The 115,343-nt window shown below is 63.6% G+C and carries 100 protein-coding genes, 1 tRNA gene and 5 pseudogenes (2 of these 106 cut by a window edge); 64 read left to right on the top strand and 42 right to left on the bottom strand.

The genetic code is table 11. From position 1 onward, the window contains the following. Nucleotides 1-1,167, bottom strand: partial view of a ubiquinone biosynthesis hydroxylase gene (locus X750_RS152495; RefSeq protein WP_023747368.1) — the 5' portion only. 90 nt of this gene lie to the left of the window's left edge; only the first 1,167 of its 1,257 coding nucleotides appear in the window; the start codon lies at nucleotides 1,165-1,167; the stop codon falls past the left edge of the window. Between the two features lie 112 nt (nucleotides 1,168-1,279). Between X750_RS152495 and tesB the strand changes: the two genes are divergently transcribed. From tesB to xth, 6 genes are all read left to right on the top strand, one after another. Next, on the top strand, nucleotides 1,280-2,155 hold the full coding sequence (gene tesB, locus X750_RS152500; RefSeq protein WP_023683895.1) for an acyl-CoA thioesterase II: 876 nt from the start codon (nucleotides 1,280-1,282) through the stop codon (nucleotides 2,153-2,155). Nucleotides 2,156-2,373: 218 nt separating this feature from the next. Beyond that, nucleotides 2,374-2,712 (top strand): P-II family nitrogen regulator, encoded by a 339-nt coding sequence (locus X750_RS152505; protein WP_023670499.1) that lies wholly within the window; start codon nucleotides 2,374-2,376, stop codon nucleotides 2,710-2,712. 31 nt (nucleotides 2,713-2,743) lie between these two features. Continuing rightward, the gene (locus X750_RS152510; RefSeq protein ID WP_023670498.1) at nucleotides 2,744-4,174 is read left to right on the top strand and encodes an ammonium transporter; all 1,431 of its coding nucleotides are present in this window, start codon (nucleotides 2,744-2,746) and stop codon (nucleotides 4,172-4,174) included. A 344-nt stretch (nucleotides 4,175-4,518) separates the two neighbouring features. Beyond that, a complete protein-coding gene (locus X750_RS152515; protein ID WP_023747367.1) occupies nucleotides 4,519-7,188 on the top strand; it encodes a DNA translocase FtsK in 2,670 nt (889 codons plus the stop codon). Nucleotides 7,189-7,326: 138 nt separating this feature from the next. Further along, a complete protein-coding gene (locus X750_RS152520; protein ID WP_023683897.1) occupies nucleotides 7,327-8,007 on the top strand; it encodes an outer membrane lipoprotein carrier protein LolA in 681 nt (226 codons plus the stop codon). Between the two features lie 198 nt (nucleotides 8,008-8,205). Continuing rightward, nucleotides 8,206-9,012, top strand: coding sequence for an exodeoxyribonuclease III (xth, locus tag X750_RS152525; protein WP_023747366.1), 807 nt, complete (start codon nucleotides 8,206-8,208; stop codon nucleotides 9,010-9,012). 159 nt (nucleotides 9,013-9,171) lie between these two features. Here xth and X750_RS152530 read toward each other — a convergent pair whose 3' ends face one another. Beyond that, nucleotides 9,172-9,627, bottom strand: a complete 456-nt coding sequence (locus X750_RS152530; RefSeq protein WP_023730228.1) for a cyclic nucleotide-binding domain-containing protein — start codon at nucleotides 9,625-9,627, stop codon at nucleotides 9,172-9,174. A gap of 177 nt (nucleotides 9,628-9,804) precedes the next feature. Further along, the gene (locus X750_RS152535; RefSeq protein WP_023670493.1) at nucleotides 9,805-10,488 is read right to left on the bottom strand and encodes a response regulator transcription factor; all 684 of its coding nucleotides are present in this window, start codon (nucleotides 10,486-10,488) and stop codon (nucleotides 9,805-9,807) included. A 145-nt stretch (nucleotides 10,489-10,633) separates the two neighbouring features. Here X750_RS152535 and X750_RS152540 point away from each other — a divergent pair, with 145 nt between their 5' ends. After that, a complete protein-coding gene (locus tag X750_RS152540) occupies nucleotides 10,634-11,170 on the top strand; it encodes a L,D-transpeptidase (protein WP_245264527.1) in 537 nt (178 codons plus the stop codon). Nucleotides 11,171-11,311: 141 nt separating this feature from the next. Here X750_RS152540 and X750_RS152545 read toward each other — a convergent pair whose 3' ends face one another. After that, entirely contained in the window at nucleotides 11,312-11,551 is a 240-nt protein-coding gene (locus tag X750_RS152545) for a hypothetical protein (protein ID WP_023670491.1), read from the bottom strand. Between the two features lie 134 nt (nucleotides 11,552-11,685). Between X750_RS152545 and gcvA the strand changes: the two genes are divergently transcribed. Next, entirely contained in the window at nucleotides 11,686-12,606 is a 921-nt protein-coding gene (gene gcvA / locus X750_RS152550; protein WP_023683901.1) for a transcriptional regulator GcvA, read from the top strand. Nucleotides 12,607-12,621: 15 nt separating this feature from the next. Here the strand turns inward: gcvA and X750_RS152555 are convergent, their stop codons facing one another. From X750_RS152555 to X750_RS152570, 4 genes are all read right to left on the bottom strand, one after another. After that, a complete protein-coding gene (locus X750_RS152555) occupies nucleotides 12,622-13,044 on the bottom strand; it encodes a DUF1761 domain-containing protein (RefSeq protein WP_023742137.1) in 423 nt (140 codons plus the stop codon). A 105-nt stretch (nucleotides 13,045-13,149) separates the two neighbouring features. Continuing rightward, nucleotides 13,150-13,848, bottom strand: coding sequence for a methyltransferase (locus X750_RS152560; RefSeq protein ID WP_023702382.1), 699 nt, complete (start codon nucleotides 13,846-13,848; stop codon nucleotides 13,150-13,152). Further along, nucleotides 13,803-14,228 (bottom strand): EVE domain-containing protein, encoded by a 426-nt coding sequence (locus X750_RS152565; RefSeq protein ID WP_023670487.1) that lies wholly within the window; start codon nucleotides 14,226-14,228, stop codon nucleotides 13,803-13,805. Before X750_RS152565 ends, X750_RS152560 begins: the two co-directional genes overlap by 46 nt. 88 nt (nucleotides 14,229-14,316) lie before the next feature. After that, complete coding sequence (locus X750_RS152570; RefSeq protein WP_023705014.1) at nucleotides 14,317-14,613, bottom strand: YciI-like protein; 297 nt, start codon at nucleotides 14,611-14,613, stop codon at nucleotides 14,317-14,319. A gap of 385 nt (nucleotides 14,614-14,998) precedes the next feature. Here X750_RS152570 and X750_RS152580 point away from each other — a divergent pair, with 385 nt between their 5' ends. From X750_RS152580 to X750_RS152595, 4 genes are read left to right on the top strand one after another with little or no spacing between them, the layout of a single operon-like run. Next, nucleotides 14,999-16,228 carry a glycosyltransferase family 2 protein gene (locus X750_RS152580; RefSeq protein ID WP_023709450.1) on the top strand — a complete coding sequence of 410 codons (1,230 nt, stop codon included), beginning with the start codon at nucleotides 14,999-15,001 and terminating at the stop codon, nucleotides 16,226-16,228. Then, entirely contained in the window at nucleotides 16,218-17,222 is a 1,005-nt protein-coding gene (locus X750_RS152585; protein ID WP_245260377.1) for a glycosyltransferase, read from the top strand. The genes X750_RS152580 and X750_RS152585 overlap by 11 nt, the downstream gene beginning before the upstream one ends. 4 nt (nucleotides 17,223-17,226) lie before the next feature. Further along, nucleotides 17,227-17,727 carry a GtrA family protein gene (locus X750_RS152590; protein ID WP_023705010.1) on the top strand — a complete coding sequence of 167 codons (501 nt, stop codon included), beginning with the start codon at nucleotides 17,227-17,229 and terminating at the stop codon, nucleotides 17,725-17,727. Continuing rightward, nucleotides 17,724-18,353: a class I SAM-dependent methyltransferase gene (locus X750_RS152595; protein WP_023705009.1), complete on the top strand. Its 630-nt coding sequence runs from the start codon at nucleotides 17,724-17,726 to the stop codon at nucleotides 18,351-18,353. The genes X750_RS152590 and X750_RS152595 overlap by 4 nt, the downstream gene beginning before the upstream one ends. A gap of 178 nt (nucleotides 18,354-18,531) precedes the next feature. On the opposite strand, the gene X750_RS18450 is transcribed toward X750_RS152595, so the two are convergent. Beyond that, a complete protein-coding gene (locus X750_RS18450) occupies nucleotides 18,532-19,380 on the bottom strand; it encodes a class I SAM-dependent methyltransferase (RefSeq protein ID WP_156931600.1) in 849 nt (282 codons plus the stop codon). 242 nt (nucleotides 19,381-19,622) lie between these two features. Here X750_RS18450 and X750_RS152600 point away from each other — a divergent pair, with 242 nt between their 5' ends. Continuing rightward, nucleotides 19,623-21,389, top strand: a complete 1,767-nt coding sequence (locus X750_RS152600) for a hypothetical protein (protein ID WP_023705008.1) — start codon at nucleotides 19,623-19,625, stop codon at nucleotides 21,387-21,389. Here X750_RS152600 and X750_RS152605 read toward each other — a convergent pair. Continuing rightward, nucleotides 21,386-22,402: an NAD(P)H-dependent glycerol-3-phosphate dehydrogenase gene (locus X750_RS152605; protein ID WP_023747365.1), complete on the bottom strand. Its 1,017-nt coding sequence runs from the start codon at nucleotides 22,400-22,402 to the stop codon at nucleotides 21,386-21,388. The two genes, X750_RS152600 and X750_RS152605, sit on opposite strands and share 4 nt — an antisense overlap. Then, entirely contained in the window at nucleotides 22,399-23,484 is a 1,086-nt protein-coding gene (gene tsaD, locus X750_RS152610) for a tRNA (adenosine(37)-N6)-threonylcarbamoyltransferase complex transferase subunit TsaD (RefSeq protein ID WP_196814835.1), read from the bottom strand. Before tsaD ends, X750_RS152605 begins: the two co-directional genes overlap by 4 nt. A 120-nt stretch (nucleotides 23,485-23,604) precedes the next feature. Between tsaD and hemC the strand changes: the two genes are divergently transcribed. From hemC to X750_RS152635, 8 genes and pseudogenes are all read left to right on the top strand, one after another. After that, nucleotides 23,605-24,528 (top strand): hydroxymethylbilane synthase, encoded by a 924-nt coding sequence (gene hemC / locus X750_RS152615; protein WP_023747363.1) that lies wholly within the window; start codon nucleotides 23,605-23,607, stop codon nucleotides 24,526-24,528. 1 nt (nucleotide 24,529) lies between these two features. Next, entirely contained in the window at nucleotides 24,530-25,243 is a 714-nt protein-coding gene (locus X750_RS152620; RefSeq protein WP_023747362.1) for a uroporphyrinogen-III synthase, read from the top strand. Nucleotides 25,244-25,355: 112 nt separating this feature from the next. Continuing rightward, a complete protein-coding gene (locus X750_RS152625) occupies nucleotides 25,356-26,846 on the top strand; it encodes a COG4223 family protein (RefSeq protein ID WP_023747361.1) in 1,491 nt (496 codons plus the stop codon). Between the two features lie 10 nt (nucleotides 26,847-26,856). Continuing rightward, nucleotides 26,857-28,388, top strand: a pseudogene (locus X750_RS01000000162865) (heme biosynthesis protein HemY). A 75-nt stretch (nucleotides 28,389-28,463) separates the two neighbouring features. After that, nucleotides 28,464-28,943, top strand: a complete 480-nt coding sequence (locus tag X750_RS152630) for a TerB family tellurite resistance protein (RefSeq protein WP_023702389.1) — start codon at nucleotides 28,464-28,466, stop codon at nucleotides 28,941-28,943. Nucleotides 28,944-28,957: 14 nt separating this feature from the next. Continuing rightward, a pseudogene (locus X750_RS01000000162860) lies at nucleotides 28,958-29,684 on the top strand (glutamine amidotransferase). Between the two features lie 187 nt (nucleotides 29,685-29,871). Then, nucleotides 29,872-30,135, top strand: coding sequence for a YMGG-like glycine zipper-containing protein (locus tag X750_RS1000000164340; RefSeq protein WP_023670477.1), 264 nt, complete (start codon nucleotides 29,872-29,874; stop codon nucleotides 30,133-30,135). A gap of 56 nt (nucleotides 30,136-30,191) precedes the next feature. Beyond that, nucleotides 30,192-30,827 carry an outer membrane lipoprotein carrier protein LolA gene (locus X750_RS152635; RefSeq protein ID WP_023747360.1) on the top strand — a complete coding sequence of 212 codons (636 nt, stop codon included), beginning with the start codon at nucleotides 30,192-30,194 and terminating at the stop codon, nucleotides 30,825-30,827. A 30-nt stretch (nucleotides 30,828-30,857) separates the two neighbouring features. Here the strand turns inward: X750_RS152635 and X750_RS152640 are convergent, their stop codons facing one another. From X750_RS152640 to X750_RS152680, 9 genes are all read right to left on the bottom strand, one after another. Then, on the bottom strand, nucleotides 30,858-34,061 hold the full coding sequence (locus tag X750_RS152640; protein WP_023745388.1) for a multidrug efflux RND transporter permease subunit: 3,204 nt from the start codon (nucleotides 34,059-34,061) through the stop codon (nucleotides 30,858-30,860). Next, entirely contained in the window at nucleotides 34,058-35,164 is a 1,107-nt protein-coding gene (locus X750_RS152645) for an efflux RND transporter periplasmic adaptor subunit (protein WP_023687741.1), read from the bottom strand. Before X750_RS152645 ends, X750_RS152640 begins: the two co-directional genes overlap by 4 nt. A 354-nt stretch (nucleotides 35,165-35,518) precedes the next feature. Next, complete coding sequence (locus tag X750_RS152650) at nucleotides 35,519-36,760, bottom strand: MFS transporter (protein ID WP_023683924.1); 1,242 nt, start codon at nucleotides 36,758-36,760, stop codon at nucleotides 35,519-35,521. A 158-nt stretch (nucleotides 36,761-36,918) separates the two neighbouring features. Then, nucleotides 36,919-38,019, bottom strand: coding sequence for a pyridoxal phosphate-dependent aminotransferase (locus X750_RS152655; RefSeq protein WP_023687742.1), 1,101 nt, complete (start codon nucleotides 38,017-38,019; stop codon nucleotides 36,919-36,921). A 133-nt stretch (nucleotides 38,020-38,152) separates the two neighbouring features. Further along, the gene (locus tag X750_RS152660; RefSeq protein ID WP_023730212.1) at nucleotides 38,153-38,617 is read right to left on the bottom strand and encodes a MucR family transcriptional regulator; all 465 of its coding nucleotides are present in this window, start codon (nucleotides 38,615-38,617) and stop codon (nucleotides 38,153-38,155) included. 214 nt (nucleotides 38,618-38,831) lie between these two features. After that, nucleotides 38,832-39,536: an ROK family protein gene (locus X750_RS152665; protein ID WP_023747359.1), complete on the bottom strand. Its 705-nt coding sequence runs from the start codon at nucleotides 39,534-39,536 to the stop codon at nucleotides 38,832-38,834. A 117-nt stretch (nucleotides 39,537-39,653) separates the two neighbouring features. Next, nucleotides 39,654-41,027, bottom strand: coding sequence for a glucose-6-phosphate dehydrogenase (gene zwf / locus X750_RS152670; RefSeq protein WP_023747358.1), 1,374 nt, complete (start codon nucleotides 41,025-41,027; stop codon nucleotides 39,654-39,656). A 23-nt stretch (nucleotides 41,028-41,050) separates the two neighbouring features. Continuing rightward, on the bottom strand, nucleotides 41,051-42,064 hold the full coding sequence (gene gnd, locus X750_RS152675) for a phosphogluconate dehydrogenase (NAD(+)-dependent, decarboxylating) (RefSeq protein ID WP_023694463.1): 1,014 nt from the start codon (nucleotides 42,062-42,064) through the stop codon (nucleotides 41,051-41,053). Nucleotides 42,065-42,106: 42 nt separating this feature from the next. Continuing rightward, the gene (locus tag X750_RS152680) at nucleotides 42,107-44,518 is read right to left on the bottom strand and encodes a glucan 1,4-alpha-glucosidase (protein WP_023747357.1); all 2,412 of its coding nucleotides are present in this window, start codon (nucleotides 44,516-44,518) and stop codon (nucleotides 42,107-42,109) included. A 213-nt stretch (nucleotides 44,519-44,731) separates the two neighbouring features. Between X750_RS152680 and X750_RS152685 the strand changes: the two genes are divergently transcribed. The 8 genes from X750_RS152685 to X750_RS152720 all read left to right on the top strand — a co-directional run bounded on the left by X750_RS152685 (nucleotide 44,732) and on the right by X750_RS152720 (nucleotide 54,349). Beyond that, entirely contained in the window at nucleotides 44,732-45,745 is a 1,014-nt protein-coding gene (locus tag X750_RS152685; RefSeq protein ID WP_023670464.1) for an ABC transporter substrate-binding protein, read from the top strand. A gap of 48 nt (nucleotides 45,746-45,793) precedes the next feature. Beyond that, nucleotides 45,794-47,311: a sugar ABC transporter ATP-binding protein gene (locus X750_RS152690; protein WP_023732918.1), complete on the top strand. Its 1,518-nt coding sequence runs from the start codon at nucleotides 45,794-45,796 to the stop codon at nucleotides 47,309-47,311. A 1-nt stretch (nucleotide 47,312) separates the two neighbouring features. Continuing rightward, on the top strand, nucleotides 47,313-48,284 hold the full coding sequence (locus X750_RS152695) for an ABC transporter permease (RefSeq protein ID WP_023694460.1): 972 nt from the start codon (nucleotides 47,313-47,315) through the stop codon (nucleotides 48,282-48,284). 2 nt (nucleotides 48,285-48,286) lie between these two features. Beyond that, nucleotides 48,287-49,234: an ABC transporter permease gene (locus X750_RS152700; RefSeq protein WP_023736807.1), complete on the top strand. Its 948-nt coding sequence runs from the start codon at nucleotides 48,287-48,289 to the stop codon at nucleotides 49,232-49,234. 126 nt (nucleotides 49,235-49,360) lie between these two features. Further along, the gene (locus X750_RS152705) at nucleotides 49,361-50,386 is read left to right on the top strand and encodes a BMP family protein (RefSeq protein WP_023694458.1); all 1,026 of its coding nucleotides are present in this window, start codon (nucleotides 49,361-49,363) and stop codon (nucleotides 50,384-50,386) included. 173 nt (nucleotides 50,387-50,559) lie between these two features. Then, nucleotides 50,560-52,071, top strand: a complete 1,512-nt coding sequence (locus X750_RS152710; RefSeq protein ID WP_023747356.1) for an ABC transporter ATP-binding protein — start codon at nucleotides 50,560-50,562, stop codon at nucleotides 52,069-52,071. A gap of 281 nt (nucleotides 52,072-52,352) precedes the next feature. Further along, a complete protein-coding gene (locus tag X750_RS152715) occupies nucleotides 52,353-53,408 on the top strand; it encodes an ABC transporter permease (RefSeq protein ID WP_023683937.1) in 1,056 nt (351 codons plus the stop codon). Next, nucleotides 53,405-54,349 (top strand): ABC transporter permease, encoded by a 945-nt coding sequence (locus tag X750_RS152720; RefSeq protein WP_023747355.1) that lies wholly within the window; start codon nucleotides 53,405-53,407, stop codon nucleotides 54,347-54,349. Before X750_RS152715 ends, X750_RS152720 begins: the two co-directional genes overlap by 4 nt. Before the next feature lie 72 nt (nucleotides 54,350-54,421). Here X750_RS152720 and X750_RS152725 read toward each other — a convergent pair whose 3' ends face one another. Then, complete coding sequence (locus tag X750_RS152725) at nucleotides 54,422-55,189, bottom strand: SDR family oxidoreductase (protein ID WP_023686096.1); 768 nt, start codon at nucleotides 55,187-55,189, stop codon at nucleotides 54,422-54,424. Between the two features lie 233 nt (nucleotides 55,190-55,422). Here X750_RS152725 and X750_RS1000000164330 point away from each other — a divergent pair, with 233 nt between their 5' ends. Both X750_RS1000000164330 and X750_RS152730 read left to right on the top strand, forming a co-directional pair. Then, nucleotides 55,423-55,578 carry a hypothetical protein gene (locus X750_RS1000000164330; protein WP_023670454.1) on the top strand — a complete coding sequence of 52 codons (156 nt, stop codon included), beginning with the start codon at nucleotides 55,423-55,425 and terminating at the stop codon, nucleotides 55,576-55,578. 158 nt (nucleotides 55,579-55,736) lie between these two features. Next, nucleotides 55,737-56,690, top strand: a complete 954-nt coding sequence (locus X750_RS152730) for an LLM class flavin-dependent oxidoreductase (RefSeq protein ID WP_023715880.1) — start codon at nucleotides 55,737-55,739, stop codon at nucleotides 56,688-56,690. Between the two features lie 89 nt (nucleotides 56,691-56,779). Here the strand turns inward: X750_RS152730 and X750_RS152735 are convergent, their stop codons facing one another. Beyond that, a complete protein-coding gene (locus tag X750_RS152735; RefSeq protein WP_023747354.1) occupies nucleotides 56,780-57,448 on the bottom strand; it encodes an isochorismatase family cysteine hydrolase in 669 nt (222 codons plus the stop codon). Between the two features lie 325 nt (nucleotides 57,449-57,773). On the opposite strand from X750_RS152735, the gene exbB reads away from it, so the two are divergent. From exbB to X750_RS152795, 12 genes are all read left to right on the top strand, one after another. Next, nucleotides 57,774-58,763 (top strand): tonB-system energizer ExbB, encoded by a 990-nt coding sequence (exbB, locus tag X750_RS152740; protein ID WP_023747353.1) that lies wholly within the window; start codon nucleotides 57,774-57,776, stop codon nucleotides 58,761-58,763. A gap of 6 nt (nucleotides 58,764-58,769) precedes the next feature. Then, the gene (exbD, locus tag X750_RS152745) at nucleotides 58,770-59,228 is read left to right on the top strand and encodes a TonB system transport protein ExbD (RefSeq protein WP_023747352.1); all 459 of its coding nucleotides are present in this window, start codon (nucleotides 58,770-58,772) and stop codon (nucleotides 59,226-59,228) included. Continuing rightward, entirely contained in the window at nucleotides 59,225-60,199 is a 975-nt protein-coding gene (locus tag X750_RS152750; protein ID WP_023747351.1) for an energy transducer TonB, read from the top strand. Before exbD ends, X750_RS152750 begins: the two co-directional genes overlap by 4 nt. 269 nt (nucleotides 60,200-60,468) lie before the next feature. Next, complete coding sequence (locus X750_RS152755; RefSeq protein WP_023715883.1) at nucleotides 60,469-61,563, top strand: transporter substrate-binding protein; 1,095 nt, start codon at nucleotides 60,469-60,471, stop codon at nucleotides 61,561-61,563. Further along, entirely contained in the window at nucleotides 61,560-62,159 is a 600-nt protein-coding gene (locus tag X750_RS152760; protein WP_023715884.1) for an ANTAR domain-containing protein, read from the top strand. Before X750_RS152755 ends, X750_RS152760 begins: the two co-directional genes overlap by 4 nt. Next, the gene (locus X750_RS152765) at nucleotides 62,137-63,039 is read left to right on the top strand and encodes an ABC transporter permease (protein WP_023693235.1); all 903 of its coding nucleotides are present in this window, start codon (nucleotides 62,137-62,139) and stop codon (nucleotides 63,037-63,039) included. Before X750_RS152760 ends, X750_RS152765 begins: the two co-directional genes overlap by 23 nt. 13 nt (nucleotides 63,040-63,052) lie before the next feature. Then, nucleotides 63,053-63,973, top strand: coding sequence for an ABC transporter permease (locus X750_RS152770; RefSeq protein ID WP_023747350.1), 921 nt, complete (start codon nucleotides 63,053-63,055; stop codon nucleotides 63,971-63,973). A 28-nt stretch (nucleotides 63,974-64,001) separates the two neighbouring features. Continuing rightward, complete coding sequence (locus tag X750_RS152775; RefSeq protein ID WP_023747349.1) at nucleotides 64,002-65,645, top strand: ABC transporter substrate-binding protein; 1,644 nt, start codon at nucleotides 64,002-64,004, stop codon at nucleotides 65,643-65,645. Continuing rightward, entirely contained in the window at nucleotides 65,635-66,579 is a 945-nt protein-coding gene (locus X750_RS152780; protein WP_023747348.1) for an acetamidase/formamidase family protein, read from the top strand. The genes X750_RS152775 and X750_RS152780 overlap by 11 nt, the downstream gene beginning before the upstream one ends. A gap of 187 nt (nucleotides 66,580-66,766) precedes the next feature. Then, the gene (locus tag X750_RS152785; protein ID WP_023747347.1) at nucleotides 66,767-68,548 is read left to right on the top strand and encodes an ABC transporter ATP-binding protein; all 1,782 of its coding nucleotides are present in this window, start codon (nucleotides 66,767-66,769) and stop codon (nucleotides 68,546-68,548) included. Nucleotides 68,549-68,676: 128 nt separating this feature from the next. Then, on the top strand, nucleotides 68,677-69,627 hold the full coding sequence (locus X750_RS152790; RefSeq protein ID WP_027050529.1) for a hypothetical protein: 951 nt from the start codon (nucleotides 68,677-68,679) through the stop codon (nucleotides 69,625-69,627). Nucleotides 69,628-69,676: 49 nt separating this feature from the next. Beyond that, the gene (locus X750_RS152795) at nucleotides 69,677-70,888 is read left to right on the top strand and encodes a hypothetical protein (RefSeq protein ID WP_023747346.1); all 1,212 of its coding nucleotides are present in this window, start codon (nucleotides 69,677-69,679) and stop codon (nucleotides 70,886-70,888) included. A gap of 48 nt (nucleotides 70,889-70,936) precedes the next feature. Here X750_RS152795 and X750_RS152800 read toward each other — a convergent pair whose 3' ends face one another. The 3 genes from X750_RS152800 to X750_RS152810 form a co-directional block, all read right to left on the bottom strand. After that, nucleotides 70,937-74,362: an acyl-[ACP]--phospholipid O-acyltransferase gene (locus X750_RS152800; RefSeq protein WP_023704984.1), complete on the bottom strand. Its 3,426-nt coding sequence runs from the start codon at nucleotides 74,360-74,362 to the stop codon at nucleotides 70,937-70,939. A gap of 91 nt (nucleotides 74,363-74,453) precedes the next feature. Beyond that, complete coding sequence (locus X750_RS152805; RefSeq protein ID WP_023668598.1) at nucleotides 74,454-74,741, bottom strand: YiaA/YiaB family inner membrane protein; 288 nt, start codon at nucleotides 74,739-74,741, stop codon at nucleotides 74,454-74,456. A 111-nt stretch (nucleotides 74,742-74,852) separates the two neighbouring features. Then, nucleotides 74,853-75,539 (bottom strand): PspA/IM30 family protein, encoded by a 687-nt coding sequence (locus X750_RS152810; RefSeq protein ID WP_023681449.1) that lies wholly within the window; start codon nucleotides 75,537-75,539, stop codon nucleotides 74,853-74,855. Nucleotides 75,540-75,646: 107 nt separating this feature from the next. On the opposite strand from X750_RS152810, the gene X750_RS152815 reads away from it, so the two are divergent. Together X750_RS152815 and X750_RS152820 are read left to right on the top strand one after the other, a co-directional pair. Further along, nucleotides 75,647-76,255 carry a WHG domain-containing protein gene (locus tag X750_RS152815; protein ID WP_023704983.1) on the top strand — a complete coding sequence of 203 codons (609 nt, stop codon included), beginning with the start codon at nucleotides 75,647-75,649 and terminating at the stop codon, nucleotides 76,253-76,255. A 149-nt stretch (nucleotides 76,256-76,404) separates the two neighbouring features. After that, the gene (locus X750_RS152820) at nucleotides 76,405-78,321 is read left to right on the top strand and encodes an acyltransferase family protein (protein ID WP_023708220.1); all 1,917 of its coding nucleotides are present in this window, start codon (nucleotides 76,405-76,407) and stop codon (nucleotides 78,319-78,321) included. Between the two features lie 47 nt (nucleotides 78,322-78,368). Here X750_RS152820 and X750_RS152825 read toward each other — a convergent pair. Next, nucleotides 78,369-78,444: transfer RNA gene (locus tag X750_RS152825), tRNA-Ala, on the bottom strand. 149 nt (nucleotides 78,445-78,593) lie between these two features. Here X750_RS152825 and X750_RS152830 point away from each other — a divergent pair. Then, complete coding sequence (locus tag X750_RS152830) at nucleotides 78,594-78,896, top strand: YggT family protein (RefSeq protein ID WP_023704981.1); 303 nt, start codon at nucleotides 78,594-78,596, stop codon at nucleotides 78,894-78,896. Next, on the top strand, nucleotides 78,893-79,216 hold the full coding sequence (locus X750_RS152835; protein WP_023704980.1) for a DUF167 family protein: 324 nt from the start codon (nucleotides 78,893-78,895) through the stop codon (nucleotides 79,214-79,216). Before X750_RS152830 ends, X750_RS152835 begins: the two co-directional genes overlap by 4 nt. Before the next feature lie 3 nt (nucleotides 79,217-79,219). Here the strand turns inward: X750_RS152835 and X750_RS152840 are convergent, their stop codons facing one another. The 3 genes from X750_RS152840 to X750_RS152850 are packed head-to-tail and all read right to left on the bottom strand — an operon-like array spanning nucleotide 79,220 to nucleotide 81,992. Further along, a complete protein-coding gene (locus X750_RS152840; protein ID WP_023704979.1) occupies nucleotides 79,220-80,101 on the bottom strand; it encodes a MurR/RpiR family transcriptional regulator in 882 nt (293 codons plus the stop codon). A gap of 50 nt (nucleotides 80,102-80,151) precedes the next feature. Next, nucleotides 80,152-81,219: a sn-glycerol-3-phosphate ABC transporter ATP-binding protein UgpC gene (ugpC, locus tag X750_RS152845; RefSeq protein ID WP_023732931.1), complete on the bottom strand. Its 1,068-nt coding sequence runs from the start codon at nucleotides 81,217-81,219 to the stop codon at nucleotides 80,152-80,154. A gap of 2 nt (nucleotides 81,220-81,221) precedes the next feature. Beyond that, entirely contained in the window at nucleotides 81,222-81,992 is a 771-nt protein-coding gene (locus X750_RS152850; protein ID WP_023704977.1) for an SDR family oxidoreductase, read from the bottom strand. A 180-nt stretch (nucleotides 81,993-82,172) separates the two neighbouring features. Between X750_RS152850 and X750_RS152855 the strand changes: the two genes are divergently transcribed. The 4 genes from X750_RS152855 to X750_RS152870 all read left to right on the top strand — a co-directional run bounded on the left by X750_RS152855 (nucleotide 82,173) and on the right by X750_RS152870 (nucleotide 87,023). Beyond that, a complete protein-coding gene (locus tag X750_RS152855) occupies nucleotides 82,173-83,405 on the top strand; it encodes a sugar ABC transporter substrate-binding protein (RefSeq protein WP_023732932.1) in 1,233 nt (410 codons plus the stop codon). Nucleotides 83,406-83,831: 426 nt separating this feature from the next. Next, on the top strand, nucleotides 83,832-84,701 hold the full coding sequence (locus tag X750_RS152860) for a sugar ABC transporter permease (RefSeq protein ID WP_023747345.1): 870 nt from the start codon (nucleotides 83,832-83,834) through the stop codon (nucleotides 84,699-84,701). Continuing rightward, nucleotides 84,698-85,522 carry a carbohydrate ABC transporter permease gene (locus X750_RS152865; RefSeq protein ID WP_023747344.1) on the top strand — a complete coding sequence of 275 codons (825 nt, stop codon included), beginning with the start codon at nucleotides 84,698-84,700 and terminating at the stop codon, nucleotides 85,520-85,522. Before X750_RS152860 ends, X750_RS152865 begins: the two co-directional genes overlap by 4 nt. A 25-nt stretch (nucleotides 85,523-85,547) precedes the next feature. Continuing rightward, on the top strand, nucleotides 85,548-87,023 hold the full coding sequence (locus X750_RS152870) for a M81 family metallopeptidase (RefSeq protein ID WP_023747343.1): 1,476 nt from the start codon (nucleotides 85,548-85,550) through the stop codon (nucleotides 87,021-87,023). Nucleotides 87,024-87,182: 159 nt separating this feature from the next. Here the strand turns inward: X750_RS152870 and X750_RS152875 are convergent, their stop codons facing one another. The 6 genes and pseudogenes from X750_RS152875 to X750_RS152895 all read right to left on the bottom strand — a co-directional run bounded on the left by X750_RS152875 (nucleotide 87,183) and on the right by X750_RS152895 (nucleotide 92,631). Further along, a complete protein-coding gene (locus tag X750_RS152875; RefSeq protein WP_023747342.1) occupies nucleotides 87,183-89,237 on the bottom strand; it encodes a M3 family metallopeptidase in 2,055 nt (684 codons plus the stop codon). 88 nt (nucleotides 89,238-89,325) lie between these two features. Further along, nucleotides 89,326-89,738 (bottom strand): annotated as a pseudogene (locus X750_RS01000000162855) (nuclear transport factor 2 family protein). Between the two features lie 67 nt (nucleotides 89,739-89,805). Further along, on the bottom strand, nucleotides 89,806-90,450 hold the full coding sequence (locus X750_RS152880; protein WP_023681438.1) for a carbonic anhydrase: 645 nt from the start codon (nucleotides 90,448-90,450) through the stop codon (nucleotides 89,806-89,808). Nucleotides 90,451-90,599: 149 nt separating this feature from the next. Continuing rightward, nucleotides 90,600-91,364, bottom strand: coding sequence for a DUF429 domain-containing protein (locus tag X750_RS152885; RefSeq protein ID WP_023681437.1), 765 nt, complete (start codon nucleotides 91,362-91,364; stop codon nucleotides 90,600-90,602). Beyond that, nucleotides 91,361-92,245: a pyridoxal kinase PdxY gene (gene pdxY, locus X750_RS152890; protein WP_023668615.1), complete on the bottom strand. Its 885-nt coding sequence runs from the start codon at nucleotides 92,243-92,245 to the stop codon at nucleotides 91,361-91,363. Before pdxY ends, X750_RS152885 begins: the two co-directional genes overlap by 4 nt. Nucleotides 92,246-92,379: 134 nt before the next feature. After that, nucleotides 92,380-92,631, bottom strand: coding sequence for a hypothetical protein (locus X750_RS152895; protein ID WP_023698736.1), 252 nt, complete (start codon nucleotides 92,629-92,631; stop codon nucleotides 92,380-92,382). A gap of 150 nt (nucleotides 92,632-92,781) precedes the next feature. Here X750_RS152895 and X750_RS152900 point away from each other — a divergent pair, with 150 nt between their 5' ends. From X750_RS152900 to ppa, 7 genes and pseudogenes are all read left to right on the top strand, one after another. Continuing rightward, the gene (locus X750_RS152900; RefSeq protein WP_023681434.1) at nucleotides 92,782-93,414 is read left to right on the top strand and encodes a LemA family protein; all 633 of its coding nucleotides are present in this window, start codon (nucleotides 92,782-92,784) and stop codon (nucleotides 93,412-93,414) included. A 150-nt stretch (nucleotides 93,415-93,564) separates the two neighbouring features. Beyond that, nucleotides 93,565-94,407, top strand: coding sequence for a YgcG family protein (locus X750_RS152905; protein ID WP_023747341.1), 843 nt, complete (start codon nucleotides 93,565-93,567; stop codon nucleotides 94,405-94,407). A 49-nt stretch (nucleotides 94,408-94,456) separates the two neighbouring features. After that, nucleotides 94,457-94,912 (top strand): annotated as a pseudogene (locus X750_RS152910) (TPM domain-containing protein); the annotation flags it as partial. Nucleotides 94,913-95,019: 107 nt separating this feature from the next. Then, nucleotides 95,020-95,838, top strand: a complete 819-nt coding sequence (locus tag X750_RS152915; protein ID WP_245271835.1) for a YgcG family protein — start codon at nucleotides 95,020-95,022, stop codon at nucleotides 95,836-95,838. A gap of 6 nt (nucleotides 95,839-95,844) precedes the next feature. Beyond that, nucleotides 95,845-96,483, top strand: a complete 639-nt coding sequence (locus X750_RS152920) for a TPM domain-containing protein (protein WP_023726102.1) — start codon at nucleotides 95,845-95,847, stop codon at nucleotides 96,481-96,483. Nucleotides 96,484-96,727: 244 nt separating this feature from the next. Then, nucleotides 96,728-97,234: a GNAT family N-acetyltransferase gene (locus X750_RS152925; protein WP_023668622.1), complete on the top strand. Its 507-nt coding sequence runs from the start codon at nucleotides 96,728-96,730 to the stop codon at nucleotides 97,232-97,234. 123 nt (nucleotides 97,235-97,357) lie between these two features. Further along, the gene (ppa, locus tag X750_RS152930; protein ID WP_023747338.1) at nucleotides 97,358-97,891 is read left to right on the top strand and encodes an inorganic diphosphatase; all 534 of its coding nucleotides are present in this window, start codon (nucleotides 97,358-97,360) and stop codon (nucleotides 97,889-97,891) included. 175 nt (nucleotides 97,892-98,066) lie between these two features. On the opposite strand, the gene X750_RS152935 is transcribed toward ppa, so the two are convergent. Both X750_RS152935 and X750_RS152940 read right to left on the bottom strand, forming a co-directional pair. Beyond that, nucleotides 98,067-98,663, bottom strand: coding sequence for a hypothetical protein (locus X750_RS152935; protein WP_023693212.1), 597 nt, complete (start codon nucleotides 98,661-98,663; stop codon nucleotides 98,067-98,069). A gap of 255 nt (nucleotides 98,664-98,918) precedes the next feature. After that, nucleotides 98,919-99,536, bottom strand: coding sequence for a TetR/AcrR family transcriptional regulator (locus tag X750_RS152940; RefSeq protein ID WP_023747337.1), 618 nt, complete (start codon nucleotides 99,534-99,536; stop codon nucleotides 98,919-98,921). A 73-nt stretch (nucleotides 99,537-99,609) separates the two neighbouring features. On the opposite strand from X750_RS152940, the gene X750_RS152945 reads away from it, so the two are divergent. Together X750_RS152945 and X750_RS01000000162850 are read left to right on the top strand one after the other, a co-directional pair. Then, complete coding sequence (locus X750_RS152945) at nucleotides 99,610-100,893, top strand: MFS transporter (RefSeq protein ID WP_031199478.1); 1,284 nt, start codon at nucleotides 99,610-99,612, stop codon at nucleotides 100,891-100,893. Between the two features lie 263 nt (nucleotides 100,894-101,156). Further along, nucleotides 101,157-102,729, top strand: a pseudogene (locus X750_RS01000000162850) (alkaline phosphatase). A 46-nt stretch (nucleotides 102,730-102,775) separates the two neighbouring features. On the opposite strand, the gene X750_RS152950 reads toward X750_RS01000000162850, so the two are convergent. Next, nucleotides 102,776-103,054 (bottom strand): hypothetical protein, encoded by a 279-nt coding sequence (locus tag X750_RS152950; RefSeq protein ID WP_023753187.1) that lies wholly within the window; start codon nucleotides 103,052-103,054, stop codon nucleotides 102,776-102,778. A 197-nt stretch (nucleotides 103,055-103,251) separates the two neighbouring features. Between X750_RS152950 and typA the strand changes: the two genes are divergently transcribed. After that, the gene (gene typA, locus X750_RS152955; RefSeq protein WP_023747336.1) at nucleotides 103,252-105,081 is read left to right on the top strand and encodes a translational GTPase TypA; all 1,830 of its coding nucleotides are present in this window, start codon (nucleotides 103,252-103,254) and stop codon (nucleotides 105,079-105,081) included. A 59-nt stretch (nucleotides 105,082-105,140) separates the two neighbouring features. Here typA and X750_RS152960 read toward each other — a convergent pair whose 3' ends face one another. Both X750_RS152960 and X750_RS152965 read right to left on the bottom strand, forming a co-directional pair. Next, nucleotides 105,141-105,767, bottom strand: a complete 627-nt coding sequence (locus X750_RS152960) for a DUF1062 domain-containing protein (RefSeq protein WP_023747335.1) — start codon at nucleotides 105,765-105,767, stop codon at nucleotides 105,141-105,143. Between the two features lie 340 nt (nucleotides 105,768-106,107). Further along, on the bottom strand, nucleotides 106,108-107,142 hold the full coding sequence (locus X750_RS152965) for an L-idonate 5-dehydrogenase (protein ID WP_023747334.1): 1,035 nt from the start codon (nucleotides 107,140-107,142) through the stop codon (nucleotides 106,108-106,110). Between the two features lie 141 nt (nucleotides 107,143-107,283). On the opposite strand from X750_RS152965, the gene X750_RS152970 reads away from it, so the two are divergent. After that, nucleotides 107,284-107,895, top strand: coding sequence for a LysE family translocator (locus X750_RS152970; RefSeq protein ID WP_023681421.1), 612 nt, complete (start codon nucleotides 107,284-107,286; stop codon nucleotides 107,893-107,895). Between the two features lie 26 nt (nucleotides 107,896-107,921). On the opposite strand, the gene X750_RS152975 is transcribed toward X750_RS152970, so the two are convergent. Then, nucleotides 107,922-108,485, bottom strand: a complete 564-nt coding sequence (locus X750_RS152975) for a peroxidase-related enzyme (protein WP_023737930.1) — start codon at nucleotides 108,483-108,485, stop codon at nucleotides 107,922-107,924. A 131-nt stretch (nucleotides 108,486-108,616) separates the two neighbouring features. On the opposite strand from X750_RS152975, the gene X750_RS152980 reads away from it, so the two are divergent. Both X750_RS152980 and X750_RS152985 read left to right on the top strand, forming a co-directional pair. After that, nucleotides 108,617-113,407, top strand: a complete 4,791-nt coding sequence (locus X750_RS152980; RefSeq protein ID WP_023737929.1) for an NAD-glutamate dehydrogenase — start codon at nucleotides 108,617-108,619, stop codon at nucleotides 113,405-113,407. A gap of 267 nt (nucleotides 113,408-113,674) precedes the next feature. Continuing rightward, nucleotides 113,675-115,054, top strand: a complete 1,380-nt coding sequence (locus X750_RS152985; protein ID WP_023668636.1) for an MFS transporter — start codon at nucleotides 113,675-113,677, stop codon at nucleotides 115,052-115,054. Nucleotides 115,055-115,098: 44 nt separating this feature from the next. Here the strand turns inward: X750_RS152985 and purH are convergent, their stop codons facing one another. Next, nucleotides 115,099-115,343 carry the 3' end of a bifunctional phosphoribosylaminoimidazolecarboxamide formyltransferase/IMP cyclohydrolase gene (gene purH / locus X750_RS152990; protein WP_023747333.1) on the bottom strand. It continues 1,372 nt past the right edge of the window, so the window shows 245 of its 1,617 coding nt (coding positions 1,373-1,617); its start codon lies off the right edge, out of view — the gene reads right to left on this strand; it ends in the stop codon at nucleotides 115,099-115,101.

Raw genomic sequence — 115,343 nt, 5'->3', positions numbered from 1 at the left:
TTCGACAAGGCCGAGGCCTATGTCGCGGACCTGGCGCAGCGGGCCGATGTCGTTGGAAAACAGCCGGTTCAGCACATCTGTGGTGACGCCCATCTGCACCGTGTCGAAGCGGCGCCATTGCTGGTAGCGCTCGAGCACGTCGAGCGCGCCGATATCCTGTCCCAAGCGATCGGCCTCGACCACCACTTCAGCAAGGGCCGCCACATCCTTGAAGCCGAGATTGAGGCCCTGGCCGGCGATCGGGTGGATGCCGTGCGCGGCATCGCCGGCAAGCGCTACGCGCGGGGCGACAAAGGCGCGCGCGATGGTCAGGCCGAGCGGCCAGGCGCGCGGCTTGTCGGTGACGCGGATTTCGCCGAGCTTCAGGCCGAAGCGCAATTCAAGCTCCTGCTCGAAGACGAGGTCGTCGCCCGAGACCAGCTTTTCGGCATCCTCGGAACGTTCGACCCAGACCAGCGACGAGCGGTTGGTGCCGTCGTCGGTGGGCTTGAGCGGCAGCGTCGCAAACGGGCCGGCCGGCAGAAAATGCTCTTCGGCGCGGCCATTGTGCGGGCGCTCATGCGCCACCGTGCAGACGATGCCGGACTGGCCATATTCCCATTTCACCGTCTTGATGCCGGCCATGTCGCGCAATTTGGAATTGACGCCGTCGGCGGCGACCAGCAGCCGCGCCTCAATCGCCGCGCCATCGGCCAGATGCACGGTGATGCCGGCGCCATTGCCGTCGAACGATGCGACCGCGACACCTTCGATGATGTCGATGCCGAGCTTTTGCGCGCGGCGGCGCAAGGCGCCGTTCAGGTCCTTGTTGGCGACCATGTGGGCGAACGGTTCGCCCGGCGCGACCTCGCCATCGAAGGTGAGAAACACCGGACGCACCGGATCGGCGGTGCGCGAATCGGTGACGATCATCTCGGTGATCGCCTGCGATTGCCCGACGATTTCCTGCCAGACGCCGAGCTGGTCGAGCATGCGGCAGGCGGCGGCGGCGATCGCCGAGGCGCGGCGGTCCTTCTGCCAGACGCCGGCGGGGGCAGCATCGACGACCGCCACGGCGAGGCCCGGCCGCGCCTGTTTCAGCGACACGGCGGCGGCGAGGCCGACATAGCCGGCGCCAGCGACCAGCACGTCGAGCGGGGTTTTTGCGTCCGGGTTGCGGTTCGCCATGTCAATTCCTTTCGAAGTCTCGACCATCCCCGCCCACTGGGGCATTCCGGCCTTGACTGCCCGCCATTCCTGTCGGAAACCGCCATAGCATCTTACGGCGAGGTCACGAAGCATGACGGCGGCCATGGACGAGCTTCTCAGCATTCTCGACCTCGAGCAGCTGGAACACAATCTGTACCGTGGTCGCAGCCCCAAGCTCGACTGGCAGCGCGTTTTCGGCGGCCAGACCATCGCCCAGGCGCTGGTCGCCGCGCAGCGCACCGTCGAGCCCGAGCGCCACGTGCATTCGCTGCACGGCTATTTCATGCGGCCCGGCGACACCAAGGTGCCGATCGTCTACGAGGTCGACCGCATCCGCGATGGCGGCTCCTTCGCCACGCGGCGCGTGGTGGCGATCCAGCACGGCCAGGCGATCTTTTCGCTGGAAGCCTCGTTCCAGCAGGACGAGGTTGGCCTTGAGCATCAGCTGCCGATGCCGCGCGACGTGCCGCCGCCCGACAGCCTGTTGTCGCAGCGCGAATTGCTGGGCAAGTTCGGCGAGGCGGTGCCGGACGGCATCAAGCGCTACTGGGAGCGTGACCGGCCGATCGAGATGAAGCCGGTGATGCTGAAGCATTACACCAGCCGCGAAAAGCTGGAGCCGCAGCAGAACATCTGGATCCGCACCACCGGCCCGGTGCCGGCCGACCGCGGCATCCAGGCGGCGGTGCTTGCCTACCTCTCCGACATGACGCTGCTCGACACCTCGACCTTTGCGCACGGCCGCGCCATTTTCGACCGCGACATCCAGGCGGCGAGCCTCGACCATGCCATGTGGTTCCATCGCAGCCATCCGCTCGATGACTGGATCCTGTACACGCAGGACAGCCCGTCGACGCAGGGGTCGCGCGGCTTCACCCGCGGCTCGCTGTTTGCCCGCGACGGCACGCTGATCGCCTCGGTTGCCCAGGAAGGCCTGATCCGGCTGAAGCGGCCGCCTGCGGAATAGGCATTTTCGAAGAATTGCCTACTTTTTAATCAGTGACTGTCCGTTGGCAGTGCGCACCGTGGCGCCGGGACTCGAGCGATCCGTTTGTTTACAATGAGTTAACACCCTGCTTCGGCAACTGGCACGGAGCTTGAATCCTGTTGGGCACTCTCCGGGCTTTTTGGGATCGGTGAAGGTGTGCAAACGCGGGGGACCGCAACAGCAAAGGGTGAAACCTTATGAAAATCGTGATGGCAATCATCAAGCCGTTCAAGCTCGACGAGGTGCGCGAAGCGCTCACCGCCGTCGGCATCCAGGGCCTGACCGTCACCGAAGTCAAAGGCTACGGGCGTCAGAAGGGACACACGGAAATCTATCGCGGGGCGGAATACGCGGTCAGTTTCCTGCCGAAAATCAAGATCGAAGTCGCGGTTAGCACAGACCTGGTCGACAAGGCCGTCGAAGCCATCACGGCGGCGGCCAAGACCGGCCAGATCGGCGACGGCAAGATCTTCGTCTTCGGCATCGATCAGGCGGTGCGCATCCGTACCGGCGAAACAGACACCGACGCACTTTGAGCGGCGAACACGTATTCCAATGGAGAGTTCAATGAATATACCTTCCACCTTGAAGTCAGTGGCGCGTTCCGCGCTGCTGGGCTCCTTAGCGCTCGGAGCATTGGGCACGGTTGCTGCCTTCGCGCAGGAGGCGGCTCCCGCCGTCGCGGCGGCAGCGCCAGCAGCGCCGGCTTTTACCGTCGACAAGGGCGACACCACGTGGATGATGATTTCCACCGTGCTGGTGCTGTTGATGACCATTCCCGGCCTTGCGCTTTTCTACGGCGGCCTGGTTCGTACCAAGAACATGCTGTCGGTGCTGATGCAGGTCTTCACCATCACCAGCGTGGTCATGATCATCTGGGTCTTCTACGGCTACAGCCTCGCCTTCACCCCGGGCAACGCCTTCGTCGGCGGCCTTTCGAAGATGTTTCTCTCCGGCGTCAACGTATCGACGCTTTCGGAAACCTTCAGCAAGGGCGTCGCCATTCCTGAACTGGTGTTCGTCGTCTTCCAGATGACCTTCGCCTGCATCACGCCCGCCCTGATCGTCGGCGCATTCGCCGAACGCGTCAAATTCTCCGCCTTGATCCTTTTCGTTATCCTATGGGTGACGTTAATCTACTTCCCGATCGCGCACATGGTCTGGTTCTGGGGCGGCCCGAGCGCCTATGCCGACCCGTCCGGCCTGATCTTCAGCTTCGGCGCCATCGACTTCGCCGGCGGCACGGTCGTTCACATCAATGCGGGCATTGCCGGTCTCGTCGGCGCGCTGATGATCGGCAAGCGCATCGGCTACAAGAAGGACATCATGGCGCCGCACTCGATGACGCTGACCATGGTCGGCGCTTCATTGCTGTGGGTCGGCTGGTTCGGCTTCAACGCCGGTTCGAACCTCGAAGCAAACGCCTATGCGGTGCTGGCGATGATCAACACCTTCGTCGCCACGGCGGCGGCGGCAGTGGCCTGGATCGTGCTTGAATCGCTGCTGCGCGGCAAAGCCTCCATGCTCGGCGCTGTTTCGGGCGCGGTCACCGGCCTCGTCGCGATTACGCCGGCTGCAGGTTTTGCCGGCCCGATGGGCGCTATCGTGCTTGGCATCGTCGCCACCTTCGTCTGCTACTTCTTCGTCTCGGTGGTGAAGAACACGTTCGACTATGATGACAGCCTCGATGTCTTCGGCGTCCACTGCGTCGGTGGCATCATCGGTGCGCTAGGCACTGGCATTCTGGTCAATCCCGCCCTCGGCGGCGCCGGCATCGTCGACTATTCGACGGCCGACTTCGCCGCCGGCTATGCCGGCACGGCCACGCAGCTCCTGGCGCAGGGCAAAGGCGTCCTGGTAACCCTGCTGTGGTCGGGCATCGGCAGCGCAATCCTCTACAAGGTCGTCGACTTGATCATCGGTCTGCGTCCGACAGCCGACGCCGAGCGCGAAGGCCTCGACCTGACTTCGCATGGCGAAGCGGCCTACCACTCGTAAGCCTTGCGGGGCGGCCTCGGCCGCCCGCATTCTCCCATCCCGTCGTGACGCTCCCGAAAGGAGTTCACGCTTTGAGGCCCGGGTCATTCCGGGCCTCTCTTTTTGGCAACCGTGCTGGCAGGCCTCGGTCCCTGCGCAATCACGTTCTATGATGGCCGCTGGCGGGGAGACGTCGACCGGATTGGTTCCGAACTGTTGAGACTGCCTACAGTGGAGTGAGCAAGATCGTGGCTCTGGGTGCGTATAGTTAATGCGGCCTTAACCTTCCCCCCGATAGTCTGACATCCGAATCTGCCGGAGTGCGTCATGCGCCCGGCCAGTCCATGACAGACGGGGAACGAAGCATGCGTTCAGGGGCTTCAGCACCGCTCGCGCTGACCGATACGGGGCACGGCATCCAGGCATTCGCGCGGCGCCAGGTCGGGCGGCTGGTCGGCGCCGGCCTGTTTGCGCTGGTCGCCTTTGGCGTCGCGGCGCTGGCGACCTGGAACGTCGCCGATCCCAGCTTCTCGCACGCCACCGACAACATCGTCACCAACGCCATGGGCTATGCGGGCGCGGTATTCTCCGACCTCGCCATGCAGTTCTTCGGCCTTGCCGCGGTCGCCGCCCTGGTGCCGGCGGTGATCTGGGGCTTTCTCCTGTTTTCGGCGCGCGGCGTCGACAGGCTGCCGAAGCGCGGCCTTGCCTGGTTCGGCTTCGCGCTGCTCGCGGCGGCGATGGCCGGCTGCGTGGTGCCGCCCAAGACCTGGCCGTTGCCGACCGGCCTCGGCGGCGTGTTCGGCGACATGGTGCTCAATATTCCGGGCCTGGTCATTGGCGGCTACCCGACCGGCATCGTTGCCAGCGTCATTGCCATGGTGCTCATTGCGCCGGCGCTGTGGCTGTTTGCCTATGGCTCGGCGCTGATTGCGCGCAAGAACGGCTTTGCCGTCATGGAGCGCACCGCGGAGCCCGATCCCCGAGAGGACGACCTGCTCTTCGACGAAGACGACGACGAGGGCGACGAAGGGATACTGGCGCTCGGCGCCATTACCCATTGGTGGCTGTCTTTCCGCGCCTGGATGCATCGCCGGGCTGCGCGCCGCCAGCAGGAGCGCGACGAGTTCGAGCCGGAGATAGAGCAGCGCTCCACCGCATGGCGCCGCGCCGCCGAACGGGTCGAATCAGCGGAATTCGCCGAAGCGCGGATGAGCCCGGATGGCCGCGCCCGCGTCGAGCCGGAATTCTTCGCCGCCATGGTCAATGACCGCAGCGTTTCCGTCGATCCGGACGATGACGACGTCCTCGATGCCGGTTTCGACAATGGCGACGAGGAGGTCGAACTCGACGACGAGCCGGTCCCGCGCCGTGCCGCGCCGAACGCCAAGGTGCAAAACTTCCGGTCAGATGCGGCGACCCGCGTCGCCGCACCTGCGCCGCGTCCCGCTCCCGGCGCGCGCGTTCAGCGCGAGGCGCAGACCTCGCTGATCGGCTCGGAAACATTCGAAATGCCGTCGCTGCATTTCCTGTCGGAGCCGAAGAACGTGGTGCGCGACGCCAGCCTGTCCAAGGACGCGCTGGAGCAGAATGCGCGCCTGCTCGAAGGCGTTCTGGAGGATTTCGGCGTCAAGGGCGAGATTATCGCGGTACGGCCCGGCCCGGTGGTCACGCTCTATGAGTTGGAGCCGGCGCCCGGCATCAAATCGTCGCGCGTCATCGGCCTATCCGACGACATCGCCCGCTCGATGAGCGCCATTGCCTGCCGCGTCGCCGTGGTGCCCGGCCGCAACGCCATCGGCATCGAATTGCCGAATGCCAAGCGCGAGACCGTCTATCTCCGGGAGATCCTGGCCAGCCGCGATTTCGAGACGACCAAGTCCAAGCTGGCGCTGGCGCTGGGCAAGACCATCAATGGCGAGGCGGTGATCGTCGACATCGCCAAGATGCCGCATGTGCTGGTCGCAGGCACCACCGGCTCCGGCAAGTCCGTCGCCATCAACACCATGATCCTGTCGCTGCTCTACAAGCTGACGCCGCAGGACTGCCGGCTGATCATGATCGACCCGAAGATGCTCGAACTTTCCGTCTATGACGGCATCCCGCACCTTCTGACGCCGGTGGTCACCGACCCGAAGAAGGCCGTGGTGGCGTTGAAATGGACGGTGCGCGAGATGGAGGACCGGTACCGCAAGATGTCCAAGGTCGGCGTGCGCAACATCGACGGCTTCAACGCGCGCGTGCAGTTGGCTGAAAAGAAGGGCGAAAAAATCTCGCGCACCGTGCAGACCGGCTTCGACCGCCAGACCGGCGAGGCGATCTACGAGACCGAGAACCTCGATCTCGAGCCGATGCCCTACATCGTCGTCATCATCGACGAGATGGCCGATTTGATGATGGTCGCCGGCAAGGACATCGAAGGCGCGGTGCAGCGCCTGGCACAGATGGCGCGCGCGGCCGGCATCCATGTCATCATGGCGACGCAGCGTCCGTCGGTCGACGTCATCACCGGCACCATCAAGGCCAATTTCCCGACCCGTATCTCCTTTCAGGTGACGTCGAAGATCGACAGCCGCACCATTCTGGGCGAGCAGGGCGCCGAGCAGCTGCTCGGCATGGGCGACATGCTGTACATGGCCGGCGGCGGCCGCATCCAGCGCGTGCACGGCCCGTTCGTCGCCGACGACGAGGTCGAGAAGATCGTCGCCCATCTGAAGCTGCAGGGCGTGCCCGAATATCTCGACGCCATCACCGAGGATGACGGCGAGGACGATGACGAGCCGTCGGGCAAGGGCGGCGCTGGCGGTGGCGGCAACAGCAATTTCGAGGATTCCGACGATCCCTACGACCAGGCGGTCTCGGTCGTGCTGCGCGACGGCAAGGCGTCGACCAGCTATATCCAGCGCCGGCTCGGCATCGGCTACAACCGCGCCGCCTCGATCATCGAGAAGATGGAGAAGGAAGGCATTGTCGGCCCGGCCAACCATGCCGGCAAACGCGAAATCCTGGTGCCGACCGAGGACGACAAGTTCTGATCAGCCGATACGGCCCGGCGGCAACCTTGAACCTTTTGGCGCGTTACAGCGACTGAGCGCTGTCCGGCCCGCCAAACTTAAGTCTAACTGGGGGTCCACGGACTGCAACGAGACACACACCACACGAGAGTGACCGGCATGAAAAACGATCTTTCCGCGATCAGCGATTTCGCTCCAAACCGTCGCCAGTTGCTCGGCCTTGGCCTGATGCTTGCCGGCGCCGCGGCCATCAACGTCGTGCCGGGGTTCCAGCTCTTGGCCTCGGCGCAGGCGGCAGTGCCGCCGACGGCGCAAAAGATCGCCGACCATTTCTCCTCGGTCAAATCGATGAGCGGCGAGTTCGTCCAGTTCGGCCCCAACAACCAGCAGACCGGCGGCAAGTTCTTCCTTGAGCGGCCAGGCAAGATTCGCTTCAACTATGACGGCAAGTCGAATTTCCGGGTGATTTCCGACGGCAAGTCGGTGGTCATCCTCAACAAGCGGCTGAAAACGTCCGATCTCTATCCGTTGTCGAAGACACCGCTGAAGCTGTTGCTCGACACCAAGATCGACCTCTCGGGCGGCCGCGTCAAATCGATCAAGGAAGAGAGCGACCTCACCACCATCCAGCTTGCCGACAAGTCGGTGTTCGGCAATTCGAAGATCACCATGATGTTCGATCCGAAATCCTATGATCTGCGCCAGTGGACCATCACCGACGCGCAGGGCAAGGACACCACGGTGATGATCTACAACACCAAGGAAGGCGTCAGCTTCCCTGCGGATACGTTCGCCATCGACTATACGGCGAACCGCGAGCTGAACACCAACCACCGCTAGATCCGGTCAGGCCGGCCTGCAAATGGCGATCTCCTGCGCTTCCGGCGCTCACGTGGTTTAAGTACGCTCCGCTCCGGTTCTCGGAGACCACCATTTTCGACTCGGCCTGACCTGAATCAGGGCCGCCGCCCGCAAAGGCTGGCTTGTGTTTGTAGCGCTCGGCTGGCAGTAGATCGGCGACCTTGTTCGGATCGCCGCATGCCCTTCTCCATCGCCACCTGGAACATCAATTCCGTGCGCCTGCGCATGCCGATCGTCGAGCGGCTGCTGACGGAGCAGGCGCCCGATGTGCTTTGCCTGCAGGAGACGAAGGTTCCCGACGAGCTGTTTCCGGAAAAGGCGTTCCGCAAGGCCGGCTACGAGCACATCGCATTCCATGGCCAGAAGGGCTATCACGGCGTTGCGACGGTGGCGCGGCGGCCGATCGAGATTGTCGAGAAACGGCGCTTCTGCGAGATCGATGACAGCCGGCATCTGTCGGTCAAGGTGCAGGCCGGCGGCAAGGCAATCCTGGTCCACAATTTCTACGTGCCGGCCGGCGGCGACGAGCCCGATCCGGAGATCAACCGCAAGTTCCGCCACAAGCTCGATTTCGTTGCCGAGATGAACGCCATCCACGCCGCGCATGACGAGGTGTCGGCTTCGATCCTGGTCGGCGACCTCAACATCGCGCCGCAGGAGCACGATGTCTGGTCGCACAAGCAATTGCTCAACGTCGTCAGCCACACGCCGGTCGAGACGCAAAATTTCGACGCGATGCGGATCGCCGGCGACTGGGTCGACCTGATGCGGCTCGACGTGCCCCCAGAGCAGAAGCTCTACACCTGGTGGAGCTATCGCGCGCGGGACTGGGAAGCCTCGAACCGCGGCCGCCGGCTCGACCATGTCTGGTCGTCACCGAACCTGGTGCCGAGCTTTGCCCGCTATGAGATCCTGCGAGAGGCGCGTGGCTGGGAGCGGCCCTCGGACCATGTGCCGGTGATTGCGCGGTTCGACCTGGATTAGGCGTGCCGATATTCAGGTGAGGCCGGCCTGCAATGGCCGATACCTGCGCTTCCGGTGCGTACTTTGAGTACGCCCCGCTCCGGTTCTCGGTATCAGCCATTTTCGACTCGGCCTGACCTGAATCTCGACACACCCAAGCGTCAGCGCGGTCGCGGGGACCTACCCGCCAAACCTTGGCGCCAGCTTCTCGATGCGGGCGATCATGGCTTGGAAATCATCGAGGATGCGCTGGTGCAGTTTCACCGCCACCTCGGGATATTCCTCCAGGATGCGGCGAAACATCTTGCGGCTCAACCTTATCACTTCCGAATCGGTCTCGGCCGAGGCGCTGGTCAGCCGTCTTGAGTCGGCGATCAGCGCCAGTTCGCTGAGGATCGTGCCGGGGCCGGCGGTGCCGATCGGGATGCGGTCGCCATCCTGCTCCCGGTAGAGCACGATGCGGCCACTGACCACGATATAGGCTGAGTCGGCTTCGTCATCCTCGCGGTACAGCTTGCGGTCGGCCTGCAGATGGGTGGCTTCGGCGCCGAAGGCGAGCAGGCGCAGCTGTTCCTGCGTGAAACCCTCAAAGAGCTTCACGGCGGACAGGATGCGGATGTCGTCATCCAGCGCCATCTCTAGCTGCGTCCCCGAACGGTCAGTCCAATCCCTCCCTTAGAGCGCCGCGTGTCCAATTGAACGCGCAAAGGACGCTCTAACACTTCAATCTGCGCAACGGGCCGATCCAGGCTCCCCCAGCCGGATCCTCCCCGAAACAGTCCCGCCCCGACCGCTTATCGAACAATGAAAAGTTTAAGGAACCAGCTTGTAGCCGCCGCTTTCTGTCACAAGAATTTCAGCATTGGAAGGATCGCGCTCGATCTTCTGGCGCAGCCGGTAGACGTGAGTTTCCAGCGTGTGCGTGGTGACGCCGGAATTGTAGCCCCACACTTCCTCGAGCAGGACGTCGCGCGTCACCACCTTCTGGTCGGCTCGATAGAGATATTTGATGATCGAGGCTTCCTTCTCGGTCAGCCGCACCTTGCCGCCGCGCTGGTCGATCAGAAGCTTCTGGCTGGGCTTGAACGTGTAGGGCCCGACCGAAAAGGTGGCGTCCTCGCTCTGCTCGTGCTGGCGCAGTTGTGCGCGTATGCGGGCGAGCAGCACGGCGAAGCGGAACGGCTTGGTGACATAGTCGTTGGCGCCGGCCTCGAGGCCCAGAATTGTGTCGGAATCGGTATCGTGGCCGGTCAGCATGATGATCGGCGCCTTGTAGCCGCCCTTGCGCAGGATCTTCACCGCCTCGCGGCCATCCATGTCGGGCAGTCCGACATCCATGATGAGCAGGTCGATGAGCCCGCCGCGCGCCGCGGCGACGCCTTTGGCGGCGGTCGCTTCCTGCAAGACGTCGAATTCTTCGTAAAGGGCCAGTTGCTCGACGAGGGTTCCGCGCAGGTCGTCATCATCGTCAACGATCAGAATGGTACGTGATGTCATGGATCAATCCATTGTTTTGAAAAGAATTTTCAGTTGACCGCCTCCCATTTATGCGGAAGCTGACCGGCGCAACAGTCCGATCACAGTGATTTGTTCCGTGACACGATCATACAAGAAAAAACGCGATCGCAATGCAGCCGGCGCAATTTTGCCGAAAAGGCTGCGTGTGCTGGTGGTTCGGGCGAGGCCGGGCAACCCCAGCCAGGGGATATTGCAGGCCGGCAGCAAGGTGTTTGCCTGTGCGCTCGGACGCGGCGGCATCTCGGCCAATAAGCGCGAAGGCGACGGTGCGACGCCGCTTGGCGAGATGCGGATTTTGTCAGGATATTTTCGGGGCGATCATTTCGCGGCCGGCCGCAAAACCCAGCTGGCGATGGCGCCGATCGGCGCCGATCTCGGCTGGTGCGAGGTGCCGGACGACCGCAACTACAACCGGCCGGTGAAAATCCCCTATGGCGCCAGCCATGAGCGAATGCGGCGCGACGACCGCCTCTATGACGCCTGCCTTGTGCTCGACTGGAACATGGCGCCGCGCCGGCGCGGCCGCGGCAGCGCCATCTTCTTCCATCTGGCGCGCCCAGGCTTCACACCGACGCAAGGCTGCGTGGCGGTGACAGCGCGGACAATGGCGCGGCTGTTGCCGCTGGTGTCGGACCGGACGGTGGTGAGGGTGGTGAGGTAGGGAGTAGGGAGTAGGGAGTAGGGAGTAGGGAGTAGGGAGTAGGGAGTAGGGAGTAGGGAGTAGGGAGTAGGGAGTAGGGAGTAGGATGGTCTCGGCGTCGTTTCAATCCTTCACTACTCACTACTCACTACTCACCATTGCCTAACGCCTTCTCGGCTTCTGCCACCCAGTGTCCAGCAATCCAAGCCGGCCGAGTTCCCGGTCCACGGCCCGCGTCACGTCCTTGCGCTGCGCGCCGACATCGCGCAACTGGCGATCCGAAAGGTCCTCCACGTCCTGGCGCGGCAGGTTGATGGCGACTTTCGCCTGGCGAAGCCAGTCCGTTACGGCATGCAACCAGTTCGAGCGAGCTGCTGGCGAGTTCAAAACGAAGATGGACATGATGCGCTCCGTGTTCCGCCGGATATCAAATCCGGCTTGATGGTGTTTCGATGGATGCATCATGCCGCATTGAAATCCATGCGAGAAACGAGTAGTTCTTTTCGGATCGTCAAGTTTTATTTGAGGATACGGTGATGTCCCGTCTGTTGCCCGGAACGCGCGCGCTGAGGACTCTGGAAGCCGCCGCCCGCCACCTAAATTTCACCCGCGCTGCCGACGAGCTCGGGCTGACGCCGGCGGCGGTCAGCCACCAGATCAAGGAAATCGAGGATCAGCTCGGGCTGGTGCTGTTCACGCGAACCAGTCGTACCATCCGGTTGACCGAGGCAGGTACGGTGCTGTTCGAGGCCTCGATCGATGCGCTCGACCTGCTCAACCGGGCGGTGTCGCGGGCGCGCAAGCTGACGCGCGGCACGGCATTGCTGAAGGTGACGCTCGACGCGCAGTTCGCGTCAAAATGGCTGATGCGGCGCGTCGACGATTTTCGCAAACTTCAGCCCAGTATCGAGCTGAGGTTCGACATCGGCTACGAAGTGCGCGATTTCGAACTCGACGACGTCGATGTCGGCATCCGGTTCGGGGTCGGCAAGTATCCGGGGCTTCGCGCCCATCGCCTGTTCGACAACATCCTCATTCCGGTGTGCAGCCCGAGCCTGCTGACCTCCGGCCCGCCGCTGCGCGAACCGCGCGACCTCTTCAACCACACGCTTGCCCATATCGAATGGTCGCGCCAAGGCGTGACATGGCCGAACTGGCGCATGTGGATGGCGGCGGCCGGCATCAACGATTTCGACGACAGTCGGACTATCGTGTTTGGAACCTCTACCGATGCCGTGCAGGCGGCGCTCGACGGCAATGCCGTGGCGCTCGCCGAGTTCGCCATGGTGGCAAACGACCTTTCCCAGGGAAGGCTGGTGCAGCCCTTTGAACTCGGTCTGCGCGTGGGGCCGGAGTTCGGCTACTTCCTGGTCTATCCCGAGAGCACTGCCAACGATCCGCGCATCATCGCTTTCCGCGAATGGATCCTCGACGAAGTCGCCAGGACGCAGACCTGACGACTTCTGCAGGCCTCAGCTGGCGACGACCGGCGCCCCGAACCAGCCGATCACCGCGCCGATGATCAACAGCACGCCGAGCCAGTGGCCGCCGTCGATCAGGGTCAGGTCCCAGCCGAAATTCTCATAGCGATGGTTGGCCATCAGCGTCGTGGCGACGAAACCCAGCCAGAGGACGAAGCCGAAGACCAGCCCTGCGACAAGGACCGGCTCGCCGCCGGTCATCGCGCCGACGACCAAGGCCAAGACCAGCGCCATGATCAGCTCGGCGATGAAGGAGATGATGAAGGGCAATATCGATTTCTTTGACGTTGACGGATCGATCCTGGCCGCCCTCACCCAAGGCTTGCTGAGGGCCGTGTACCAGACGGCGCCAAACAGCCACGCCGCGACGGCCGCGACAACCACCGCCAGCCAGTTCACCACTGAAAAATCCATAAAGTCCTCCCCTCAAGCATGCAGCCCAAAGCCTGACGGTTCTGGGATAACGACATGCGTATTCTTCAAATCAATGCGCGATGGAACGCCTGTTCGGCAATGCCGTCAAGCGAAGCGCCACACCGTGGTGCGCTTGACCAGGGCGTCCTCCAGCGCCCGCGTCACCGCCACTTCGTAGACTGCGAGCGGCTCCAGTCCCGCCTTCGGCATGTAGGAGCGGCCCGGATCGCCGACGAGGATGTCAGCGCCGCGCGCCTTCAGTGTCGAAAACCACGGCATCAGCGTGTCGGCGAAGGATTTGTCGTAGAAGACGTCGCCGGCCAGCACCACGTCCCAGCCGGCGTCGGTGCCGATGCAGTCCGTGCCGCAAAAGTCGATGGCAACGCCATTGGCCTCTGCGTTGAGGCGGATCGCCGTTTCGCAGAACGGGTCGATGTCGGCGGCGATCACGTGCGCCGCACCCGCCTTGGCGGCGGCGATGGCGACAAGGCCGGAGCCGGAGGCGAAGTCGAGCACGCGTTTGCCCCGCACATCCGACGGATTGTCCAGCACGTAACGGGCAAGGCCCTGACCGCCGGCCCAGGCAAAGGCCCAGAACGGCGGCGGCAGGCCGATTTCAATCAGCTCGTTCTCCGTGCGCTGCCAGAGGTCATGCGCTTCGTCGGCAAGATTGAGGACAATCTCCGGCACATGCGGCGGCGACATAAGCGCCGTGTTGTCGAGAATGAACTTTTTCGCGCTGTTCGGCGTGAGGACCGTCACGGAGCCGGCGTCAGGCCGCCCATGCGGCAGACTTCCTTCCATTCGGCCGGCGTCACCGGCTGTACGGAAAGCCGTCCAAGCCGCACCAGCGCCATCTCGGCAAGCTTCGGATTGGCCTTGACCTGCTCCAGCGTCGGCGGGTTCGGCACGTCCTTGAAGGCGCGGATGTCGACGCATTCCCAGCGCGGATCGTCGGTGGTGGTATCCTGATGGGCAAGCGCGCAGACCTCGGCAATGCCGACGACGTTCAGCCCCTCATTGGAGTGATAGAAGAAGCCGAGATCGCCGATCTGCATCGCCTTCATGTTGTTGCGCGCTGCATAGTTGCGCACGCCGTCCCACTGCGTGCCGGCCTTGCCCTTGGCCTTCAGCGCCTCGAAGGAGAAGACCGAAGGTTCGGATTTGAACAGCCAGTAGTTCATGTCTTTGCTCCAACTACTATTTTTTGCGCAATTCCGGACGGAAAACCGTTACACACTTTTCCTGGGATCGCTCTAGGCGCCGCCGGAACTAACTAGCCGCCGGCTTGTTGAAGGTCCAGTTCCACTGGCGGATTTCGACACTTTCGAACAGCCCGGCCTTGGCATAGGGGTCGGCAGCCGACAGCGCCTGCGCACCGGCGAGATCCGGCGCCTCGACCACGGCGAGGGTGCCGTTCGGCTTGCCGTCGGCATCGAGGAACGGACCGGCAAAGGCCAGTGTCCTGTCGGCGTTCAGGCCCTCGAGAAAGGCGACGTGGGCGGGTCGCGTGTCGACGCGCACCTGCAGGCTGCCGGGCTTGTCCTTGCAAATCAACGCAAACAGCATGCTTTCGAAACTCCGGGTTGGGATTGCGACTAAAGTTCGCCTTGAACTGCCGAAACCGCGTTTTTGCTTTTATGGTGCCTTCGGGTCAATGCCAAATGATCTGTCGCGATGGATCTCCGCCCCGCTCAAGGCCAAGGCATTGAAATGATGGATCCACATGAGTTTGATGAAAGTCACAGACGATATCGCTTCGCCCGAAAGAGCAGACACAGGCAACAGCGCTGCATTGCGAAAAAAGAGCGCCTGGCCTTTGCGATTGCTGCTTATAAAGACGCCACTGGATATTTCGTAAGTCAAAGATAATCAATTTTCGATATGATACGCTCCCAGCGGGTCAGTTGTGGGGATGGGCTGGTTCTTCCAGAACGCCTGAATAGAGGACGCAATGGAGAGCATCGCGGGGGACACGACAGTCAGGATCGACGACGCCACGCCTGCTTTCACGGTCAGCATGGAGACCGAGCGCGTTCTCGTCTCTGCAATTATTCCTTGCCTGAACGAAGAATTGACGATTGGCATTTGCATTCGCAAAGCCTTCGATGCCTTCTTGAGGCGCGGCGTCAAGGGGGAAGTCGTCGTCGGCGATAATGGCTCCACGGACAGGTCGGTGGAGATTGCGCAACAGTTGGGAGCGCGGGTCGTCCATCAGCCGGTAAAGGGCTATGGCGCGGCAATCAGCGCTGCAGTTGAAGCGGCCGAGGGCAAATATCTCATCATGGCCGATGCCGATGATTCCTACGACTGGAGCCAATTGGGCGATTTCATCGATGCGTTGGAATTGGGTGCGGACTTTGTCATGGGCAATCGGTTCGCCGGCGGTATCGAGCCGGGCGCCATGCCGCTACTGCATCGCTACCTGGGCAATCCCGTCCTGTCCACCATCGCTCGCTGGCTGCACAAATCTCCGATCCGCGACTTCCATTGCGGCATGCGCGGCTTCACTCGAGAGGCATTTCAGAAAATCGGCGCACGCTCGCCGGGAATGGAATTCGCCTCGGAAATGATCATCAATGCGCATCGCGCTGGGCTCACCATTCGTGAAGTGCCGATCAAGCTCTACCCCGACAAGCGAAACCGCGCCCCGCATCTGCGTTCCTTCCGCGACGGTTGGCGCCATTTGCGGCTCATTATTGCTCACGCGCCGGACACCATGTATCTCGTGCCTGGGCTGACCTTGCTGATCACTGGCATTGCCGGCCTTGCAGTTCTCGCTGCCGGACCTGTTCGCATCGGTGGATGGTACTTCGGAATTCACTTCGTCGCGCTCTCGGCTATGGCGACGTTGATTGGCCTTTCAGCGATCCTGTTCGGTATGCTGGCAAAGGTGGCAATCGCCATCTACCATCCGGTCTACAGCGGTCGAATTGTGTCATGGCTGACGCGCGGTCGCCCTTTGGAATGGCTGGTTTTTTCCGGTGGCGTACTCGCGGCAGCTGGCTTCGCGGCGGACGTGGCACTGGCGCTACATTGGATTTTTGTCGGTGGCCCCATGGAGCAATCAGTGCATCTGACCTTTGTGGTCACCACTATCTGCGTGGCCGGCATGTCCATGGTGCTATCTGGCTTCGTGCTCAAGTTGCTGCTTGATACATTGAGCGCCAGACATGAGTTCTAACCCTTCAGCAGCCTCGCGAGCGGAAATTCAAGCCGTAAGCCGCGCAGCCGAAAAGCCTTTTCTGTCGGTCGTCATGCCTGTCCATGACGGGGCGGCATGGATTGGAGCGACACTTGATTCACTTGCTGCGGAGCTGACTGGCGACCTGCAGATAATCATTATCGACAGCAGCCCGACGAACGCCACAGCTGCCATTGTCGAGCGATTCCTCTACCGGCCGGCGTTCCGGCTGCTTCGGCGAAAAGATCTCGGGCCTTGGCAGTCGAAGACCAACCTGGGCGTTGAGCTAGCCGCCGCCGATTATGTCTGCATACTCCACCAAGACGACCTGTGGTTGCCCGGGCGCATTGAGGCCGCTCGACGCTGGCTCGCGGACGCACCCGAAGCAGCGCTTCATTTAGCCCCGACTGCGATCGTTGACCGCCACGGCCGGCGAATGGGATGCTGGAACTGTCCCTTGCCAACCGAAAAGGTGCTCGAATCTGAATTCTTGCTGGAACGGCTTCTCGTACAGAATTTCGTGTCTGTGCCTGCTCCGATTTTTCGTCGGAGTGCTTGGCTGGCATGCGGGGGCATGGATGAGATGCTTTGGTATACGGCGGATTGGGATATGTGGGCGAAGCTCGCTGTTGCCGGATCTGTCGTTTATCACAAAGAGATAACCACAGCCTTCCGGGTTCATGGCGATTCGCTGACCGTAACCGGATCGCGCGATGCGAACGAATTCCGTTCGCAAATGCAGACTGTCCTAGAGCGCCATCTGTACCGGCTTTCGGCGCGCAGCCGACGCCAGATTGAATCTGCTGCTCGGGCATCGATCAGCGTCAATGTGTCGCTGGCGGCTGCGTCGGGCGGCGACTTGAAGGCCTTGGTTCGAGCGGCTCGCACCATGCTGTCGCTCGGGCCGACGGGATTAAGGCGCTACTTGCGCGATTCGCGATTGCTGGAGCGCGTCATGTGCCGGCTTCGCGCGAAACTGACAGGAGCGTTCTGAGGCAATGTTCAGCTCTGCCAGGATCGCCGACGACCAAGTGGACAAGAGCAACCATGCCGGAGCTCACGAAAGACCGCTTTTGGAACGTGGATGGCGGTACACTGTGGTGGGAGCGATATGCGCAATTGCGCACAATGCCATCATGATTGCGGTTGATCAGCTGAGTGGGCATTACCTGCTGGGCATCATGATTTCATTCCTGGCTGTGATGCCTACGGGATACGCTCTGCACAGCTGGTTCACCTTCGGCAAGCCACTTCGCTTGAAAGCGTTTGCGCGTTTTGCGGCAGGTGTGGCTGCGGCCTATCCGATCTCGGTAGCCATGATGGTGCTTCTCTGTTCATGCCTCGGCCTTGGCGTTGCGATTGCGTCTCCGATCGCCACAGTTGCGTTGCTCATCTGGAACGTTGTCGTTGCGCATTTTGCTATCTTGTCACGGTTCAATCTAAAGCCCATCACCTTGCCGGCGACATCCTCTCGCTCAACCACGGGAAACGAGGAATGAGAATGTTGCCGCCAGGACAGATCATGCGCAGGGCTCTTGGCCGTCATTTCAAGCCGGTCGGAGACATCTACCGGCGTGTTTTCGTCAATCTCAATGTAATTGCGGATTTTCTCGATCGCGAATTGCCGAACGGCGCGAGGGTTTTGGATATCGGCGGCGGGGATGGAGCGCTCGTCGACCGGTTGCTTGATCGGCGCCCCGACCTAACGGTTACGATGTGCGATCTCGCACCTTCAATCGGTGCCTTTCTAAGCAACGCAAATCGGGCGAAGGTCGAACTTCTGCCCGCCACGGACCTTTCCAGCGTGCAGGGATCTTTTGATGTTGTGACGATTTCCGACGTCATTCATCATGTGCCGGTCGATGGGCGCGACGCATTCTTCAAATCGCTGGCCGACAGTTGCGAACGCTGGGCCTGCCGGAAGATCATCTTGAAGGACATCGAGCCTGGTGGAATACGCGCCACCTTGTCGCTTCTTGCGGACCGGCACATTACCGGAGACAAGCATGTCGTGCTATTTTCACGCTCGGACTTCACGGCCATGGCAAGACGGCATTTCCCCACAGCAAAAAGAGCATCGGCGTTACCGGACCGGCCGAATTATTGTGAACTGCTCAGCTGGTAGCAGATGGGTAGATCCTGGCGGGTCGCTAGAACGTTTCACCGTTTCACGGAAACGGCGAACCGCTCTATCTCTTTGTTTTTGCGCAATTCCCAAGGGAAAGCGCTACGCGCTTTTCCTGGGAAAACCGATCACACTTTCCTGGAATTGCTCTTGGCAATAAGCGCTGGTCAGCGACACGCTATTTGGTCGCGATGGTGCCGAGCATGCTGGCGATCCGGTGACTCTCCGGGCGATCGACCAGAAATTTGTCGATAAACTTCAACGGGAATGTCAGCGTCAGGATCGCGGCTTTCGCTACCATGTAGCGGGTTCGGTTCTCTCGACCGACAACGACGCCGATGTATTCGGACAGGATGTTGACGATCGCGCTTGTCGGCCCTTGATGCGTCTGGACCTCTACCCTTGCGAACCGCTGGAGAAGCTGCTCGATCCCGTCCTTTGTGAAGTTGCAGTAGTGGGCGGGATAGCCGTGATAGGGGAACAGGAAAGGGTTGATGCAGAGCAGCTTCCCACCCGGCTTCAGGACACGGAACACTTCATCGACGACCGCTACCGGATTGGGAACATGCTCGATCACGCTGTCCAGAATGACGACGTCGACGGAATCGCTCGCAAGCGGCGTGTGCTCGATATTCGCGACCAGATCGACGTTCGGGGTGGGGAACAGGTCAATGTTGAGAACATCGGGGCGGACGCGCCGTGCGCCGGAGCCGAACTCAACGATCATTGAGTCCTGAGGTATCGAGGCAAGAAACGAATTCAGCGTGTCGTGCGGTGAATATTCGCTGGTGATGACCTGCTTGAGCGAATTGTAGAGACGGGCGCGCGTACTGGTACCGGCATACGCCTCTTCATGGAAGCTCGCGTCGAAGCCCTCCCTCACCGGCGACTCGACAAAGAACGGAATGCCTTTGTGCACGGGATAGGGGGCAGGGCAAGATTCGCAGGTCAGGGCAACCGGGCTTGTGCCAAGCCTGGAATAGCAGACTGGGCAGACGAGGCCCGATGCCATCTTGGGTTGTAGCACGCGATGTCCTTTCAAGCCTCCGCATTGTCGCAGAAGGCTGGCTGCCGTGTTTGAACATAACCCTTCTTAACAAGCAAAAGGCTAACAGCGGCTAAAGTCCGCTGCGTATAGACAGGCTGGAGCGGAGCGCTGCAAGAATCCGAAGCGCGACGGCTTCAGTTCCGCACAGTCTCGGAAAATTAACCGCGGTGGAACCATGCTTCGCCAAGCGGAGCTGCCGGCCTCGAAGTTGTTGTCTGAGGATGAAGGGCGTTGCGCCCAGCGAGGCAGCACGCCTGGCGTTGGTCTGCCTGGGCACGATCGAGGGGGTTGTCTTGAATACGCAGGAGCCGGGACCAAACAAGCTGTTCGCTCTCGGGCAGCGCCCAACAACAACTTTTCTGCATATCCTGATCGCACTCAAGATCATCTTGCTGTTCGTTCTGGCTTGGAACATCCGCTTCGTCATGGATGAATTCGTCCAACTCGGATGGGCGAAATATTTCTCCAACGGCCTGTTCGATACGATCTGGCATCCCAAGGCGGTCGGCTATGCGGCTTTTTATGAGATTGCTCATCTGATCGGCTGGAATGCCACGTCGATTCTGCTTGCTGGCCGCATGCAGACTGCGTTGCTGGCCTGCGGGACGATCTCTTTGATCTACCCATGCGCTCGCGCTCTGGGCGAGGATCGCGTGCGCGCTTTGACGATCGTCCTCGTTCTCCTGTGCTTTTCGAATTTCATGGAGCGCATCTTTCGTACCATCGCCGAACCGCCGGCAGTGTTCTTCGCCGTGGCGGCGTTGCTGGTTGTCCTGCGCGCACCTGGGTTGAGGGCAAGGCAGCTTGTTGCCGCCGGCATGCTAAGTGGCCTTGCCTTCGTCATCACTCAGAAATCGGTCTACTTCAACGTTGCGCTCGGCATCGGCCTTGTTGCTGACGCAGCCTTGATGAGACGCTACGCAACAGGGGCGGTTCGCGGAGGGTGGCTCGTGCTTGGATGGGCCGTTCCGATAATGGTCTATTGCTTGATCTTCGGTGGAGGCGCCCCTGTTCTCGCGGCCAAAAACCTTTTACTTGGCCCGGTCGAGATTGCGACGCGTGGAGGCGGTGACTACGGGGGACTGAGGCAGTTCGTGTTACAGACACTGGCGCGGAACGCCCTTCTTTACGGGATCTGTTTCTCCGGTATGGCCCTGTCACTGATGCGGATCATGAAACTCGATGGTCGAAGGCGAATTGCGCTGATCTTTTCACTCGTCATCACGGTGCTGGTATTCACGCACGACCAGCCCTGGCCTTATGTCTTCATCATGGCGTTGCCGTTCGTTGCGCTCTGGTCGTTGGAGCTTCTCGACAGCACCGCAACCCACGCGCGCTACCGGGTTCCTGTCCTCGCGGTGCTGATCACAGCCATCGCAATGAGCTACGCGAGCAATGTCGTTTACCTACGCCTCAACAATCAGGCCCAGCTTGAACTGGTCTCGCGCGCGGAATCTTTGCTCGCACCGGATGAGAAGTATTTCGACGGCATCGCCATGCTGCCCAATCGACAGGAGCCCTCCACACTCTGGCTCGACCAGCATTATGTCTTGAAAACATTGCAGGAAGGCAGGCAATCGGAAGCCTACAAAGTTCTCTCGGATTCCCCGCCCAAGATGGTCCTCTGGTCATATCGCATGGATTTGATCGATACCGTGATCGCGCCTCTCATCCGCGACAGCTACGTCCAGATCGCTCCCAACATCAGAATGGCTGGTCGTCGCCTCTATTCCGGTCGTCCGGTCGTTTTCAAGGTGCCTGTCGCCGGACGATACAGCCTGTACACGACCAGCGGGGAGCTTGCAGACGGCGAGGTCGAGATAAACGGCACCTCGCATTCTTCGCCCCTATCCTTGGAGGCAGGTACCAGCGACGTTGTCCTGCGCAACGGTCCAGCCGAGGCACTGCTGCTGCCGGAAGGTCACTATGAAAACCGCATCGTGCCTGGCGGGGACAATACCGAGCTGTTCACGGGAGTTTACAATTAAATACCGGTTTCGGTCTTCAGCGGCCGGGTCATCAATGCCGTGACAGCCTGCCGAATGGTGATCGTGCCGTCCAGTATCGCCGACACCGCAGCGATGATCGGCGCGTCGATGTCGCGCTCGGTGGCGATGCGGGCGGCGATCGCCGCCGTCGGCACGCCTTCGGCGAGTGGCAGTCCCGACAAGGGCTTACCTTGCCCCAGCGCCAGCCCATAGGCGAAATTGCGCGACTGGGCCGAAGAGCAGGTGAGCAAAAGGTCGCCGAGGCCGGAAAGCCCCATCAGCGTCTCCGGCTTGGCGCCGAAGGACGCGCCGATGCGGCGCAGTTCGACGAAGCCGCGCGTCACCATGGCGGCCTGCGCGCTGGCGCCGAGCCCGGCGCCGGTGACGGCGCCAGCGGCAATGGCGAAGACATTCTTCAAAGCGCCGCCGATCTCGACGCCGATCAAATCGTCGCTGGAATAGCAGCGCAGATTCTGCGCCGAAAAGCGCGCGGCAAGCTCGGCCGCCAAGGCGTCGTCGCGTGCAGCAACCACGACAGCGGTCGGCAGACCCCTGGCGACGTCGGCGGCAAAGCTCGGACCGGACAAGGCCGAAACCGGAGTTTCGGGCAGAATGTCACCAACGATCGCCGACAGCAGCGCGCCGGTGTCGCGCTCGATGCCCTTGGCGCAGAGAACGAGCGGGATGCCTTTCGGCATATGGGGCTTCGCCGTCGTCAGCATGGCGCGCAGCGCCTGCGCCGGCGCCACGGCCAGCGCGCAATCGGCATCGGTCAGGGCCGTGCCGATATCGCTCGTCGCCGCAATGCCTGTTTCAATGGCGATGCCGGGGAGATAACGCGGGTTCTCGCCGCGGCGGATCGCGGAAACCGTCTCTTCGTCGCGGGCGTAGAGCCGGACATCGTGACCGGCGCGCAGCATCGCCAGCGCCAGCGCCGTGCCCCAGGCGCCGCCGCCAAGCACGGCGACGCGCCAGCCGGTTCTGTCCCTGCCGCTTGTCTTGCTGGCGCTCATGCTTTCGCTCCGCGCCGGCCAGAGCCGACCATCGGGGCCGAAATGCTGTCCAGCGGCCAGCGCGAACGCGGCACGAAATCGAAGCCGTTCTCTTGCGACAGGCCTGCCCGCAACCGCTCGATGCCGGCCCAGGCGATCATCGCCGCATTGTCGGTGCACAGTTTGAGCGGCGGCGCGACAAAGGCGAAGCCGGCCTCGGCGCACTGCTTCTGCAGCGTCGCCTTGATCGCTCTGTTGGCGGCGACTCCACCGGCAACGACCAGCGCCGGCTCGGCCTTGTCCGGAAATTCGTCGCGGAAGCGGGCCAGCGCGCGGGCCACGCGGTCGCCAAGTGAGTCGGCTACCGCCGCCTGGAACGAGGCGCAGATGTCGGCGACATCCTGCTCGCTTAGCGGCTGGATGGCGGTCGCCGCCTGGCGCACCGCGGTCTTGAGGCCGGAGAAGGAGAAATCGGGCTGCGCAGATCCTTTCATCGGCCGTGGAAAGGCAAATCGCGTCGCATCGCCCGAGATTGCCGCCTTTTCGACATTCGGGCCGCCGGGATAGGGCAGGCCGAGCATTTTGGCCGTCTTGTCGAAAGCTTCGCCGAGCGCGTCGTCGATGGTCGTCGCCCAGCGTTGGTAGTCGCCGACGTCGCGCACGGCGACGATCTGGGTGTGGCCGCCGGAGACCAGCAGCAGCAGATAGGGAAAATCGAGCCCGTCGGTCAGCCTTGCGGTCAGTGCGTGGCCTTCGAGATGGTTGATGGCGATCAGCGGCTTGCCGGCGGCCGCTGCAATCGCCTTGGCTGTCATCAGGCCGACGATCAGCCCGCCGACTAGGCCGGGGCCGGCAGTGGCGGCAATGGCGTCGATGTCGGCCAGGGCTACGCCCGAATCCGCAAGAGCGGCCTCGACAATGCCGTCCAGCGCCTCGACATGGGCACGCGCGGCGATCTCCGGCACGACGCCGCCGAAGGCGGCGTGCTCCTCGATCTGGCTGAGCACGATGTTGGACGCAATCACCGGCACGGAATCGCCGTCCAGCGTCACCACGCTGGCGGCGGTCTCGTCGCAACTCGTCTCAATGCCCAGAACGCGGATCAATTCGTCGCTGTCTCCAGAGATTGTGTCGCCGGACTTTCCTAGTTAGTAGAGGCGGGCCTCGCTAGGGAGAGCGCCGGAAACGCAAAGCCAGCCGGGGGTTATCACGGACCGCGCGCCATGCAAACTTTGAAAATAGGAACACGCGGCAGCCCGCTGGCGCTCGCCCAGGCGCATGAGACGCAGGCGCGGCTGATGGAAGCGCATGGCATGCCGGCAGAAGCCTTCGAGGTCGTCGTCATTTCGACCAGCGGCGACCGCATCCAGGACCGGCCGCTGTCGGAAGCCGGCGGCAAGGGGCTGTTCACCAAGGAAATCGAAGACGCGCTGCTGGCCGGCACGATCGATATCGCCGTGCATTCCTCCAAGGACATGCCGACAGTGCTGCCGGTCGGGCTGGAGCTGTCCGCCTTCCTGCCGCGCGAGGATGCGCGGGACGCCTTCATCGGCAAGGCGGTGAAGCGCATTGTTGATTTGCCGCAAGGCGCCAAGGTCGGGTCGTCTTCGCTCAGGCGCCAGGCGCTGATCCGGCGCATGCGGCCGGACCTAGACGTGGTCATGTTCCGCGGCAATGTGCAGACCAGGCTGCGCAAGCTGGAGGAAGGCGTCGCCGAAGGCACGATCCTCGCCTATGCCGGGCTGAAGCGGCTCGGGCTCGGCCATGTCGTCACCGATCTGATGCCGCTCGATGCCTTTCCGCCGGCGCCGGGACAAGGCGCAATCGGCATCGAAACCCGCATCGGCGACAGCGAGGTCGAAAAGATGCTGGTGGCCATCCATGATGTGCCGACAGGCCAGGCGCTGGCCTGTGAGCGCGCCTTCCTGGCGGCGCTCGACGGCTCCTGCCGCACGCCGATCGCCGGTTATGCGACGATCTCGGGCGGCAGGCTGGTTTTCGCCGGGCTGATCATTTCGCCCGATGGCACGCAATCGCATGAGGTCAAAGCCGAAGGCTTGGCGCTGGATGCCGCTGACATCGGCACGGACGCAGCTAGGATGGTGCGGGTCAAAGCGGGCGAAACCTTCTTCGACGGCTGGGTCTGATATGCGTGTCCTGGTGACGCGGCCGCAACCCGGGGCGTCGCGAACCATGCGGCGGCTGCAGGAATTGGGATTTGAGCCGCTCCTTCTGCCGCTGACCGAAACGGTGACACTGCCGGTTGGCGCCGATGCTGCGAGCGACGATGCCGTGGCCGTCGCTGTGACTAGCGCCAATGCCGTGCGGCATGCGCCGAAAGAACTCATTCGTGCGCTCGCCGCCTTGCCTTGCCATGCCGTCGGACGCAGGACGGCTGAAGCGGCACGTTCGGCAGGGTTCTTGTCGGTCAGCGAAGGGGCGGGCGACGCCGAGCGGCTGGCCGAGGCGATTGCTGCCGGCCTTTCCGGCAAGGCGGTCGTCTATCTCACAGGGCGCGTGCGGTTTCCGGCATTCGAGGCGCGGCTGCGAAATGCCGGCGTCGAGGTCCGCACCGTCGAAACCTACGACACGATTTCGCTCGATTATTCCGATGCTGAAATCCGTACACGCCTGTCCGATCAGGCGGTCGACGCGGTGCTGCTCTATTCAGCCAAGGCGGCGGCAGCGTTGCAGGCCTTGGCCAGCCGGGCGGAACTGCGCGATCTCTTTGAAAACATGCAGGCTTTTGCGCTCTCCGAGCGCGTGGCAGCGGCATTTGACAATGCCGCCGGCAAAAAAATACGCATGGCGCGGGAACCGCAGGAGGAGGCGCTGCTTGAGCTGTTGCACCGCGGCGACTGAGCCCCGTGTCATCACGCCGCCCCTTTTCACCTGATGATGATGTGCTAGACCATTTTTCAAACCATCACGCGCCGTCGGGCGCCCAGACGAAGCAGGATTGCGGAGCCCAGGCATGGTCAAGACGCCGAAGATGCGACATTCGAAAAGCCGCCGCGAGCCGGTGACCATCGAACTCGAACCCGGCGCTGTCTCGCGCATTGCCGATGCGGATGCCGCCAAGACGGATGTCGCCAACTCGGATGACGTCGGGGCCCCGGCAGAATCGGTTGCGGCCGAGGATGCGGCTGCCATGGCCAATGCGCAGCCGGAGACGCCTGACGAGCCCGTTCATGCCGATCAAGCCGATCTCGAGCCGTGGGAGCACTCCGACGCCGCGGCGCAGGCCGCTCCCGAACGCGCCGATGCCAAGGCGTCCACCCAGGCGGAGCAGCCTTACCCCACCGCTTCGGATGCGCCACCGCGCGCCAGAACCTCCGACTACAGTTTCGAGGATGCCTCGCCCAAGCCGGGTGCACCCAAGGAAACCCCAAGGACAGCCGGGAACCAGCCCATGGCCGCGCAACCGAAGCGCACGAGCGGCATTGCCGCCGGCATCATCGGCGGTGTCATCGCGCTGGCTGCCGCCGGCGGGCTGCAGTTTGCCGGCGTGCTTGGCGCTCCGGGCTCAGGGGCGGGCACGGTCTCGCTCGACGGCGTCAATGGCGAGATCGCTTCGCTGAAGCGCGAAATCGCCGACCTCAGGGAAGCCAGCGGCAATGGCGCCGCAACGGCCAAGGTCGACGGGCTGTCTTCGGCGCTGGATCAGGTCAAGGCCGATGTCGCATCGCTGAAATCGGCGGTCGAAAAGGGCGGCGCCGGCGACAATGCCGGGCTTGCCGCGCTTGGCGACAAGGTCAAGCAGATCGAGACCGCGGTCGCCGCCCTTGGCCAGGCCGGTGGTGCAGCGCCCGTCGATCTCGCGCCGCTCAATGAAAGACTGGCGGGCCTCGACGCACTGGTGAAATCGGCCGGCGAGGCAGCCAAGGCGCAGGAAGGCAAGATCGCCGCGCTGGAGCAGTCGGTGATGCAGCTCGCCGGCAAGGTCGATGCGCAGGCCTCGCAGCCAAAGATCGCGATGGCCATCGCCGCTTCGGCCTTGAAGGCGGCGCTTGACCGCGGCGCGCCGTTCGCCGCCGAGTTGGAGACCTTCGCGGCGATCTCGCCCGATGCACCGCAGATTGCAGCGCTGCGCCCCTACGCTGAAAAGGGCGTCCCGACCCGCACCGAGATCGCCGGCGAGGCCGACGCCGCGGCCAATGCGATGGTCGCGGCGGCGACGCCGGTCGATGAAAATGCCGGCTTCTTCCAGAACCTTTTGTCGAGCGCCGAATCGCTGGTCAAGGTCCGGCCGATCGGCGCCGTCGAAGGCGCCGGCGCGCCGGAAACCGTGGCGCGCATCGAAGTGGCGGTCAACCAGGGCGACTACGCCAAGGCGCTCAGCGAATACGCAACGCTGCCGGATGCGGTCAAGGCTGCCGGCGCCGACTTTGCCGGCAAACTGAAGGCGCGCATCGACGTCGAGACGCAGGTCGACGCGCTGATTGCAGGTGCGATGAAGGCATGAGGACGACACGATGATCCGCATTCTCATCTTTCTCGCCGCCGTCTTCGCGCTCGGCCTCGGCTTTGCCTGGCTGGCCGATCGTCCCGGCGAGATGGTCGTCACCTTCAACGGTTACCAATACCAGGTCAGCCTGATGGTGGCGGCGGTGGCGATCGTTGCCGTCGTCGCCGCGGTGATGATCGTCTGGTGGCTGATCAAGTCGCTGTGGAACAGCCCGTACACGATCTCGCGCTATTTCCGCGTCCGCCGCCGCGACCGCGGCTACCAGGCGCTGTCGACCGGCATGATCGCAGCCGGCGCCGGCGATGGCGCGCTGGCCCGCAAGAAGACCAAGGAAGCCGCCAAGCTGATCCGCTCCGACCAGGAGCCGCTGATCCAGTTGCTCGAAGCGCAAGCCTCGCTGCTCGAAGGCGACCATGGGGGCGCGCGCGAAAAATTCGAAGCCATGCTCGACGACCCCGAAATGCGGCTGCTTGGCCTGCGCGGGCTCTATCTCGAAGCCGAACGGCTCGGCGACCGCAACGCCGCGCGTCACTATGCCGGGCGCGCCGCTTCCGTCGCGCCGCAACTGGCTTGGGCCGCCGAATCGACGCTGGAGGATCTGACCGGGCGCGGCGACTGGGACGGCGCGCTGAAGCTGGTGGAGGCGCAGAAGTCGACCAGGCAGATCGAACGCGACGCCGCCAATCGCCGCCGCGCTGTGCTGTTGACCGCCAAGGCGCAGGCGCTGACAGATAGCGACCCCAATGCAGCCAAGACAGCGGCACTCGAGGCAAACAAGCTCGCGCCCGATTTCGCACCGGCCGCGGTTGCAGCCGCCAATCTTCTGTTCAAACAGAACGATGTGCGCAAAGGCTCGAAGATCCTTGAGGCAGCCTGGAAGGCGGAGCCGCATCCCGAGATCGCCGAGCTCTACACCCATGCAAGGCCGGGAGATGCCGTGGTCGATCGTCTCAACCGGGCGAAGAAGCTGCAGGAGCTGAAGCGCAACAATGCCGAATCGTCGATGACGGTGGCGCGCGCCGCGCTCGATGCGCAGGATTTTTCCACCGCCCGCCGCGAGGCGGAAGCCGCGATCCGCATGGATCGCCGGGAAGGCGCTTACCTGCTGCTGGCCGATATCGAGGAGGCAGAGACCGGCGACCAGGGCAAGATCAGGCAATTGCTGTCCAAGGCGGTCAGGGCGCCGCGCGATCCGGCCTGGGTCGCCGACGGCGTCGTCTCCGAACGCTGGGCGCCGGTATCGCCGGTCAGCGGCAAGCTCGACGCTTTCGCCTGGCGCGCACNCCCGCCAAGCCGACAAAGGAAGCCGAAGTGATCGATCATCCCGCCGTTGCCAGGAGCAGCGAGGCGCCGACCGAGTCGAAGCCCGCCGTGGGCGATGAGCAGGTCACACCGGTCACTTCCGCCGCTTTCGCCGCAATACCGCCCGATGCCGAACCCGTCGAACCTGCCGAGGAACTGGCTCGGCTGCCCGACGACCCTGGCGTCGACCCCGACGACGAAGCGGAGAAGTCACCGCGCCGCTTCCGCCTGTTTTGATCCCTGAAGCATGATCCCAAAAAGTGGATAGCGGTTTTGGAAAAGATCATGCTCCAATAAAGTGAAGTGAGCACCATGTTCGAACGCGTCCTGGCCTTTCTGAAAGACCTGCCCTCCGGGGCTGGGGCTCGCGCCAATGCGGACGATCCGCGCGTTGCGGCGTCGGCTTTGCTCTATCATGTGATGAATGCCGACGGCGTGCGCCAGGATGTCGAGTGGGAGCGGTTCAAGCAGGTGCTGGCGCAGAGCTATTCGATCAGCGGCGACGAGCTCGATGCACTGGCTGCCGCCGGCGAGCGCGCCGACAATGAGGCGATCGACCTCTATGCCTTCACCAGCGTCTTGAAGCGCCATCTCGACGCCGAGGCGCGCAAGGCTTTCATCGGCCTGATGTGGGAAATCGTCTATGCCGACGGCGAACTGCATGAACTGGAGGACAACACCGTCTGGCGCGTCGCCGAGCTAATCGGCGTCGAGCGCCAGGATCGCGTCGAGGCGCGCCGCAAGGCGGCGGCCGCCGCGCCCGGCGCCAGCGGAACGTCGAGCGACGAATAGGATTCCGCCTTTCCATGCCGCCCAGACCGAGCTCGAAACCAAAAATCCTGATCGTGCTGCATCAGGAGACTTCGAGCCCCGGCCGGGTTGGCCACATGCTGCTCGAGGAAGGTTTCGACCTCGACATCCGCCGGCCGCCTCTCGGCGACAGCCTGCCGGAGACGCTGGAGGGACACGCCGGCGCCGTGGTGTTCGGCGGGCCGATGAGCGCCAATGACGAAGATGAGTTCGTCCGCCGCGAGACCAACTGGCTCAATGTTCCGCTAAAGGAGAACCGGCCCTTCCTCGGCATCTGCCTTGGCGCGCAGATGCTGGCCAATCATCTCGGCGGCAAGGTCGAGGGGCATGGCGAGGGGCTGGNAGGGGCTGGTCGAGATCGGCTGGTATCCGCTGAAGCCGACCGAAGCCGGCAAAAAGCTGCTGCCCTGGCCCGACATGGTTTACCAGTTTCACCGCGAAGGCTTTTCGCTGCCCAGGGATGCGACGCTGCTGGCGACGGCGGAAACCTACCCCAACCAGGCGTTTCGCTATGGCGACAATGCCTGGGGCATCCAGTTCCATGGCGAACTGACCAGGATGATGATGCAGCGCTGGGTGGTGCGCGGCGCACATCGTTTCGAACTGCCCGGAGCGCAGCCCGGCCGCGACCATCTCGGCGGCCGGCTGATCTGGGATATGCACCTCAAGCGCTGGCTGAGCGAGTTTTTGAGCCTGATCTTCGGAAAGCCTACTGAGGGATAGAGCAAATCCAACTACTATGAACGGCCGAGCTTGCCCAAAGACGACTTACCTCTGGGAGGCGTGTACGATGGATCCGGGACCTTAGCCCGTTCCCGCAGATTTGGATTGCGCCCCAAACACTCCGATGGATCGAAAAACTCCGTGGCGCATTTAAGCTTCGGCTAATAACGGCCCCAGGAGAGAACCAATGAAGAAGACGCTGCTCATTTTGAGCCTACTCATTCCGCTCGCGGCATGCTCCCGCACCGAACAAGGCGCTGCCGTCGGTGGTTTGGGTGGCGCAGCTGTAGGCGCAGCAGTGGCCGGCGACCCGGTAAAAGGGGCCGTTGTTGGAGGTGCGGTCGGAGCGCTGGCCGGGGCGGTCATCGGGCACGCCAGCGAAGCCGGCCAGTGCAGATATCGCGGTCGGAACGGTCGAGTTTACGTTGCTCAGTGCCCGGACGGCTACTGATCTCAAAGGCGCGTGATCTCTTTCGATCACGCGCCTGCTCGGGGTAGGATAACTGAATGGCATATAACAGCAAAAGACTGCTGGCTTTCTGGTTCGCCGTTGTCAGCGCTGTCGCGATAAACGCCGAACTTTCGACCGCGGCCTTGGCCGCACCTGTAGAAGCGAAGACGATTGCCGATCACTTCTCATCGGTAAAGTCCATGTCCGGGGACTTTGTCCAGTCGGGCCCAAGAGCGGAAAGGACCAAAGGGAAATTTTTCCTCCAGCGGCCGGGCAAGATCCGGTTCAACTATGCAGGCCAATCAGGGGTCAGCGTAATTGCAGATGGAAAATCCTTGGTGGTCTATAACAAGAAGCTCAAGACATCGCGGCTTTATGCTCTCTCGAAGACGCCGCTCAAGCTGCTCCTCGACAATCAGGTCAACTTTTCCGGCAATCGCCTCAAAAGTATCAGGGACGATGGCGCCCAGGTGATCATCAGGCTGGCCGACAAGTCGGCCTTCGGCAATTCGAATATCACTATGGTGTTTGACAGGGAATCGCTCGATCTACGCAGATGGACCCTGACTGACGAGAGGGGCCTTACCTCGACAGTCACCATATCCAACGTGAAGCAGGGCGTTCGCGCTCCTGCGGGCACCTTCACTATCGACTATGCTGCAAACCGTGAATTCAACACCAAAACGAAATAGTCGGCAGCGCCACGAACTGCCCGTGTAACACTACTCGGCGGCCGTCTCGGACGGCACCTCTGCCGGTGCCGAAGACTCGGCCTCGGCATGCGGCTTGCGCCGTGAGAACAGCGACCTGAGCGTGACGTAGAACACCGGCGTCAGGAACAGGCCGACGAAAGTGACGCCCAGCATGCCGGAGAACACCGCGGTGCCGAGCGACTGGCGCATTTCCGCGCCCGGGCCCGTCGCGATCATCAGCGGCACGACGCCGAGGATGAACGAGAAGGCGGTCATCAGGATCGGCCGCAGCCTGAGCCGGCAGGCTTCGACGGCAGCCTCGGCTGCCGACAGGCCGCGTTCCTGGGCCTGCCGCGCGAACTCGACGATCAGGATCGCGTTCTTGGCGGCAAGCCCGATCAGCACGATGAGGCCGATCTGCACGAGGATGTTGTTGTCCAGCCCTCGGAACGACACGCCGAGCAACGCTGCGAGCACGCCGAGCGGCACCACCAGCACGATGGCGAACGGCAGCACCCAGCTTTCATATTGCGCCGCCAGCGCCAGGAACACGAACAGCACCGACAGTCCGAAGATATAGACAGCGGCATTGCCGGTGTTGCGCTCCTGATAGGCGAGTTCGGTCCATTCGTAGGAGGTACCGGCCGGCAACGTCTGTGCCGTGATCGCTTCCATCTTGGCAAGCGCATCGCCGGTGGAAACGCCGGGCGCGGCGTTGCCCTGCAGCGGCACGGAGACGTACATGTTGTAGCGCTGGACCAGCGCCGGGCCGGTGACGTCGCGGATCTCGATCAACGTGCCCAGCGGAACCAGCGCGCCGGTCGCCGAGCGCACCTTCAGTTTCAAGATGTCGGCGCGATCGAGGCGGAACGCCTGGTCGGCCTGCGCGCGCACCTGGTAGACGCGCCCGAAAGCGTTGAAGTCGTTGACGTAGGCGGTGCCCAGATTGATCGACAGCGTCTCGAAGATGTTGGGGATCGGCACGTTCAGGATGCGCGCCTTGTCGCGATCGATCGCCAGGAAGAATTGCGGGCTGGACGCGGAGAAGGTGGTGAACACGCCGGTCAGCCCCGCCGTCTTGTTGGCCTTGCCGGCAATTTCATAGGCAAGCGCCAGGATCTGCCGCATGTCGGCGCTGTTGCGCTCCTGGATCTGCAGCTTGAAGCCGCCGGCATTGCCGACGCCGCGGATCGGCGGCGGCGGCAGTGCGATAATGAAGGCTTCCTTGATGCTTTGCAGGCTGCCGAACAAATTGCCGATGACCTGGGTCGCGGACTGGCCGGCTTCCAGTCGCTCGTCAAACGGCTTGAACCTGGCGAAGATCACGCCCGCGTTGCTGGCATTGGTAAAGGTGGCGCCGGAGAAGCCGGCGAAGGCGACCGCGTAGTCGACGCCCGGCGTTTTCTGGATGATCTGCGACGCCTGCTGGATGACGGCATCGGTCCGCGATAGCGAGGCGCCGTCCGGCAACTGGACGACGACGATCGCATAGCCCTGGTCGAGCGACGGAATGAAACCGCGCGGCACCGTCTGAACCATATAGACCGTGGCGTAGATGAGGGCCGCGAAAACGGCCAGCGTGGCGGCGATCGCTATCCGCGAGCCGACCAACACGCGCACGATGCTCGAATACCAATGGGCGACCTTGTCGAAGCCGCGATTGAAGCCGTCGGCGAGCGCCCGTCCGAACCGCGCCAGGAAAAAGCGCGGCGGCGCCGCAGCAGTGTGGTGCGGCTTGAACAGCAGCGCGGCCAAGGCCGGCGAGAGCGTCAGCGAATTGAATGCCGAGATCGCCGTCGACACCGCGATGGTGATCGCAAACTGCAGGTAGAACTGCCCGGAAATGCCGGGAATGAAGGCTGTCGGCACGAACACGGCTATCAGCACCAGCGAGATCGCGATGACCGCCGTTCCGACTTCGTCCATGGTCAGATGCGACGCCGGATTGGGCGCCAGCCCGCTGGCGATATTTCGCTCGACGTTCTCGACCACGACGATCGCATCGTCGACGACGATGCCGATGGCCAGCACGAGGCCGAACAGCGTCAGCATGTTGAGGGAGAAGCCGGCGGCGTAAAGCACCGCCAGCGTGCCGATCAGCGACACGGGGATCGCCACGATCGGCACGATCGCCATGCGCCACGATTGCAGGAAGACGATGATGACGATGATGACCAGAACCATCGCCTCGAGGATCGTCTTGTAGACCTCCTGGATCGACTCGGCGACGAACTCGGTCGGATTGTAGACGATGTCGTAGCTCAATCCCTTCGGGAAGTCCTGGGAAAGCTCCTTCATCTTGTCCTGGATCTCCGCGGCTGCGGCGAGCGCATTGGTGCCTGGCCGCTGGAAGATGGCGAGCGCCACCGCCGGTTTGCCGTTGAGATAGGAGTTGGTGACGTAATCCTTGGCGCCGAGCTCGATGCGCGCCACGTCCTGCAGCTGGATCAGGCGGCCGTCTTCGGCCGATTTGACGATCACGTATCGGAAGTCCCGTGCGTCGTTGAAGCGGCCTTGCGTGGTGACCGTGTACTGGAACGCCGTGCCGGTATTGGTCGGCGGCGCGCCGATGGAGCCGCCTGACACCTGGACGTTCTGGTCGCGCAGCGCCTGCACCACATCGCCCGAGGTCATCCCCAGGGCGGACAGTTTTTCCGGATCGAGCCAGATGCGCAGCGAATATTCGCGTTCGCCAAAGATGATGAGGTCGCCGACGCCGTCCAACCTGAGCAGTATGTCGCGCACCCGCGAGCGGGCGTAGTTCGAGACGTAGAGCTGGTCGTAGGTATTGTCGGGCGACAGCATGTGCACGACCATCATCAGGTCGGGCGAGCTCTTGATGGTGGTGATGCCGAGGCGGCGGACTTCTTCGGGCAGGCGCGGCTCGGCGACCGACACGCGGTTCTGTACCAGCACCTGCGCCTGGTCGAGATCGGTGCCTAGCTTGAAGGTGATGGTCAGCGCCATCGCCCCGTCGCCCGACGAATAGGACGACATGTAAAGCATGCCCTCGACGCCGTTGATCTCCTGCTCGATCGGCGTTGCCACCGTCGCTGCCACTGTCTCGGCGTCGGCGCCCGGGTACTGGGCGCGAACGACGATGGTCGGCGGCGCGATCTCGGGATATTGCGCGATCGGCAGCTGGGTATAGGCAATCCCGCCGAGGATCAGCAGGACGATCGAAACCACCGATGCGAAGATCGGACGGTCGACGAAGAAATGGGCGAACCTCATTGCTGCAACCCGGCGGTCTCGACCTTGGGCGGCAACGTCACCATCTCGACTTTCACCTTGGTGCCGGGCCTGGCGTGCATCAGCCCGTTGACGATGATCGTCTCGTCGCCGGTCAGGCCCGCGCGGATCACCCGGTAGCCGTCGAGAAGCGGGCCGGTGCGCACGGGCTTCGCCGACACCATCCCGGCCTCATCCACCAGGTACACGATGCGGCGATCCTGATCGGCGCCGACCGCCTCGTCGGGCACCAGGACGCCGCTATGCGGCAGCGACCCCGGCACGTTGATGCGCCCGAACATGCCTGGCTGGAGAACGCCGTCGGCGTTGGCAAACCTTGCACGCACCCGCATGGTGCCGGTCGCGTTGTCGATCCGGTTCTCGGCAAAATCGAGCTTGCCCTTGAATACCGCCTCCGCGCGGTCGGCGACGCGAACCACCACCTCGAGCCCGCCGGCGCCTTCCTGCATGCTGCCGCCGCGCTCCTTCGCGTCGCGGGCGTAGCTGAAATACAGGCGCTCATCGACGTCGAAATAGAAGTCGATCGGATCGCGCGTTACGATGGTCGTCAGCAAGGTGGAATCCGGCTGCACGAGGTTGCCGACCGACACCAGCCGGCGGTCGATGCGGCCGGACAAGGGCGCCTTGATCTCGGTGAACTCCAGGTTCAGGTTGGCCGTCGTCAGCGCCGCCGTCGCGCCCTGCATCTGCGCCTGCGCCGAAAGGTATTCCCGCCGGCGGTCGTCGACCGTAGCGGCCGAGATATTGCCGGTCTTGGCGAGTTCATCGGCGCGATCCAGCTGCATCTTGGAGAATTCGAGCAGGGACTTGGCGACGTCTACTTGCGATTTGGCGGCATCGTAGGCCGCCTGGTACGGACGCTGGTCGATGGTGAAGAGCAGGTCGCCCTTGTTGACCAGTGCGCCGTCCTGGAAGCTGATCTTGTCCAGATAGCCGCTGACGCGCGAACGGATGGCGACCTCGTCGACGGCTTCGAAGCGCCCGACGAACTCGTCGTCTTCGACGATTTCACGCACCACCGGCTTGGCCGCCGTCACCACGGGCAGCTGCTGGTCCTGCGCAAACGCGTTGCTGCTGAAAGCCATACCGAGCAGGAATGCCACGGGGACGGCGGCGCGGGCCAGCCAGCCGACCGATCGGCTGGGTCGCCCGCTTGCGTCGCGATGCGATTGCCGATTCCCTGAAGTGTCCATTTGCGTCCCCGCTAGCTGGACCCGGAGGTCGGGTGGTTCTCTTCTATATTTAAGGTTTCTCGTCGAGACCAGAGCACTGCAGTATTGTGCATGGCAACATGATCATTTTCCATATGGGTTGAAATGTCCACCCTGTGGCTGCCCCGCCATCTGGCTAGTTCGCCCAGAACCGGCCCATCCGCTTCCGACCCATCTCAGCCGTCATCGGCGCAAGCTGATTTGGACCGGATCCAGCGGCTTACTCGATCAGTTGCGGCTGTCGAGATGCCGCACCCCTCGCAGTTGCGGAAACAGCACCGCCCACAATCCGGCGACGGCAATCGCACCGACGCCGCCGATCACCACCGCCGGCACGGTGCCGATCAGCGCCGCCATGGTGCCGGCGCGGAACTCGCCGACTTCGTTGGAGGCGCCGACGAAGACCTGGTTGACGGCGTTGACGCGGCCGCGCACCTCGTCGGGTGTCCACAGCTGGATCAGCGTCTCCCTGATATAGACGCTGAACATGTCAGTGGCGCCGAGGCCGGCAAGGGCCAGGATCGACAGCCAGGTGATGGTCGAGACGCCGAACAGCACGGTGAAGGCGCCGAACCCGGCGACGAAGCCGAGCATGATCTTGCCGGCACTGTCGCGCAGGGGATGCCCGGCAAGCCAGACCGCGACACAGATGGCGCCGATGCCGGGCGCCGAGCGCAGCAGGCCGAGGCCCCACGGGCCGAGCTCCAGAATATCGCGGGCATAGACCGGCAGCAGCGCCGAGGCGCCGGACAAAAGCACGGCAAAGAGGTCGAGCGAGATGGCGCCGAGCACAATCTTCTCGCTCCAGATATAACGGAAGCCGGCAAACAGCGTCTCCATCGTCGGCTTGTCGGTGGCGCTCTGCTGGGCCGGTTTCGGAATGGTGAAGATCAGCAGACCGGCCACCAGCATCAGCACGGAGGCAACGGCGTAAGCGGCTTCGGCCGAGACGCCATAGAGCAGGCCGCCGGCGACCGGGCCGACAATGGTCGCCGTTTGCCAGGCGGACGAGTTCCAGGCGATCGCATTGCCGAAATCTTCCGGCGGAACAAGGTTGGCGAACAGCGACGACGAGGCCGGCCCATAAAAAGCGCGCGCCAGGCCGAACATAGCCAGCACGATGAAGATCGGCAGCGGGCTGACGAGACCGCGCAGCGTGAAGTACAACAGGACAAGCGCACAACCTGCCTCGACTACCGTCGCCAGCGCCATGATCAGGCGGCGGCCGAAACGGTCGGCGACAACGCCGGTGACCAGCACCAGCAGCAGCGACGGCAGGAACTGGACGATGCCGACAATGCCGAGATCGAAGGGATCGCGCGTCAGATCATAGATCTGCCAGCCGACGGCGACGGACACGATCATGGTGGCGAAGGTGGTCAGGAAACGCGCCGCCCAATAGCTCAGGAAGGAGCGATGGCGGAAGGCGGCGTAACGCCGGTCAGGCGGTGTATGGGAATGGGATGTCATGGATACAGGCCCCGTTGCTTGCATTGGCCGGCGGGGCACTTCCCGGAAATGGGCGCTGTTCCGGCCAATGAAACTTATCAAAGTTCGGGGCGCGTATGCGTGAAAATCGGGCCTGGATCAAGCGGTTTTCCAGCCGCTCGCCCGATTGGACGCGGACGTTACTGCCTCAGCGCGGCGGTGATGGCGTCGAGGCCGCCCTGTAATTCCGCCTCTTTCGGCCAGCCGAAACCGACGCGGAAGAAGCGCTTGGGCATATCGAACCAGTGGCCGGGACCGACATAGGTGCCGTGGTTTTCCAAGAGATTGACGTAGAAACGGTCGAGGTCGAAGTCTGGACTGACATTGAGCCTTGGAAATCCGACGACGCCGCCTTGTGGCCGCACCCAGTCGACCAGCGGCTCGCGGTCGATCCAGTCTTGCACGATGTCGCGGCGTTTCGCCATCTCGGGCAGCAGCGCGCCCAAGAAAGCGTCGCGGCGCCCCAGCATGCCGCGCGCAATGCCTTCGTCGATGACGCTGCCGCAAATGCCGATCTGCTCCTTGGCGGCGAGGAAGCGCTCCTGCAGTTCGGCATCGCTGGTGATCAGCCAGCCAATGCGGATGCCGGGAATGCCGAAGGCTTTCGACAGCGACGAGACGCTGATCGCCTTGGGGCTGAGAGAAGCCGCCGCCGGCAGGCGCTGTCCATAGGAGAGGTCGCGATAGGTCTCGTCGACCAGCAGATGGCAGCCGCTCGCTTCGGCCAGCGCAATCAGCGCGTCGAGATCGGCCCGGCCCATCATCGTGCCGGTCGGGTTGTGCGGGCAGGTGACGCTGATCAGCTTGGTGTTCGGTTGCATGCTGGCGGCGACGCGGCCGAAATCGATGGCAAAGCCTGCGTCGAAATCGAGATCGACATAGGAGATGGCGCAGCCGATCGCCTTGGGGGTCTCGATGTTGGTGGCGTAGTTCGGCCGGACGACGACAAGGTGGTCGCGCTCCGACAGAAGCGAGGTCGAAATGATGAAGAGCGCGCCCGCCGCACCGGCGGTCACCAGAACATCGTCAGGCGAAATGCCGGAATCCTGCGCCGCGATCAGCGCCCGCAACTCCTTGTCGCCGCGATGCTCGCCGTAGAACAGCGTGAGATCCGGCAGCGACAGGCCGACGTCGGAAAGTTTCTGATCGGCGATCGAGCTTTCGGAGAGATTGAACCGAATGCGATCGTAGCCGTATTCCTCCGGCGCCTCTTTCTCGATCACCATTCTGGCGTAGTTCATGGCTGCTCCCCCAAAGTCCTGACACTCAGAGGTACAAGCCATAAAAGCACGAAGCCTGCCAAGGCTCATTCGCTGGCAGGCTTCTGTTCCAGTCGTCCAAACGATTGGCTCAGCGCCGAGGCGCTGAGCCCACTCAGGCCGGGACTTTGGCCTTCCGACCCTTGGCTTTGGCTGGCGGCGCCACTGCGGCCTTGCGGCCGAGGCCGATCGACTTGGCCAGCTCGGAGCGCGACGCCGCGTAGTTGGGGGCAACCATCGGATAGTCGGCCGGCAGGCCCCATTTGGTACGATAGGCTTCCGGCGTCAGGTTGAAATGGACGCCGAGATGGCGCTTCAGCGATTTGAATTTTTTGCCGTCCTCGAGGCAGATGATGTAGTCCGGCGTCACCGACCGCTTGGGATTGACGGCCGGGATCTGCGGCGCCGCCACTGGGGCCGGCGGCTGGCTGAGCCCGCCGATCGACGCCGCAACGCTGGCGATGAGATCGCTCAGGCCGGCAACGGGCAAGCGGTTCTTCTCGACGTAAGCGGACACGATATGGGCGGTAAGCTCGAGCAGGTCGATGTCCTTGTCAGAGTCGTTGCTGTCGTCGGCCAATTTATCTCTCCGTCGCTAGGGGGGTGGCGGAAACTCCCAGAGTGGTCCCAGCGGAGCCGGAAATCCGCCCTAGTCATTTGTCTTGCCGCATATGTGCGGTTGCGCCAGATGATTCCATCCGGTGCCACCGATCTAATCGCCAAATCTGCGTAACGCAATGACTTCGTATCGCGCCACACGTCATTTTGAACAACTATACTGAATTTTAATACTATCAGACGATGAGCGCCTTGTCGCGCCATAGTCGAAAACCGCCCTCGAAAGCGCGCGTATTGTCGCCGCGCCTGGATGTGGCGGGCAATTCATCCAGTCTGTCGACATTGCCGCCGCCGATGACGACATAATCCGGCTGCAGCGCCGCACGCAGCCGCCCGACGACGTCGAAAACGTATTTGCGCCATTTCTTCTTGCCGTATTTCTCCAGGCCGCGCTCGCCGACATAATCTTCGAAACTGCCGCCCTTGCGGTACGGCAGATGCGCCAGTTCCATCGGCTGGCCGACATTGTTGAGGATCATCGCCGCGCCCAGGCCGGTGCCGAGGCCGAGGAACAGCATGCGCCCGCCATCGTAGCTGCCGATCGCCTGCAGCAGCGCGTCGTTGACGACCTTGACCGGCTTGCCGAAGGCGGCGGCAAAATCGTAGCCGTCCCAGCCCTTGCCGAGATTGGCGGGATCGAGCGAAGGCCTGTTGTGCTCGACCGGGCCGGGATAGCCCATCGAGATCACGTCATAGGCCAGCCCTTCGGCCAGCGTCTTCACCGTGGCGACCATCTGCTGCGGCGTCAGATCCGGTCCGGAATCGGCCCGGCGCATCTCGCCGCCTGCGCTGGTGAGGATTTTTACGTGCGAGCCGCCGACATCGATCGTCAGCACGATCGGTTCCGCCTTGGCCTTCGCGGGCCTGGCTGCCTTGGCCATGTCGTTTCCTCCGCTCACTTGGCGCGTTCCCCGTTTCAGGGAAACGGGGGAATGCTCCAACTCTTTGTTTTTACGCAATTCCGGACGGAAAAACCGCTCGCACTTTCCTGGAATTGCTCAAGTCGGATTGATCCAGCCGTTGGGCGGCCCGAAGCTGGCCATGGCGTCGGCCGGCCCCCAGGTCTTCGGCTCATACATATGCGGCGGCGTGGTGTCGCCGAGCACCGGGCCGACAATGCGCCAAGCAAGCTCGCTGGCATCCTGGCGGGTGAACAATTGGCCATTGCCGTTCATGGCATCGCCGATCAGCCGCTCATAGGGCGGCATGTCGCCCTTCGAATCGTCGAGCGCGGTGAGCTCGACCTGCTCGCCGACCATGTCGTCGCCGGGCGCCTTGCGCTGCGCGCCGATCGAGATCGCCACCTGCGGGTCGATGCGGAAGCGCACGTAATTGGCGTCGCTGGGCTTGATCGGGTCGAAGACGTCGAGCGGCGGCCGCTTCAGCCGCACGATCACTTCGGTCACATGCACCGGCATGTTCTTGCCGGTGCGGATGAAGAAGGGCACGTCCTGCCAGCGCCAGGTGTCGACCATGAAGCGCACCGCGGCAAAGGTTTCGACCGGCGAGTTCGGCTTCACGCCGGGTTCAGCGAGGTAGCCGGTGAACTGGCCGCGCACGACGTCGTCCTTGGTCAGCGTGCGGATGGCGCGCAACACCTGCACCTTCTCGTCGATCAGATCGTCGGCCGAGCGGCCGACCGGCGGTTCCATGGCGAGCAGTAAAAGGATGTTGAGCAGATGGTTCTCGATCACGTCGCGGATAGCGCCGACATCGTCATAGAATTTGCCACGGCCTTCGACGCCGAAGTCCTCGGCCATGGTGATCTGTACGCTTTCGACGAAGTTGCGGTTCCAGATCGGCTCGAGAAAGGAATTGGCAAAGCGGAAATAGAGCAGGTTCTGGATCGCCTCCTTGCCGAGATAGTGGTCGATGCGGAAGATCGACTGCTCTTCGAACACCAGATGCAGCACGCGGTTCAGCCAGCGCGCCGATTGGAGATCGTGGCCGAACGGCTTTTCCACCATCAGCCGCGCGCCATGCGCGGTACCGGATTGCTCCAGCCCCTGGACGACGGTCTCGAACATGGTCGGCGGCACCGCCATATAGTGAAGCGGCCGCTGCGCCGAGCCGAGCGCCGTCTTCAGCTTCTCGAAGGTCGCGCCGTCGCGGTAGTCGCCGCTGACATAGCGCAGCAGATTGGCGAATTTGGCGAAGATCTTTTCGTCGATCTTGCCGAGAGCGTTGACGATGCCGTCGCGGGCCCGCGCCTGCAATTGGTTGATGTCCCAGGCATCGAAGGCGACGCCGATCACCGGCTCGGTCAGCGTCCCCTTGGCTACCATCTGGTAGAGGGCCGGAAATATCTTCTTGTGGGCAAGGTCGCCGGTTGCTCCGAAGAGCACCAGCGTGTCGGACCGTTCCGGGCTCATCTTGCGAGTCTCCCCTGCGGCCTTCACTTGCCGGCCTTCGGCTTTTCGACATGGCCGCCAAAGGCATAGCGCATGGCCGACAGCAGCTTGTCGGCGAATTCGGATTCGCCCTGCGAGGAGAAGCGGTCGAACAAAGCCGAGGACAGAACCGGCGCCGGCACGCCGGTGTCGATCGCCGCCTTCAGCGTCCAGCGGCCTTCACCGGAATCGGAGACGCGGCCGCCGAACTGGGCCAATGCCGGGTCGCTCTTCAGAGCGCCGGCGGTGAGGTCGAGCAGCCAGGAGCCGATCACACTGCCATGGCGCCAGACCTCGGCCACCTGCGGCAGGTCGATGTCGAACTGATAGTATTGCGGGTTTTCCAAAGGGCTGGTCTCGGCGTCGGCAGTGCGCTGTCTTTTGCCGGCATTGGCCGATTTCAGGATGTTCATGCCTTCGGCGTAGGCGGCCATGACGCCATATTCGATGCCGTTGTGGATCATCTTGACGAAATGGCCGGCGCCGCTCGGTCCGCAATGCAGGTAGCCAAAGGGTGCGGTCCCGCCCGCCTTGTCGGGCGTGGCGCCGGCATCGGCGCCGGGCGCCAGCGTGGCGAAGATCGGATCGAGGTGTTTGACCGCCGTATCGGGGCCGCCGATCATCAGGCAGTAGCCGCGCTCCAGGCCCCAAACGCCGCCGCTGGTGCCGACATCGACATAGTGCAGGCCCTTGGCCGCGAGTTCGGCCGCCTGGTCGACCGCGTCGTGATAATAGGAATTGCCGCCGTCGATGATGATGTCGCCGGGTTCCATCAGCGCCGCCACCTGGTCGGCGATCTTGCCGGTGATCGCCGCTGGCAGCATCAGCCAGGCGCTGCGCGGCTTGGAAAGCTTGCCGACGAACTCCTCCATCGATGCGGCGCCGATGGCGCCATCGGCAACCAGGCCGGCAACGCTTGCCGGGTTGATGTCGTAGACGACGCATTCATGGCCGTCGCGCATCAGGCGGCGCACCATGTTGGCGCCCATCCTGCCTAGTCCCATCATTCCGATCTGCATGGTCTTGTCCTAGTCGCTTGAGGAAAGAAAATTGCTGGCGAGTTAGTTCTCAATGCCGACGGTGAAGTCGACATTCTCCCAACGGTCGCCGTCGGGCCAGAAAAAAGTGAAGACGATCGTATTACCTCGCGGAATATCGGCCACCGGCAGATCCGCCAGATGGACGCAAAAGACATTCACGGAAGTGTTGATTTCATGGCTGGTCTGCCACTGGTCGCCGCTCCAGCGGATCAGTGCCGGCTGCAGCAGTTCAACCCGCAGCGTCTTGCCGGCTTCCATGGTGCGCAGCCTGTTGTTGAAGCGCCATATCCTCAGCGGCGAGCCGGTCTTGTCCCTGACATAGCGCTTGACGCCTTGCGGCGGCATGTCGAAGACGGCGCCGTCGCGGAGCGAGCGCAACAGCTTGATGTGTTCCGAATGCGCCCAGACCAGCGGCATGGCGCTGCCCGACGGCCTGCCCAGCCACAATTCGCGCTCCGGTATGTCGGCGCGGTCCCAGACCTGTTCCGGCAGCAGACCGCCCACGCCAGCCGAAGCCTCGAATGTCCTGAGCAGGCTTGCCGCCTTGTCCTTGTTACCGGCGGCCAGCTCGTAGTGGGCGCGTTCGCCGGCCAGCAACGGCCAGGGCCGGCCCTGGCCGTTGCCGTCGAAGGGCGCGCCGTCGGCGTGTTCGCCATAACCGTCGCTGGTGTAGCGATACCAGAGAGGCCCTTGCGGCAGGTCGCAGCGCAGTTGCGCGTCTATGATCTTGACCGTGCCGACGATGCGCGGATCGTCCGCGGCCCTGAGGCCGAAGCGGACCAGCGCCAGCGCGTCCGGGCTGACAATCGCTTCGGCCGGCTTGTCGGTATCGCCCGGCGGACGGTTCTTGATCGGTACGAAGCCGTCTTTCGGCGATGCGGCGCCTGAACCGTCGGCCGGCGCGATGCGGATGTAGTAGCCGTCGACGCCAGCCTCGTGGCACTGCGGTGTGCCGTTGACATAGGTCCAGCGCTCGATCTGGTCGTTCCAGCAATCCGCGACCTCGCGCAAATAGTTAGCCGGTTCCGGTTTGCCGTCAACGTCGAACAGATCGGCGGCGCCAAGCAGTGCCGATATTTCGACGGCGAGCGTGAATGGGCTGTAGCCGGCATCCTCTTCCCAGCGGTCCTGCCCGGTGACGGGACCATTGCGCACGACATAGGACGCGGCCTTCTCGATCATCGGCATGAAGGCGGCGAGCTTGGCGCGCGGCAGGTGGCCGGCGCGGTGCAGCGCATCGGCAAGCAGCAGCGGGAAGGCGCATTCGTCCATCTGGATGCCCGGCCAATAGAGCGAGCCGTCGAGCCACACATTTTGTGGCCAGTGGCCGTCCGGCTGCTGGATGGAACGGAGATAGGCGAGGATCTCAAGCGCCTGCGCCGGATCGCCGGCGGCGAGGAAGCCGCCCGCGGTTTCCACAAGGTCGCGCGGCCAGACCAGATGATAGCCGCCAAGGTCGTCGTCGCCCTTGCTGAACCCCCAGGGGATCGACAGGCTGGCGACGGCCGCACCGGGCCTCGCCAGCGACAGGTGTGTCGCCAGCACCGCTGTGCTGACGCGGTAGGTGTTGAGGCCGGATGCATCATGGTGGTCGAGCGCCGTCAGGCCTGCCTGCCATTTCCGCCATTTCGCGACATAGGCCTTTGCCGCCGGCTCAAAACCGCGTTTCAGGCTGGCGGCGGCGTTTTCGGCCGCTTCATCCGGCGTTGCCCCAAACCCAAGCGCAAGCAAGGCTTTGCTGTTGCGTAAGGAAAAGCCGATCTCGCCGGTCAGCGCGACATTGCCGTCCTCCGCCCTTTGGCAGGCCGGATCGAGCCGGCCGGCGCGGCTGAGTTGCTGCCAGCCGTCGGAAAAGCCTGCATAGCCGGCCGAGCAATCACCCCAGGGCAGCGAGGATGCAAGCGCCAGGCAGGTGCCGCGCCCGGACGCGAACAGCATCGGCCTCCCCTTGTGCTCGTCGGTCCAGGCGGTGTTGCCCATGCCGGCACTGACCAGATGCGGCGCCAGCAGGGCGTAGACGCGGTAGTCCGTGGCCACGCCCTCGAGTGCCGTGAAGCTGGTTTCCTGCAGCAAGGCCGGGCGCGCCGGATCCGCCAGGATGCGCTTTTCGATCTGGTAACGCGCCGTCGCGTTGATCAGCCGGTAGGCGGGCACGCCGTCCTCGAACGGCTCGATGGCATGCGTGGCGTCACGCTTCTCCTCGGAGAACCAGCCGCCGGGACCGGTGACCAGCAGTCCCATGTCGCGCGTGCAGGCGCTGTCGAGGCCGGGATAATAGACCTCGTTTACGATGCCATGGCTGAGCGTGAACCAGACGCGGCTCGCCGGCGAAAGCGCGGCACCTACGCCGCTCTTGGCGCTTGACGTCCAGCGCGCCGGAATTCCGGGGGCGCCCATTCTTTTGGGTGCACTGGGGGGAAGGGTCGGCGGCATCGCTGCCATGCATGGTCTCCTGGACCCTTCCCTAGACCAGCACGCGAAGGCTTTTCAACCGCCGCACCTGAAGTTGATCGTCCAAGCGTGATCGATCGCAGTTGACAAGCGGGCGTATCTGAATTTGTCTGACAATAGATAAAAAACAGGCAGACAACGCCAAAACCATCTGCAACAGTCGGCGGGGCCGACAATCTATGGGAGGATTATGACATGAAGACACTGCTCGTCCTGAGCGCTCTGGCGGCGATGCTCGCCTCGGGCACGGCGCTTGCCGACACCAGCGGCAAGAAGATCGCCTTCTCCAACAATTACGCCGGCAATTCGTGGCGCCAGGCGATGCTCGACAGCTACGGCATCGTCACCAAGAAGGCGGTGGAGGATAAGATCGTCGGCGCCGCCGACATCTTCACCACCGCCGACAAGGAAGTGCCGACCCAGGCTGCCCAGGTGCAGAACCTGATCCTGCAGGGTTATGACGCCATCGTCATCAATGCCGCATCGCCGGATGCGCTGAACGGCGCCATCAAGCAGGCCTGCGATGCCGGCATCGTCGTCGTCTCCTTCGACGGGACCGTCACCGAACCTTGCGCCTACCGCGTCGTCGTCGACTTCAAGGACATGGGCAAGCAGGAAGTCGAGCAGATGGCCAAGTTCCAGCCCAAGGGCGGCAATTTGCTGGAAATCCGCGGCCTTGCCGGCACCTCGATCGACGATGCCATCCATGCCGGTATCTTGGAAGGCGTCGCCGCCCATCCCGAGTTCAAGATCGTCGGTTCGGTGACCGGCGACTGGGACCAGACGACGGCGCAGAAGGCGGTCGCGACGATCCTGCCTTCGTTGCCCGACATCGTCGGCATCGTCGACCAGGGCGGTGACGGTTATGGCGCGGCACAAGCCTTTGCCGCCGCAGGCAAGCCGCGTCCGACCATCATCATGGGCAACCGCCAGGACGAGCTGAAATGGTGGAAGGAGCAGAAGGACAAGGATGGCTACCAGACCTGGTCGGCCTCGATCGCGCCCGGCGTGTCGTCGCTGGCCTTCTGGGTGGCGCAGCAGGTGCTCGACGGCCGCACCGACATTCCGCATGACCTTTTGGTGCCGTATCTCGCCTTTACCCAGGACAATTTCGAGACCGAGCTGCCGAAAATCAAGGAGGGCGGCGTCGCCACCCACGAATACAGCCAGGAAGACGCAATCGCGGCGATCAAAGCCAATATCAAGTGATGCATTGCATTCATTGCCAGCGGCATGACCGACCGGATATCGTTGAGCATGCCTGAGGCCAATACGGACATCATCAGACTGGGCGGCGCCGAAAAACATTTCGGCGCCGCCCATTTGGACATCATCAGGCTTAACGGCGCCGAAAAACATTTCGGCGCCGTTCGGGCGCTTAACGGCGTCGACTTCCATGTTGTATCAGGCGAATGCGTCGGGCTGGTCGGCCACAACGGAGCCGGCAAATCGACGCTGATGCATATGGTGGCCGGTACGCTGCAGCCCGATGGCGGTGAGATCGCGGTGCGTGGCAATGCCGAAACCGACTACTCGGTGGCGCGCGCGCTGAAACTCGGCATACGCTGCGTGTTCCAGGAACTGTCGCTCTGCCCTAACCTCAGTATCGCGGAGAATACGCGCATCAACCATCCGGCGCTCACCGGCTTCGGCTGGCGACGCAAGGCGGCTGCTCTCATTGCCGCCAAGCTGGACGAAATCTTTCCGGATCACGGCATCTCGGCAGACGACATTGCCGGCGATCTCTCCATCGGCCGGCGGCAGATGGTCGAGGTGGCGCGCGCCTTCACGGTGACGCGCGATCCGCTCGACTTGGTCATTCTCGACGAGCCGACCTCTTCGCTGGACGCGCATACTGCGGGCCAGCTGCTTGCCTTCGTGCGCCGTTTCGTAGCCACCGGGGGCAGCTGCATCCTGATCTCGCATGTGCTGGGCGAGGTGCTGCAGAATGCCGACCGCATCGTGGTCATGCGCGACGGCAAGGTGGTCGCCACGGACGTTGCAAAAGCGTTCGACCGCGACCGGCTGGTGGCCACCATGGGCGGCGCGGAAGCGCGCGAGAAGATCGCGGCGGAGATCGCCGCCAGGCCGGCGGCGGGCCCGCTCAGGGTGCGGGCGCGGCCCGAGCGGCAGCAGGACGGCAAGGAGCTTGTCGCTCGCGCCGGCGAGATCATCGGGCTTGCCGGGCTTGCCGGCCATGGCCAGACCGACCTGTTGCTGGCGATCTTTGCCGCCGCGACGCGTAGAAGGCTTGATATCGAGGTGACCGCCCCGGTGGCGCTGGTGGCCGGAGACCGCCAATCGGACGGCATTTTCCCGCAATGGTCTATTGCCGAAAACATCGGCATCCGCTCGCTGGCGCGGCTGCGCAAAGGGTTGCTGATCTCGCCGCAGCGCGAGGCCGAGCTTGCCGAGTTCTGGAAGCAGAAGATCGGCATCCGCACGCCTGACATGACCAACAACATCTTCTCGCTGTCCGGCGGCAACCAGCAGAAGGCGCTGTTTGCCCGCGCACTGGGTTCCGATGCGCAGATCGTGCTGATGGACGATCCGATGCGCGGCGTGGACATCGGCACCAAGCTCGAGGTCTACGATCTCGTGCGCGAGGAGGCGGCCAAGGGCCGGACCTTCCTCTGGTACACCACCGAGACCGAAGAGCTCGACAATTGCGACCACATCCATGTCTTCAAGAACGGCCGCATCGTCGCCAATCTCACGCGCGACGAGCTGACCGAGGAAAAGATCATCCAGTCCTCATTCGGCGACGCGGCCTGAGATGACGGCAGTCGCTCCCGGCCCTACGTCCTCGCCGCGCAGCAGCGCGGCCCGCGCGCGCCTGCTGCGCAGCCTGTTGCCGGCGCTGTCGCTGGCGCTGGTGGTTATCGCCATCGCCTGGCTCAACCCACGCGCCATCAGCTATTTCGGCTTCAGCCTGATGTTGAACCTCGCTATTCCGATCGCGCTGGCGACGATCGCCCAGATGTTCGTCATCGCCGGCAATGAGCTCGATCTGTCGATCGGCACCTTTGTCGGCTTTGTCGGCTGCGTCACCGCGACCTGGCTGAAGGACGCGCCGCTGCTCGGCGTGATCATCCTGCTCGGCTCCATAGGCGTTTATGCGCTGCTCGGCGCACTGATCCATCTGCGCAATCTGCCGTCGATCGTGGTGACGCTGGGCATGAGCTTCGTCTGGCAGGGGCTTGCCATTCTGGTGCTGCCCAAGCCCGGTGGCAAGGCGCCGGACTGGCTCTTGTCGCTGATGGCCTTCAAGCCGCCCTTCATTCCGTTCCCTATCATCGCCGCGCTGGCGATCGCAGCGGTGGTGCATTTTGGGCTGATGCGCACCTCCTATGGCGTCATCCTGCGGGGATCCGGCGGCAATCCGGCGGCGCTCAGGCGCGCTGGCTGGTCGCTGCTTCGAACCAAGATCGTGCTGTTTGCGCTGACCGGCCTATTCGGCGTTCTGTCCGGCATGGCGCTGATCGGCATCACCACCTCGGCCGACGCTAATATCGGCAATGGCTACACGCTGCTGGCGATCGCCGGCGTCATCCTCGGCGGTGGCGAGTTCGTCGGCGGCCGGGTATCGCCGATTGGCGCCGTGCTCGGCGCGCTGACACTGGCGCTGGCGGCATCGCCTCTGCTCACCTTCATGCACATTCCGCCGGATTGGCAGGTCGCCGCCAACGGCGCCATCCTGATCATCGTGCTGGCAGCCCGCGTCCTGATCAGTCGCAGGGAGAGATAGCGATGACATTTGTGAAACCGCTGGCCGCCAAACCCTGGATCTGGTCGTTCATCGGCGCGATGTTCGTCTGGCTGGCGACCATCGCTTTCACCGGCGGCTATGGCGGCGGTGGCATGGTCACGGCGGCACTGTCGCTGGCGGTGTTCACCGTCATCGTCGGAGTCGGCCAAATGTTCGTCATCACGCTCGGGCCAGGCAATGTCGACCTGTCGCTGCCGGCCAATATCGGGCTCGCCAGTGCCGTCGCCATGAAGGTCATGGGCGGCAGCGATTCCATGATCGTGGTCGGGCTGCTCGCCGCGCTCGCCTGCGGCGCTGCCATCGGTGCCGTCAACTATCTCCTGATCTGGGCGCTGAGGATCCCGCCGATCATCGCCACTCTGTCGGCCAGCTTCATCATCCAGTCGATCGACATCAGCTATGGGCGTGGCCTGCAGATCAAGCCGCCGCCCGGCTTTGCCGATTTTGCCAACTGGCAAATCCTGGGCATTCCAGTGCTGGCGATCCTTACCGTATTGTTCACCATCGGTGCGGCCATCGCCTTGCAGCGCATGATCTATGGCCGCTCGGTGCTGGCGATCGGCCAGAACATCCGCGCCGCGTGGCTTGCCGGCGTCAATGTCGGCCGCACCCGCTTCCTCACTTACACGCTGTCGGGCGCGCTCGGCGGCATGGACGGGGCGCTGCTCGCCGGCTATTTCCGCGGCGCCAATGTCGATATCGGCAACGAGTACCTGCTGGCCTCGATCGCCGTCGTCGTCATCGGCGGCACCTCGGTCGCCGGCGGCAAGGCCAATGTTCCCGGTGTCTGGGGCGCGGCGCTGTTCCTGGTGCTGCTTCTGACCATGCTCAACACGTTCGGCGTCAGTGCCGGCGTTCGGCTGTTGCTGACCGGGCTGATCATTGTCGGCGTCATCACCGTAGCCGGTGGCGAGAAGGCGGTACGCTAGCGCCGGCTCCTGCCAGCGACGCCGCCAAATTTGACCATGTGGACAAAAGTCCGCACCCGTTCCATAGTTCCGCGTCTGATTTCGGAACAGCCGGCTCGACACGGCTGTCAAACAGAGGGGCACTAGATGGAAAACCGGAAAAACAAATCGCAATCGACCGGCCTGTCGCGGCGCGACGTGCTGGAACTCGGCGCACTTGGCCTGGCCGCAGCCATGCTGCCGGGTGCAGCCCTCGCCAAGGACAAGAAGCTGAAGGTGGCGGCGATCTTCGCCACGCCGATCGAGGAGCCGTGGGACAACCAGATCCACGTCGCCCTGCAGAAGGCCGAGAAGGAACTCGGCATCGAATACAAATGGTCGGAAAAGGTGCAGACCGCCGATTTCAGCCGCGTCATGCGCGAATATGCGCAAGGCGGGTACCAGCTGGTGCTGGGCGACGCCTTCGCCGCCGAGCGTGAATCGCGCCGCACGGCAAAGCAGTTCCCGAAGACGGCATGGCTGTTCGGCTCGGGCGCCGGCCCGGCCGAGCCCAATTTCGGCGTCTTCGACAACTGGATCCACGAGCCGGCCTATCTGTCCGGCATGATCGCCGGCAAGATGTCGAAGTCGGGCACGATCGGCGCGGTGGCGGCCATGGGCATTCCGGAAGTGAACCGGCTGGTCAACGCCTTCTTTGCCGGCGCCAAGGAGGTCAATCCCAACATCAAGAAGAAGGTCGCCTTCATTGGCTCGTTCTTCGATCCGCCCAAGGCCAAGGAAGCGGCGGTCGCCCAGATCGATGCCGGCGTCGATGTCATCTATGCCGAGCGCTTCGGCGTCATCGAGGCGGCGGTGGACAAGAAGATCCTCGCCATCTCCAACATGTCCGACCAGTCGAGCCTCGGCCCCGACACGGTCATAACCGGGCCGGTCTGGGACATGTATCCGACGGTCGAGCAGGCGATCAAGCTGGTCAAGGCCGGTGTCTTCACCGCGCAGGATTATGGCGATTTCTCGCGCATGGCCAAGGGCGGGTCGTTCCTGGCGCCCTACCATAAATTCGACAAGACGCTGCCGGCGGATGTGAAGGATCTGGTCGAGAAGAAGAAGGCCGAGATCCTGGAAGGCAATTTCCGGGTGGATGTGGATGAGAACACGCCGGTTTCGGATTAGCTCGGCGTACCCTCCCCCTTGAGGGGAGGGTGGCCCGCAGGGCCGGGTGGGGTCCTCCGCGAAGTGCTCCATCCTGCTAAGTCATGGGTTGAGGCAGTTGAGGTGACCCCACCCGCCTCGCTTCGCTCGGCACCCTCCCCTCGAGGGGGAGGGGTATCTCCGCAGGAGCACCTTTGTCCGCCCCTCTCATCGAAATGCGCGGCATCACCAAGAGCTTCGGCGCCGTCAAGGCGAATGAGGCTGTCGATCTAAGCGTCGCCCCAGGTGAGATCCTCGGCCTGCTGGGCGAAAACGGCGCCGGCAAGACGACGCTGATGAATGTGCTGTTCGGCGCCTATGCGCCGGATGCCGGCGAAATTCTTATCCAGGGCAAGACCGTGCGGATCACCAGTTCGGCCGATGCGCTGGCCGCCGGCATCGGCATGGTGCACCAGCATTTTCATTTGGCGCCAAGGCTGACGGTCCTGGAAAACCTTCTGATTGGCATTCCCGGCAAATCCGGCCGCATCGACCGCGCCGGCGGACTTGCCCGGTTGTCCGACATCAGCCGTCAGTATGGGCTGACGCTGGACCCCAACCTGCCTGTCTCCGCGCTGTCGGTCGGCGAGCAGCAGCGGCTCGAAATCGTCAAGGCGCTGTTTCGCGGCGCCAGGCTGTTGATCCTCGACGAGCCGACGGCGGTGTTGGCGCCGAGCGAGGTCGACGGGCTGTTTTCGGCGCTGCGCTCGATGGCGGCGCAGGGGCTCGGCATCATCTTCATCTCGCATAAATTGAACGAGGTGCGGGCGCTCACCCATCGCTGCACCGTGTTGCGGCACGGCCGCGTCGCCGGCCGTGTCGACGATCCGGCGAACACGACATCGGCAGAAATGGCGCAGCTGATGTGCGGCCATGAGATCGTGCCGCCGGCAAGAGGACCTTCGACCCCAGGCGCGGCGGTGCTGACGCTCGACGGTATTTCCACCTCACGGCATTCGGGGACGCCGCTGCGCGATGTATCGCTTGCCGTTCGCGCGGGCGAAATCCTCGGCATTGCCGGGGTCTCCGGCAATGGCCAGCGGGCACTGGCCGAGGTGATTTCCGGCACGCGCGCGCCCGACGCCGGCGTGATGACGATAGCCGGCAAACCTGTGACGCGGTTCTCCCCGCGCGAGGTGCAGGCGCTCGGCCTTGGCCGCATCCCGGAAGACCGTATGACGACCGGGCTGGTCACCAATCTGCCGCTCGCCGATTCCATGGTGTTGCCGCGCATTGGTACTGCGGCTTTCAGCAGCCGGGGCCTGCTCAAGCCAGATGCGATCCGCGCCTTCGCCGAAGAACAGATCAAGGCCTATGACATCAGGTGCCCCGGGCCGATGACCCGCGCCGGCGCGCTGTCGGGCGGCAATCTGCAGAAGGCGCTGCTGGCGCGCGAACTGGCTTTCGACCCGAAGGTGCTGATCGTCTCGCAGCCGACGCGCGGCCTCGACATCGGTGCCGCCCGCTTCATCCACGAAAAATTCCTCGACATGCGTGCCAAGGGCTGCGGGATCATCGTCATCGGCGAGGATCTCGAAGAGCTGCTGGTGCTCTGCGACCGCATCGCGGTGATGTATGAGGGCCGCATCGCCGGCACGCTGGACAGCGCCGATGCGACCATCGCGCGGCTTGGGCTGCTGATGACCGGGGCGGAGGGCAGAGCCTAGATGGACTTTCTCACTCGGTTCCTCGCAGAAACCTCAAATAATACTGCCCGCTTTTGGCTGACTTTAAGCGTCAGCGCTGCCCCTCACCTGCCTGCCGGCATCCTCTCCCCGTATAGAGACGGGGAGAGGGGCTCTCACCCATGGTTTCGCCAATCACCACAGCTGCAAGAGGGGAGTTGCATAGGGCCCGGATCCCTTCTCCCCGTGTCTATTCGGGGAGAAGGTGCCGGCAGGCGGATGAAGGGCGGCGCGACCGTCTGGGCGGCGGAGGGGCATAGCTGATGTTCCGCCTCGAAGCCCGCAGTTCCACCCCCGCCTGGTTCAATCTCGCTTTGCCGCTGCTGGCCATCGGCGCAGCGCTGGTCCTGTGCAGCGGCCTCATCGCGCTGGCAGGCGCCGGCGTGCTTGAGGCCTATGGCGTGATGCTGTCGGCCTCGTTCGGCGACAGCTATGCCATCACCGAAACGCTGGTGCGCGCCGCCCCGATGATCTTCACCGGGCTGGCTGTGGCCGTCGCCTTCCGGGCCAAATTCTGGAACATCGGCGCCGAGGGCCAATTGCTGGCCGGCGCCGTGGCCAGCTGCTTCGTCGGCGCCATCCCAATGCCGGGCGCGCTGGCGATCCTGTCGATGGCGCTGGCGGGCGCTGCTGCCGGTGCCGCGGTAGCGCTGGTGCCCGCGACGCTCAGGGTCAAATTCAAGGTGGATGACGTCGTCAGCTCGCTGCTGCTCAACTCGGTCATCTACTATGCGCTGATGGCGCTGATCGAGGGGCCGTGGAAGGACTCGTTCAGCGGCTATCCGATCTCGCCGCCGATCGAGGATTCGGCGAATTTCCCGGTGCTGCTCGAAGGCACAAGGCTGCATCTGGGTGTCATCGCCGCGTTGATCGCGGCCCCGTTGATCTGGTTCCTGATCGTGCGCACCACGCTCGGCTTCCGGATCAGGGTCACCGGCGAAAGCCCGGAAGCCGCCCGCTATGGCGGCATACATGTCGAGCGGGTGCTGATCTCGACGGCGCTGCTGTCGGGCGCGCTGGCCGGGCTTGCCGGCGTCGGCGAGGTCGGCGGCGTGCATTTCCAGGTGATGAGCGACATTTCGCCGGGCTATGGCTATTCCGGCATCGTCGTTGCCATGCTGGCCAGGCTCAATCCGCTCGGCGTCGTACCGGCGGCGATCTTCCTGGCCGCCGTGATGACCGGCGCCGAAGCGATGTCGCGCGCCACCGGCGTGCCGGCGTTCCTCAGCGATGTCATCCAGGGCACGGCGCTGCTCGCCATGCTGGTGGCGCTGCTGTTCACGGCCTATCGCATCCGCCGCGTCGGTGCCGCCTTATGAGCGCGGTGTTCGAACAGATTTTTCAGGTCGGCTTCCTCGCCGCCATTATCCGCATCGCCACGCCGCTGGCATTTGCCACGCTGGGCGAGATGTTCTCCGAGCGGGCCGGCGTGCTCAATCTCGGTATCGAAGGCATCATGCTGCTCTGCGCGATGACCGGCTTTACCGCCGCCAGCCTCAGCGGCAGCCTGTGGCTCGGGGTGCTGGCCGCGGTGTTGACCGGCATGGCGATGAGCGCGCTGCATGCGCTGTTCACGGTGGCGCTCGGCCTCAGCCAGCATGTCTGCGGCATCGGCGTCACCCTGTTCTCGTCGGGCCTTGCCTATTTCCTCTACCGTCTGACCTTCGGCCAGCAATCGGTGCCGCCCAGCATCAAGGGTTTTCAGACGCTGCCGATCCCGCTGCTGTCGGATATTCCGGTTCTGGGGTCAGCGGTTTTCAACCAGTTTGCGCTGGTCTACTTGGCAATCATTGCCATCCCGGTCGCTGCTTTCGTGCTCTACCGCACGCCTTGGGGGCTGTCGGTGCGGATGGTCGGCGAGAACCCGCGCGCCGCTGATTCCGCTGGGGTCAGCGTCATCGCCACGCGCTTCCAGGCGGTCATCCTCGGCGGTGCGCTGATGGGGCTTGCGGGCGCCTTCCTCACCATGGCACAGTTCAACGCCTTCACCTTTGGTGTCGTGTCGGGCCGTGGCTGGGTGGCGATCGCGCTGGTCGTGTTCGGCCGCTGGGACCCGTGGCGCTCTGCGGGCGCGGCGCTGCTGTTCGCCTTCGTCGATGCGCTACAATTGCGCATGCAGGCGAGCGGCCTCGGGCATATTCCCTATGAGGCGTTCTTGATGCTGCCCTTCATTTTCACCATCGTCGCGATGGCCGTGATGTCACGCAACGCGGTTGCGCCGTCGGCGCTGCTGAAGCCGTTTCGACGAGAAGAGCGGTAAGGCGAGTAGGACTTGGCGCCCTTCCTCTCCCCCGATCGACGGGGGAGAGGAAGGGCGCCAAGCCTGGGATACTCACATCGCCGTAAAACCATTATCGACAAACAGATGCGTCCCGTTAACGAAGCTGGACTCATCGCTGGCGAGGTACAGCGCTGCCTTGGCCACTTCCTCCGGCTCACCGATGCGGCCCTGCTGTGCGGCCAATGCGGCGTCCGACACGTCGACGCCGAGCTTGCCGAGATCGGCGACCTCGCGCAGGCCGTGCGGCGTGCGGATGAAGCCGGGACAGACGGCGTTGCAGCGTATGTTGCGGTCGCGGAATTCGACTGCGATGGCGCGCGCGAACATGTGGCAGGCGCCCTTGGTGGTGTCGTAGAGCACCTCCATGGGTGTGGCCGCCACAGCCGAGATCGACGAGGTGCAGACGATCGAACCGCCACCGGCAGCGATCATGCCCGGCAACACGGCGCGCGTCATCAGGAACATCGAGCGGACATTGACCGCATGCAGCCAGTCCCATTCCTGCACTGTCGTCTCCAGGAACGGCTTTATCACGATGGTGCCGGCATGGTTGAACAACACCGTGGCCGGGCCGAGCCTGGCAGTCGCCGCCTTCACTGCGGCCTCGACCTGCGCCTCGTCCGAGACGTCGGCCACCCAGTGTTCGGCGATATGTCCCCGCGCGCGTATCGCCGCCGCAGTGGCTGCCGCCGCCTCGCCATTGCGGTCGATGATCGCCACCTTGGCGCCTTCGGCGGCGAACAATTCCGAGGCCGCTCCGCCCATTCCGGTCGCGCCGCCCGAGATGATTGCAATCTTGCCGGCTAGTCTTGTACCCATGTTCTGTTCCCCGTTCCCGATCGAAATGATCCGCATTTACGCCGGAATGGCGATGCTATCGCCTATGCAGATGTCGGCCAAGCTTGTCGCTCGCTTGTCGCCAACAGGGGTCTCCCAGCAATCCCAAACCAAATAATAAGGAATACTGAGAAAATCGTTCTACATATCGCCAAAAAATAGCACTCGACAAAGTCTACTGATTTTATAGATTAATCCGCAAGACGGAGGTCGATATGTCCTATATCCAGAACGCCGAGACGGACCGCACCAGCCAGAGGCTGGCCAATAGCCAGGCTTTCCGCCCGGCCTATGCCGGCGCTTTCGCCTATCTCGTCTTTGCCCTTGCGTTCGTGTTCACCGGGGCAGTCGTGCTCGGCTTGATTCCCTGACCGATCAGGCCGAAAGGGTGGCGACCTAGCGCTTTCAGTGAGTGACCGGAGTTGATGAACCGAACGCGGACGCGCTTTGGCGCTGATGCTTGTTTTTACGCATGTCGTCGTCTCAAAACCGGGGGCGACATACATCCAACGTGATGGAGGAGATGGCAATGCCGATCGAGTTCACGCATGTTCCCGGTAAAACGCACGCCGCCGATGCCGGTTCGGCCGTACCGTTCTTCTATGATTTCGTCGAGACGGCGACCAAGCTGTCGCTGATCGAGGATTCCGGCTTCCAGAACATCGTCGTCGACGACCCGGCCGGGCTGTTGACCAATATGGACATCGCCGCCCAGGCGCTGGACCGCACCTCGTCGCTGGAAGTGGTGCTGACGCACTGGGCCGGCGTGATCGCGCCAGCCGTTGCGGCGCGGCAACTGGCGGCGCTCGACGCCAGGAGCGGCGGCCGGCTGGCGCTGAGGATGCTGAGCGAGCCGCTGGATGACGACGATGCCGAGACGCGTCCGGTCGGCCACACCGTGGTCTGGCAGCGCATCGACGAATATCTGGTGCTGCTGAAGCGGCTGTGGTCGAACGACCGGCCCTTCGACCATGAAGGTGCGTTCTACAGCATCAAGGGTGGCTATGTGCCGCGCAAGGGGCCGCATGGCGTCGACGTGATCATCCGCATGGGTGGCCAGTCCGGCACCGCGCTCAAGGTCGCCGGCCGCCATGCCGACGTGTTTGAACTCACGGCTGGTTCGCTCGACGAGATCCGCCAGCTGATGGAACGGGCGCGCAGCGCCGCCGCCGAGCATGGCCGCGCCGGCAAGCTGCGTTTTGCGCTTCCGGTCCGGGTCCGCTCGGAGGGTGGCGCCTCTACCGTCGGACACAAGGCGGTCGAACTTTCCGGACCACCGGCGCAGATCGCCCTGTCGCTGCTGCCCTATGCAGCGCTGGGCATCAGCGAGTTCATGATCGTCGGTGTCGACCGGCCGCGCGAGATCGCCAGCGTCGGCCGCGAGACGATCGCGCTCTTGCGCAACTCGCTGGCACGCCGTGAGGCTGAGGTGCCGCAGCCCGGCGCGTTTGCGCGGGCGGGTGGGGACATTCACGCAGGGTGAATTTGCGGGTGGAATGAAAAGCTATTTCGTAGCGTTCCGTCACACCCCCCTCTGCCCGGCAGGGCAGAGGGGCGCTGTCCCGCCAGCGTCTAATGACCACTCAGCACTGCCAGCGCCTCCAGCACCGCGTCAGATTCCGTCAGCGTACCAAATACCCCGTCCTCCACCGTCACCATATGCAGCGCCGCGTCATGCGCGTATTGGTCGCCGCTGGCGCAGGCATCGGCGATGGTCAGGCACTGGAAATTGCGGTCGCAGGCCTCGCGCAGCGTCGTGTGCACGCAGACATCGGTCGTGCAGCCGGAAAAGATCAGATGGGTGATGCCGCGTGCGCGCAGCACAAGCTCCAGATCCGTATAGGTGAAGGCGCTGTTGCAGGTCTTGTCGACGATGATGTCGTGCGGCGCGACGTCGATCTCGGCGACGATCTGAAAGCCGGGGCCGGAGCGCAGCAGCACGTCGGTGCCTTCGAGACCCGCCCGCTTGCGGCGCCATCTCTCGTACGGCGTCATGTCGGCCATGTCGCCGCGATATCCCTGCCTGGTGTAAATGATGGTGAGGCCGGCCGCACGTGCCGCTGATATCAGTCGGTTAACTGTCGGCAGGATGGCGCGCAGCGGCGCGGGGTCATAACCCTTCCTGGCGAAATAGCCGGTCGGCGAAAGGAAATCCTCCTGCAGGTCGATGACCAGCAGCGCGGTGTTTGCTGGCACCAGCCGGCCGTCATAGGGGAAATCGAACGGTATCGCCTTGATCATCGCAGCCTGCCTCAATTGCTGCCCGGTATCGTGGCCCAGCAACCCTGCGGCCGTCCATCCCTCAGTGCGACGACACCAGGTAGACCGACGCCAGGACGATGTGCCGCTGAGACATCGCGCCGATAATCGTTGGCCAAAAAAGCCATCTTGTTTGTTGACTAGTAAACTCATGTTTTATAGTCAAGCAGGGCACTCGGCCGCCTGAATTGTTTCCAGCGGCTGTGCCGCGTTTGAGAGAAGCCAGAACCAGTGGCTGGATTTCCGGGGTCGACATTCCGTCACCGACCAGCCGATCGTACGTGCAATGACGAAGCGAGGAAGAAGCGTGTCCAGAAATGGTTTGTTGGCGGCGCTGGCCGCGGTCATGCTGTCGGCCGGCAGCGCTGCTGCGCAAGAGCAGCCAAACACGCAGCCCAGGGTGACGACGGAACCCGCTGCAGCTGCCCGGTCGGCGGCCCAGCCTTCCCCGGTCGCAGTCGAACGGCCCGCACCGGCTGCGCCTGTCGCGCCGGCTTCGCCAGCTGCCGGGCAGGCGGCGCCGACCGCGCTACGGCCGGCAACCCAGCCCGGTGCATCCGCGCAGGCCGAGCCTTCGGCAATATCGCTGACGCTGCCGCACGATCTGTCGCCCTGGGGCATGTTCATGGCCGCCGACATCATCGTCAAGGCGGTGATGATCGGGTTGGCCTTCGCCTCGCTCGTCACCTGGACGGTGTGGCTGGCCAAATCGCTGGAGATTCTCTTCGGCAAGCTCGGCGCCCGTCGCGCTGCGCGCGCCATCGGCAATGCCGCCACGCTGCGCCAGGCCGGGCGCGCGCTTGGCAACAGTGGCGGCCCCGGTGCGCTTTTGGTGCGGGCGGCCGAGGAAGAGACTGCCCTTTCGGCCGGTGCGCTCGGCCATGTCACCGGCGACGGGCTGAAGGAACGCGTGACGTCGCGCCTGTCGCGCATCGAAGCGGCGGCGGCGCGGCGCATGTCGCGCGGCACCGGCGTGCTGGCGACGATCGGCTCGACGGCGCCCTTCGTGGGCTTGTTCGGCACCGTCTGGGGCATCATGAACGCCTTCATCGGCATCTCGCAGGCGCAGACCACCAACCTCGCGGTCGTCGCGCCCGGCATCGCCGAGGCGCTGCTCGCCACGGCGATGGGCCTGGTCGCGGCCATTCCCGCGGTGGTCATCTACAACGTCTTTGCGCGGTCGATAGCCGGCTACCGGCAGCTCCTTGCCGATGCCTCGGCCGGGGTCGAACGGCTGGTCAGCCGCGATCTCGATTTCCGCACGGTGCCGCAGGCGCCCGCGCTGGCGGCGGAGTGATGGGCCATGGCGGCTAGAATTCGCGAGACTATCGACGGCGATCTCGAGGAAAGCTACGAGATCAACGTGACGCCGTTCATCGACGTCATCCTGGTGCTGCTGATCATCTTCATGGTCGCTGCCCCGTTGGCGACAGTCGACGTCAATGTCGATCTGCCGGGTTCGACCGCGACACCGGCGCCGCGGCCGGAAACGCCGCTGTTCCTGACGCTGAAGGACGATCTGACGCTGGCGATCGGCAATGACAGCGTGCCGCGCCAGGCTTTTGCCTCCGTGCTCGACGGCAGAACCAAGGGCGACAAGCAGACCCGCATCTTCCTGCGTGCCGACAAGGCGGTCGGCTATGGCGAGTTGATGGAGGTGATGAACCTGCTGCGCGGCGCCGGTTATCTGAAGATCGCGCTGGTCGGGCTGGAGAGGGTGCCGGCGGACGCATCCCCGCCGCACCCGGGCGCCGCCCCATGACGCAACTGGCCGCGGCCGTTCCCACCGCCGACCCGCCGGGCGCCGGCGCGCGCGAGATCGGTTTGTGGGCGGCTGCGGCCATTGTCATTGTCGGCGCGCATGTCGCGATCGCCTATGCCGTGCAGAGCTTCAGCCTAGCCAACATGGCCGATGGCGGCCCNGGCCCGCCGGCTGTGGCTATCGAGCTGTCGCCGATCATGGTGGCGCCGGCGGTGCGGGTGGACTCAGCGGCCGACGTGGTGACGCCCGAGCCGCCGAACCAGATCGAGGAGGCGGTTGCCGAACTCAAGCCGGTCGTGGAGCCCGAGCCCGGTCAGCCGGGGCCGGTCGCCGAGAAGACGGAAGCGGTTCAACCCGCCGCTCCGATCGAGGCGGCAGCGGCCGAGCAGCCCGATCAATCGCCGCCGCTGGATGAGGTGGTGCCCGACATCGTCCCGACCATAGCGCCGGATGTGGTCATTCCGCTGCAGACCAGGCCGGTGGAGACCAAGCCGACGGAGGACAAGCCGGTGGAGGACAAGCCGATCGAGAAGGCGAAGAAGGCTGCCGAAAAACCCAAGCCGAAAGCAAAGAAAGAGAAGAAGGAAAAGGCCGCGCCGGCGAAAGCGGTCGTGACCGCCAGTGTCGATCAAAAGGCAGCGGCGAAGGCGTCGGCGCCGAAGGCTTCGCAATCGAGTGGATCATCAGTCAATGCAAGCAAATGGAACTCCCAGCTGATCGGATGGATCAATCGGCACAAGCGCTACCCGAGCGCGGCAAGGTCGCGGCGCGCCGTGGGTACCGCAAATGTGACCTTCGTCGTCAGCGCTTCGGGCAAGGTGACCTCCGTCCGGCTGACACGATCTTCGGGGGACGCCGATCTCGATCGCGCCGCGCTCGGCATTCTGCAGGGTGCGACGGTGCCCGCGCCACCGCCTGAGAAGGCCGGTACGGCTGTCGTGGCGCCTTTGATGTTCACGCTGCGGAACTAGAAGCAGCCGGACAAGGCCGATCCCATGACCACGTACTTTCCCGCTTGACTGACCCGCCGGACCNTCAGACGTGTGCTCTTCCGATCTTGCGGAACTAGAAGCAGCCGGACAAGGCCGATCCCATGACCACGTACTTTCCCGCTTGACTGACCCGCCGGACCGAATACGCTAGCGCAAAATACCGGCCTTGGTCGCCGGGCGGCAAATATGCCTCGCATGCCTCGCCCTCCGGCGCTGGCTGCGGGGCATTGTCATTTCTGAGGATCGGTTTGAAACGGCGTATCGAGATCGGCATCCTGTATTCCCGCTCGGGCAGCTACCAGCTGGTCTCCGATGCGTGCCGGATGGGCGCCATGCGCGCCATCGCCGACATCAATGCCGATCGGAGCTATGGCATCGAACTGGTTCCGGTCGAGCGCGATCCGCAAAGTAATGCCGATCGCTACGCGACTTTGTGCGAGGACATTTTCAGGACCAGCAGCGCGCGCCATGTCGTCGGTTGCGTCACCTCGTGGAGCCGCAAGGAAACCATCCCGGTGCTGGAGAAGGCCGGCGGCATGCTCTGGTATGCCTGCCCCTATGAAGGGTTCGAGGCCAACGAGCATGTCGTCTACATGCACGCCTGCCCCAACCAGCATCTGGTTCCGCTGATGGCGCATGTCGTGCCGCGTTTCGGCGCCAACGGCTTCCTGCTCGGCTCGAACTACATTTGGGGCTGGGAGATGAACCGCGTGGCGCGCGACCTGATCGCGGATGCCGGCGGCAAAGTGCTGGGCGAGCGCTATCTGCGCATCGGCGAGACCGACGTGTCGCGGCTGATCGCCGAGGTCCGGGCGACGCGGCCGAGCTTCATCCTCAACAATCTGATCGGCACCTCATCCTACGCCTTCCTGGCGGCTTACCGCGAGCTGGGCGATGAGGATGCGGCATTCAGGCCGGAAAACTGCCCCGTCATCTCCTGCAACCTCACCGAAGGCGAGTTGCCGGCGATCGGCGAGACAGGGAAAGGGCATCTGTCGGTCGGGCCCTATTTCGCGCCCCGGCCGGCTGCCTTCGCTTCGTCCTTCGAGGCCTCCGCCTATGCCTCGGTGCAGGTGATGGCCGACGTGCTGTCGCGCGACACTGATGCCGGCCCGGCGGAATTTTCCAAAGCCTTCGCCGAGCGACGCTTCTCCACCCGGCTCGGGCCGATCGCCATCGACGCCCACTCCCAGCACGCGACGCTGCCGGTGATCATCGGCCGGATCGCCGATGGCTTCTTCGAGGTCGTCAGCCAGGAGGATGAGGTCGCGCCGGATCCCTATCTGTCGCGCTACGACCCCGCCAAGACATTCGGCCGTCCGCGCCTGAGGGTGGTGTCATGACCCGGACGCGCATCCCCAATCTCGGCGGCGCGCGGGCTTTCATCCTGCATCGCCCGCATCCGACGGTGCAGGCCATCACCAGGCAATTGTCGGCCATCGGCCTGGCTACGATCGACTGCTGGCCGGAATTGCCGCCGGAAGCTCTCGCCGCCGATTTCGTTTTCTTCGATGCCGATCTCGGCTTTGACGAGCAATTCCCGTGGAAGCCGGGCGAGGCGCCGATGCCGCTGGTGGCGCTGATCGGTTCCGAGGCGCCGGGGCGTATCGAATGGGCGCTGTCGCACAAGGCCGATGCGCAGCTGCTGAAGCCGGTCGGCAATGCCGGTGTGTACAGCGCATTGCTGATCGCAAGGCAGAGCTTCGAGGCACGCAAGCATTTAGCCGGCGAGATAGCGTCGCTGCGCCAGCGCGTCGCCGAGCGCCAGACCATTGTGCGCGCGGTGACGGCGCTGTCGAAAGGCAGCGATGACGAGCGTGCCTATGCACAACTGCGATCGCTGGCGATGAGCTGGCAGATCAGCGTCGAGGATGCCGCGCGCAGGATCGTGGCAATGACGGATGAGGAAGGCGGCGATGACCAGTCCCATCGCGCCTGATCTCCCGGTACGCATGCCGGCAAAACCGCGCGCCGGCGTCTGGCGTCGGCTGGTCAAACGCCGCCTGGCGCTGCTCGGGCTGGTCATCGTCGCCATTGTTGTCGCCGGCGCTGTGCTGGCGCCCCGGCTGACCGGCTACGATCCCAACGAGCAGATGTTCGACGGCCTGACCATCGAGGGCTCGCCGCTGCCGCCCAGCGCCCAGTATTGGCTCGGCACCGACCTGCTCGGACGTGACCTCTTGACCCGCATCCTCTACGGCGCCCGCACCTCGCTGATCATCGGCATCGTCGCCAATGGCGTGGCGCTTTTGATCGGCACTTTGGTGGGCGTCACCGCAGGCTATTTCCGCGGCTGGATCGGCAGTGCGCTGATGCGCTTCACCGATCTGATGATGGCGTTCCCGGCGCTGCTGCTCGCCATCTGCCTGGCGGCAGTGTTTCAGCCGAGTCTGTGGATCGTCGCCATGGTCATCGCGCTGGTCAACTGGGTGCAGACGGCGCGTGTCATCTACACCGAGACCTCATCGCTGGCCGAGCGCGAGTTCATCGATGCCGAGCGCAGCATCGGGGCGAGTGCGCCGCGCATCCTATTTCGCCACATCCTGCCGCATCTGCTGCCGACCATCATCGTCTGGGGCACGCTCGGCATCTCGACCACGGTTCTGCTCGAGGCGACGCTTTCCTTCCTCGGCATCGGTGTGCAGCCGCCGACCGCGTCGTGGGGCAACATCATTTTCGAGAACCAGACCTATTTCCAGGCCGCGCCCTGGCTGGTGTTCTTCCCCGGCGCCGCAATCCTCGCGTTGGCGCTGGCCTTCAATCTGATCGGCGACGCGTTGCGCGACATCCTCGATCCGACGCAAAGGGGCCGGGAATAATGGGGGGCCGGTCATGATCGCCTATCTCGGCCGCCGGCTGATCCAGTCGCTGCTCATCCTGCTTGGCGTCTCGCTGATCACTTTTGCGCTGCTCTACCTCTTGCCGGCCGACCCGGTGCGGCAGATCGCCGGCCGCAGTGCCACGCCGCAGACGGTGGAAAACATCCGCCAGCAACTCGGCCTCGACCAGCCTTTCGTGGTCCAGTACTGGCACTATCTGACGAAGCTACTCAGCGGCGATCTCGGCCGCTCCTACATCCAGCGCTCGGAGGTCACCGAACTCATCGTCTCGCGGCTGCCGGCCAGCCTGCTTTTGATGGTCGGCGCCATCCTTTGCGAATTGCTGATCGGGCTCTCGATGGGCCTGATCGCGGCCGTCAAGCGCGGCACCGCCACCGACCAGACGCTGATGGTCGCCTCCTTCGTCGGCGTCTCGGCGCCGCTATTCGTGGTTGGCCTGTTGCTGCTCTACGTCTTTGCCGTGCGGCTAAGCTGGTTTCCGATCGGCGGCTACGGCACATGGCGCCATCTGGTGCTGCCGTCGTTGACCATGGGCGTACTCGGCGCCGGCTGGTATGCGCGCATGATGCGCTCGTCGATGATAGACGTCCTGCGCCAGGATTATGTCCGCACGGCGCGGGCCAAGGGCCTGGCGCGCAGCGCCATCATATTCCGCCACGCACTGCCGAATGCCATCCTGCCGGTCATCGCCATGATCGGCATCGACATCGGCATCTTCATGGGCGGCATCGTCGTCGTCGAAAGCGTGTTCGGCTGGCCCGGCATCGGTCAGCTGGCGTGGCAGGCGATCCAGCGCGTCGACATTCCGATCATCATGGGCGTCACGCTGGTGTCGGCCTTCGCCATCGTGCTCGGCAATCTGCTCGCCGACATCATCGCGCCGTTCATCGATCCCCGCATCAAGCTCAGATGAAAATGAAACAGAGAAAGGGAACACAACAATGAAAAAGTTTCTCGCATCCACAGTCGCGGCATCCGCCTTGGCCCTCATGCTCGGCATGACAAGCGTCCGCGCCGAAGACACGGTCGATCCCAACGCCAAGCAAGGCGGCGCCATCACCATCACCTACAAGGACGATGTTGCGACCCTCGATCCGGCGATCGGCTATGACTGGCAGAACTGGTCGATGATCAAGAGCCTGTTCGAGGGGCTGATGGATTACGAGCCGGGCACCACCAATTTGAAGCCCGACCTCGCCGAAAGCTACGAGATTTCGCCCGACGGCCAGACCTTCACCTTCAAGCTGCGCCATGGCGTGAAATTCCACAATGGCCGCGAGATGACGGCCGACGACGTGAAATATTCGCTTGACCGCGTCACCAATCCGAAGACGCAGAGCCCCGGCGCTGGCTTCTTCGGCTCGATCAAGGGCTATGACGATGTCGCCGCCGGCAAGGCCGAAGGCCTTTCCGGCGTCACCGTCGTCGATCCCTACACGGTGAAGTTCGAGCTGACCCGGCCCGACGCCACCTTCCTGCATGTCATGGCCATCAATTTCGCCCATGTCGTGCCGAAGGAAGAGGTCGAGAAATATGGCGCCGATTTCGGCAAGCATCCGGTGGGCACCGGCGCCTTCAAGCTCGCCGAGTGGACACTCGGCCAACGCATCGTCTTCGAGCGCAATGCGGATTACTGGCACAAGGGCCTGCCGCATCTCGACAAGATCACCTTCGAGATCGGCCAGGAACCGATCGTGGCGCTGCTGCGCTTGCAGAAGGGCGAGATCGATGTGCCCGGCGACGGCATTCCGCCGGCAAAATTCCAGGAGGTGATGGCCGATCCCGAGCAGAAGGCGCGCGTCGTCGAAGGCGGTCAGCTGCACACCGGCTACGTCACCATGAACACTACCATGGCGCCGTTCGACAATGTGAAGGTGCGTCAGGCCGTCAACATGGCGCTCAACAAGGCGCGCATCATCCAGATCATCAACGGCCGCGCCGTGCCGGCCAACCAGCCGCTGCCGCCGTCGATGCCGGGCTACGACAAGGAATACAAAGGTTATCCCTATGACGTAGCCAAGGCCAAGGCGCTGCTGGCCGAGGCCGGTCATCCCGATGGTTTCGACACGCAGCTGTTCGCCATGAACACCGATCCCAACCCGCGCATTGCCCAGGCGATCCAGCAGGACCTGGCGGCCATCGGCATCAAGGCCAGCATCCAGTCGCTGGCGCAGGCCAATGTCATCGCCGCCGGCGGTGACAAGGCCGGCGCGCCGATGATCTGGTCGGGCGGCATGGCCTGGATCGCCGACTTCCCCGATCCGTCGAATTTCTACGGCCCGATCCTCGGCTGCGCCGGCGCGGTGCCGGGCGGCTGGAACTGGTCGTGGTACTGCAATAAGGACCTCGACGCCAAGGCGGCCGAGGCGGATTCTGTGGTCGACCCGGCAAAGGCCGGCGAACGCGACAAGATGTGGAGCGCCATCTACGACAAGGTGATGGAAGACGCGCCCTGGGCGCCGGTCTTCAACGAACAGCGCTTCACCATGAAATCCGCCCGAATGGGCGGCGCCGACAACCTCTATGTCGACCCGGTCCATATCCCGATCAACTATGACAATGTGTACGTAAAAGATGTGCAATAGCTGCGACTACACCATCCATGGGCGCCATCACCATTTCGGCTGGGACAATTCCTTTATCCCGGCCGAGCGGGTGGCGCCCGGCGCGACCATCGAGTTCCAGTGCCTCGATGCCGCCGGCGGCCAGCTGAACGCCGACAGCACGGTCGCCGAAATCGTCAAGCTCGACTTCGCCGGGGTCAACCCGGTGACCGGGCCGATCTTCGTCGAGGGCGCCGAGCCGGGTGACGCGCTCAAGGTGACGATCGAGATGTTCAAACCGTCCGGCTTCGGTTGGACGGCGAACATTCCCGGTTTCGGCCTGCTCGCCGACGACTTCACGGAACCGGCGCTGAACATCTGGAAATACGATGCAGCCGCGCTCGAACCGGCGCTGTTCGGGAAAAACGCGCGCGTGCCACTGAAGCCGTTCGCCGGCACCATCGGCAATGCGCCGGCTGAGATGGGGCTTCACTCGGTGGTGCCGCCACGGCGGGTCGGCGGCAATCTCGACATCCGCGATCTCGCTGCCGGCACGACGCTCTATCTGCCGGTTGAGGTGGCCGGCGCGCTGTTCTCGGTCGGCGATACGCACGCCGCACAAGGCGATGGCGAGGTCTGCGGCACGGCGATCGAGAGCCCGATGGACGTCGTGCTCAAGCTCGACCTTGTCAAGGACGCCAGGCTGAAGACGCCGCGCTTCACCACGCCGGGCCCGGTGACGCGCCATCTCGACGCCAAGGGTTACGAGGTGACGACGGGGATTGGGCCGGATCTGATGGCGGGCGCGAAGGAGGCGGTGGCGCAGATGGTCGATCTGCTCGCTGGGCGTTACCAGATCGATCCGGTCGAGGCCTATATGCTGGCCTCGGTGTGCGGGGACCTGCGCATCAGCGAGATCGTCGACATGCCGAACTGGGTGGTGTCGTTCTATTTTCCGCGTTGCGTGTTTGAATGACGGTACGTCGGCGCCGCACCCCCACCCCGCTGCTTCGCAGCGACCCTCCCCACAAGGGGGAGGGTAAAGCGCTGCCACCCTACCTCCCCCTTGTGGGGAGGTCGGACCGGAGGTCCGGGTGGGGGGCAGCGCCAAGGTTTGTGCGAATGGTGCGACGGAACCAATCCGTCGCAGGGCTCCACCCACAATGACCCTCGCCGACACCCCCGTCCTCTCCATCGCCAACCTCTCCGTCAGCGTGCGCGGCGAGGACGGCGAGCGCAATGTAGTCTCCAACCTGTCGCTGACGCTGGCGCGCGGTGAGACGCTTTGCATTGCCGGCGAATCCGGCTCCGGCAAGTCGATGACCGCGCTGGCGATCATGCAGCTTTTGCCGCAGCCGGCGGCGCGCATATCGTCAGGCATGATCCGTCTTCGGGATGGGAATCGGGGCGACACCGACCTAGCAACCCTCGACGAACGCCAGATGCGGCGCATTCGCGGCGACCGCATCGCCATGATCTTCCAGGAGCCGATGACCTCGCTCAACCCGGTTCTGTCGATCGGCCGGCAACTCACCGAATCAATCGAGGCGCATACCAGCCTGTCGTCGGCGCAAGCCCGCCGGCGCGCCATCGAGGCGTTGAAGGCGGTGCGCATTTCGGAGGCGGAAAGCCGGTTAAAGCAGTTTCCGCACGAACTCTCCGGCGGCATGCGCCAGCGGGTGATGATCGCCATGGCGCTGGCGCTCGAGCCCGACGTGCTGATCGCCGACGAACCGACGACGGCGCTCGACGTCACCGTGCAAGGCGAAGTGCTGGAGCTGTTGCGCGACCTGCAGCGCCAGCATGGCACCAGCGTCATCCTGATCACCCACGATATGGGCGTGGTTGCCGAAATGGCCGACCGGGTCATCGTCATGCGCGACGGCCGCATGGTCGAAGAAGGCACGACATCGGATATTTTTGCCCGCCCTCAGGCCGACTATACGCGCGAACTGCTGGCTGCCGTGCCGCGCATCGGCAGTGGTGTCGGTCGACAGAAATCCAGGGATGCGATTGACGTCTTGAAACCGGCCAAAGTCGCCGAGGTCAACGACCTGCATGTCCGCTTCGATCTGCGTGGCGGCATCTTTGGCCAGGTCACCCGCCGCGTCCACGCCGTCGAGGGCGTCAGCTTCTCGATCGCGCCCAACGAAACGCTCGCTCTGGTCGGCGAATCCGGCTGCGGCAAGTCGACCACCGCCAAGGCGCTGGCCGGACTGGCGCCGTATAGCGGCGACATCGTCATTGGCGGGCGCAATCTCTCCGGTCTTGGCCGCGACGAGCGCAAGGCGGTGCGCCGTGACGTCCAGATGATTTTCCAGGATCCCTTCGCTTCGCTCGATCCGCGCATGCGCGTCGGCGAGCTCGTCGCCGAGCCGCTGGTGATCCATGGCATCGCCTCCAAGGACGAGCGCCGGGAACGGGTCTCGGCGCTGTTCGAGCGCGTCGGCCTGTCGGCCGACCAGATGGAGCTTTACCCGCACGAATTCTCCGGTGGCCAGCGCCAGCGCGTCTGCATCGCCCGAGCGCTGGCGCTACGACCAAAACTGATCATCGCCGACGAAAGCGTCTCGGCGCTCGACGTCTCGGTGCAGGCGCGCGTGCTCGATCTCCTGAAGGAATTGCAGCGCGAATTCGGCGTCGCCTATCTCTTCATCTCGCACGACATGGCGGTGGTCGAGAACATTTCCGACCGCGTTGCCGTCATGTATCTCGGCCAGATCGTCGAGATGGGCACGCGCGACCAGGTGTTTTCCAACCCGCTCCATCCCTATACGAGGCGGCTGATCGAAGCGGTGCCGGTGCCCGATCCGGCGCAGCGCAGAACGCGCTTCGCGCGCCTCGACCAGGAAATCCCGAGCGCCACCCGCAGGATCGGGGAGGCGCCGCTGAAGCTGGCGCTGAACGATGTCGGCGGCGGCCATCTGGTTGCTGCGGAAAGCTGAGCCCGCACTGGCTGGCAGCTGTTCTTTTACTTTGTTGAGTACAACCAAGAACTGCCGTCTCGGGTTTACCGCGTCTTAGGTGGACGGCGGCCACTATACGGTCGGCGTTCTTGCCACGGGGAAAAATAGTGCTCAAGGCGGTTCTGCAGCTGCTGCCGGGTCGGTTCATGGATGTGCGCATGCGCGTATCCGCCGACTACGAGACGCGCGTCGTGGAGCGGCCCGGGCGCTGGATGAAGGCTGCCGAACTGGAGCAGCTGAGCAGCGATCTGCGGCTGGTAGCGTCCAAGACACTGAAGTTCGGCAGCCTGACCTATGGCGTGTTTTCCGGCGACCGCAGCCGGCTGGAACATTCCATCATCACCATTGTCTACCGGCGCAGCGACCGGCAGCCGATCGCCTTCAACTCGCTGGCGCTGATGGAGATATCGCTCGCCGGCAAGCCCTATGAAGTCTTGCACCTCGGTTTGGTCATGATCGATCCCGACGAGCGCAGCCGCGGGCTGAGCTGGATCCTCTACGGCCTGACCTGCTTCCTGATGTTTTTGCGCAATCAACTGCGGCCGATCTGGATTTCCAATGTCACCCAGGTACCCGCTGTCGTCGGCATGGTCGCGGAGGCGTTCAGCAATGTGTTCCCAGGACCGCATGCCGGCGCGCGCCGCTCGCTTACCCATGTGCTTCTGGCGCGGCAGATCATGGCGCGCCATCGCCATGTCTTCGGTGTCGGCCCCGAAGCTGGTTTCGACGAAGAGCGCTTCGTCATCACCAACGCCTATACGGGCGGCTCGGACGATCTGAAGAAGACCTTCGACGAGGCGGCCAAGCACCGCGTCGAGACCTTTAACGAGTTCTGCCGCAAGGAACTCGACTACACGCGCGGCGATGATGTGCTGCAGATCGGACAGATGAGCTTTCAGTCGGCGCGCACCTATCTCGCCGACGCGGTTCCGCGCGGCTCGCTTGCCGCCCTTGCGGTAGCAGGTGCGGCGGCCACGCTGCAGCGGCTGGTTTTGCCGGTGGTACACTGGGCGGATAGCAGCCGCCAATGGAATGTGCTGAGACCATGGACACGCTGATGGCTTCATCCGTGATGATGCCTGGGTGTGAGCTGATGGGCGCTGACCGATGAACCTCGACGACACGCTCGTGGCCGACACCATCACCTCGCTGGCGGCGCTGTTCGGGCTGCTGATCGTGATATCGGTCGTCGGCGGGCGCGACACCGGCGATCCGCTGTCGCGGCGTTTTCTGTTCGGTTTGCGGGTGCTGACGGTTCTGCTCGCCTGCCGCATCCTCGACTGGACTACCGGCCTCGCACTCTTCCGCTTCGTCACCATCGCGGCGGCGGGCCTGCTGCCGCTGGCCGCACTGCTGCTGACCGAGGGGCTGTTGCGCCGGCATGCGCCGTTTGCGCTAAAGTTCTTTGCCGCCGGCGGCGCCCTGCTGTTTCTACTGCTGGCGCCGATCCCGGAACGCTTTGCCGAGCCATGGCGGATGGCGGTACTACTTGCCTTCCAGTTCGGAGGTTTTCTCGCCATCGGCTGGCTGGTGATGACGCGCGATCGCGACAGCCTGTCGGCGGCCGAAAACCGCACGGTCGAGCGCATGGCGCTGTCGCTGCTGTTGATCATTCCGTTCATAGTCACCGACTACCGGCCCGGCCTGTTCGAAGTGCCGGTTCGGCTTGGCGGCATCGCCATCCTGTTCCTGTGTTGGCTGACGATCGGCCTTGGACGCGCGAGCCTCGGCCATCGCGACACGATCGGCGCCTTTACCGTGATTACGCTGAGCTCGGTTTTCGCCGGGCTGGCGCTGGGCGGCATCGACGATCTCGGCTGGCGCGGCAGTGTGCAGGGCGTGGTGATCGTGCTGTCGGCGACGCTGCTGGCAGTCATCTACAATGACAGCGTCAGCCTCACCGCGGAGAAGCGCCGCGACTCGTTGCTGAAGCATATGGCCGAGGGCGACCTCACCGATTCGGCGCGCTTCCTGCGCGGCCTGCAGAGCCATATTCTTGTCGACGGTGCGCTGATCCTGCCGGCAGCCGACCTCGGTGATTTCGACCTGAAGGTGCTGGCCCGTGCACTAGAGCAGGAGCCCGTGCGCTCGCTCGCCGATACGCAGCCGGGGGCGCCAGTCGACCAGGATATACGCGAGCAGCTGGCCTGGCTGTTCGAGAAATTTGAGGCGACCCATGTGCTGCTGGCGACGCTCGAGCCGTTGACCGTGGTGGCGCTCAACATGCCGGCGCTGGCATCGTCGCCGGGCGTGGAAATGGAGCTGCGGGCAGTGCAGCGCATGGCGATGCTGATCTCGCAGCGGCATGCGAAGGGTTGATCATACTGAACGGGCCGGCTCTTGCGTCGGCCCGTTGCCGTAGCCGGGTCAGGCGGCCTTGGTCTTCAAGGCCTCTTCGTCGCGCACCATTTTTGTCACGGCCGCGAAGTCGAGCTTGCCGGAGCCAAGGACCGGTACCTTTGAGACCACCCGCACTTCGGCCGGGACCATCAGGTCCATGGCGCCGTTGGCCTTGGCGTAGGCGAGGAATTCCGCTCGTGTGGCGCCGGATGCCTCAGTGATGAGGATCAGCTTTTCGCCCTTGCGCGCGTCGGGCACCGTGGCGACCGCCGACAGCGAGCCCTTCCACAATTCGCCGGCCAGCGCTTCGACAGCGGCGAGCGAGATCATCTCGCCGCCGATCTTGGCGAAGCGCTTGGCGCGGCCGCGAATGGTGATGAAGCCGCCTTCGTCGATAGCGACGACGTCGCCCGTATCATGCCAGCCGTCCTCCAGCGGTTCGAGCACGCCGGGCTTCTCGGCCCGGAGATAACCGGCCATGACATTGGGGCCGCGCACGAACAGCCGGCCGCCTTCGTCGACGCCGGGGACCGGATCGAGGCGGTATTCCATGCCGGGCATGATCTTGCCGACGGTTCCAGAGCGATTGTACATCGGCGTGTTGATGGAGATCACCGGCGCCGTCTCGGTGACGCCGTAGCCCTCGAGGATGCGTAGGCCGAACTTCTCCATATAGGTCATGCGCGTCGCTGTCTTGACCGGTTCCGCGCCGGCAAAACAATAGCGTATCGAGCGGAAGTCGTAGGGGTGCGCGGTGCGGGCATAGCCGGAGAGGAAGGTGTCGGTGCCGAAGATGATCGTCGCGTTCGAGCCGTAGATCAGTTCCGGCACGAGGCGGTAGTGCAGCGGCGAGGGGTAGAAATAGACCGGCACGCCGGAGATCAACGGCAGCACCGTGCCCGCGGTCATGCCGAAGGAGTGGAAGATCGGCAGCACGTTGAACACCTTGTCGCCCGAATGGAAGTCGATACGCGACGCCGCCTGGGCGGCGTTGGCCAGGATGTTGCGGTGGGTCAGAACGACGCCCTTCGGCGTGCCTTCCGAACCCGAGGTGAACAGGATCACCGCCGCATCGCCGGGCTTGCGTTTCGCGCGCGGCGTCGACTTGCGCAGCAAGCCGAGCAGCTTATCCTTGAGACTGATGGTCTTTCTGAGATCGTCGAGCCACACGATGTCGACCGAGCGACCGAGTTCCTCGACTACAGCGCCGAGCTTTGCCTGTTCGACGAACGCGCGGGACGTCAGCACGGTGCGGACTTCGGCGGCCTTGCAGGCGGACAGAATATTGGCGGCACCTGCGGTGAAGTTCATCATCGCCGGAACCTTGCCGGCGGACATGACGCCGAGCAGCGTCGCGCAAGAGCCGTTGGCGTTGGGCAGCATGATGCCCAGCGTCTGCTGGTCGGCATAAAGGTTCTGGAACTTCTCACCAAGCACGGCGGCAGCCGTGAGCAGCTTGCTGTAGCTGAGAGAACCGGTGACCGGATCCTGAACTGCGAGCTGTTTCATGCCGCGTTCGTTCGCCGTCTCCATGATCTTTTCCAGTACGGTCTTGTCGATGTCCTGGGTGCGGAAAACGAGATCCGACATCACCTGGTAGAGCGCGGAACCCGCCGCGGCGCGGCGCTTGCGGCCCTTCAGCTCTTGCGGCACCTCGAGCTTGACCGGTTCCAGAATGGTCACCTTGACCTTCGGGAACAGGCGGCGGCGCACATGCTGCGAGCTCAGCCGCGAGAAGTAGGTCTTCTCCAGCCCGTCGATGCGCACCGGCACAACCATCGAGCCGGTCTTGTCGGCAACCATGGCGGCGCCGTCATAGACCTTCATCAGGCCGCCGGTCACCGTGATGCGTCCCTCCGGGAAGATCACCAGCGGATCGCCGCCCTGCACGATCTTGATCAGCGTGCGGGTCGACATCGGCTTGGCCGGGTTGAGCGGCAAAGCGCGGGCAAGTTTCATGAACGGCTTCATCCACCAGGCCTGGGCAATGGTGTAGTCGATGGCGAAGACCGGCTCCTCATCGGTCAGCGTCAAGGCGAGCGGACCGTCGAGGAAGCTGACATGGTTGAGCGCCAGGATCGGCGCCTTGCCGGCCGCCTTGAGGTTTTCCATGCCCTCGACTTCGAGGCGCAGGAAAGCGCGGAACAGGATGGAGACGAAGTCACGGAAGGGGTTCGTCGGCAAATATTTCAGCATCAGCCAGGCGGCAATCGCATTGGCCGCGGCGAGGCCGAACAGGATGCCGCCGGTCGAGACCTTCGTCTGGATCAGGGCCATGATGATGCCGCCGCCAGTCATGAAGCCGGCATTGACGATACTGACGGCGGCGACGACCCGGGCGCGCCGCGCTTCGGGCGACCAGGCCTGCACGGCGGCGAAGGTCGGCACCACCAGGAAAGCGGCTGCAATGGCCATGCCGGCGAGGTCGATGGCGACGCGGATCGTGTTTGGGCCGGCGAAGAATGCGCCAAGGGTTTCCGCCTGGGGCGACGGCGTCATGCCGGAGATGGTCCAGGCGAGATGCAGGCCGAACAGGGCGAGCAGCGCCGTGCCGACCGGTGCCGGCAACAGCACGATGCGGCCCTGCGACATCCAGGCGGCGATGGCCGAACCGATGGCGATCGAGACGGCGAACACGGCGAGGTAGACGGTGACGGCCATTTCGTTGCCGCCGAGCGAATCCTTGATCAGCACCGGCAGGAGCGAGAGCACGATGGCGCCGATCAGCCAGAACCAAGACGTCATCAGGCCGGCGCGCCAGATGCGCGTGTCGGTGCGCAATTCGGTGACCTGGCGCCAGGTCGAGCGGAAGATGTTCTTGTCGATGACAAGGTCGGGCGCCGCCGAACCGGTGGACGGGATATAGCGGCTGACGAGCCAGCAACCGACGGCGAGCGCCATCATGATCGGTCCGAACACCGCGACGCCGATACCATCGGCGGAAACGACGCCGCCGGCTATGGTGCCGCCGAGAATCGCGGCAAACGTGGCTGACTCGATCCAGGCGTTGGCCTTGGGCAGTTCCTTGCGTTCGAGGTGATCGGGCAGGATTCCGTATTTGATCGGTCCGAACAGCGCCGAGATGATGCCGAACATCAACAGCGCCGTCATCAGCACGGGAATGGACGACAGGGCGATGCCGACGACGGAGACACCCGCCGCGGCGATCTCGGCGAATTTCAGACGCTTGGCTATGAGAGCCTTGTCGAAGCGGTCGGCGAGCTCGCCGCCGAGCGCCGACAGGAGCAGGAAGGGGGCCATGAAGACGGCGCCCGCCAAGGTGACCAGTGATGCCGCCTGGTCCGCCGCCAGCGTGAACAGAATAAGGAACACCAGCGTGTTCTTGAGGAAATTGTCGTTGAAGGCGGACAGGAACTGCGTCCAGAACAAGGGCGCAAAGCGCCTGGACGTCATCAGATGAGCTGTCGGTCGGTTGATCGGGGCGATTTCCATAGCGGCGACTTCCATTGGGCAAGACCGATTAAAATCCTGGCTGGATTGATCAGCGGTCTTGCGCGTTGAGCCTTGTTTAGCGGGAACCCGGTTACACTTCGTTACTGCGGCTGACTTCCATCAGCAACTTCTCGGTCTTGGCGTCTTCCAGCCGGTTGATGAAGCGGCTTGCCTCTTCCGAGTCGCGCAGTGTCTTGGTGATGGTGATCGAGGTGTGCACGAGCATGATGGCGGCCATGGCATAAAACCCCTTGGCGGCGAAGCTCGCCTCCATGAAGTAGATGCCGCCGGCCATCATTGTGGCGGCAACGGCGAAACTGGCCATGGTGAAGGTCTTCCAGGCGCTTGAGTCCTTGGGGGAATAGGTGTTCGGGGTCATCGATATGGTCCTTTCGTTTCAAGGTTAGGTTGGTTGGGCGTGGGTCTGTTTCAGGCTGGATACAATCAGGCTGGATACCATCAGGCCGGATACAATCAGACTGGATAACAATCAGGCCGGCTTGGTCATGGTCTTCGTGAGCCGTTCGAGCACGGCGTCGGCGCTGCTTCTCAGCGGCGCGCCGCAGCCGGCGGCCGCAAGCTTCTCTGAGACCGCGGCAGGATCGCCCGACTGTTCCATCTCGGCCATGGCGGCCGCGGTGGCGTCGATCTGCTTTTGCCTGGTGCGCAGGCGCAGCAGCGTCTCCTCGGCGTCCCTGAGCGCCGACAGGCTGGAGCCGGGCGCGCTTTCTCGCAGGCGCTGGGTCGAGTCGACCGCGGCAACGATGCGCTGGCCGCGCTGCAATTCGCGCAGGCGCATTTCGGAGACGCGGATAATCCGCTTGAGACGCTCGATCTCGGTGCCGAAGCTTTTCTGCGCCTCGGCGGAGGCGTCGCGTTCGGCTTCCAGCATGGCGATGGTTTCGGCGGCTTCGCGGGCCAGTTCATTCTGTCCCTGCTCGATCGCGGCGATCGTGCGCTTCTCCAAATCGTCGATGCGGAGGACAAGCTTCTTGAACTGCGCGACTTCCTGTTCGTTCTGGGCGATGGCAATTGCAACCGCCCGGCGGGCGGCCGCGATAGCGTCGGCGCAATCGCGGATCTGCTGGCGCAGGATTATCAGCGCGTTGCGGTCGACGACCGCCTCGGCGGCTTCGTAGCTTCGGCCGCGAACGAGAGCAAAAAACTGTTTCAACATTTCCGTTTCTCCTCTATGAACGTTGTTCATGAGGCAAAGTAGCACATTGTGAACGGCGTTCAAGGAGAAAATGAACGGTGTTCATAATTGCGCATAAGAGAAGGTTAATGACCGCAAAACGGGACGCCAAACGCGAGGACCTCAAAGGCAGGCTGATCGAGGCCGCGCAAGCGCGCATCCAGTCCTCGGGGCTCGCCGGTCTGCGTGCGCGCGACATCACGGCCGATGCCGGCTGCGCGCTGGGCGCGCTCTACACCGCCTTCGCAGACCTCGACGAGCTCATCCTGCACGTCAATTCGATCACACTGGCCAGGCTGGGGGCGGCCCTGCAGCAAGAGGCGACCGGCGTCGCCGAGCCTAGGGCAAGGCTGAAGGCGCTGGCCGAGGCCTATCTCGGCTTCGCCCGCGACAATCGCATGGCGTGGAAGGCGCTGTTCGAGCACCGTATGGCGCCAGGCGTGGCGGTGCCCGAATGGCATCTGGCCGAACATGCGGTGCTGATCCAGCATCTGGTCGAGCCGCTGGCGGCGCTGCTCCCGGCGGCGGCAACGCCGGAGCTTTTGGCCCGCGCGCGCACGCTGTTCTCCGCCGTGCATGGGATCGTCGCCATCTCGCTCGAAGACCGTTTCATTGGCCTGGCGTCCACCGACCTCGAAAGTGAGCTGCTGGGTTTCGTCGACACGCTGGTGAGCGGGCTGGAGACGGAAAGGGAATGAACTGCTGCGATCGGCTCTTGCCTCACGGCACTCTGCCCTTATGAAGATCGTGGCGGGGACTGGCCGGTTGATCCAGGCCGGCTGAGACTGTTGGGGGATACCCGGTGACAATCGATCAGGACCGCCGGTTTCGGCCCGAAATACAGGGGTTGCGCGGACTGGCCGTCGCTCTTGTCGTGGTCTATCACATATGGCCGGCTGTGCTGCCTGGCGGATATGTCGGCGTCGACGTCTTTTTCGTCATCTCTGGCTATCTGATCACCGGCCTGCTGGCACAGATGGCGCTGCGCGACGGTCGCGTCTCACTGATCGAATTCTACTCGCGACGGGTGCGACGGTTGTTGCCGGCAGCAACCCTGGTGCTGCTGGTCGCATTGCTGGGCACGCTGCTTTTCATCTCAAAGGCGCGCTGGGAGGAAATAGGCAACCAGATCGTGGCGAGCGCTCTTTATGTCGAGAACTGGCGGCTGGCCTCGATTGCGGTCAGCTATCTCGAGGCCGACACCTTGCCGAGCCCGGTGCAACATTACTGGTCGCTTTCCATCGAAGAGCAGTTCTACATCGTCTGGCCGGTGCTCATGATCGGCGTGATCTGGCTGGCGCGCCGCCGTGACCTTCCGCTGCGAGCCTGCCTGATCGGGGCGATGTCGCTCATTTTCGCGGCATCGCTTGTCGCCTCTGTCGTTTTGACGGCAACGGATCCGGCCCAGGCCTATTTCGTCAGCCATACCCGCCTGTGGGAATTGGCGTTGGGTGGTCTGCTGGTGCTGACCGAACACCGGTTTCGACTGGCGGCACTCACTAGACAGTGGCTGGCGATTGCCGGCATCCTGGGCATCGTTTCGTCCGCCTTGCTGTTTTCCGCTGCAACTCCATTTCCCGGTGTCAGTGCGTTGTTGCCGACCTTGGCCACCGTGCTTGTCATCCTGGCTGGCGAGGTTGAAGTCGGCCGGTTTCGTGGGCTCGATTCCTTGCTACTTCGTTTCATCGGCGATCGCTCCTACTCGGTCTATCTATGGCATTGGCCGCTGATCACCATCTTCCAGGCGCAGGGTCATTCGCTGACCCTTGCCGGCGGTTTCGGCCTGATTGCGGCGACCCTGCTTCTATCGGATCTGTCCTATCGATATGTTGAGCAGCGCTACCGGCAAGCTCGGGGCGGCGCCTGGTGGAAGCCGCTGGGATACGGCACCGCGGCGGTTCTCACATGCGTGGCCGCATCCGGCAGCCTGCTGCTCTTTCTGAAGACCGAACGCATCGACACCGCGCTGATCGGCACGCCTTCCTACCCTGGGCCCGCCGCTCTCGTCTCCGGCGCCGTGGTCCCGGACGGTGTGAACCTTCTGCCGCCGCTGGCCCGGCTGAGGCGGGACGTGCCGGTCGTGTATGCAAGGAAGTGCCACCAGGAGGAAAGCTCGGAGCCCAAACGATGCTCTCTAGGCGATCCCACGGGTGCGAAAACAATGGTTCTGGTGGGAGATTCTCATGCAGCCCAGTGGGTGCCGGCACTGGACAAGATCTCAAAGGACCGCAACTTCAAACTGGTTACCTTTACAAAATCCGCCTGCCCATTCACCCGCGTGGCCATCACGGCGGATGGCAAACCCAACGTCTTATGCGCGCAGTGGCACGAAAAGGTGCTGGCCGAGATCCTAAAGCTGAAACCGGATCTGATCTTCACCAGCCAGTCCAATTACGGAGCGGTTCAGCAAGACGTGATGATCGAGGGGCTGCGAAGTCTCTGGGGCGGGCTGACGGACGCCGGCTCGCAAATCGTTGCCATCCGCAACACGCCCTATATGAAATTCGACCCGGGCGAATGCCTGAGTTCGACGCCAACGAAATGCGTCACCAAACTGAGCGATATTGAGCGGAGCAACGTGTTGGCGCTGGCCGCGGAGGGACAGAAAAATGTGCGCGCTATCGATATGGTCGATGCGATTTGCGGGCCGCAACTATGCCCGGCAGTTGTCGGCAACATCATCGTCTGGCGGGACAGTCATCATCTGACCGCCAGCTACTCGCTTGCCCTGGCGCCCTATCTCGCAGCGAAGACGGGGCTTTGACGAGACGTCTCGGAAGTCAGATGTGTCGACAGGCAGGAAAAATCCGCTGGTGGAGCTGAGGAGGATCGAACTCCTGACCTCGTCATTGCGAACGACGCGCTCTCCCAGCTGAGCTACAGCCCCGTCCAGCGGATGGCGCATTTATCGAAGGCTGCGGTTTCCTGTCAAGACGAAACGGCTCACCAAGATAGCGGCATGGCGCACTTGGGAAAGCGGGTCTTGCCGGTTCCGGATGCAGTGGCTACATGTCGTGCGTTCGCAAGGAGCTACTGATGGTCGCCGTCTTTTACACGCTGCATGCCGCACTAAGTATCTATTGGTGGATCATAATCGGCGCGGCCATCTTCTCGTGGCTTTACGCCTTCAACGTCGTCAATTCACGCAATCAGCTCGTCAACTCCATCGGTACCACGCTCTATCGACTGACCGAGCCGGCTTTGCGACCGATTCGCCGCCTTCTGCCCGACCTCGGCGGTGTAGACATTTCACCAATCATTCTGCTTTTGGCGCTGACATTTATCAGCATGTTCTTGAACTACACCGTTCAGCCGATGTTCGGCATCGGGCCGATGTGACCTCTGCCACCAGCTTGCCGTACCGTCTGCGCGAGGACGGCATCGACCTGTTCGTGCGGCTGACGCCCAAGGCAGCGGTGGACAGGCTCGAAGGCGCGGAGACGGCGGCCGACGGGCGCTGCCACCTAAAAGCCCGCGTGCGCGCCGTGCCGGAGAATGGCGCCGCCAATCAAGCATTGCAAAGACTTGTCGCCAAGGCGCTGGGAGTTCCCGCATCGGCGGTGTCGGTCGTTGCTGGCGCTACCGCTCGCTTGAAGACGCTACGCGTGAATGGCGATCCGGCGGCGCTGGTGACGAGCATCAAAGCGCTCGGCCGTTAGTCCTCAATCCCCCAGCGGCAACTTTGGATCGTCGACCTTCAGCGTGTTCACGCTCTGCTTGATGCGGCGCAGGTTTTCGAGAACCCTGGGTCCGCGCGTCTCGGCCACGGAGGTGACGATCATGTCGATGATCGACAGCAGAGCATAGCGCGACGAGGTCGGCTTGTAGATGTTGCCGTCCTCCAGCGACTGGAACTGGATGACGGTATCGGCGGCCTTGGCGAGCGCTGATTCCGGCGGGGTTACGGCGATGGTGGTGGCGCCATATTGCTGGGCCACCTGCACGGCGTCGATGACCGATCGCGCATAGCCGGACACCGAGAACGCGATCAACGTCGTCTCCGACGTAGCGACCGCGGCATACATGCGCTGCAATTGCCCGTCGATCTGCGCCAGCACCGGCACGCCCAGCCGAAACAGCCGGTTCTGCATCTCGGTCGCCATCATCGAGGAAATGCCGCCGGAGCCGATGCACAGCACATTGCCCGAACTGACGATGCGCGCGGCCACGCCCACCAGCGTCTTCATGTCGAGGTTTTCGCTGGCGCGCTGGATTGCGGCGATTGCCGCTTCGGTGATGGCCGACGCAATGCGCTGCTCGCGCGCGTCGCGGTTCAGCGGTTCGGGCGATAGATACTGGCCGCCAATGGCGATCGCCTGCGCCAGGTAGAATTTGAAATCGCGCAGACCCTCGCAGCCGAGATTGCGGCAGAAACGGGTGACCGTCGGCTCGCTGACGCCGACGCGCGCGGCAATTTCCGAGATTGCCGCCTTGGAGGCGAAGTCGAGATCGGTCAGCACGAGGCCGGCCAGGCGGCGGTCCGATTTGGTGCCGTCCTGCGACATCAGCTGCAGGCGCGTGATGATGTCGGCCGGCGTTTTCATTTCTGGGTTGTCGTCTTCATCGTGGTGTTTTCGTTTTCATGCCGGCGCTCTCATAGCGGCAGGCCTGTCGCCGTGTCGAACAGATGGATGTTTGCAGGCGCGACCGAGACCGGCAGCATTTCACCCGGCTTGACCTGTATCCGATCGCGGAACACGGCGCGCACCGTGTCAGCGCCGATGGCGCCATAGACATGGGTTTCCGAGCCGGTCGGCTCGACGACATCGACCTTGATCGCCATCGCGTCGACAGCCTCGCCGATGACGAAGTGTTCGGGCCGTATGCCGGCCTCGACCGTGCTGCCAGCCGGCACCGTCTTGCTGCCGAGCGCCAGTCGCCCTCCGCCGGCCGATTCGAACCAGCTTTTATCGGGCGTCGTCTTCAGGGCGCCGGAGACAAAACTCATCGACGGCGAGCCGATGAAGGAGGCGACGAATTTGTTGGCGGGACGGTCGTAGAGCTCCAGCGGTGCGCCGACCTGCTGGATCTTGCCGCGGTCCATCACCACGATGCGGTCGGCCATGGTCATGGCCTCGATCTGGTCGTGGGTGACATAGACGATGGTCGATTTCAGCCGCTGGTGCAGCGCCTTGATCTCGGTGCGCATCTGCACGCGCAATTGCGCGTCGAGATTGCTGAGCGGCTCGTCGAACAGGAACACCGAGGGTTCGCGCACGATGGCGCGGCCCATTGCGACGCGCTGGCGCTGGCCGCCCGACAGTTCCCGGGGATAGCGGTCGAGATAGGAGAACAGGTTGAGGACGCCAGAGGCCTTTTTCACCTTGGCGTCGATTGCCGTGCGGCTTTCGCCGCGGATCTTTGGGCCAAAGCCGATATTGTCGGCCGCTTTCAGGTGCGGAAACAGCGCATAGGACTGGAAGACCATCGCGATGTTACGCTGCTGTGGCGGCAAATCGTTGGCGCGCACGCCGCCGATCAAGAGGTCGCCTGCGGTGATCGGCTCCAGCCCGGCCAGCATGCGCAGCAAGGTCGACTTGCCGCAGCCGGAAGGGCCGACCAGCACGACGAACTCGCCGCTCTTGATGTCGAGGCTGATGTTTTCGAGGATCTTGTGGCGTCCGAAGGATTTCGACAGGTCGCGGAACTCGACATCGGTCATGGTCAGGCTCCCAATATGTCGTCGATGAAGGGCAGGAAGCCGGCGGTCAGTCCGGCGTCGACCGGCACCACCGCGCCGGTTATCCCCGATGCGCGATCCGAAACAAGGAAGGCCACCGCTTCGGCCACTTCCGTGGCGTCGACGATGCGGCCGAGCGGATAGAGCCGCTTGAGCTTGCCGAGAACATCCGGGTTCTTGGCCAGCCGATGGTCCCATGCGGCGGTGCGGATCGAGCCGGGGCAGACGACATTGGCGCGCAGCCCGTTGCGGCCGAGTTCCACAGCGATCGCTTTGGCATAGGCATTGATGCCGGCCTTGGCTGCGGCATAGGCCGGGTTGCCGAAGTGGGCGATGGCGTTGACGGAAGAGATGAAGACGACGCTGCCCGAACCGCGCGCGGCCATCGCCTTGATCAGTGGATCGGCGAACAGCATCACCCCGGTCAGATTGAGGTCGAGCTCGTGCTCAATCTTATCGGGTGTCAATGCGGCAAGCGTCTCTGCGCGCGTCCAGCCGGCATTGTTGATCAGCATGTCGGGAACGCCATCTTTCTCAAGGATCGCTGGTATCGCCGCCTCGATGGAAGCCCGGTCGAGGAGGTCGAAGGCGTGACGCGACGCCAGGTGTGGGCTGCGCAACGCATCTTGCGACTGGTCGCAGCCGACGACCCGCGCGCCTCGTTCGGCCAGCAGCGCCACAATAGCCGAGCCGAGCCCGCCGCCGGCGCCGGTCACCAGCACGGTCTTGCCCGCGAATTCGGCCGTTGAAACCACCCTGCGCGCCTCCCTGGGATCCACGATAGTCGGAAAACGCTATTTTAGGAAATGTAATTAAGCAACATGATAAATCCGCTTGCACGGCGTGAAATGAGGGATAATGTAGGAAAGTCACATAAAGCCTTGGCCGCCTGAAAGCCGCAAGAGCGCAGGCGCCAATCAAATGGGAGAGATCGAATGAAGCTTGCAAAATGGACTGTCGGCCTGATGGCCGGAATGAGCCTGCTCGCCCTGGCATCCCAAGCAGATGCCGGCGAGGTGCGCGTAACCGTCGCCGAATACAGCGCCAAGACCGGCCCGTATTTCGAAGCGGTGAAAAAGGAATTCGAGGCAGCCAACCCGGGTATCACCGTCAAGTTCGAAGTTGTGCCGTGGGACGTGCTGCTACAGAAGCTGACCACCGACATCACCGCCGGCACCAATGCCGACCTGTCGATCATCGGCACCCGCTGGCTGATCGATTTCGTCCAGCAGGATGTCGCCGAGCCGCTCGACGCCTACATCAAGCCAGACTTCAAGGACCGCTTCATCGACACCTTCCTGTCGCCGTCGATCATGGAGGGCAAGACCTATGGCCTGCCGATCGCGGCTTCGGCGCGCGCCATGTACTACAACAAGGAATTGTTCGAGAAGGCCGGAATCGCCAACCCGCCGGCAACCTGGACCGAGTTGCAGGAGGATGCGCGCAAGATCAAGGCGCTGGGCACCGGCACGTTCGGCTTCGGCCTGCAGGGCAAGGAGATCGAGACCGACGTCTATTACTACTATGCGATGTGGTCGCAAGGCACCGAGATTCTCAACAAGGATGGCACGTCGGGCCTCGGCACGCCGGGCGCGCTCGAAGCCGCCAAGCTCTACAAGTCGATGATCGACGAAGGCCTGACGGAACCCGGCGTCACCTCCAACAACCGCGAGGACGTCCAGAACCTGTTCAAGCAGGGCAAGGTCGGCATGATGATCACCGCGCCCTTCCTGTCCAACCAGATCAAGGACGAGGCGCCGAACCTGAAATACGGCGTGGCCGCTATCCCCGCCGGACCGACCGGCGCGCGCGGCACGTACGGCGTCACCGATTCCATCATCATGTTCAAGAATTCCAAGAACAAGGATGAGGCCTGGAAGCTGCTCGACTTCCTGTTCACCACCGAACAGCGCGCCAAGTTCACGCAAGGGGAAGGCTTCCTGCCGGTGAACAAGGAAGAGGCCAAGATGGACTATTACGTCAACAATGCCGATCTGGCAGCGTTCACCGCGCTGCTGCCCGACGCCCGCTTTGCGCCGGTCATCCCCGGCTGGGAAGAAGTCGCCCAGATCACCTCGGATGCCATGCAGAAGATCTATCTCGGCGGCGACCCCGAGGCAGGCTTGAAGGAAGCGGCTGCCAAGGCCAACGCCGTGATCAAGAAATAGGGCGTATCTCCCTGCGCCCGGCGCGCCCCTGAGATCGGGGCGCGCCACACTTTCCTCTCCCTCCGGAGGGGGGAGAGGTGGCTCGGCGAAGCCGAGACGAGTGGGGGAACCACCTGGCAACCGCCGCGAACGGACATAGGAAGGGCAATAGGGGCAAACATCACCTCGCCTTGCGCCCCAAGGGTCGACATCCACTCCGTCGACCCCCACTCCGTCGAGCTTCGCTCGACACCTCTCCCCCGATCAACGGGGGAGAGGAAGGGCTCCCTTCCGCAACCGCTGCGGAGGATGGGCAGGCAGGTGAGGGGCAGCGCAAACGTCCGCAGGAGATTCAAACCCTGAAGCGCTGCCTTAGACCGATATGCGAGATTGATCCGAGCTGGCGCGCCAGCGCCACTTATGTCCAACACGGTACGAATCCGGCCGATGCAAAATCGTTACCTGCCCTATTTATTGACCTTGCCCAGCCTGTTTCTAGCCGCAGTCGTCATCTTCTGGCCGGTCTGGGACCTGATCCAGATATCGACGCATGATGTCAGCCGTTTTGGGCAGCTGCGGGACTTCAACGATTTCGCCAATTATTCCGCCTTCCTCGCCGATCCCGATTTCCTGGCGGCACTCTGGCGCACCGGCCTGTGGACCGTGCTGGTGGTCGGCGGCGCGCTGCTGTTGTCCGTCCCCGTGGCGATGATCCTCAATACCGATTTCTACGGCCGCGGCATTGCCCGCGTCATCATCATGCTGCCCTGGGCGGTGTCGCTGACGATGACGGCGGTGGTCTGGCGCTGGGCGCTCAACGGCGAAAGCGGCATGCTGAACTCGGCACTGATGGGGCTTGGTCTGATCCATGAGAACATCCAGTGGCTGGCGCGCGCCGAGACCGCCTTTCCGATGCAGGTGCTGATCGGCATATTGGTGACGGTGCCGTTCACCACCACGATCTTCCTCGGCGGCCTGTCATCAATCCCGGACGACCTATACGAGGCGGCCGCCCTGGAAGGGGCGACGCCGATGCAGCAGTTCCGCGAGATCACCTTTCCGCTGCTGAAGCCGTTCATCAACATCGCCATCGTCCTCAACACCATCTACGTCTTCAATTCCTTCCCGATCATCTGGGTGATGACGCAGGGCGGGCCGGCCAACTCGACCGACATATTGGTCACCCACCTCTACAAACTGGCCTTCCGCATCGGCAAACTGGGGGAAGCATCGGCGGTGTCGCTGCTGATGTTCGCCATCCTTTTGACCTTCACCATGATCTATGTGCGCCTCGCCATGCGGGAGCAACGCGCATGAGGCCCAAGCTGAAGCGCACGATCATTGCCTGGCTGCTGCTTTCGCCGCTGCTCGTGGCGACGATCTTCCCCTTCGCGGTGATGTTTTTGACCGCGGTCAAGCCGCGGCAGGAGGTGCTGTCGCCGACCTGGTGGCCAAGCGAGTTTCGCTGGTCGAATTTTGCTGACATGTGGGTGGCGACGGGATTCGGCCAGGCGTTGGCCAATTCGCTCTATGTCTCGGTCATCGCCACCGTCGGCGCTATCCTGATCTCGGTGCCGGCTGCCTACGCCATGTCGCGGTTTCGCTTTGCCGGCTACGGGGCCTTCCGCCAGTTCCTGCTGATCTCGCAGATGATCTCGCCGATCGTGCTGGTGCTCGGCCTGTTCCGGCTGATGGCGGCCTGGGGTCTGATCGAATCCACGACCGCGCTCGGCGTCATCTACATGGCTTTCAACGTCGCCTTCACCGTGTGGATGCTGCAGAGTTATTTCGACACCATCCCGCGCGATCTCGAGGAAGCAGCGTGGATGGAAGGCGCCGGCCGATGGCTGACCTTGCGAAAAGTGTTTCTGCCGCTTTGCCTGCCGGCAATCGCGGTTACCGCCATCTTCACCTTCATCAACGCATGGAATGAGTTCGTCGTCGCGCTCACAATGCTGCGCAGCCAGGAAAGTTACACGCTACCGATCCAGGTGTTCTCGCTGGTCGCCGGCCGCTACACGATCGAATGGCACCATGTGATGGCGGCGACGCTGCTGGCGACGCTCCCGGTGGCGATTCTGTTCATCTGGCTGCAGCGCTATCTCGTTCGGGGGCTGGCGCTCGGGGCGGTCAAATAACGGCGCCATTCACAACGGAGTTTTCATGCGCATCTTCACCGCCTCACTGGCGACCGAAACCAACACCTTCTCGCCGGTGCCGACCGACCGGGCGTCGTTCGAGATGGCGTTCTATGCCGGGCCGGGCAAGCATCCAGACACGCCGACCTTGTGCTCCTCGCCGATGGTCGCGCTGCGCCGGCGTGCGGCTGCCGAAGGGCTGACCGTCGTCGAAGGCACCGCCACCTGGGCGGAGCCGGGCGGGCTGGTGCAGCGGCAGACCTATGAGGCGTTGCGCGACGAGATTCTCGGCCAGTTGAAGGCAGCTTTGCCGGTCGACGCCGTCATCCTCGGCCTGCATGGCGCGATGGTGGCGCAAGGCTATGACGATTGCGAGGGCGATCTGCTTGAACGGGTTCGCGCCACGGTTGGGCCGGATGTGGTGATCGCGGTGGAGCTCGACCCGCACAGCCACCTGACGCCAAAGCGCGTTGCGGCATGCAATGTCATGGCCTACTTCCTCGAATTCCCGCACACCGACTTCTATGAGCGCGGCGAACATGTCGTCGAGCTTGGATTGGCGGCGGCGCGCGACGAGATCAAGCCGGTGATCTCGACCTTCGACTGCCGCATGATCCAGGTCCTGCCGACCAGCCGCGAGCCGATGCGCTCCTTCGTCGACCGCATCAAGGCGCTGCACGGCAAGGACGGCGTGCTGTCGGTCTCGGTCATCCATGGCTTCATGGCCGCGGACGTGCCGGAAATGGGCACGCGCATCCTGGTCGTCACTGACAATGACAAGGCCAAGGGCGATGCGCTGGCGGAGAGGCTAGGGCACGAGCTTTACGCCATCCGCGAAAGGACGGCGATGACGATGCTGAACACCGAGGACGGCATCGCGCGGGCACTGGCCGTGCGCAAGGAAAATCCCGGCAAGCCGGTTGTGATTGCCGACATCTGGGACAATCCCGGCGGTGGCGTCGCCGGCGACGGTACCGTTGTGCTGCGCGCCATGCTGGAACAGGGCGTGGACAATTTTGGCGTGGCGACGATCTGGGACCCGATCGCTGTCACCTTTTGCCAGGCGGCAGGCGAAGGCGCCGTCATCGACCTGCGCTTCGGCGGCAAGGCCGGGCCGCTGGCCGGCGAACCGATCGATGCGCGCGTCAAGGTGTTGAAAGCCGTCCCCGAGGGCTGGCAGAGCTTCGGGCCAAGCCGGGTGACGCTCGGGCCGACGGCGCTGGTGCGCATCGAAGGCACCGAAATCGACATCATCCTCAACACCAACCGCACGCAGACCTTCGAGCCGGATATTTTCTCGAACATTGGCATCGATCCGTTGTCGAAGGACATATTGCTGATCAAGTCGACCAACCATTTCTACGCCGGCTTCGAACCGATCGCGGCGGAGATCATCTATGTCTCGGCGCCGAGCTCGTATCCGAGCAATCCGGCGGTGACGGATTACAAGAAGCTGACGCGGCCGGTTTGGCCAAGGGTGGCGGATCCTTGGCGCTATTGATCTCCCCACTTGAGGGGGAGATGTCGCCGAAGGCGACAGAGGGGGTCGCTCGCGTGAAGCGCCGACCTTCATCTGCGGCAGCGGGTCGAGCCCAGTCGGGCCGACCCCCTCTGGCCGCTTTGCGGCCATCTCCTCCTCGAGGGGGGAGATAAGCCGGCGCTACACCAATCCCCGCTTCACCATCATCGCCTCAGGCGAAGGCATCTTGCCGCGGAACGCCGTGTACAGCTCCTCCGGATCCTTCGAACCGCCGGCGGCATAGATATTCTTCCGCAGCCGTTCCGCCAGCGCCGGGTTGAAGGGATCGCCGGTTTCCTCGAAGGCTGCGAAGGCGTCGGCGTCGAGCACTTCCGACCACATGTAGGAATAGTAGCCGGCTGAATAACCGTCGCCGGAGAAGATATGGCCGAAATGGGGGGTGCGATGACGCATGGCGATGGTGTCGGGCATATCAAGCTTTTCCAGCGTTTCGGCTTCGAACTGAAGCGGCTCGGCCGGCGCATCCGGCCGCGCGTGATAGGCCATGTCGATGAGCGCCGACGCTGTGAACTCGACCGTGGCGAAGCCGGCGCCGAACGTGCGGGCGGCCAGCATCTTGTCGAGCAGCGACTTCGGCATCGGCTTGCCGGTCTTAACATGCAGCGCATGCTTTTCCAGCACTGCGGGCACCGTCAGCCAGTGCTCGTAGAGCTGCGAAGGCAGTTCGACGAAATCGCGGGAAACCGACGTGCCCGCCACCGACGGCCAGGTGACGTCGGTCAGCATGCCGTGCAAAGCATGGCCGAACTCGTGGAACAGGGTCTTGGCCTCATCGACCGACAGCAGCGCCGCTTCCCCCGCCGGCGGCTTAGCGAAGTTCATGATGTTGTAGATCACCGGCTTGGAGCCATCCCCAAGCTTGTAGCCAGACTTCAGCGCGCTCATCCAGGCGCCAGAACGCTTCGAGGATCGGGCGAAATAGTCGGCGAGGAACAGGCCGCGCTCGCTGCCATCGGCGTTCTTCACCACAAAGACGCGCGCGTCGGGATGCCAGGCGGCGATGCCCTTCTTCTCCTCGAAAGTGATGCCGAACAGTTTTGTGGCGACGTCGAAGCAGGCGTCGATGACCCGGTCGAGTTGCAGATAGGGTTTCAGTTCCGCCTCGTCGAAGTCGAATTTTTCGGCGCGCAATTTCTCCTGGTAGAAGCGCCAGTCCCAGGCGGCGAATTTTTCGTTGCTGCCGGCCTTGGTCGCCAGCCGCTCCAGCTCCTTCTGGTCGGCGGCGGCCTTCTCCAGCGCTTTCTCCCAGACCGGGTCGAGGAGGTCGTGCACCGCCTTCGGCGTCTTGGCCATGGTGTCGTCGAGCTTCAGCGCGGCGAACGAGGCATAGCCGAGCAGCCTGGCCTTTTCGGCGCGCAGTTTCAGCATGTCGCGCACCACTGCGGTGTTGTCGCTGGCGCCGCCGTTCTGGCCGCGCATGGTGAAGGCGCGGAAAGCGGTCTCGCGCAGATCGCGGCGTTCAGAAAAGGTCGTGAACGGCTCATAGATTGAGCGCGACAAAGTGACGGCGTAGCGGCCCTTCTGGCCGCGCGTCTCGGCGGCTTCGGCCATCGAACTCTTCACGAAGTCCGGAAGGCCGGCAAGATCAGCCTCGTCGAGGAACAGCGCCCAGTCGCGCTCGTCGGCCAGCACGTTCTGGCCGAAAGTGGTGCCGAGCGAGGACAACTCCTCGCTGATGTTGGCCAGCCGCTTCTTGCCGTCGGCGTCGAGTTTTGCGCCCGATCGCACAAAGCCTTTCCAGGTCTTCTCCAGCACCCGCAGCGTCTCGACGTCGAGTTTTAGCGTCTCCCGGCGCTGGTAGAGGTCGTCGATGCGGGCAAACAGTTTCTCGTTCATCGAGATCGCCGAGAAATGCCGCGACATCTTCGGCGAGATCTCACGCTCCAGCGCCTGGATCGCATCGTTGGTGTGGGCGCCGGCCCGGCACCAGAAGATCGACGAGACATGGTCGAGCGGCTCACCGGCGAGCTCGAGGGCTGCCAGCGTATTCTCGATGGTCGGCGCATCCTTGTTGCCGGCGATCGCATCGATTTCGGCCTCATGTGCCTTCAGCGCCGCGTCGAACACCGAGGAGAAATCGTCGTCGCCGATGCTGGCAAAATCCGGCAGGCCGAGCGGCCCTTGCCATTTGGTCAGCGGATGGGCGGCGAGATCGACGGTTTTCGTGGACGGCATGGGGGATCTTTCGGTGATTGGCGGAGCTTGCTGACCGATGTAGGGCGATGACTGGCGCGGCGCAACAGCGCGGCCGTTCAAGCCCGCGTCAGAAGCCGTCGCAATTTTCCGCGATCGCCGCTTGCGAACTGGCGGTGATGCGGTTGCCGGTGACGGCGAACGTTTCCTGCATCAGCATGTCATTGTTGGGGAAATCATAGCAGGCGATGACCGTGGTGACGCCGGCCTCGCTCTTTTCGACGCGATGCCGGATTGCGGCGCCGGCGACCGCGCCCTTCCATTCGTCGATCGACGCGATGAACTCCTGCTTCGACTGTACGACGCCGAGATCGTCGAGCTTGATGCGGACATCGTCGGCGAGCAGGTCCGACAATTCGGTGCGATCGGCGACCAGCAGCGCCGAATACCAGCGGTCGATAATGGCGCCGTCATCGGAGCGGCAGGGACGAGCGAAATCAGCAGCGCCGCTACGGCGAAAGCGATCGCAGGCCAAACCCGCATTCTTGCCTCCTCTTATTTGACCATGCCCTTATCCGAAAACCGGTTCCCACTTTTCGGGATCATGGGTCTACGTCAAATCCGGCCGCTCGAAGTCGCCGGTGTCCTTGTTCATCACCCAGAGCTCGCCGGTCGAGATGTCGAACCAGGCGCCATGCAGCGACAGCCGCCCCTTGCCTTCGAGGATGGAGACGCAAGGGAAGGTCCTGAGATTGGCGATCGAATAGCGGATGGAAATCCGCTCCAGCGCCGTCTGCCGTTCGGTTGCCGTCATGAACGTGCTGGACGAAACGGTTTCGGCCGCCGGCGCGATCAGGCTCATCCATTTGCCGATGAAGTCGCCGGGCGACAGCGGCGCCGAATTGGTGTCGAGCGCGGCGCGGATGCCGCCGCAGCGGCCATGGCCCATCACTACGATGTTTTTCACCTTCAGGCTCTGCACGGCGAATTCGAGCGCGGCCGAGGTCGAGTGGAACTCGCCGTCCGGCGCATAGGGCGGCACCAGATTGCCGACATTGCGCAGGACGAACAGTTCGCCCGGACCGGCGTCGAAGATCGCCTCGGGGGCAGAGCGGGAATCGCAGCAGGCAACGATCATGGTTTCGGGCGCCTGCCCTTCGCGGGCGAGCTCGCGATAGCGTCCGCTCTCGGTGAGATAGCGGCCATTCATGAAGTTGCGGTAGCCGGTCCAAAGATGTTCGGGGAGATGGGGCATGGGCTAGGGATGAAGCCTTTCGGGGTTAGCGACGGCAGCTCATTTCAAGTTAGAAAGGCTCTAACGGCAAATGCCCGTCGCGGGCAATGCCGAATTGCGGATGGCTTCGTCGCAAATCGCCATGCCGCACGCATGGCTCGCCGCTTGCCTCACGCCCAGATCGCCAGGGGAATGCCCAAACGGTCGGCAAGCGGCGGGTCGGGAAACGGCTTTGCCTCGCCGCCGGCAATGCGTCCGGCAATCAGCATCATCGCTGCGGCGTCGAGGAAATCGTCGGCGGCAGCACCGCGTTGCGGCGGCTGGTCGAGGAAAGCTCTGGTATAGCCGTGCCGGCAGAGCAGTGCCTTGCGCTCTTCCATCCCGGCAGGATTGACTGCGCCCTTGATCTTCTTCGGCAGCGTCATCGGTTTTTCGCCGTTCAGCCGGCAGAAGGCCACTTCGGGGTGCGATTCGAAGACGCGGCGGCGCAGTTCCGGACGCATAATCAGCAGCGCGTCGATCTCGCGGATCTTGGCAAAGATGCCGAAGGCTTGGATCGAGACGCCGCGTGGCGGATCGGAGGTCGCCTTGGCCACCTCGCTGGCGCGCCGATGCGCCTCATACCAAGCCTCGACCGTGGTGAAGTCGCTGATGTCGGCGTAGAGGGCCGCGCGGGACGGGATAGAGAAGACGCTGGATTGCCGTGCTCCGAGCATTGGCCGTACCAAGGTCTCCGGCCCGCGCCCGCCTCTTTGCGAGACGTCCGGCAGGCCGATCGGCATGTCGACGGCCACTGTCGCATCGGCGGGCAAGGCGTCGAGCAGGGCCGCAAAGCTGGGAAAGACGCGGACTGACGGCGCGGCATCCAGATCGCGGCGGACGGCGATCCAGCCGGCCTTGCAGCCGTCTACGCCGACGACCACGGTCGAGGTCACGCCCGGCGGTCCCGCCCCGGATGGGTGAGGTGGCGCAGCTGCACCATCGCCATCGGATGCGACAGGCTCTGGGCATCGGTTTCAAGCTGCAACTCGTCGCCGCCACGCTTGGCGGTTCGCGCCAGGATTTCGTAGACGGCGGCGGTGGTCGATTGCAGCGCCTTGATCGGCGGCTGCCCCGACAGGATGCGGGCGAGGTAGACGGCCGCAGTCAGGTCGCCGAGGCCATTCGGCGGCTTGTCGATGAGGCGGTGTTCGGCCAGCAGCGCCTGGGTGCCGTCAAGCAGCAGATTGCCGGTGCCGCCGGTCATCATCGACTGTGCCGACGTCACCAGCATTGTTGACGGTCCGGCATGGAGGGCGGCCGAGATCACCGATTTCAGATCGGGCAAAGGCGCGCCGGCCATCCACTCCAGCTCATAGCGGTTGGGGGTGGCGATGTCGGCGATCGGCATCAGCCGGTCGCGCATCGCGGCGGCCGTCGGCTCGGGCACATAGAGCCCGCCGGAATCGCCCATCACCGGATCGCATATATAGATCGCGTCCGGCGTCTTGGCCTTGACCGCCGCAACCAGCGAGGCGACGGCCTCGGCCTGGCCGGCCTCGCCGAGATAGCCCGACAGCACCGCGCCCACCTCGCCCAGCCAGGGCGCGCGCTCGAGATCGGCCATCAGCGCCTTGAACTGGTCGAGCGGCGGCACGATGCGCGTGGCGCGGCCATGGCCCGGATGCCAGGGCAGGATGACCGTCGGTACCGCCCACACCGGAAAGCCCAGCGTCTCCAGCGCAAACACGGCGGCGCGGTTACCGACCGAGCCGCGGGCGACATGGCTGGAAATGACGATGACCGCGCGCGGCGCGTCGGCTTTTTCGCTGTTCATGGAAAAATCCTAGATACGGATAATTTTTCGTTGAATCGTCATCCTGATCTATCTCTTTGGTTGGAGCATGATCTCCGGACAAAACGGTTCCCGCTTGTCCGAGAAAACCGGTTCCCACTTTTCAGGATCATGCTCTAGCTGCCCCGGGAGACGTAGTACACGAGCCAGATCAAAAGGCCGAGGGCGACGATGAGCCCAAGTGCGCGACCGATGCGGGTGCCCCAGACCTCGATCGGATCGGATCGGTCGGCCTCCGCTGCGGTAACATGATCGCGCGCGCCTTTCGCTGCCCGTGACACCAGCGATGCGCCGCCAAGGCCGCCCTCGTTCGCCACGCGCTCGATAATGCGGCGCGATTCGCTGTCATCGTCGCGGCCTTCCGCCATGGTCCTGTCCTGTTTGCCGGCAACCATACCGTGTTCGCGCGATCAATCACAGGGCCTCGCCGGCGCATGAATGCGCGCCAGCGGCAGACATTTTCTTGAGCGCGGATTGTGCTAATGCTTCGCATGCAACTTCTGTCGAGGGACCTCACCATGTTTGCCCAGCGCCTTGCCTTCCCTTTCCGCAGTCTGCCGGCCGTGCTGATGATGGCCGTCGTGCTGCCTCTGCTCGCCGGCTGCGGCTTCAACACCATCCCGACGGCGGAGGAAAACGCCAAGGCGGCATGGAGCGAGGTGCTGAACCAGTATCAGCGTCGGTCCGACCTCATTCCCAATTTGGTCGAGACGGTGAAGGGCTATGCCTCGCATGAAAAGGACACGCTCGATGCGGTGGTCGAGGCGCGCGCCAAGGCAACGCAGATCACGGTGACGCCGGAAACGCTGAAGGACCCCGAAGCGCTCAAGAAGTTCCAGGATGCGCAATCAGGGCTGACCAGCGCGCTGTCGCGGCTGATCGCGGTGTCGGAGGCCTATCCCGACCTCAAGGCCAACCAGAATTTCCTGGCGCTGCAGGCGCAGCTCGAAGGCACCGAGAACCGTATCGCCGTGGCGCGGCGCGACTACATCCTGGCGGTCAAGGATTACAATCTGACGCTAAGGACCTTTCCGTCGGTGCTATGGGCAACCTTCTGGTTCCGCAGCAACGAGCCCTTCGCCAACTTCACCGTCGAAGAAGACAAGATGCAGCCGCCGAAGGTCGATTTCGGCACGAAGCAGGGCGGGTGATGACGTCTGGGTGAGCTTGGGCCTTTGCCAGCCTTGCGTTCCTTCACACCCCCCTCTGTCCTGCCGGACATCTCCCCCGCAAGGGGGGAGATCGGCTGTCCGCCAACGTTTGAAGGGATGGGTCGACGAGGAAGCTGCCAATCTCCCCCCTTGCGGGGGAGATGCCCGGCAGGACAGAGGGGGACGCGAAGGAACGCCAACCTTGGTGTTCTTCTCGCCTTTCTGGCCGTCTTCCTGCCCCTCACCGCCTTCGCCGCCGACCTCCCCGCGCTGACCGGCCGCGTCGTCGACAATGCCGGGATCATCGATGCAGGCACCAAAGCCGCGCTCACCCAGAAACTCGCCGACTTCGAGACCAGAGGCTCCGACCAGATCGTCGTCGCAACCATCCCCAGCCTCGACGGCGAGGAGATTGAGCCTTACGCCAACCGGCTGTTCCGCTTCTGGAAGCTCGGCCAGGCCAAGGAAAACAACGGCGTGCTGCTGCTGGTGGCGCCGAACGACCGCAAGATGCGCATCGAGGTCGGCTATGGGCTGGAAGGCACGCTGACCGATTTGCACACCAAGCTGATCATCGAAAACGACATGGTGCCGGCGTTCCGCGCCGGCGATTTCTCCGGGGGCATTTCCAAGGCCGTCGACGACATGGTGATGGTGCTGGAAGGCAATCCGGAGGAATTGGAGGCGCGCGGCGAGCGCAACCAGAAGCCGCCCATCAATACCGACAATCTGTTCTTCGGCGTCTTCATCAGCATCTGGGCGATCATCTTCTTCGGCAGCATGGCCGCCTCCATCCTGCCGCCGATCTTTGGCAAAAAGCTCGGTCCCGGCCGCTATCGCTGGCTGGGCATGACATTCGAGCCGGGCCGGCGGTCGTCCAGCGGCGGCGGGTCTTCGGGCGGGGGCGGCTGGTCGTCGGGTTCAAGCGGTGGTGGCGGCTTTTCCGGCGGCGGCGGTTCGTCCGGCGGCGGCGGCTCCTCGGGAAGCTGGTGACGAGATGACAACACGCATCGCCAATCCCTGGCATGGCCGCTTCGCCACGATGACCGGCGCTGCCTTGCTGGTCTTGCTCGTCAGCTTCGCGGCGCTGGCGGCGGAACTGCCCGCCCTCACCGGTCGTGTCGTCGACAATGCAGGCATCATCGACGCTGCGACCGAGGCGGCGCTGACGCAGAAGCTGGCCGATTTCGAGACCAAAGGCTCCGACCAGATCGTCGTCGCGACGGTTCCCAGCCTCGACGGCGAGGAGATCGAGCCTTACGCCACCCGGCTGTTCAATGCCTGGAAGCTCGGCCAGAAGACCAAGAACAATGGCGTGCTTCTGCTGGTGGCCGTGAACGACCGCAAGATGCGCATCGAGGTCGGCTACGGGCTGGAAGCCACGCTCACCAACCAGCACGCCACACGGATCATTGAAGGCATGGTGCCGGCCTTCCGCGCCGGGGATTTCTCCGGCGGTATTTCCAAAGCGGTCGACGACATGATCATGGTGATCGAGGACGGTCATGGTGGTTGAGGGGAGCTGGTGACGGCATGACAGTACGCGTCTTCTATCCGCGAAGACCTGGCCGCGCAGCCGCGACGATCGGCATCGCCCTGTTGACGATGCTCGCAATGCTGTTCGTAGCCTTGGCGGCAGACCTGCCGGCACTCACCGGGCGGGTGGTCGACAATGCCGGTATTATCGACGCCGCGACCAAGGTGGCACTGACGCAGAAGCTCGCGGATTTCGAGACCAAAGGCTCCGACCAGATCGTCGTCGCCACGATCAACAGCCTCGACGGCGAGGAGATCGAACCCTACGCCAACCGGCTGTTCCGCTTTTGGAAACTCGGCCAGGCCGGCGAAAACAACGGCGTGCTTCTGCTGGTGGCCAAGAACGACCACAAGATGCGCATCGAGGTCGGCTACGGGCTGGAAGGCACGCTGACCGACCTGCACACCAAACTGATCATCGAAAACGACATGGTGCCGGCGTTCCGCGCCGGTGATTTCTCCGGCGGCATTTCCAAGGCCGTCGACGACATGGTCATGGTGCTGGAAGGCAACCCGGAAGAACTGGAGGCGCGCGGCAAGCGCAACCCGGCCGACCGCAGCACGCCCATCGATCCCGTCGTCGCGGTCTTCCTGATCCTGTGGGCGGCGATGTTCTTCGGCGGCCTGGCGATGGCCTTCCTGCCGCCGATCTTCGGCACCAAGCTGTCGCCGGGCGTGTATAAATGGCTGGGCATGACCTTTCGCTACGGCCAGGGGCCGAGCGGATCGTCCTCGGGCTCCAGCAGCTGGACAACAAGTTCGTCGTCGGGCAGCGGATGGTCATCGGGAAGTTCGGGCAGCAGCTGGTCTTCGGGCTCAAGCAGCGGCGGCGGGTTTTCAGGCGGCGGCGGTTCGTCCGGCGGTGGCGGGTCTTCAGGGAGCTGGTGAGAGAAGATGGCAACACGACCGATCAGCCCACAGGACCATGAGCGCATCGCCACCGCGATCCGCGCGGCCGAGGCCAAAACCGACGGCGAGATCTACTGCGTCGTTGCGCATGCCAGCGACGGCTATTTCTTTCCCGCCGCCTTCATGGCGACATCAGGCATGCTGATTGCCAGCCTCGCCGTCGCCTATGGGCTGGAAGCCTGGTGGCTGTCGATCCGGCTGCCGCATTTCGTCATTGTCCAACTGCTGGCACTGGCCTCGGTGTTGGTGCTTTTGTGGGCGCTGCCCGGCTTGCGCATCCATCTGGTGCCGCGCCGGCAGCGTTACCAGGCGGCACATGACAATGCGCTCAGGCAGTTCCTCGCCCGCAATGTCCACCGCACCACGGCGCGCACCGGCGTGTTGGTCTTCGTGTCGATCGCCGAGCGTTATGCCGAAGTGGTCGCCGATTCGGGCATCGACAGCAAGGTCGGCCAGCATGTCTGGGACGGCGTGGTGCGCGATCTCCTGCAGCATGCCGGCGACGACCAACTCGCCGACGGCTTCGTCAAGGCGATCGGGCAGGTCGGCGCGGTGCTGGCCGAGCATTTCCCGGTGACGTCGGGCGACGCCAATGAACTGGACGATCATCTCGTCGAGATCTGAAAAGCCTGCCTGCAAAGCTACTCAGCCGGACGCCTGACGCGGGTTTTCTGCGCTTCCGGTGCTCACGTACAAAAAGTACGCTCCGCTCCGGTTCTCGAAAACCCACGCCATTCGCCTCGGCTGAGCGCGTTATCAGGCAGGCTTTGCCCATTGTCAGCAGTGTCGCGATCGGCTGTGAGAAAGCGGTCGGCGGGCTGACCTCGACTCTTGCAAATGGCCGATCCGGGTTTATGGTTAACAAATCATGAATACGCTGAGCATCGACATCAGGAAAGCCGAACCGCGCGACGCTGGCGCCATTGCGGACGTGCACCAGCAGGCTTGGGAGGGCGCCTATTCCGGCATCATCCCGCATCGCTCGCTGACCTCCATGATCAACCGCCGCGGCGCCGACTGGTGGGCCAACGCCATCCGCCGCGCCGCCACCGTTCTGGTGGTCGAGATCGGCGGCACCATCGCCGGCTATGCCACGATCGGCAAGAACCGCGCCCGCGAGCTGAAGCAACAGGGCGAAATCTACGAACTTTACCTGCGTCCGGAATATCAAGGCATCGGGCTCGGCAGCCGGCTGTTCAAGGCGGCGCGGGCGCGGCTTGCCGACCACGGGCTGAAGGGAATGGTGGTGTGGGCGCTGGAAGACAACCAGAACGCACTTTCCTTCTATGCCGGCGCGGGTGGCCGTGACGTCGCCGAAGGCGTCGAGATTTTCGAGCAGAGGGCGCTCAAGAAGGTCGCCTTCGTCTGGGAATGACCGGCCTCGGTTACAAATCATCATAAACCGTGCGCTTCCGTTTGCGCTTCGCACCAATCGCCGCATTGCACCATGCCGCGCCGCCCGCTATCGATCTTGGACATCGAGAGAGGGATTTAAGCCATGCGAATCGAAGCCATAGCCATCGGAAAGAACCCGCCCGAGGACATCAACGTCATCATCGAGGTGCCGATCGGCGGCGAGCCGATCAAGTACGAGATGGACAAGGAGGCCGGCACGCTGTTCGTCGACCGTTTCCTACATACGTCGATGCGCTACCCCGGCAATTACGGTTTCGTGCCGCACACGCTGTCGGGCGACGGCGACCCGATCGACGTGCTGGTCTGCAACACGCGCGCGCTGGTGCCGGGCTGCGTCATCAATGTGCGACCGATCGGCGTGCTGGTGATGGAAGACAATGCCGGCCAGGACGAGAAGGTCATTGCCGTGCCGTCGCCGAAGCTGACGCTGCGCTACGAAAACGTCACCGAATACACGCAGCTGCCCGAGATCACCCGCGACCAGGTCCAGCACTTTTTCGAGCACTACAAGGATCTCGAGCCCGGCAAATGGGTCAAGATCGAAGGCTGGCACGATTCCAAATACGCCAAGAAGATGATCGTCGACGCGATCGCACGGGCGATGGCGGCAAAGTAGCGCCGAGAGAGGCCTGCGTCTCGTTCAAGTAAGCGGCAAACGCCACCGCGAGGCACCCNGGCGGCAAAGTAGCGCCGAGAGAGGCCTGCGTCTCGTTCAAGTAAGCGGCAAACGCCACCGCGAGGCACCCCCCTCTGCCCGGCAGGGCAGAGGGGGGTGCCTTGCACCCACGTGGCTAGTTATCCACCCGACCAAACGCCGGCACGTTGCCGATGACGGTGTGCTTGTCCTTGCCACAGGCGAAACTCTTCGCCTTTTCGTCCGCCAGCTTGCGCGCCTGGTCGTTGGCCTGAGGGTTGCCGGTGGCGAGCACGAGGCCGATGGTGCAGCCGTCGCGGGCTTCCATCTGGGCGACCTTGGCGACGAGCAGCACTTCGGTCGGCTTGTTCTCATCCTCGGGATTGCTGATCGAGCGGCGGTGGATCACCGCGAAGGGAACGGCAACGTCGCCCTTGGTCTCGATGCGCCATTCGACCTTGGCGCCGGACGAGTTGAAGCCGGAAAAGCTCTCCCAGACCGAGGTCATCTCGCCGCCGGGCGGAAACCCGTAGAATAGCGATTCACGCGCATCGTCGTAGGCGATCAGCACGGGATAGCCGCGATAGCCGGAGCAGGCGAGTTCGGCCCAGTCGCCGTCACCTTCCTCGGCCTGCGCATAGGTGACGCAATCCTTTTGCGAGTCGAGGTCGGTGTAGACGCTGGATATTCCGTCGGCATGGGCGGTTTGGGATAGGGCGGCGAGGGCGAATGGAACAAGCAGCAGGGTTCGCATGCGGACGTCTCCCGTGAAGTTCGCCCCAGCCTATCGCCAAATCTGCGGCCGGCCTAGCGTGCCAATCTCAACGTTGGCGCCGCCCAAATCGCCCTGCCGGGCAATTCTCCCCCTGAACGGGAGAAAGTGGCCGGCTGCGCCGCTGGCGACAACCTTGCAACGCTGGCAATTGGCGAAATCGTGATGAGAGCGTTCCTCGCCCCATTTCCGGGAAAGGATGCCGGCAGGTGAGGGGCGGCGCCAACGTTCGAAATGTTATTTCTTCAAGCTCGCCTCGATCAGCAGGTCGGCGTTGCGGGCGACCGCTGCCGCCGGGCCTCCGAGGCCGAAGAGCTGGCCGCTGATATAGGCGCCTTCGATCAACAGCAGCAGGCCGTCGCCGAGCGTGTCAGGGTCTTTAGCGTCCATCGCTGCGGCCATGGCGCGCAGGCGGTGGCGCAGCTCCTGCTTGTTGGCCTCGCTGACGACACGCGCCGGATGGCCATGTTCGGGATATTCCACCGCCGCGTTGGTCATGCCGCAGCCGCGATAGTCCGGCCTTTGCGTGCGCTTGCCGACGCGAGTCAGGAAAGCCCTGAGCTGTGCCCGCGGGTCGCCGGGATGGGCAGCCACGGCTTCGTCGAAACGCTCCCAATACTCACGGTCATATTGCCTGAGATAGGAAGCGGCGAGCTCGTCCTTGGAGGGAAAGCTGCGGTAGAGGCTGGGCTTGGTGACGCCGGCGCGCTTGACGATCTCGTCGACGCCGATCGCCCGGATGCCGCGGCGGTAGAACAGGTCGTAGGCCACGTCGAGGATTTTCTTGGCAGCCTTGGGCGGTGCGGCTGCATGACCGTCTTTGATGGTCAGTTCAATATTTTTGTCCGTTGGCATGGTATGACTCGATTGACGTGTTACCGATCGGTACGTATACATGTCCTCACCCTGCAACGTACCGGTCAGTAACATGATAGCTCAATCCCGTCCCTTTGGCCAGCGCTACGCTTTCGTCGTGGTTGGCGTCATCTTCCTCTGCTTGTTGATCGCGGCCGGGCTTCGTTCCGCACCCTCGGTGATGATGCTGCCGTTGGATAAAAGCTTCGGCTGGGGGCGCGATACGGTTTCGATTGCCGCCGCGATCGGCATCTTCCTTTACGGCCTGACCGGGCCGTTTGCCGCCGCATTGATGGAGCGTATCGGCTTGCGCCGCACGCTGCTTGCCTCGCTTGTGATCATGTCGGGCTCGACCGCGCTCAGCCTGCTGATGACCGAGCCATGGCATCTGTTCCTCACCTGGGGCGTGTTTTCAGGTATCGGCTCCGGCGCGGTCGCCACCGTGCTCGGCGCCACCATCGTCAACCGCTGGTTCAAGACCAATCGCGGCTTGGTGATGGGGCTGATGTCGGCCTCCAGCGCCACCGGCCTCTTGGTGTTCCTGCCGCTGCTGGCATCGCTCGCCCAGTCGGGCGGCTGGCAGCCCGTCGCTACCGCCGTCTCGATCGCCACTGCCTGTCTTCTGCCGCTGGTCTGGCTGTTGGTTCCGGAGCGTCCCGCTTCGATCGGCATGGTGCGCTATGGCGCCGGGGCGGATGACGTGCCGCCGGTGTCGCCGGCATCGCAAGGCAATTTCCTGGCGCATACGCTCAACACGCTGCGCCGCGCTGCCGGCACCCGCGTCTTCTGGTATCTGTTCGCCACGTTCTTCATCTGCGGTTTCACCACCAACGGGCTGGTCGGCACGCATCTGATCTCCTTCTGCGGCGACATGGGCATCCCCGAGGTGCAGGCCGCGGGCCTGTTGTCGCTGATGGGCATTTTCGACCTGATCGGCACGACTTTGTCGGGTTGGCTCACCGACCGTTTCGACCCGCGCAAGCTGCTCGGCGTCTACTACGGCATTCGCGGCCTGGCGCTGATCTATCTGCCCTATTCCGGCTTCTCGGCGACCAGCCTGATCATCTTCGCCGTGCTCTACGGTCTGGACTGGATCGCCACCGTGCCGCCGACGCTCAGGCTCGCCAACGAGGCCTTCGGCGACCGCAGCGGCCCGATCGTGTTCGGCTGGATCGTCGCCGGCCACCAGGTGGGGGCCGCCACCGCCGCTGCCTTCGGCGGCACCATGCGCGAATTGCAGGGCAATTACGAACTGGCCTTCCTGATCGCCGGCTTGACGGCGATCGTGGCTGCGTGTCTGTCGCTGCTGATCAATACGAGCAGGCCGGCTTTCGATCCGGAGCCGCAAGCGGCGTAAGGCGCGGTACTAATCTCCCCCCTCAGGGGGGAGATGGCCGCGAAGCGGCCAGAGGGGGTCCGTGCGACCGGACTCAGCCTCTTGCGCATAGGAGGTCGGCGCTCCAAGCGAGGCGACCCCCTTCTGTCGCCTTCGGCGACATCTCCCCCCTCAAGGGCGGAGATCACCTGTCGATTGTTATCAAAGTTTCATCTTCCCGAGATGTGGCTGAAACATTGAAGCTGGAGCTTGCTGGCACCGTTCGAAGCCATCAGGAGACAGCCATGAACAAGATCTCGTTGACCCGCCGCGCTTTCGTCACCTCTGCCAGCGCCGCCGGTCTGCTCGGCGCATCGGGGCTCGCTTTGCCCTATTATTCGCGCGCCAGCCAGCGCCCGGCCTTCACCCATGGCGTCCAGTCCGGCGATGTCGATGCCTCGAGCGGCATGGTGTGGACGCGCACCGACCGGCCTTCGCGCGTCATGTTCGAAGTGTCGTCGACGGAAAACTTCGCCAATGCGACGCGGCTGGCGCCGCTCGATACCTCGCCGGCCAGCGACTTCACGGTCAAGCGCCTGCTCACCGACCTCGCCTCCGACCAGGATATCTTCTACCGATGACTGCCGCCGACCTGTCGGATATCAACGCCGTTTCCGAACCGATCGTCGGCCGTTTCCGCACAGCACCCGCCTCGAAGCGCGACATAAAATTCGCCTGGTCGGGCGACACGGCCGGCCAGGGCTGGGGAATCGATGAGACCGGCATGAAAACCTACGCCACCATCGCCAGGCACACGCCGGATTTCTTCCTGCATTCCGGCGACACCATCTATGCCGATGGCGCCATGAAGGACGAGGTAGACCTGCCTGGCGGCGGCAAGTGGAAAAACGTCGTCCTGATCGACGGCAAGCGCAAGGTGGCCGAGACGCTGGATGAGTACCGCGACCAGTGGAAATACAACATGATGGACAAAAACGTTCTGGCCTTGAGCGCCATCTGCCCGACCTTCTACCAGTGGGACGATCACGAGGTGCTGAACAACTGGTCGGATTCGAAGAATCTCGGCGCCGACAGCCGCTACACCGAAAAATCCGTCCATGTGCTCGCGGCGCGTGCGGCGCGCGCCTTCCATGAGATGACGACGATCCGCTACGAGCCGTCCGAGCCCGGCCGCGTCTACGCAAGATCGCGCATGGGCCGCTGCTCGACGTGTTCTTCCTCGACATGCGCTCCTATCGCGGCCCGAACGGCCCCGACATGCAGGAGGACATGACGCCGCAGTCACGCATGCTGGGCGAACAGCAGACGAAATGGCTGAAGCGCGAGCTGACGAATTCCAGGGCGACCTGGAAGATCATTGCCGCCGACATGCCGCTCGGCCTCGTCGTCTGGGACGACGGCGCCAAGAAGGTCGGCGCGGAAGCCATCAGCAATGGCGACAATGGCCTGACCAAAGGCCGCGAGCTCGAGATCGCCGACCTGTTGCGCTACATCAAGACTGCCGGCATCACCAACACGGTCTGGTTGACCGCCGATGTCCACTACACGGCGGCGCACTATTACAACCCCGACAAGGCGCGGTTCCAGGATTTCAATCCTTTCTGGGAATTCGTCTCGGGCCCGATCCACGCCGGTACCTTCGGTCCCAATGATTTCGACATGACCTTCGGCCCGGAGCTGAAATTCATCAAGGCGCCGACCACCGAACAGGGCCAGAACCTGCCACCCTCGGCCGGCCTGCAGTTCTTTGGCCTGGTGGGCATTTCAGGGGCGACAGAGCAGCTGACCGTGCGGCTGATGGATCGCGACGACATCGAGCTTTACAAGGTGACGCTCGATCCGGTGCGGTCGGCGTAAGCCTGTAGGACGGCGCGAAGGATCGGTATCCTGGAATGGGCAACCGTCAGTCCGGGTAGCAAACCGTCGGAATCTTCGGCCACACCGCGCTGTCGCAGCCGGCAACCTGCTGCCTCTGCTTGAAAGAGGCGCTGACCGGGCCGGTGACCACGGGGTCGACGCCATCAGGGGCGTCGGCAAACATCTGCTCGGCCGTCCGGTCGGACGACGAAGCCGGATTGGCTTCCTTCACCGTGGCGGCCGATTGAGCGGCATTGGCCGCCAGCACGGCAGCGAATGCGACCGAAGCGATGAGGGGCCAAAATCGGTTGAGTTTGTCGGTCATGAATTTCGAACTACCCTGGCCCAGAAAGGTTCCCGCCTTGGTTAACAAAACCATCTCACACCGAGATGCTTAAGATTTGATGAGTATTTGGTGGTGCGCCTCCTCTTTCGCAATTGCGAAAAACCCTGTATGAGCCGCGCAACCGAAAGAGGCGGCGCCTTTTGGCCTGCTGCCTGCAACGCTCCCGAGACCACAAAATGAAAATTCGTAATATCGCGATCATCGCGCACGTCGACCATGGAAAAACCACCCTCGTCGACCAATTGCTGCGGCAATCCGGTTCCTTCCGCGACAATCAGCGCGTCGCCGAGCGCGCCATGGATTCCAACGACCTCGAAAAGGAACGCGGCATCACCATCCTGGCCAAGGCGACCTCGGTCGACTGGAAGGACACCCGCATCAACATCGTAGACACACCCGGCCACGCCGATTTCGGAGGTGAGGTCGAGCGCATCCTGTCGATGGTGGATTCGGCGATCGTGCTGGTCGACGCGGCCGAAGGCCCGATGCCGCAGACCAAGTTCGTCGTCGGCAAGGCGCTCAAGGTCGGCCTGAAGCCGATCGTCGTCATCAACAAGATCGACCGTCCGGACGCCCGCCACGTCGAAGTGGTCAACGAGGTGTTCGACCTGTTTGCAGCGCTTGACGCCACCGACGAGCAGCTCGACTTCCCGATCCTCTACGGTTCGGGCCGCGATGGCTGGGTCTCGGAAAATCCGGAAGGCCCGAAGGACCAGGGCCTGGCGCCGCTGTTCGACCTCGTCATCAAGCATGTGCCGGAGCCGACCGTTCATCCCGGCCCGTTCCGCATGATCGGCACCATCCTGGAAGCCAATCCCTTCCTCGGCCGCATCATTACAGGCCGAATCGAGAGCGGCACGCTGAAGTCCAACCAGGCGGTCAAGGTGCTCCACCATGACGGCACGCAGATAGAAACCGGGCGCATCTCCAAGATCCTCGCGTTCCGTGGCCTTGAGCGCCAGCCGATCGAAGAGGCGCAGGCGGGTGACATCGTCGCCATTGCCGGCCTGTCCAAAGGCACCGTCGCCGACACGTTCTGCGACCTGGCGGTGACCGAGGCGTTGCATGCGCAACCGATCGATCCGCCAACCGTGACCATGTCTTTCCTGGTCAACGATTCGCCGCTCGCCGGCACTGAAGGCGACAAGGTGACCAGCCGCGTCATCCGCGACCGCCTGCTGCGCGAAGCCGAAGGCAATGTCGCGCTCAAGATCGAGGAATCGCCCGACAAGGATTCGTTCTTCGTTTCCGGCCGCGGCGAATTGCAGCTGGCCGTGCTGATCGAGACGATGCGCCGCGAAGGCTTTGAAATCGCCGTGTCGCGTCCGCGCGTCGTCATGCAGAAGGGCGAGAACGGTGAATTGCTGGAGCCGGTCGAGGAAGTCGTCATCGACGTCGACGAGGAGCACGCCGGCATTGTCGTGCAGAAGATGTCGGAGCGCAAGGCCGAGATGGTCGAGCTGCGGCCTTCGGGCGGCAACCGTCAGCGCATCGTCTTCCACGCGCCGACGCGCGGACTGATCGGCTACCAGTCGGAACTGTTGACCGACACGCGCGGCACCGCCGTGATGAACCGGCTGTTCCACGCCTACCAGCCCTACAAGGGCGGACTGCCGGGCCGCACCAACGGCGTGCTGATCTCCAACGAACAGGGCGAGGCAGTGGCCTATGCCATGTGGAACCTCGAAGACCGCGGCCCGATGGTCATCGACCCGGGCGTCAAGGTCTATCAGGGCATGATCATCGGCATCCATAGCCGTGACAACGACCTCGAAGTGAACGTGCTGAAGGGCAAGAAGCTGACCAACATCCGCGCCGCCGGCAAGGACGAGGCGGTGAAACTGACGCCGCCGATCCGCATGACGCTGGAGCGCGCGCTGGCCTGGATCCAGGACGACGAGCTGGTCGAGGTGACGCCGAAGACCATCCGCCTGCGCAAGCTCTATCTCGACCCGAACGAGCGCAAGCGCTTCGAGAAGTCGGCCAAGGTTGTGGGCGCGGCGTAATCGTCTGATTTCCAAATCCGGAAGGAGGCGAAGCACCGATGTGCTTCGCCCTATTTCGTTTATCTGCTCGCCCTTGAGATGATGGTTTCTCGGTCGGCTTCGCCGGAGAGATCAATTCGCACGATCGTGCCATCGCGAGCCGGCTTGCGCAAAGCCCTGGCGCCTTCGGAAACGACAAACAGCAATCGTTTCTCCTCCAGCGCCTGAAGCCTTGATCGCGAGATGCCGAGTTCGCCGGCGAGCAGACGGTCTAGCCGCAGCGATGTCGGCATTTCCAGCCCAAGCCTGATTTCAAGCGCGGCTGCGGGTCGGCCTTCGCCGCCGAGCCGGTGTTTGTGAACGGCGACATCGGCAAACTCCTCGACGCGGCCGACCCGGTTTCGCAAAGCCACGACATCGAAGGCATGGCGGCGGGCGAGGGCCGGATCGTTGCTTTCGAGCGCTGCCAGCAGCGCGGGTTCGATGTCGCGGCGGTTGGAGCGTTCGAAAATGCCGAAATTCCACGAATTGTCGCAGTCGATGCAGCGATAGATCAGCCAGACATCAATGCGTTTGCCATTGGCGTTGACGCGGAATTTGTCGCTGCAGCGATAGGCTTTCACGGCGCTGCAGCGGTTGCAGTGGACCAGGGGTCGAGGCGCGATTTCGGGCGTGATTGCCCAGTGGATAGCGAGATGTTGGGACAAGCCGGAAGACCTTCCAGTGTGGAAGTTCTTCAGGTCGGCAATGGCGATATGCCCATGCGGGCACGGCGTGGCGAGAGCTAGCTATTTCGGAAATCAGCTGTCACGGGCGGCAAAGCGCGCGACAACGGTTCAGCAGTGCCAAACCGGTCTCGAACCGCCGCCTGAGGAACACGTGAAATGGAGCAGGCACCGCTCAATGCGGCGCCCTGCCAAAGGTGATCAGGGGAGTTGGCGAGACCGGCGGTTACTGAGGCAAAATGAAGCTCGAAATGAATGTCGGGACGGTTCTTCTAGCGGCAAGATGCCGAGCGGGCAAGGTTCATAGGGTGTCTCGCCCTGCTCAGGCGAAGGCGATCTGTACCTTCATCGATTTGTTGCGGTCGCCGGCGATCTCGAAAGCCGCAACCGCCTCGTCCATCGGATAGATGCCGGTCAGCAGCGGCTTGACGTCGACGCGACGGTTGTTGATCAGATCGACGGCCAGCGCGAACTCGTCGTGGAAACGGAAGGAGCCGCGCATTTCGATCTCCTTGGCGACGATGAGATTCTGAGGCAGCGACATGTCGCCGCCTAGGCCGAGCTGCACGAGCACCCCGCGCGGCTTCAGCACATCGAGCCCGGCTCGCACCGCGCGCTCATTGCCGGAGCATTCGAACATGACGTCGAAACTGCCCTTCTCGACATTGTAGCCAGCGAGCTTGTCGGCATCTGTGGCGACATTGATGGTGCGGTCGGCGCCGATCTCGTTGGCCTTGGCCAGAACCGCGTCCATGACATCGGTGACGACGATCTCACGCGCGCCGTGGACACGTGCGGCAAGGATGCTGAGCGCACCGATCGGCCCGCTGCCTGTGACCAAGACCCGCTTGCCGAGCAGCGAGCCGGCGCGGTTGACGGCATGCAGCGTTACCGCGAACGGCTCGGCAAAGGCGGCTTCGTTGATGGAGACATGGTCGGCGATCTTGTGGCACTGCCAGGCCTCGGCGACGAGGCGCTGGCGGAAGGCCCCCTGTATGTGCGGCATCGGCATGGCGCTGCCGTAGAATCGCATGTCGAGGCATTGGTTCTGCACGCCCTGCAGGCAGTAGCGGCACGCATTGCAGGGCCGGCTGGGCGAAATCGCGACGCGGTCGCCGACCACGAGGCTGGAGACGCCGGCGCCAAGCGCCTTCACCGTGCCGGCGACCTCATGTCCGAGGATCATCGGCTCGCGCAGGCGCACCACGCCGAAGCCGCCATGGTTGTAGTAGTGCAGGTCCGAGCCGCAGATGCCGCCGGCCTCGACCGATATTTCGACCTGTCCGGCGCCAGGCGCGCCCGAATCGGTCTCTTCGATGCGCAGGTCTTTTGCGGCGTGGATGACGATTGATTTCACGGCCGCGATCCTTTCTCAAACCGCTGGCACGGGCAAGTCCGATCTCCGAAATGTGTCGCGTTCGTTGGCCCATCAGGCAGAGGGGTGCCAAATTGACGCCGACCGGATATCATTTGCCATCCAACGCTCGAAGGCTCCGCCATGCACCTCACCTCGCTGCTGATCTTCGCCGCCGCTCTCTTCGTTGCCGCCGGCTCGCCCGGCCCATCGATCGCCGCACTGGTTGCCCGCGTCATCTCGAAGGGCTTTCGTGACGTGTTTCCGTTCCTGCTCGCCATGTGGATCGGCGAGGCCATCTGGCTGTCGCTGGCGGTGTTTGGGCTGGCGGTCGTGGCGCAGACCTTCCATTTCGCCTTCGTCGTCGTGAAATGGATCGGCGTCGCTTACCTCGCCTACCTCGCCTTCAAGATGTGGACCGCACCTGTCGACGCAAAAGAAGGCGAGATGCCGCGCGAGGATTCGCCGGCAAAACTGTTCTTTGCCGGCATGGCGGTGACGCTCGGCAATCCCAAGATCATGATGTTCTATCTGGCGCTGCTGCCGACGATCATCGACCTCGCTTCGGTGAGTGTCATCGGCTGGGTCGAACTGACGGCGACGATGGCGGTGGTTCTGATCGCCATCGATCTCGCCTGGGTCGTCGCGGCCTCACAGGCGCGCAAGCTGCTCAAAAGCAGGCGCGCCATGAAGATCGCCAACCGAATCAGCGCCACGACGATGGCCGGCGCTGCCGGGGCCATCGCGGCGCGTTGACCTCTCCTACGAGGAGAAGGAAACTTTCACCTCGCCATGGCGTGGTATTCGTCGTTCGGCCGCATGTCGATGGCCGCCGCCACGCGGTTCGACATGTTGAAGAAGGCGGCGGTCGAGGCGATGTCCCAGATGTCGCGGTTGGTGAAGCCGGCGTTGCGCAGTGTTTCCCAGTCCGCCTCGACGATCTTTGCCGGCTCTTCCGTCAGCTTGACGGCGAATTCGAGCATCGCCGTCTGTTTCGGTGAAAGATTGGCAGCGCGGAAGTTCATCACCATCATCTCGCCGAAAGCCGGATCGCCGGAGAGCTGGCGCACCGCCGCGCCATGCGCGGTCAGGCAATAATAGCAATGGTTGATCGAGGAGACGACGACCGCGATCATCTCCCGCTCCAGCTTCGACAGGCCGGATTCACCCAGCATCAGATCATTGTAGGTGTCGGTAAAGGCGCGCAGCTTCTTCTCGTCGAAGGCATAGGCAAGAAGCACGTTGGGAACCAGGCCGAGCTTTTCCTCACATTTGGCGAAATAGGCTTTTGTCGCCTCGCTCAGTTCCGCGATACCGAGGTCAAGTGCGCTGATTTTGCCGGACATGGGGTCTCCCTCCTGGTTCACCGCCGCCTGACCGTCGAATTCCTGTAATTCTTATCGAGCCGTCAAACCTTTGTCGCCAAACAGCGGTCATCTGCTACCATAGTCGTAAAAGCATGTGACGGGAGGACAACATGGCGAGCGTGAAATCCGCAGCTAAGCCGAAGAAAACAGCCACCGCCGGGGTGAAACCCGACGGGAAGCCGGCCAGGCTCGCCGACTATCTGCTGGCCCGCGCGCCGGCCGAAGACATTGCCGCCTATGACGCCGCCGACCTGGAGCGCGCCGCCGACCTGGCAGGACGTGCGGTCGCCGCCCACAAGAAGGGCCAAAGTGTCGTCGCCGTCGATGCCGGGTCGGGCGTCTCCCGCGAGGGCCGCCCGATGACGATCATCACCGTCGTCAACGACAACATGCCGTTCCTGTTCGATTCGATCCTCGGCGAGATCACAGAAACTGCCGGCGAACCGACTTTGGTCACCCATCCGGTCATCGTCGTGCGTCACGGCAAGGCCGGCGTCGACGAGATCCTCGGCGACGGCAGCGCCCTCAAGGACGATGGCAATCACGACCGCCTGAGCGTCGTCCATGTCCATATTCCGCGCCTGACGGCGGAGCAGGCCGACGCGCTGGCCGACCGCCTGCGCAAGATGCTCAACCAGGTGCGCGCCGCCGTCAGCGACTGGAAGCCGATGCTCGCCCGTCTCGACCAGGCGATTTCCGAATTCCGCTATTCCGCCGTGCCGCTCGACAAGAAGAGCGTTGCCGAGGCCATCGCCTTCCTTGAATGGCTGCGCGACGACAATTTCACTTTCCTTGGCATGCGCGAGTTCAAATATTCCGGCGGCGCGGAGAGCGGCAATCTGGAGCGCGCCGACAAACCCGGTCTCGGCATCCTCGCCGACCCGGATGTGCTGGTGCTCCGGCGCGGCACCGAGGCGGTGACGACGACGCCCGAAATCCGCGCCTTCCTGCATGGGCCGGAGCCGCTGATCGTCACCAAGGCCAACGCCAAGTCGCTGGTGCACCGCCGCATTTATCTCGATTATATCGGCGTCAAAACCTACACCGCCAAGGGCACGCTTGCCGGCGAGTTGCGCATGGTTGGCCTGTTCACCTCGACCGCCTACACGCGCTCGGTGATGAAAATCCCGTATCTGAGGTCAAAGGCCGAGACCATCATCGCCAAGTCCGGCTTCGACCGGCACGACCATTCCGGCAAGGCACTGATCAACGTTCTGGAGAGCTATCCGCGCGACGAACTGTTCCAGGTGCCGGTGCCGATCCTGAAGAAGCACGCCGCGGCCATTCTCGGCCTGGTCGAGCGGCCGCGGGTGCGGGCGCTGGTGCGCGCCGACCAGTTCGACCGCTTCGTCTCGATCCTCGTCTTCGTGCCGCGCGACCGCTATGACAGCGTCGTGCGCGAGAAGATCGGCACCTATCTCAAGACCGTCTTCGAAGGCCGTTTGTCGGCTTACTATCCGGCTTTCCCCGAGGGCGGGCTGGCGCGTGTGCATTTCATCATCGGCCGCTCCGGCGGCAAGACGCCGAAGGTCGAGCAGGCGGTGATCGAAGCGGCGATCCGCGACATCGTGCGAACCTGGGACGACGCGCTGGCCGAAGCTGCGGAAGCCGTCGGCGGCGATCCATCGCTGAAGGCGATCGCCGCGCGTCTGCCTGAGAGCTATCGCGATTCCTTCAGCGCGGCCGTCGCGCTGAAGGATGCGGGGCGCATCGCCGGCATCAGCACCGCCAACCCGATCGCCATCGACTATTACCGCCATGCCGAGCAGAAACCGCATCAGGCAGCGCTGAAGATCTACCACCACGGCAGCCCGGTAGCGCTGTCGCGTCGCGTGCCGGTGCTGGAAAACATCGGCTTCCGCGTCATCAGCGAGCGCACCTTCGAAGTTGGCGAGGACGGCGGCGACACCGTCTTCGTCCACGACATGGAGTTGGAGAACAGCTACGGCAAGCCGATCGACCTCAGCGATGGCGGCGCGCTGTTCGAGGACGCGTTCCTGTCGGTCTGGCGCGGCGACATCGACAATGACAGCTATAACGGGCTTGCCCAGACCGCCGGCCTGTGGTCGGGCGAAGTCAGCATTCTGCGCGCCTATGGCCGCTACCTGCAGCAAGCCGGTATCCCGCAGAGCCAGGATTTCATCGCGGCCGCGCTCAACCGCTATCCCGACATCGCGCGCGGCCTGCATGCACTGTTCGTCGCTCGTCTCGGCCCGACCGCCGAGACGGAAGGCGTCGTCGCCGCCAAGCACCTCAAGGCCAAGATCAAGGACGCGCTGGAGGAAGTCCCTAACATTGATGACGACACCATCATCCGCCGCTATCTCAACCTGATCGAAGCCTCGTTGCGCACCAATCATTTCGTTGCGGGAACGAAGGCGCGGGGCCAGTCACTGGCGATCAAGCTGGACTCGCAAGCGGTCGATGGCCTGCCGGCGCCGCGGCCGTGGCGCGAGATCTTCGTCTATGGGTCCGAGGTCGAGGGCGTGCATCTGCGCTTCGGCCCGGTTGCGCGCGGCGGCCTGCGCTGGTCGGACCGCGCCCAGGATTACCGCACCGAGGTGCTCGGCCTGGTCAAGGCGCAGCAGGTCAAGAACGCCGTCATAGTGCCGGTCGGCGCCAAGGGCGGCTTCTATCCGAAGAAGCTGCCGATGAGCGCCGGCCGCGACGCCATCTTCGAGGCCGGCACCTCGGCCTACAAGAATTTCGTTTCCAGCCTGTTGTCGATTACCGACAATATCGGGCTGGACGGTGTCATCCCGCCGGCCGGCGTTGTCAGGCGCGACCCCGACGATCCCTATTTCGTCGTCGCCGCCGACAAGGGCACGGCAACCTTCTCCGACACCGCCAATGCCATTTCGGAGAAACACGGTTTCTGGCTCGACGATGCCTTCGCCAGCGGCGGCTCGGCCGGTTACGACCACAAGAAGATGGGCATCACCGCCAAAGGCGCCTGGGAAGCGGTCAAGCGGCATTTCCGCGAGATCAACCGCGACATCCAGGCCACCCCCTTCACCGTCGTCGGCGTCGGCGACATGTCGGGCGACGTGTTCGGCAACGGCATGCTGCTGTCGCCGCAGACCAGGCTGATCGCCGCCTTCGACCATCGCGACATCTTCATCGATCCCGATCCAGACAGAGTGGCGTCGATGGCCGAGCGCGAGCGCATGTTCGCGCTGCCGCGTTCGTCTTGGCAGGACTATGACGAGACCAAACTGTCGGAAGGCGGCGTCATCGTCTCGCGCAGCCAGAAGTCGATCACGCTGCCTGCGGCAGCGGCGGCGGCGATTGGCCTCGCCAAGACCACCGCGACACCGGCCGAGATCATGACCGCCATCCTCAAGGCGAACGTCGACCTTCTGTGGTTCGGCGGCATCGGCACGTATTTACGGGCCTCGGGCGAAACCAATGCCGAAGTCGGCGACCGCGCCAATGACGCCATCCGCATCACCGCGCTCGATGTGCGGGCCAAAGTGATCGGTGAGGGCGCCAATCTCGGCGTCACGCAGCGTGCCCGCATCGAATTCGGCATGAATGGCGGTCGCTGCAACTCCGATGCCATCGACAATTCCGGCGGCGTCAACTGCTCCGACGTCGAGGTCAACATCAAGATCGCGCTGGCGTCCGCCATGCGCAAGGGATCGCTGACCCGGCCGGCGCGCAACAAGCTGCTGGCCGAGATGACCGACGAGGTCGCCGGCCTCGTGCTGTCCAACAATTACGAACAGACGCTGGCGCTTTCCATCGCCCGCAAGCGCGGCCTTGCCGACATCGCGCACCAGAGCCGGTTCATGGCGGCGCTGGAGGCTCGGGGCCTGCTCGACCGCGCTGTCGAGACGCTGCCGTCGCCGGCCGCCCTTGCCGAGCGCGAGGCGCGTGGCGAGCCGCTGACCCGGGCGGAGCTTGGCGTGCTGCTCGCCTATGCCAAGATCGTGCTGTTTTCCGACATCGTCGCCAGCGACGTGCCTGACGACGCGCATTTCGACCGCGACCTGATGGGCTATTTCCCTGACCGGATGGCGAAGAAATATGCGGCCGAGATCCATGGCCACCGGCTGCGCCGCGAAATCATCGCCCGCGTCGTCGCCAACGATCTCGTCAATCGCGGCGGACCGTCATTCGTCAACCGGCTGCAGGAAGCCACGGGGCGCAGCGCGGCCGACGTGGTGCGCACCTTCGCCGTGGTGCGCGACGGCTTCGCGTTGCCGGCGCTCTATCAGGAGATCGATGCGCTGGACAGCCACATCGACGGCCAGGCGCAGCTCGATCTCTACCAGTCCGTCAGCCGGCTTATCTTCGTGACCAGCGGCTGGTATCTGAAGAACGATGCCGGCACCGCAGCGCTCGGCCAGCGCATTGCCGAACTGCAAGAGGCGCGCATGGCGCTGGAGCCGAAGCTGCTCTCGCTGCTACCGGCCTTCTCGCGCGAGCGGGTCGAGGAGAGGCGGTATGGCCTCTTCAAGGCCGGCGCCCCGGAAAAGCTCGCCGGGCAGCTGGCAATGGCCGATGTGGCGGGACTGATCCCCGACATCGCACTGACGGCGCGCACGGCCAATGCCGACGTCGTCGCCTCGGCCAAGGCGTTCTTCGCCGTCAGCGATGCCTTCCGCATTCCGCGCGTCGAAGAGGCGGCGCGTTCTATCACGCCGTCGGACTATTACGACCAGCTGGCGCTGTCGCGCGCCACCGACACGATCGGCGCGGCGCGGCGCGGCATCGCGGTGGCGGCTCTCGCCGGCCATGCCGGGACGGCGGATCCTGTGGCGGCCTGGCTGGAAGCCGGCGGCGAGCGCGTGGCGCGCATTCGCGAGCGGCTGCAGGCGCTGACCGAAGGCGGGGATATCACCGTGTCCAGGCTGTCGGTGGCTTCGGGGCTGATGAGCGATCTGACGGGGATGTGAGGCTCGGGACTTACCCTCCCCCTTGTGGGGAGGGTCGCTGCGAAGCAGCGGGGTGGGGGTGCGGNGCGGCACCGACCCCCACCCGGACCTTCGGTCCGACCTCCCCACAAGGGGGAGGTAGGGGCGCGGCGCCTTTCTTCGCGTCTCTATGCAGGTAGACAGCGGCGACATCCAGGTGAGGGGCAGCGCGAATCTTTGGCGGTTTGCATGAGCATTCGAAACATGCAGACATGGCGTCCGACAAGCGCGGTGTCCGGGGGAATCATCATGGCGGCGATAGATGCAGTGCAGCGGGCATCCGGGCGTGGCATCTGGGGGTGGATGTTCTTCGACTGGGCGGCGCAGCCGTTCTTCACCGTCGTCACCACTTTCATCTTCGGCCCTTATTTCGTCTCGCGCATGGCCAACGATCCGGTTTCGGGCCAGGCGGCCTGGGGCTACGGCATCGCTGTTGCGGGCCTGGTCATTGCCGTTTTGTCGCCCATCCTCGGCTCGATTGCCGACCAGACCGGGCCGCGCAAGCCGTGGATTGCGTTCTTCGCCTCGATCAAGATCATCAGCCTTTGCCTGCTATGGTTCGCCGCTCCCGGCTCGAACCTTTTCCTGGTGGTGCTGTTCTTTTCTCTCGCTTCGGTCGCGGCGGAATTCTCGACCGTGTTCAACGATTCGATGATGCCGCGCCTGGTGCCGAAGAGCGAGATCGGCCACGTCTCCAACATTGCCTGGGGACTTGGTTATCTCGGCGGCATGATCGCGCTGATCTTTGTCGTCGCCTGTCTGGCGGGTTCGCCGGAGACCGGCAAGACGATCATCGGCATCGACCCGCTCTTTGGGCTCGACCCGAATCTCGGCGAGGACGCGCGCGCCACCGGGCCGCTGTCGGCCGGCTGGTATTTCCTGTTCATCCTGCCGATGTTCTTCTTCACGCCAGACGCCATCAAAGGCATTCCGATCGGGCCGGCGGTGCGCGAGGGGCTGTCGGAGCTGAAGTCGACGCTGACTGAAGTGCGCCGGCGCAAAGGCATCTTCCGCTTCCTTGTCGCCCGCATGATTTATCAGGACGGCGTCAATGCGCTGCTCGCTTTGGGCGGCACCTTTGCGGCAGCGATGTTCCATTGGTCGATCACCGAGATCGGCATGTTCGGCATTATTCTCAACGTCGTCGCCATCGTCGGCTGCCTGGTTGCCGCATGGCTGGACACCGCGCTTGGCTCCAAGACCATCGTGATGATTTCGCTCGTCCTGCTCAGCATCGCCACCATCGGCATCGTTTCGACCGGGCCAGGCTACACGCTGTTCGGCGCCTGGATGATGCCGGGAGCCGATAGTGGCGGCCTGTTCGGCACGGCGGCGGAAAAGGCCTACATTTTCTATGGCCTGTTGATCGGGCTGGCGTTCGGACCGGTGCAGGCGTCGTCACGCTCCTACATGGCGCGCAGCGTGACCGCAGCCGAATCCGGCCGCTATTTCGGCATCTATGCGCTGGCCGGAAGGGCGACGAGTTTCCTGGCGCCGTTCATGGTGGCGTCGATCACGCTCGCCAGCGGCTCGGCGCGGCTCGGCATGGCGGCCATCGTGCTGTTCCTGGGCGTGGGGATCGCGATATTGATCTGGACGCCGTACCCGGCGGATCAGCCGGTGGAATAGCGCCGCACTTTTCCTTCTCCCCTTGTGGGAAAAGGCAGAGGCGCTCAATGCCTGAAATGCCTCACGCCGGTAAACACCATGGCGATGCCATGCGCGTCGGCAGCGGCGATGACGTCTTCGTCGCGCATTGAACCACCGGGCTGGATGACGGCAGTGGCGCCGGCTTCGATGGCTGAGATCAGCCCGTCGGCGAAAGGGAAGAAAGCGTCGGAGGCGACCACCGAGCCCTTGGTCAACGGCTCCGCGAGGCCAGCTGCTTCCGCCGCGTCGAGCGCCTTGCGGGCGGCGA

Source organism: Mesorhizobium sp. LNJC391B00 (genome assembly GCF_000502535.1).
GTDB lineage: Bacteria > Pseudomonadota > Alphaproteobacteria > Rhizobiales > Rhizobiaceae > Mesorhizobium.
This window is presented reverse-complemented; position numbering and strand designations above follow the sequence as displayed.

Bases quoted from the DNA above. Each gene is read 5' to 3' on its own strand.
- tesB (WP_023683895.1), top strand. From the start codon at position 1,280: ATGACGGCGGCCATGGACGAGCTTCTCAGCATTCTCGACCTCGAGCAG.
- X750_RS152505 (WP_023670499.1), top strand. From the start codon at position 2,374: ATGAAAATCGTGATGGCAATCATCAAGCCGTTCAAGCTCGACGAGGTG.
- X750_RS152510 (WP_023670498.1), top strand. From the start codon at position 2,744: ATGAATATACCTTCCACCTTGAAGTCAGTGGCGCGTTCCGCGCTGCTG.
- X750_RS152515 (WP_023747367.1), top strand. From the start codon at position 4,519: ATGCGTTCAGGGGCTTCAGCACCGCTCGCGCTGACCGATACGGGGCAC.
- X750_RS152520 (WP_023683897.1), top strand. From the start codon at position 7,327: ATGAAAAACGATCTTTCCGCGATCAGCGATTTCGCTCCAAACCGTCGC.
- xth (WP_023747366.1), top strand. From the start codon at position 8,206: ATGCCCTTCTCCATCGCCACCTGGAACATCAATTCCGTGCGCCTGCGC.
- X750_RS152530 (WP_023730228.1), bottom strand. From the start codon at position 9,627: ATGGCGCTGGATGACGACATCCGCATCCTGTCCGCCGTGAAGCTCTTT.
- X750_RS152535 (WP_023670493.1), bottom strand. From the start codon at position 10,488: ATGACATCACGTACCATTCTGATCGTTGACGATGATGACGACCTGCGC.
- X750_RS152545 (WP_023670491.1), bottom strand. From the start codon at position 11,551: ATGTCCATCTTCGTTTTGAACTCGCCAGCAGCTCGCTCGAACTGGTTG.
- gcvA (WP_023683901.1), top strand. From the start codon at position 11,686: ATGTCCCGTCTGTTGCCCGGAACGCGCGCGCTGAGGACTCTGGAAGCC.
- X750_RS152555 (WP_023742137.1), bottom strand. From the start codon at position 13,044: ATGGATTTTTCAGTGGTGAACTGGCTGGCGGTGGTTGTCGCGGCCGTC.
- X750_RS152560 (WP_023702382.1), bottom strand. From the start codon at position 13,848: ATGGAAGGAAGTCTGCCGCATGGGCGGCCTGACGCCGGCTCCGTGACG.
- X750_RS152565 (WP_023670487.1), bottom strand. From the start codon at position 14,228: ATGAACTACTGGCTGTTCAAATCCGAACCTTCGGTCTTCTCCTTCGAG.
- X750_RS152570 (WP_023705014.1), bottom strand. From the start codon at position 14,613: ATGCTGTTTGCGTTGATTTGCAAGGACAAGCCCGGCAGCCTGCAGGTG.
- X750_RS152580 (WP_023709450.1), top strand. From the start codon at position 14,999: ATGGAGAGCATCGCGGGGGACACGACAGTCAGGATCGACGACGCCACG.
- X750_RS152585 (WP_245260377.1), top strand. From the start codon at position 16,218: ATGAGTTCTAACCCTTCAGCAGCCTCGCGAGCGGAAATTCAAGCCGTA.
- X750_RS152590 (WP_023705010.1), top strand. From the start codon at position 17,227: ATGTTCAGCTCTGCCAGGATCGCCGACGACCAAGTGGACAAGAGCAAC.
- X750_RS152595 (WP_023705009.1), top strand. From the start codon at position 17,724: ATGAGAATGTTGCCGCCAGGACAGATCATGCGCAGGGCTCTTGGCCGT.
- X750_RS152600 (WP_023705008.1), top strand. From the start codon at position 19,623: ATGAAGGGCGTTGCGCCCAGCGAGGCAGCACGCCTGGCGTTGGTCTGC.
- X750_RS152605 (WP_023747365.1), bottom strand. From the start codon at position 22,402: ATGAGCGCCAGCAAGACAAGCGGCAGGGACAGAACCGGCTGGCGCGTC.
- hemC (WP_023747363.1), top strand. From the start codon at position 23,605: ATGCAAACTTTGAAAATAGGAACACGCGGCAGCCCGCTGGCGCTCGCC.
- X750_RS152620 (WP_023747362.1), top strand. From the start codon at position 24,530: ATGCGTGTCCTGGTGACGCGGCCGCAACCCGGGGCGTCGCGAACCATG.
- X750_RS152625 (WP_023747361.1), top strand. From the start codon at position 25,356: ATGGTCAAGACGCCGAAGATGCGACATTCGAAAAGCCGCCGCGAGCCG.
- X750_RS152630 (WP_023702389.1), top strand. From the start codon at position 28,464: ATGTTCGAACGCGTCCTGGCCTTTCTGAAAGACCTGCCCTCCGGGGCT.
- X750_RS1000000164340 (WP_023670477.1), top strand. From the start codon at position 29,872: ATGAAGAAGACGCTGCTCATTTTGAGCCTACTCATTCCGCTCGCGGCA.
- X750_RS152635 (WP_023747360.1), top strand. From the start codon at position 30,192: ATGGCATATAACAGCAAAAGACTGCTGGCTTTCTGGTTCGCCGTTGTC.
- X750_RS152640 (WP_023745388.1), bottom strand. From the start codon at position 34,061: ATGAGGTTCGCCCATTTCTTCGTCGACCGTCCGATCTTCGCATCGGTG.
- X750_RS152645 (WP_023687741.1), bottom strand. From the start codon at position 35,164: ATGGCTTTCAGCAGCAACGCGTTTGCGCAGGACCAGCAGCTGCCCGTG.
- X750_RS152650 (WP_023683924.1), bottom strand. From the start codon at position 36,760: ATGACATCCCATTCCCATACACCGCCTGACCGGCGTTACGCCGCCTTC.
- X750_RS152655 (WP_023687742.1), bottom strand. From the start codon at position 38,019: ATGAACTACGCCAGAATGGTGATCGAGAAAGAGGCGCCGGAGGAATAC.
- X750_RS152665 (WP_023747359.1), bottom strand. From the start codon at position 39,536: ATGGCCAAGGCAGCCAGGCCCGCGAAGGCCAAGGCGGAACCGATCGTG.
- zwf (WP_023747358.1), bottom strand. From the start codon at position 41,027: ATGAGCCCGGAACGGTCCGACACGCTGGTGCTCTTCGGAGCAACCGGC.
- gnd (WP_023694463.1), bottom strand. From the start codon at position 42,064: ATGCAGATCGGAATGATGGGACTAGGCAGGATGGGCGCCAACATGGTG.
- X750_RS152680 (WP_023747357.1), bottom strand. From the start codon at position 44,518: ATGCCGCCGACCCTTCCCCCCAGTGCACCCAAAAGAATGGGCGCCCCC.
- X750_RS152685 (WP_023670464.1), top strand. From the start codon at position 44,732: ATGAAGACACTGCTCGTCCTGAGCGCTCTGGCGGCGATGCTCGCCTCG.
- X750_RS152690 (WP_023732918.1), top strand. From the start codon at position 45,794: ATGCCTGAGGCCAATACGGACATCATCAGACTGGGCGGCGCCGAAAAA.
- X750_RS152695 (WP_023694460.1), top strand. From the start codon at position 47,313: ATGACGGCAGTCGCTCCCGGCCCTACGTCCTCGCCGCGCAGCAGCGCG.
- X750_RS152700 (WP_023736807.1), top strand. From the start codon at position 48,287: ATGACATTTGTGAAACCGCTGGCCGCCAAACCCTGGATCTGGTCGTTC.
- X750_RS152705 (WP_023694458.1), top strand. From the start codon at position 49,361: ATGGAAAACCGGAAAAACAAATCGCAATCGACCGGCCTGTCGCGGCGC.
- X750_RS152715 (WP_023683937.1), top strand. From the start codon at position 52,353: ATGTTCCGCCTCGAAGCCCGCAGTTCCACCCCCGCCTGGTTCAATCTC.
- X750_RS152720 (WP_023747355.1), top strand. From the start codon at position 53,405: ATGAGCGCGGTGTTCGAACAGATTTTTCAGGTCGGCTTCCTCGCCGCC.
- X750_RS152725 (WP_023686096.1), bottom strand. From the start codon at position 55,189: ATGGGTACAAGACTAGCCGGCAAGATTGCAATCATCTCGGGCGGCGCG.
- X750_RS1000000164330 (WP_023670454.1), top strand. From the start codon at position 55,423: ATGTCCTATATCCAGAACGCCGAGACGGACCGCACCAGCCAGAGGCTG.
- X750_RS152730 (WP_023715880.1), top strand. From the start codon at position 55,737: ATGCCGATCGAGTTCACGCATGTTCCCGGTAAAACGCACGCCGCCGAT.
- X750_RS152735 (WP_023747354.1), bottom strand. From the start codon at position 57,448: ATGATCAAGGCGATACCGTTCGATTTCCCCTATGACGGCCGGCTGGTG.
- exbD (WP_023747352.1), top strand. From the start codon at position 58,770: ATGGCGGCTAGAATTCGCGAGACTATCGACGGCGATCTCGAGGAAAGC.
- X750_RS152760 (WP_023715884.1), top strand. From the start codon at position 61,560: ATGACCCGGACGCGCATCCCCAATCTCGGCGGCGCGCGGGCTTTCATC.
- X750_RS152765 (WP_023693235.1), top strand. From the start codon at position 62,137: ATGACCAGTCCCATCGCGCCTGATCTCCCGGTACGCATGCCGGCAAAA.
- X750_RS152770 (WP_023747350.1), top strand. From the start codon at position 63,053: ATGATCGCCTATCTCGGCCGCCGGCTGATCCAGTCGCTGCTCATCCTG.
- X750_RS152775 (WP_023747349.1), top strand. From the start codon at position 64,002: ATGAAAAAGTTTCTCGCATCCACAGTCGCGGCATCCGCCTTGGCCCTC.
- X750_RS152780 (WP_023747348.1), top strand. From the start codon at position 65,635: ATGTGCAATAGCTGCGACTACACCATCCATGGGCGCCATCACCATTTC.
- X750_RS152785 (WP_023747347.1), top strand. From the start codon at position 66,767: ATGACCCTCGCCGACACCCCCGTCCTCTCCATCGCCAACCTCTCCGTC.
- X750_RS152795 (WP_023747346.1), top strand. From the start codon at position 69,677: ATGAACCTCGACGACACGCTCGTGGCCGACACCATCACCTCGCTGGCG.
- X750_RS152800 (WP_023704984.1), bottom strand. From the start codon at position 74,362: ATGGAAATCGCCCCGATCAACCGACCGACAGCTCATCTGATGACGTCC.
- X750_RS152805 (WP_023668598.1), bottom strand. From the start codon at position 74,741: ATGACCCCGAACACCTATTCCCCCAAGGACTCAAGCGCCTGGAAGACC.
- X750_RS152810 (WP_023681449.1), bottom strand. From the start codon at position 75,539: ATGTTGAAACAGTTTTTTGCTCTCGTTCGCGGCCGAAGCTACGAAGCC.
- X750_RS152815 (WP_023704983.1), top strand. From the start codon at position 75,647: ATGACCGCAAAACGGGACGCCAAACGCGAGGACCTCAAAGGCAGGCTG.
- X750_RS152830 (WP_023704981.1), top strand. From the start codon at position 78,594: ATGGTCGCCGTCTTTTACACGCTGCATGCCGCACTAAGTATCTATTGG.
- X750_RS152840 (WP_023704979.1), bottom strand. From the start codon at position 80,101: ATGAAAACGCCGGCCGACATCATCACGCGCCTGCAGCTGATGTCGCAG.
- ugpC (WP_023732931.1), bottom strand. From the start codon at position 81,219: ATGACCGATGTCGAGTTCCGCGACCTGTCGAAATCCTTCGGACGCCAC.
- X750_RS152855 (WP_023732932.1), top strand. From the start codon at position 82,173: ATGAAGCTTGCAAAATGGACTGTCGGCCTGATGGCCGGAATGAGCCTG.
- X750_RS152860 (WP_023747345.1), top strand. From the start codon at position 83,832: ATGCAAAATCGTTACCTGCCCTATTTATTGACCTTGCCCAGCCTGTTT.
- X750_RS152865 (WP_023747344.1), top strand. From the start codon at position 84,698: ATGAGGCCCAAGCTGAAGCGCACGATCATTGCCTGGCTGCTGCTTTCG.
- X750_RS152870 (WP_023747343.1), top strand. From the start codon at position 85,548: ATGCGCATCTTCACCGCCTCACTGGCGACCGAAACCAACACCTTCTCG.
- X750_RS152875 (WP_023747342.1), bottom strand. From the start codon at position 89,237: ATGCCGTCCACGAAAACCGTCGATCTCGCCGCCCATCCGCTGACCAAA.
- X750_RS152880 (WP_023681438.1), bottom strand. From the start codon at position 90,450: ATGCCCCATCTCCCCGAACATCTTTGGACCGGCTACCGCAACTTCATG.
- pdxY (WP_023668615.1), bottom strand. From the start codon at position 92,245: ATGAACAGCGAAAAAGCCGACGCGCCGCGCGCGGTCATCGTCATTTCC.
- X750_RS152895 (WP_023698736.1), bottom strand. From the start codon at position 92,631: ATGGCGGAAGGCCGCGACGATGACAGCGAATCGCGCCGCATTATCGAG.
- X750_RS152900 (WP_023681434.1), top strand. From the start codon at position 92,782: ATGTTTGCCCAGCGCCTTGCCTTCCCTTTCCGCAGTCTGCCGGCCGTG.
- X750_RS152915 (WP_245271835.1), top strand. From the start codon at position 95,020: ATGCTCGCAATGCTGTTCGTAGCCTTGGCGGCAGACCTGCCGGCACTC.
- X750_RS152920 (WP_023726102.1), top strand. From the start codon at position 95,845: ATGGCAACACGACCGATCAGCCCACAGGACCATGAGCGCATCGCCACC.
- X750_RS152925 (WP_023668622.1), top strand. From the start codon at position 96,728: ATGAATACGCTGAGCATCGACATCAGGAAAGCCGAACCGCGCGACGCT.
- ppa (WP_023747338.1), top strand. From the start codon at position 97,358: ATGCGAATCGAAGCCATAGCCATCGGAAAGAACCCGCCCGAGGACATC.
- X750_RS152935 (WP_023693212.1), bottom strand. From the start codon at position 98,663: ATGCGAACCCTGCTGCTTGTTCCATTCGCCCTCGCCGCCCTATCCCAA.
- X750_RS152940 (WP_023747337.1), bottom strand. From the start codon at position 99,536: ATGCCAACGGACAAAAATATTGAACTGACCATCAAAGACGGTCATGCA.
- X750_RS152945 (WP_031199478.1), top strand. From the start codon at position 99,610: ATGATAGCTCAATCCCGTCCCTTTGGCCAGCGCTACGCTTTCGTCGTG.
- X750_RS152950 (WP_023753187.1), bottom strand. From the start codon at position 103,054: ATGACCGACAAACTCAACCGATTTTGGCCCCTCATCGCTTCGGTCGCA.
- typA (WP_023747336.1), top strand. From the start codon at position 103,252: ATGAAAATTCGTAATATCGCGATCATCGCGCACGTCGACCATGGAAAA.
- X750_RS152970 (WP_023681421.1), top strand. From the start codon at position 107,284: ATGCACCTCACCTCGCTGCTGATCTTCGCCGCCGCTCTCTTCGTTGCC.
- X750_RS152975 (WP_023737930.1), bottom strand. From the start codon at position 108,485: ATGTCCGGCAAAATCAGCGCACTTGACCTCGGTATCGCGGAACTGAGC.
- X750_RS152980 (WP_023737929.1), top strand. From the start codon at position 108,617: ATGGCGAGCGTGAAATCCGCAGCTAAGCCGAAGAAAACAGCCACCGCC.
- X750_RS152985 (WP_023668636.1), top strand. From the start codon at position 113,675: ATGGCGGCGATAGATGCAGTGCAGCGGGCATCCGGGCGTGGCATCTGG.